This window comes from Sphingomonas sp. KRR8 (assembly GCF_023559245.1).
Taxonomy (GTDB): Bacteria; Pseudomonadota; Alphaproteobacteria; order Sphingomonadales; family Sphingomonadaceae; genus Sphingomicrobium.
Genome location: NZ_CP097462.1, coordinates 2,644,173 through 2,755,558, shown reverse-complemented (window position 1 = coordinate 2,755,558; position 111,386 = coordinate 2,644,173). Strand labels below are relative to the sequence as shown.

Below are 111,386 nucleotides of genomic sequence, written 5' to 3'. Positions count from 1 at the left end.
TTACTTCGTTGGTGCAGGTACCCATCCGGGCGCGGGCATCCCGGGAGTGGTTGGCAGTGCGGAGGCCACTGCGGGACTGATGCTCGCCGCATGAGCGCCGCGGATGATCGCGCACGGCTGGTGGAAGCCGCCCTGGCCAGCATCTCCGTTGGCTCCAAGAGCTTCCGGTTCGCCAGCCAGCTGTTCGATCTCCAGACCCGCGAACGCAGCTGGCTGCTCTACGCCTGGTGTCGCGCTTGCGACGATGTGACCGACGGACAAACGCTTGGTCATGACGCCGTAGCAGTGAATGACAGCGCGGCGCGCATTACCTTCCTGTATGACCGAACGGCCAAGGCCCTCGCGGGCGAGCCGACCGGAATCGTCGCGTTCGAGGCGCTTCGTACTGTCGCTGCCGAATGCCACATTCCCGCTGCGGTCACTGCCGATCACCTCGCCGGGTTCGACCGCGACGCAGCCGGCTGGCGACCGGAAACGGAGGAGGACCTCCTCTCTTATTGCTACCAGGTCGCTGGCGCCGTCGGTGTGATGATGGCGCATGTCATGGGCGTGGATGCAGGCGATACTGATACCCTCGACCGCGCCGCCGACCTCGGCATTGCCTTCCAATTAGCGAATATCGCCCGCGACATTGTCGAGGATGCGCGGATCGGCCGGGTGTATCTGCCTAACCGATGGCTCGCCGCCGAGGGCCTCACCGACGCTGACTTGGCCGAGCCGCGGCACCGCGCTGCGCTTGCGCGCATTGCCCGCCGCCTGAGCGAATTGGCCGATGCTTATCGACGCTCGGCCCGGGTCGGTGCCGCTCGCCTGCCGTTCCGCAGCCGTTGGGCAGTGCTGTCCGCCAGCGGCATTTATGGTGAGATCGCTATCCGCGCGGCAGCACTCGGCCCCCGCGCATGGGATGGGCGCATCAGCACCGGGAAAGGTGAGAAACTGGCGCTCGTAATGGAGGCCTTCTGGGAAGCTTTGTGGCCAGTCAGACCTGTTCCACGGACGGGCTTGTGGACTCGCCCGCGGCACGCCCCTTCGGCGCCCTGACCTCGGCCTTGGCGCTGGTTGCAAGCGCTCGCTTCAGCCGCTCGACGGGCGGTGCATAGACGAAGCCGAAGCTCACTGCCCCTTCACGTCCATGCACCGCATGGTGCAGCTTGTGTGCCTGCACAATCCGGCGGAAATAGCGGCTCCGTGGCACGATGCGGTGGGCGATGCGGCCATGCACGATCACATCGTGAAAACCGAAATAGACCAGCCCATAAGCGGCCACGCCCGCCCCGACGCAAGCCGCCCATCCGCCGAGCTGCCCGTGAACGCCCGCATAGATCAGGGCCACTGACGGCAGGGCCAACAGCACACCATACCAGTCGTTCGCCTCGAACCAGCCGGTTCGCTCCCGGTGATGGCTCTCGTGTAGCCGCCAGCCAAGGCGCGAATGCATGACCCAGCGGTGCAGTGCGTATGCAACCGCCTCCATGAAGACGATGGTGGTGCAGAACAGGGCAAGGCCAGCGGCTGCGTTCATCGCTCCCATATAGCCTCGATCCCCACCGCCACAACGGCGCCAAGGCGCCTCCGGGTGGCCGATCGTCAGTGCTGTTCGGCCAGGAACCGCATCAGTTCGGCCAGCGTGCTTTCCATCTGGTCCTGCATCTGGCTGACGAGTTCATTCTCGCGCATGCCTTCATGGTCGAGCGGCTTGGAATAGGAATCGCTGAACGCCTTGAGGTCGTTTGCGTCGAACACGCCCCGGGCGACCAGCTTGGCCAGGATCACCAGTAGCCCGTTGGTATTGGCGATCGTCCCTGCGACGAGCGCCTCGTCAACCATCGACAGGTCAGTGGCTGGGGCGTCCTCGGTGTCGCTCAAGTCTTCGGCCATGCCCGAATGGGTGGGGTTGCCGGCGCCGCCTGTCAACCGAGGAGCGGCCTAAGCTCGGCCCATCGCGCGGCCTTGGCCGCGAAGGCAAGGGTGTAGGCCGGGCTAGACGAAGGCAGGTCGATCAGCGTCAATCCCGTGCTCTGCAGCATCCGCCGCCCGATCTTCGCCGCAGTGGCACCATTGAACCCGATCCCACGAAGCTCGGTAAGTTCGGATGCGAGCTCCACCAATGGCGTGGCGGCGACGTCGCGAAGTGCCTGGTCGAGGCTCCCTTCGCGGCGGGCGCTGGCAACCACATCCCACAGGCCAACTTGCCGCCGCCGCAGCAGTGCCAGCCTTTCCTCATAGCCAAGCGCCGCCAGCGGCTCGTCCAATATGGTCTCCAATAAGCGCCAGAACTGGTTCTGGGGGTGAACGTAATAGCGCTGCGCCCGAAGCGAGGCGTCGCCCGGCAGGCTCCCGCAGATGAGCAAACGCGTGTGTCGGTCCACGACGGGCGCGAACGAGGACTTGGGAAGTGCGGGGTCCATCGCCATCTTGCCTGCCATGCGTGTCTCCTTCCGCCTAGCCGCCATTGTCGGCCTTGCCTTGCTGCTGCGATCCAGCCGAGCCGGCCGGCGCTGAGCGCATTAACCTTGTTCGGCGTAGCAACGACCCGGCGGCTGGCGCGTTGAAACGGCAAATCCCCCATCAGGAGAAAAACCATGAACGTCGATACGCTCGTCGGTGAAGGCACGAACATGAAGGGTCAGCTCAAGCAGGGCCTTGGCGACGCTACCAACGATCCGGCGCTGCAGCAGGACGGCATGGTCGACCAGCTGTCCGGCCAGGCTCGGAAGAGCTTTGGCGCACTTCGCGATTTCGCGCGCGAGCAGCCGATCAAGACGGCTGCTGTGGCCGGCGCGCTGGGCCTGGCGCTGATTGGTACCCTGCGCGGTCGCCCGATCGCGGCGAGCCGCAAGAGTCGCTAAGCGAAAAGTGGAATCTGTCCGGCCATCCCGTTAAGGGGTGGCCGGATGGACGCCTCGGACCTCCGCATCGCGCTCGTCTCGGGCAATTACAATTATGTGCGTGACGGCGCCAATCAGGCGCTCAACCGGCTAGTTGGCTATCTGCTGCGCCAGGGCGCCCAGGTTCGCGTCTATTCGCCGACTGTCGATCAACCGGCCTTTCCACCCACCGGCGACCTCGTCTCCCTTCCGTCCGTAGCGCTCCCTGGAGAACGCGATGAATATCGCATGCCTCTGGGCCTCCCCGCGCGCGTCCGGAAAGATCTCGACGAGTTCCGCCCGAACATCATGCATGTCGCGAGCCCCGACGTGTCATCGCATCGCGCCGTCAGCTGGGCCCGCCGCCGCGACCTGCCGGTGATCGCCTCGGTTCACACGCGCTTCGAGACTTACCTCACTTACTACCACCTGCAGGCGTTTGAGCCGCTGCTTCGCGCCATGCTGCGCCGCTTCTACTCGCGTTGCGACGCACTGATTGTGCCGGCCGAGTCGACGGCGGCTGTCCTTCGCGCCCAACGCATGAACAGGAACATCACGATCTGGGCGCGCGGCGTAGACCGTGAGCAATTCAATCCGGGCCGCCGGGACTTGCGCTGGCGGACCGGCATGGGCCTAAGCGAAAACGACTTCGTCGTCGGCTTCCTCGGCCGCACCGTGATGGAGAAGGGCCTCGACGTCTTCGTCGACACCATCGCAGAACTCAACGCTCGCGGTGTCGCGCACAGGGTCATGGTGATCGGCGACGGACCGGCCCGGGGCTGGTTCGCCGAGCGGCTGCCGGGCGCCGTCTTCCTCGGCCAGCAGGTCGGCCCTGACCTCGCCCGAGCGCTGGCCAGCTGCGACGTCCTGCTCAACCCCAGCGTTACCGAAGCGTTCGGCAATGTCACGCTCGAGGCGATGGCGGTCGGCCTGCCGGTGGTTGCAGCGGCCGCTACCGGGGCCAACAGCCTGGTTTGCGGCGGAAAGACCGGCATCCTGGTCGAGCCTGGCGACATCGACGGCTTCGCCACTGCGCTCACCGATTATGCCCACGATCCTGAGCTTCGCCATGCCCATGGTCAGGCCGGTCTGGCTTACGCCGAGACGCAGGATTGGGATCACATCAACGCCGCCGTGATCAAGACTTACGTGCGCGCCATAGCCCGCCGCGAGCGGCTCGCGCGGATGCGGAGCTAACCCGCACCCGCGAAGCATCGCCTTACCTCAGCCGCTCGATCCGCTTGGCGGCGTCGTCGAGGATGTCGGTGACCTCGGCCAGTAGCTCCTCATTCCAGCCCTCGCGAGCCACCCGGTTCTTGAGTGCGTGCATCAGATTGCCCATGGCACGGCCGATCTCCGGCCGCTGATGCTCGCGCCGCGATGATCCGGTCTCCTCGAGCCGGTTCATCAGCCGCTCGATGTCCTCCGCATTAGCCTCGATCTCCTTGCGACCTTCTTCGGTCACGGCGAACTTCTTGCGCGATCCGCCGCCGTCCTGTTCCTCGATCTGACCCATGTCCTGCAGCATGGTGAGGGTCGGGTAGATCACGCCGGGGCTTGGCGCGTACACACCGTGCGTCAGCTCCTCGATGGCCTTGATCAGGTCGTAACCGTGGCGCGGTTCGTCCGCGATGAGCTTGAGCAGCACCAGCCGCAATTCACCCGACCCGAAAAAGCGGCCACGCCGCCCAGCCCCGCCGCGACCACCGCCACCGGGGAAGCCCCGGCCAAGGTCCCAGCCCTGTCCGGGATCGAATTCGAAGCGGAAGTTACCCGGGCCGAAGCTCCAGCTGCGCCCGCCACCGAACATGCCCCGTTCGCCGCGGCCACCTTGGCCGCATCCCGCACCATGCCAGCCCATATGTTTTCTCCTATCTAAGTTGCGTCTAGATATATCTTAGACGCAGCACCGACAAGTCCTGCTGGAAAGTTTTGGCGGCGTGCCTAGAAGAACGGCGATGGCGGACCTGTTCAATGATGCCCCGCCCGCGTCCGCGCCGGCCGATCCGGTGGCCACTGCTGCCGCCCCGCTGGCCGATCGCCTGCGCCCGGCCACGCTCGCGGACGTCATCGGTCAGGACCACCTCACCGGCCCCGACGGCCCGATCGGCCGCATGGTCGCGGCCGGCAAGCTCTCCAGCATGATCCTTTGGGGGCCACCCGGCACCGGCAAGACCAGCATCGCCCGGCTTCTTGCCGCCGCCGTAGGGCTGCGCTTTGTTGCGCTTTCGGCCGTGTTCAGTGGCGTTGCCGATCTTAAGAAGGTGTTTGCCGAAGCCAAGACCGCCGTCCGCGCGGGCCAGCGCACGCTCCTCTTCGTGGACGAGATACACCGCTTCAATCGCTCGCAGCAGGATGGCTTCCTTCCGTTCGTCGAGGACGGCACCGTGGTCCTCGTCGGAGCGACGACCGAGAATCCCAGTTTCGAACTCAATGCCGCATTGCTCAGCCGCTGCCAGGTGCTCGTGCTGCACCGCCTCGACGCCGTGGCGCTGGACGACTTGCTGACGCGGGCCGAGACCGAAGTCGGACGCCCCCTCCCTCTGACATCCGAAGCCCGCGAGGCGCTGGTTGCTACTGCCGACGGCGACGGCCGGTTCCTGCTCAACCAGGCCGAGTTGCTGTTCGACATCGGACCCCAGGAGGCGCTCGATCCCGCTTCGCTGCGTGACCTGCTCCAGCGACGCCTGCCGGTCTACGACAAGGACCGCGAAGGCCATTACGGCCTCATCTCGGCACTCCACAAATCGATCCGGGGCTCCGACCCGAATGCTGCCCTCTACTACCTCGCGCGGATGCTTACTGCGGGCGAGGAGCCGCTCTACCTGCTACGCCGCCTGACCCGCGCCGCAGTCGAGGACATCGGCCTCGCCGATCCGCAAGCGCTCGTCCAATGCATGGCGGCGAAGGACACCTACGACTTCCTTGGCTCACCCGAGGGCGAACTGGCGATCGTCCAGGCCTGCCTCTACCTCGCCACCGCGCCCAAATCGAATGCGGTGTACAAGGCGCAGAAGGCAGCGTGGAAAAGCGCGAAGGAGCATGGCTCACTGTCCCCACCCAAGCACATATTGGGTGCTCCGACCCGCCTGATGCGTGACCTCGGCTACGGCGAGGGGTATGCCTACGACCACGACGCACCCGACGGCTTTTCCGGACAGGCTTACTGGCCCGAGGAAATGACTGCAGAGACCTTTTACGAGCCTACCGACCGCGGCTTCGAACGGAAGCTCGCCGAGCGCCTTGCATGGTGGGCACAACGCCGGGCAGATAGGACCGACTGAGCAGGAGGGCTCCCATGTACCAGACACCAACCACGGACTATTATCGCGATCAGTTGGTTTTGTGGGGGCCGCGTATACTGATCGCCATCCTGATCATCCTGGTGACGTGGGTGGTTGCCCGGGCGGTGCACTGGGCGATCAGCCGGGCCGTCGCGAAGACTCCTGCGCTCCAGAAGCACACGCCGGGTGACCAGCACGAGACGGTGGGTCACCAGCTCGGCACCATTGCCAAGCTGATCGTCTGGCTGGTCGGCATCATGGCGGCGCTTCGTTACCTCGGCGTCGGCGAGATCCTGGCGCCGATCAACCAGCTCACCACCGAGATCTTCGCTTTCCTTCCCCGCCTGCTCGGCGCCGGCCTCATCTTCTTCATCGGCCTGATCGTCGCCCGCATCGTCCGCCGGCTGGTCGAGACGCTGCTGGCAGCCGCCAACGTCGACGGGTGGATGGCGCGTGCGGGCCTGGGCGATCACCCCAGCACCGTCGCTGCCGATCCCGCCGCCGTGCCGCCAGGCACCGTTCCCGGCAGTCCCCGCGCAACGCTCGCCAAGGCCGCCGGAACACTCGTCTTCGCCCTCATCATCATCCCGGTCGCGATCGCCGCCCTGCAGGTGCTTGGCATCGAAGCGATCAGCGGCCCGGCCATCGCCATGCTCAACGAGATCGGCGCCGCCATCCCGCGCATCCTGACCGCCGCCCTGTGGCTCGGGATCGCGCTGGTCGCGGCACGCTTCCTCAAGACCATCATCGAGTCCATCTTGCCGCCGACCGGCTTCGACGACGCGGTTCGCGCCACCGGCATCCTCCCGGCCCGCACGGCACCCAGCCGGATCGTCGCCAACATCGCATTCATCGCGATCATCCTTGCGGCCGCGATCGAAGCCGCCCGGCAGCTGGGCGGCGATCAGGTGGCCATCTTCCTGATCCAGGTGACCGACCTCGGCTCCAAGGTGATCTTCGGCACACTGATCATCGTCGCGGGCATCTTCCTGGCCCGGATCATCGCCAATCTGGTCGGCTCCGGCACGGGGGAAGGCGGCTATGCGCAGACCATCATCCGCTACGCGATCATTGCCCTGTTCACCGCGATCGGGCTCACCTTCATGGGACTTGCCGACCAGATCGTGATCCTGGCGTTCGGCCTGATCCTGGGCTCGGCGGCAGTGGCGACGGCGCTGGCGTTCGGACTCGGCGGCCGTGACGCGGCAGCGCGCCTGCTCGAGCGCTATACGGACAACATGACTCCCCCCAAGCCGCGCGCCAGTCGTCCTGCCCGCCTCGAAGGTACCCGCGAGCAGCCCGACGACCGTCAGCCGCCGCTGGTGTGACGCCGCGGTTCACACGGTTCGTCGCGATCGACTGGTCGGGAGCCAAAGGCCGGCGGCACAAGGGTATCGCCATTGCCGAGGCGCGGGGCGACACCGCTCCGCGCCTCGTCCGTCCGGGCCATGTCTGGAGCCGGACGGAAGTCGCGGACTGGCTGGTCAAGGAGGCTCAGCGCGAGCCCAGCCTGTTCGGCTTCGACTTCAGCTTCGCCCCGCCACACGCCGAGCGCGGCTCTTATCTTCCGGGCGAACCGGACGTGCCCGACAATGCTCGCGACTTCTGGGCATATGTCGACGCCCAGGCGCCCGATGAGGACCTCGGGGCAGCAAGCTTCCTTGAACAGGTCCACCGCCCGCACTTCTATTTCGGCATCGCCGATGGGGTGAAGGCCGACTTCGTCCGCTTCCGGCAGTGCGACGCCCGGCTGAACCAGCAGGGCGGCCGGAAGACTGCCAGCGCCTATGACGCGATTGGCGCGGCCCAGGTCGCCAAGGCCAGCTTCTCGGGCATGCGCCTGCTGCACCGCATTTCAGGTCAGGTCGCAATCTTTCCCATGGACCCGCTGCCGGATCACGGGAGCGCGGTGGTCGAGATCTACACCCGCATCTACCTGCGCATGGCGGGGATGAGCGGCACCAAGCTGCGCACGCGAGCCGACCTGAACCAGGCACTGAAAGGATTGGGCAGTCCGCCCGCGCGGCTTCGGTTCGAGCCCAACGACCACCAGACCGACGCGCTGGTGACCGCCGCCGGAATGCGAGCGCTCGCAGCCCGGCCGCACGCCTTCCGCCCCGCCGGCCTGACGGCCGAACTCGCCCGCACGGAAGGCTGGACCTTCGGCATCTTGTGAAGCAATAGGCCGGTGACGCTTCGGCGCGCCGGCTTAGCACAGTGGTAGTGCAGCGGTTTTGTAAACCGAAGGTCGGGGGTTCAAATCCCTCAGCCGGCACCAACTTTCGGAGGGCCATCCGGGGATGGTCCGCTCCGAAGGTTCAAGAGCCTTTACGTTACGCGGCCTGGGCCAGCTCCCGCTGCTCATTGTCAGCGACAACCGTCGGCGCAGCGTCAGCCACGGCCGCAGGCGACTGAACCCTGGCGGTCTTCACCGGCCAGATCATCCGCGTTGCGAATACGCCCACGCACAGCAGGGCATAGAGCCCGAAGGCAAGCGTCGGGCTGTAGAGAATCGTGGCGGCCAGCGGCAGTCGCAACCAGAGCGGGTTGATGCCGAGGTCGTCGCCGACTCCCTGACACGCGCCGAACAGCGTATCCCGGCGGAAGAAGAGGTTGGGCTTGCTGGTCACTGGTCTAAACTCCTGAAAATGGCGTCCGTTGGCAGGTCGCCACTCCCTATGCATGGCGCGTGCCATGCAAGGCCGATCCTTGCTTTTCCGTTACTTAGCCCCCCAGTAGTTAACCGGGGATGGCTTATGCTGCGCTGCAGCATCCGCACAGTTGGGATTTCCTCCCAACTTCGGCAAGGGGTCTAGAGGGTCGTGCCGCTCGTTTCGGCGAGCCGGATCCGCTTGGCACTGTCCGGCAGCGGGTACTTGTTCCCCGCCGCGCAGTTGAACAGCATGACCTGCTCCTGCGCTCCGACCAGTCCCAGCTCACGCGCTCTGCGCCATCCGGCCAGCACCGCCCCGCCCTCCGGGCAGAGCAGGGTGCCGTCGGCATGAGCCGCGTCGCGCACGGCGGCCGCGATCGCCTCCTCGCTTACGGCCAATGCCGCGCCATGGCTCTCGCGCACCGCGCGCAGGATCAGGAAGTCGCCAACCGCCTTGGGCACCCGGATACCGGTGGCCATGGTGGCCGCACCTTCCCACCGCTCCGCGAACTCGTCGCCATTCTCCCACGCCCGCACCATCGGCGCGCAGCCCTCGGCCTGGATGGCGAACATGCGCGGCCGTTCGGGGCCGATGAGGCCGGCTGCCTCCAGCTCGGCAAAGGCCTTCCACATGCCGATCAGGCCGGTGCCTCCGCCCGTGGGATAGAAGATGGCGTCCGGAAGCCTCCAGCCAAGCTGCTCGGCCAGCTCCAGGCCCATCACCTTCTTGCCCTCGGCTCGGTAGGGTTCCTTGAGCGTCGACACGTCGAACCAGCGTCCTGCCGCCGCCCCTTCGCCCACCAGCCGACCGCATTCGTCGATCTGGCCGTCGGCAACAAAGACGTCGGCACCATAAGCGGCAGTCTCGGTCACGTTGATCAGCGGCGTTTCCGCGGGGCAGATCACGGTCGCCTTCATGCCGGCGGCGGCGGCATAGGCCGCCAGAGCGGCGCCGGCGTTGCCGTTGGTCGGCAACGCAACCGATTGAGTACCGAAGTGCTTCGCCATGCTGATCGCCATGGCCAGGCCACGGGCCTTGAATGACCCCGTCGGCAGCCGGCCCTCGTCCTTCACCAACAGAGGCGCGACACCCTCACGGGCGGACAAGCGCGTCAGCGGCAGCAAGGGAGTCTCGATCTCCCCGAGGCTGACCGGCTCGGCGCCGGGCGGCAGCGGCAACAGCTCACGCCACTTCCACATGCCGGCGGGACGCGCCGCCAGCACTTCCCGAGTCATCAACCGTCCCGCTGAAGCCGCATCATAGCGGACCAGCAGCGGCCGGCCCGCACGGCTCAGATTGTGGACCTGGTCAGCCTCATAATACTCGCCCGTGAGCGAGCATTCGAGATGGGTGACGAATGATTGTTCATGGAGTGGCAAGGGCTGGGTCATCACAGGGCCCCTAGACGCAGCCGCTCGACGGAGCGAGCCCCAGCGTTCGACAAACGACCGGCCCCAAACTTGCGATGATGTATCATCCAAGTCTAGGGACCCGGCCAAGCCATCCAGATCATTCTGCGAGTAGTTCATGTCCACCGCTTTCCTTGCCGCCGCGCTTGTCGCGCAACCCGTCGCCGTTCCCACGGAGCCTGCGGCCACCGTTGTCACCACGCCGGCCGAGGATGCTGGCGCCGCCGCGCCGCCCCCTACCGCTGCCGCGCCGCAAGGGCAGGACATCGTCGTCACCGGCCGTCGCCGGCGCGACGATGATGTGCTCGGAAACGTGCAGGTGCTCGGCGGGACCGAGCTCGCGTCCAGCGTTCGCCCGACACTCGGCGAAACGCTGGCGAACCAGCCGGGCGTCAGCGCGACCAGCAACGGTCCGAACGCCTCGCGGCCGGTGCTGCGCGGCTTCACCGGCGACCGCATCCGCGTCCTTGCGGACGGAATCGGCAGCCTGGACGTCTCCACCTCCAGCCCCGACCATGCGGTGGCGATCAACCCGCTCACCGCCCAGTCGATCGAGGTGGTCCACGGCCCCGCGGCCCTGCTGTTCGGAAGCTCGGCCATTGGCGGGGTGGTGAACGTGGTGGACAACCGCATCCCGCGTTCGATTCCCAGCCGCGGTGTCGGCGGACAGGTCAACCTCGGCTACGGCACCGCCGCCAACGACCGGTTGGCGAGCGGAGTCCTCAATGTTGCGGTTGGCGGCGGCTTCGTCGCCCATGCCGACGCAAGCTGGGCCAAGAACGATGACCTGCGTACCGGCGGCACCATCCTGGCCGACCCGCTGCGAACGCAGGCCCTGGCCAGCCCCGACGCGGATATTCGTGCGCTGGCCGGCCTGAAGGGTGACCTCCCCAACAGCGCCGGCCGCAGTGCAGAGGTGGCTGGCGGCCTCGCTTATGTCGACGGCGGGCTCAACGTTGGTGTTTCGGCGACGCGCCGGACGTCGCTTTACGGCGTGCCGATCCGCTATTCGCTCGACCCCGCAATCGGGTCGGAGAGTTCGCGCATCAATGTCCACCAGACCCGCTACGACGCCCGGGCCGAAATGCCGCTGCACGGCGCGTTCCGCCAGCTGCGCTTTCGTGGTGGCCTGTCGGACTACAAGCATGATGAGCTCGCCCCGGACGGCGGGGTCAACAGCACCTTCTTTTCCAAGGGCGGGGAAGCACGCCTCGACCTGGAGCAGGCCGATCGGAACGGGTTCGGGGGCGCCAGCGGAATCCAGTATCTCGACAAGCGCGAGCGAATCCGGGGCGACGAGAAGTATCTTCCCGACAGCCGGCAGCGGCAGGCGGGCCTGTTCACCGTCCAGCATTATGAGACCGGCCCGGTGCGGATCGAAGGCGGCGTACGCTTCGAGAAGTCGCGCCTCACCGCCGCCGCCGACGCGGTCGTCGGCAATCCCGACCTCCGCCGCAGCTTCTCCACCGTGTCCGCATCGGTGGGTGCAAGCTACAAGCTGAACTCCGACTGGCGGCTGAGCGGTGACCTCGCCCGCAACGCCCGCGCGCCGTCGATCGACGAGTTGTTCGCCAACGGCCCGCATGGCGGCACCGCTTCGTTCGAGCTTGGCGACCCGACCCTCAGGACCGAACGCAGCATCGGCGGCGAGGCCAGCCTGCGCTATGCCCATGGGGACACCCACGTCGGCCTGACCGCCTACGCCAGCAAGTTCGGCAACTTCATCTACCAGGTGCCGACCGGCGAGATCCGCGACGACCTGCCGGTCTATGCCTTCCGCCAGGGCAAGGCGACCTACACCGGCTTCGAGCTGGAGGCTGGGGCGCCAATCGGCACCGTGGGCGGCGTGCAGTTCGGCGCGGAGGGCTTTGCCGATTATGTCCGCGCCAGCATCAAGGACTTCGGCCCGGCCCCGCAGATCCCGCCGCTTCGGGTGCAGGGCGCGCTGACGGCGAAGCGCGGCAAGGTCGACGCGCGGCTGGAGGTGGAGCGTGACTTCGCCCAGCGGCGGACCGCACCGAACGAAACCGAGACGAACGGCTTCACGCTGGTGAACGCGGCGGTGAACTGGCGTCCGCTGGAGGACCGGCCGAGCCTGACGCTGGGCCTTTCCGCCAACAATTTGTTCGACGTGACCGCCCGGCGGGCGAGCAGCCTGCTCAAGGATTATGCACCGCTGGCGGGCCGCGACATCCGGCTGACGGCGAGCTTCGGCTTCTAGGAGAGCGCGGCCCGCAGCAGCGGGTCCATCACGAGGTGGGTGAGCGGGTGCGCGATGGCCGCCGCCGCCCACCCGTGACGCCAGTAAAGCAGCCCCCACACGCACCCGACCAGCCAGAAGCGGAACAGCGAGTAGACGGGCAACTGAATGAGCGGCCCGACCACGTTGACGAACTGCGCGGCAACGATCGCCACGATCACCGGCCAGATCGCTCCGCTCCGCGCGAAGCGGGTGAAGAACAGCAGAAGCAGCGTCATGACGAGCAGCCGGTATTTCACCTCTTCCATCAGCGACCCTAGCATGGCGGCGGCGGTTCGATGCTCGAGCGGGCTGGTGTAAAAGGCAACGTAATCCGCTGGCAGCGCGGCGCGGAAGACGACGGCGTCGAGCACAAGGATGAACAACGACACGCCGGCAATGCTGAGCACGACGGCCCGCGCCGCAGCTCCCCAGTTGGTGGGGAGGAAGCGAGGCTGATCGGCGATTGCGATCGGGCTTAAGAGTGGCTTGGCGGCTGATTGGGCGAATGACATCGCCGCAGCAGTTAACGGCGGTAGTTTAACGGGAAACTAATGCGCGAAGAGCTTTTGCATCTTTGCTGAAGCGTGGTCCTGAAGTGGGCGGTCTCCACATGGCTACGGCTCCTCGACCGAGGAGCCGCCACCTAGAGGTCGATCCCGCTGGCGATCTGCTCGAGCTTGCGGACGCGCTCCTTGAGGTCCGCCATCTCGATCCGCCCGCCCGTCAAGGTTGGCGCGCTGTCCTCACGATAGCTGGGCATTCCGTGCGCCAGCTCCATTTTCTTCAGCTCAAGCCAGCCGTTCCAGCCCTTGAGCACGGCGATCGCGGCCAGGCCCAGTCCCACCAGGGTCAGCGCGCCGATCGTCAGAACCGTCTCGAAGCCCATCAGTTGGTCTCCTTTTCCGTCTTCTTGTCCTCGCGGCGCAGCGCTTCGATCTCGCGAGCGAGAGCGTCGCTGTCGGCCGAGTGGAGGTGGTCATCGATCGCCATCAGCCGGCGGTCGGTTGCGTCCAGCTTGGTGCGAAGGTCGTGAATGGAGGTCCGCGCGCCGACATCGCTCATCCGCTCGAACTCGCTCCGCCGATCCAGCCGCTCGGGCCGGTTCAGCCGCCCCTTGGCGATCGCTCCGACAGCGGCGCAGATCATGTAGATGACGATGACGTTCCAGAGCGAGATCAGCGGCAGCAGCGGCGCCGCGACGAAGCCCACCCGAATGAACGTCGGGTCGATGTTGAAGCTGCGACCCAGCCCGGAACACACACCCAGCAGCTTCTTGTCGCGGGAGTCGAGGGCAAAGGGGATGCGGCTTGTCATGGCGGTCAGATCCTTGAAGAAGGTTCAGCGTTTGATGGCAGCGAAGAGTGCGGAAAGCGCACTCGCGGCCACGATGTCGAGAAAGTCGAGTGCCCGGCCTACTGGCCCGAGCGCGAGACCTTCTTGCGAAGCCTCGACCGGGATCGGCCCGATCCATTCGAGCCTGCCCCGGCGGGGCTCCAGCGCGGTCACGCCGGCCTCAAGCATTGACGAGGGTCCGCACCGGCAGGCTGACGGCCTGGGCTTGGGCGGGGGCAATCGCGGCGCCGACGGTGATGCTGCTCACCATGAGGGCGGCAATGGCGGCGAAAAACGAAGTCTTGATGGTCACGGTCTTCACTCCCTGTCGTGTCCGCCGGATCGCCCGGCGAGGCATGCCAATAACAATACAAGACCCGTGCCAAACGCAGATTTCCGCCATTTGCTGAACGATCGTTCAGCTTGGTGGGGCGGGATTGGGACTTTCCACCATGCGACTTGGGATGTTTCGCCAATCCGCGCCAAGGAACCGCCAAGCCAGACAGTGCGCTTTGTGAAGCAGACAGGATTTTTTTGGGAGAAGATCGATGCTCGGCAAATTGGCTGGTGCCTTTATCGGCAACCGTGTCGCGGGACGCCACGACGGCGTGAAGGGAGCGATCCTCGGTGCGGCCGGCGCCCGCATGGCGGCACGGGGCCTCGGGCCCTTCGGCACTCTGCTCGCGCTCGGTTATGGTGCGAAGAAGCTCTACGACTGGAACCGTGAGCGCAAGTCGACCCCGACCTACCCGCGCTCGGCGACGCCGGCGTCACCCACCACGCGTACGCACAGCCTGTAGATGTGAGATCGGGCCGGCGAAACCTTAGGCTTCGTCGGACTGGTCCGTGGCGCCGTCGTCACCGGCCTGCGTGTCGGCGCCGGCCTCGGCATTCTGGAAGTAGGGCTCGACCGTGCCCTTGAGCTTCATGGTCATCGGGTTGCCGAACCGGTCCCGGCTCTTGCCCGCGGCGACCTTGATCCAGCCCTCGCTGACCGAATATTCCTCGACGTTGGTCTTCTCGTTGCCGTTGAAGCGTATGCCCACCCCTCGCTGGAGGAGCTCCGCGTTGAAATGCGGGCTGCTGGGGTCGAGGCTGAGGCGGTCGGGCGGGGTGTCTGACATGCCCTGCCGCTAGCCCGTCCCGGCGGGACGGGTCAACCGCTCGACCACGCGCGGTTGCCGCCCGCCCGACTCCGCTTTAAGCGCGGCGGCGATGAGTGAGGTCGACCCCACAGACCGCCGCAACGCGCCGGCGCTGTCGCTGCATGTGCCCGAGCCGGATTACCGGCCCGGTGATACGCCCGATTTTTCCAAGGTGGTGGTGCCGCCAGCGGGTGCCGCGCCGCGGCCGGACACCGGCGCTCCGGCGCGGGAGACCTTCCCGCTGACCGACACGCTGGTCAGGGTGCTGGACGATGAAGGCCGCCCGACCGGTCCCTGGGACCCGAGGCTCGATCCCGAGACCATGCGCAAGATGCTGCGCGACATGGTCACGGTTCGGGTATTCGACGACCGGATGTATCGCGCCCAGCGGCAGGGCAAGACCAGCTTCTACATGAAATGCACCGGGGAAGAGGCGATTGCGGTCGCCGCCGCTGCCGCGCTCGACCGCGACGACATGAACTTCCCGACGTACCGCCAGCAGGGCCTGTTGGTGGCCCGCGGCTACCCGCTGGTCGACATGATGTGCCAGATCTATTCTAACCGCGGGGACAAGCTGCACGGTCGCCAGCTGCCGATCATGTATTCGGACAAGCCGCACGGTTTCTTCTCGATCAGCGGGAACCTGGGCACTCAATATCCGCAGGCCGTCGGCTGGGCGATGGCCAGCGCGATCAAGGGCGACAGCCGCATTGCCATGGGCTGGATCGGCGACGGCGCCACGGCCGAAGGCGATTTCCACTCCGCGCTGACCTTCGCCGCTGTCTATACCGCGCCCGTGATCCTGGCGGTGGTCAACAACCAGTGGGCGATCTCCAGCTTCAGCGGCATCGCCGGCGCGGAGAAGGCGACCTTCGCCAATCGCGCGGTCGGCTATGGCATCGCGGGCCTCCGGGTCGATGGCAATGACGCGCTTGCCGTCTATGCCGCGACCCGCTGGGCGGCAGAGCGTGCGCGCGGCAACCACGGACCGACCCTGATCGAATACTTCACCTATCGCGCGGAAGGGCACAGCACTTCCGACGACCCCACGGGCTACCGCCCGGCAGGCGAAGCCCAGCAATGGCCGTTGGGCGACCCGATCGAGCGGCTGAAGCAACATCTCATCGGCGCCGGCGAGTGGGACGAGCACCGTCATTCGGAACTGGTGAAGGCCGCCGACGCGGAAGTCCGCGCTGCCCAGAAGGAAGCCGAGAAACTCGGCATCTTGCCCGAACAGGGCCGCGAGAACATCGCCAGCATGTTCGACGACGTCTTCGCGGAAGTGCCCTGGCACGTCGCCGAGCAGCGCGACCAGTGCCTCAAGGAAGCAGGGCTCTGATATGGCCACGATGAACATGATCGAGGCCATCAACTCGGCCCATCGCGTGATGATGGCGCGCGACCCCGATGTCGTCGTCTTCGGCGAGGACGTCGGCTACTTCGGTGGCGTATTCCGCGCCACTGCCGGGCTTCAGAAGGAGTTCGGCAAGCAGCGCTGCTTCGACGCGCCGATCAGCGAAGGCGGGATCGTCGGCACGGCCGTCGGCATGGCGGCCTATGGCTTGAAGCCGCTGATCGAGATCCAGTTCGCGGACTATATCTACCCCGGCTATGACCAGATCGTCAGCGAAGTCGCCCGCATGCGCTATCGCACGGCCGGCGAGTGGACGATGCCGATGGTCATCCGCTCGCCCTATGGCGGGGGCATCTTCGGCGGCCAGACCCACAGCCAGAGCCCCGAAGCGCTGTTCACGCATGTCGCGGGGCTGAAGGTCGTCATCCCCTCGACGCCGTACGACGCCAAGGGCCTGCTGATCGCCGCGATCGAGGATCCCGATCCGGTGCTCTTCTTCGAGCCCAAGCGAATCTACAACGGCCCATTCGACGGCCATCATGATCGCCCAGTCACGCCCTGGGCCAAGCGCCCGGAAGCGCAGGTACCGGACGACTATTATACCGTACCGCTGGCCAAGGCGCGCGTCGCCCGCGAAGGCGCGGAGCTGACCGTCCTCACCTACGGCACGATGGTCCATGTCGCGGTTGCCGCCGCCGAGGAGAATGGCGTCGACGCCGAAGTCATCGACCTGCGCACGCTCGTGCCGCTCGACATCGCGGCGATCGAGGCGAGCGTGAAGAAAACCGGCCGTTGCCTGGTGGTCCAGGAAGCGACCCGCACCAGCGGTTTCGGCGCGGAACTCGCCGCGCTGGTGCAGGAGCGCTGCTTCTACCATCTCGAAGCGCCCGTCGAGCGGGTCGCGGGGTGGGACACGCCCTACCCGCACGCTTACGAGTGGGCCTATTTCCCGGGGCCCAAGCGCATGAAACTTGCCCTAGAAAAAGTGATGGCTGACTGATGGCGACTTACCAGTTCAAGCTCCCCGACATCGGCGAAGGCATTGCCGAGGCCGAGATCGTCGCCTGGCACGTCAAAGTCGGTGACCGGGTCGAGGAAGACCAGCAACTCGCCGACATGATGACCGACAAGGCGACCGTGGAGATGGAGTCGCCGGTGGCCGGCACCGTCACCGCGCTTGCCGGAGAGGTCGGCGATCAGGTCGCGATCGGCTCGGTGCTGGTGACCATCGAGACGGAGGGCGCTGCCGCCGCTCCCACTGCCGCGGCGGAAGAAGTCCCGCTGGCCGATGGCGCGGAGGTCCCGACGCCTGCTCAGGAAGCAGCCAACCCCACCCTGGAAGTCGCCGAACCGCCGACCGCGCCTCAAGCGGCGGTGGCGGCCCAGGCTGAACCGGAAGCGCCCGCCGCGCCGCCATCGGCCGAACACAAGCCGCAAATCCTCACCACGCCGGCCGTGCGCCAGCGCGCCCGCGATCTCGGCATCGACCTTGCGCAGGTGAAGAGCGTCGACGGGCGTATTCGTCACGCCGACCTCGACGCCTACCTGCTCTACAATGGTGGCAGCGTTTCGACCCGCGGGTCGGGCGCCCCTCGCGCCGACGAGCAGATCAAGGTCGTCGGCCTGCGCCGCAAGATCGCGGAGAATATGCAGGAGGCGAAGCGCCGGATTCCGCACTTTGCGCTGGTCGACGAGTTCGACGTCACCGCGCTTGAGGACGCGCGCGCGATGATGAACCGGGACCGCGGCTCGAACCCGAAGCTGACGATCCTTCCGTTCCTGATCACCGCGCTGACCCGCGCTTTCGCGGACTATCCGATGATCAACGCCACCTACGATGATGCGGCGAACGTGGTGACCCGGCATGGAGCGGTGCACATGGGCATGGCGGCGCAGACCCCTGGCGGCCTGATGGTGCCGGTGATCCGCAACGCGGAGCGCCTGTCGATCTGGCAACTCGCCGCGGAGATCGCGCGCCTGTCGGATGCCGCCAAGACGGGCAAGGCCACGCGGGAGGAGTTGAGCGGACCGACCTTCACCATCTCGTCGCTCGGGCCGATGGGCGGAATCGCCTCCACCCCCGTCATCTCACCGCCGCAGGTCGCGACCATCGCGGTCAACAAGATTGAGGAAAAGGTCGTGCCGCTGAACGGCGAGCTGGAGATCCGCAAGCGGATGAACCTGTCCCTTTCATGCGACCATCGCGTGGTCGATGGGTGGGATGCGGCAAGCTTCCTGCAGGCGCTCAGGCCTTTGATCGAGAACCCGCTTCGCCTGCTTGCCTGACAATAGAAGAAAAGTCAGAAAGTCGGCTTGTCGACACAAGTCCATGGCGCTACCGGCTTGCCATGCCGGAGGAGATCAAAGCGACCGCTCTTCGTGACAAGGCGGCCAAGTGCCGTCGTTTGGCCAACGGTATGGCGGACGATCAGACCATAGCCGCGCTGCTGCGGCTCGCTGAGGCTTATGACCGACAGGCCGAGGAGGCTCAGTCGGCAGGCGCCGCTCACATCGAGCAGATCATGCCGCGGATGGCGGAATAAGGGTCTACTTCGGCCGGTGGTCGATCTTCTTCTCGCGTTGCTGCCCGGTTGCGCGCAGCCCCTCCTCGATCAGCCGCTCGCCTGATTCGATCGCCGCGTCGGGCGTCAGCGCCACATCGACCGAATCCGGTCCGTCGACGAGCACGCGTCCGTCCTCGGCGATCACCTCGCTGGCCTTGGCGTAGGTCTCGGTCTTTTTCTTTCTCATGCAGTGCCAACCGAGAGAGCGTCGGGCGGTTCCTGCTGCCCGCTTGCACTCACCGCCACCGTCCGACGCCTAATTGCTTGCCTTGAGCTCGCGCCAGCTCTTTTCCTGGAGTTCCACGCCGAACTTCTTTGCCGCCCGCTCGATCCGGTGCCAGGCGGCGTCGCGCTCCGCGTCGGTGACGTCCTTCACCTGCCGGAAGCGCGCCACCGCGTTGCGGACGTGCGCTGCATTTTCCAGCGGCTCCTTGCGCTCCTTGGGAAAGGCGAACTCGGTTGCATCCAGATGGTCGCGCTCGCCGGCACTCAGCTCAGCCATAGCATCTCTCCTCACCTGCCCAAACGACCAAGCCGGTAAGTGGTGCCGGCTGGCGTCTAATCGGCCGCCGTGCGGGTGAAGCGCTGGGGCTGCTTGCGTGACGCCTGCTGTTCGAGTTCGTCGGCATGCGCGTCATAAGTGGCGGCAAGCTGCTGCAGCGCCACTCCTGCCTGGGTGTCCAGCACGCCGCCCAGCAACCGGCGGCAACGTGCTGCCTTGGCCCGCAACGCGGCAATCTTCTCCTCCATGCTCATGCCGGTCGAATTAGTCGTGGCAGGCGCTGCCCGCCATCCGCGCATCTACCTAGAGGCAAGGAAGCGCGCCAAAGGTGACCAGCCCGCACCGGTGGGCTGGCAGGCGGTCACCTCTGGAGCGCGTCAGCGCATGGGGTCCGGCTCAGGCAGCCAGCCGCTCAACCTCTCCCAGCGCCGCCTCGACGCCCCGGCTCTTCGCCTCGGCTCCGAGGTTGAGCCCGTCGGCGCGAACGAACTCCGGCGTGATTCCGACAAAGGCGAAGATCGCCCGGAGATAGGTTTCCAGATGCTCAAACTCGGCATTACCTTGCTCGGCGCCGTAGAACCCGCCCCGGCTGAGCGCGACGATCACGCGCCTGCCCCCGGCCAGGCCTTCAGGCGTACCTTCGGCGGTGTAACGGAAGGTGGTGCCGTTCGCGACGATGCGGTCGAGCCAAGCCTTGAGCTGGGTCGGCACCGTGAAATTGTACATGGGCGCGCCGATCACCACCGTGTCCGCCGCCATGAAGGCGTCCAGCTCGGCATTGGGCCCGAGATGTTCGAGGGTCAGGTGCGGAAGCGGATCGGCCGTAAGGTCGCGCTCCACCACTTCGGCGCCAGGTTCGGCGGCGGTCAGCTGCTTGAGGATATGAGCGGTGAGTTGCCGGCTCACGCTATGCTCGCCAGTGATGCTACTATCGACGCGAAGAATGCGGCTCATGATGGTCACCCTTGGTTATCTGGTAATGAAACATTACCTGGGCACTAAAGGTAACCATACGAATTGCGCCTTCAAGTAGGCACAGGAAAGGTATCGGGGCACATGCCTGTAACCGCCCATCAGCAAGTCCTTCATGACACGCCGGAGGTGGAGTTGCGCCTGGAGACGACCGGCTGCCGCAATGTCTCGCCGGTATTGAACCGGGTCGGCGACAAGTGGTCAGTTCTGATCGTGATGATCCTGGGCGAAGGGCCGCGACGGTTCAACGAACTCAAACGTCAGATCGACGGGATCAGCCAGCGCATGCTCACCCTTACGTTGCGGGGACTCGAGCGCGATGGCCTCGTCAGCCGCACGGTCGAGCCCAGCGTGCCGCCGCGCGTCACCTATGCGCTGACCGAGCTTGGCGAATCGCTGAAGGAGCCGGTGGAGGCACTCGGCCGCTGGGCGATGGCCCACATCGGCTGCATCCGCGCCGCCCAGCAGCGTTTCGACGCGCGGCTGGACGGAACGGACGTGGCCTGAGTCCTAGCCGCGCTCACCCGAGCGGACGGGGGCGGTGGCTGGGGCCGGCTGGCCGTTCATCGGCATGCCGGGGCTCATCATCGCTCCCATGACGTTGAGGTTCTGAGCGGCGGTGAGGTGCTGCTGCACGATCGGCACCGCCGAGGCCGCAGCCTGACGCAAGGCGGGCACGTCTCCGCCGCTGGCATAGCCCTGGTGCAGCTGCAGCGCCGCCTGGTGGCTTTGGATCTGCATTGCCTTGTAGGCATTATCGAACGCCTGGCCGGTACCCGCCGAGCGCAGCTGGTCGAGCATCTGCTGATGCATCGGCAGCAGCGCCATGGGAGGTGGCGGCAGACCGGCGCTGGCAGCGGCGCTGGCCAGTGCCGCCGACGTCGACTGGTGGTGGGCGATCATCATGTTGGCGAAGCTGCGAACCGCCTGGTTCGTCGAAGCCTGCAAGGCAAGCTGGCTGGACTGGATTTCCAGCTGGTCGCTACTCGCGGCCATCGGCACATAGCCGGCCGCCGTCATCGGGCTTGAGGGATCGCCGGTCATGGCCGCGGGCGGCGCCACGCGGGGGACTGGTCCCATGTCGCCTTCATTATTCATCGTGCACGCGCTGAGCGACACGCCGGCGGCGAGAAAAAGGGCAAAAGCTCGCATTTCTGGGTCTCCCGGGATGATCCTGGCAGTGGCGCAACCGCAATACGGGCGGCGGGTTCCGACTGCTCGCTTGGCCTGCGAGGGAGGCGCGGCTAGGCGCGGGGGTATGTCGACCGTCCCCACCCCGCCCGACTTCGCCGCCCTCAAGGCCGTCGAGGAGCGGCTGCGCTGGCTCAGCGCCTGGACCATCCACCACGCCAACCACGTGCGGGAGAGCGCGGACGGTCTCAAGGTCGGCGGCCACCAGGCGAGCTGCGCGTCCATGACCGCGATCATGGCCGCACTCTACTTCCGCGCGCTCGGCCCCAACGACCGCGTGGCGGTGAAGCCGCATGCCGGGCCGGTGCTTCACGCCATCCATTATCTGCTTGGGTCACAGACCCGCGAGCAACTGGAGAACTTCCGCGGGTTTGGCGGAATGCAGAGCTACCCCAGCCGCACCAAGGACCGCATTCCCGTCGACTTCTCCACCGGCTCTGTTGGGCTCGGGGTGGCGATCACCGCCTTCGCCAGCCTGGTGCAGGACTGGCTGAGCGCCCGTGGCTGGCTGCAGCAGGACGAACGGGGCCGCTTCGTGGCGCTGATCGGCGACGCCGAGCTGGACGAGGGTAACATCTACGAAGCGCTGATCGAGGGCGCCAAGCACGATGTGCGCAACCTGTGGTGGATCGTCGACTACAATCGGCAAAGCCTGGATGCGACCAGCGCCGACCGCATGTTCGAGCGATTCGACGAGATCTTCCGCGCCTGCGGCTGGCGCACGGTCGAGCTTCGCTACGGCAAGCGGCTGGGCGCCGCGCTGGCCCAGCATCCCGCCGTCGCCGACTGGCTCGACCGGCTGCCCAATGCCGATCACAGCGCCCTCACCTACCAGGGCGGCGCGGCCTGGCGGACGCGGATCGAGGGTGAGCTTGGCAAGGCCGCCAAGCCGTTCCTCAAGGGGCTGGATGACGCGCAACTCGCCAGCCTGATGGGCGACCTTGGCGGCCATTGCATGGAGACTCTGGTCGAGGCGTTCGATGCAGCCAGCGCCGACGATGTGCCGACCCTGTTCATCGCCTGGACGATCAAAGGCTACGGCCTGCCTTTCGCCGGCCACAAGGACAATCATGCGGGGCTGATGAACCCGACACAGATGAGCGCCCTGCGTGAGCAGATGGGCGTAGCCGAAGGCGCGGAGTGGGAACCGCTCGGCCCGCTGGGCGGCAACGCCCGCGCCGGCGTGGAAGCCCTGATCGACCGTTCACGCATCATGCGGGAGAAGCGCCGGCGACTATTTGGGCAGATCGAGATCCCGGCCATTCCGGCACCCGCCGGGGAGGAGCAGAGCACGCAAGCGGCGTTCGGTCGGATCCTGCTCGACCTCGCCAAGTCCGGTCATCCGCTGGCCGATCGCATCCTTACCACCTCGCCCGATGTCACGGTCTCGACCAACCTTGGGGCCTTCGTGAACCAGCGCGGCCTGTTCCGCCGCAAGGAAGTTGCCGACGCCTTCGCCAGCGCGAAGATCCCGTCGGCCCAGAAATGGGGAATGACGGCGACCGGCCAGCACGTGGAGCTGGGCATCGCCGAGAGCAACCTGTTCCTGATGCTGGCGGCGGCCGGCCTTGCGGGCGACCTGTTCGGGCAGCGGCTGGTTCCCATTGGGACGCTCTACGACCCGTTCATCGCGCGCGGCCTCGATGCACTCAACTACGCCTGTTATCAGGATGCCCGCTTCCTGCTGGTCGCCACGCCGAGCGGCATCACGCTTGGGCCGGAGGGCGGCGCGCACCAGTCGATCAACCCGCCGCTGATCGCCCTCGGCCAGCCGGGCCTGCGCCATTACGAGCCGGCCTATGCCGACGAGCTCGCGCTGTGCATGCACGAGGCGTTCCGCTTGATCGATGATCCGAACGGCGAGTCCACTTACCTGCGTCTGTCGACCCGCAACCTGGTGCAGATCGAGCGGCAGGACGACGCGTGGAAGGCCGACGCGCTTCAAGGCGCCTACTGGCTGCGCGAGCCGGGCCCCAATGCGGAAGCGGCCATCGTTGCCATGGGCGCGGTCATGCCGGAAGCGCTGGCGGCGTGGGAGGAACTCAGCGTCGATCTGCCCGGTCTGGGGCTGCTCAGCATTACGTCGCCCGACCTGCTTCACCGCGGCTGGACCTCGGCGCAGGCGGCCCGGTGGCAGGGTCAGCGCGCGCCCAGCCATGCCGAACGCCTGCTCGGCCGCCTTTCGCGCACGGCGGGACTGGTCACCCTGTGCGATGCCGCGCCCGCATCCTTGTCGTGGCTGGGCGGTGTGCTCGGCCAGCGGGTCGCTCCCCTCGGGGTGGAGCGGTTCGGCCAGACCGGAAATCTGCCAGACCTCTATGCCGCTTACCGGCTGGACGGCGACGCGATCACCGAGGCGGTGGCGGAACTGCTCGTTACAAATCGATAGGTTTCAATCTGCGGCGGCAAATTCTTCCTACAAGAGGGTGAGCGCGCCGGGGGGCGCGGCATCCGACTGGGGAGTCGCACATTTGAGCAAGGTGGTTCGTTTCCGCTCGCCCGAACAATTCCGGCAGCTTGCCTTGGTACCGCAAACATCGGAGCGCCGCTCGATCCGCCGCACTGCGTGGCGGCATGAGGATCCGGCGCTGGTGCCGACGGACAATGTCCTGTGGCAGCGAGTCGCCGATGAACTCGAATTCGCCTGGCGGCAGATCGACGTCATCCGCGGCAACCTGTCCCGCGACAGCGTCACGGCCTTTCGTCACGGCGCTTCGCTTCAGACCATCGACGGCGTCGGCCAGGCGCTCGGACAGCTCGCGGTGGTGCTGCGCTCGTCCTCGCCCGAGGTCGCGGTCCAGCGGGTATTGATGCCCGACCTGCGCGGCCGACTGCAGCGGACAGGCGGCGTCGGCTGAGCCTTGGCAACCGGCCCTTCGCTCGCCTAAGCGGTGAGGCATGCCCGGACGCTATTTCGACGAGTGGCAGGTCGGCGACACCGTCGCCCACCCCATCACGCGCACGGTCACCGAGACCGATAACCTGCTGATCTCGACCCTGACCCATAATCCCCAGCCGCTGCACCTCGACGCGGAGGCGGCAAAGGCCAGCGAGTTCGGGCAGATCCTGGTCAACAGCTGCTTCACGTTCAGCCTGGTGGTTGGCGTGTCGGTGGCCGAGACCACCATGGGTGTGCTGGTCGCCAACTTGGGCTTCGACGAGGTCAAGTTTCCCAAGCCCGTGTTCGTCGGCGACACGCTGCGGATCGAGAGCGAAGCCGTGGCCTTACGCGAGAGCAAGTCTCGCCCGACCGCCGGGCTGGTCACGTGGGAGCATCGCGCGCTCAACCAGCGTGGAGAAACAGTGTGCACGATGAAGCGTACCGCCCTGCTCCACCGGAAACCGGCATGACCTCCGCCCCTCCGCGCAGCTGGCTGTTCGTTCCGGCCGACAGCGAGAAGAAGATTGCCCGGGCGCTCGACTGCGGCGCCGACGCGATCATCTTCGACCTCGAAGACAGCGTCGCGCCGTCGGAAAAGCCCCGCGCACGAGACATGGTGAAGACGCTCGCCGCGTCGGACCGCAGCCAGCTGTGGGTGCGGATCAATCCGCTCACCAGCCAATGGCACAAGGATGACCTCGACATCCTTGCCAACAGCGCGGTGTACGGGATCGTGCTGCCCAAGAGCGAGGGCGGCGCCGACGTCGAAACGCTCGCCCACCGCACTGGCAGCATCCCCATCCACGCCATCGTAACCGAAACGGCCGCCAGCCTGTTCGGCCTGCTCAGCTATCGAGGGCAGAATGCACTGAGCGCGATGAGCTGGGGAGCGGAGGACCTATCAGCCGACCTGGGCGCGAGCAGCAAATATGACGAGGACGGCGGCCTGTCCTTCACCTACCGAATGGCCCGCTCGCTGTGCCTGGCCGGAGCGAAGGCCGCAGGCGTCTGCGCAGTGGACACCGTCTTCACCGACTTCCGCGATGAGCCCGGATTGATCCTCGAAGCGCTCGCCGCGGCCCGCGAGGGGTTCGACGGCAAGCTCGCCATCCACCCCGCGCAGGTCGCGCCCATCAACGAGGCGTTCAGCCCCACGGCCGAGGACGTGCACCATGCCCAGGCGGTGGTCGACGCGTTCGCGGCACAGCCCGACGCGGGCGTGCTCAGTATCGACGGACGGATGATCGATCGCCCGCACCTTCTCCAGGCCCAGCGCGTTCTCGCCCGGTCCGACCTCTCACTGAAAGACTGAACCCATGGGAACCACCGCCATCGGCTGGGGCACCGACGCCCCCGATCAGCCGCTGAAGCCGATCGCCTTCGAGCGCCGCGACCTTCGGCCCAACGACGTTGCGATCCAGATCACTCATTCCGGCATCTGCCACTCGGACCTCCACACCTGCCGCAACGACTGGCGCGGGAGCCGCTATCCGGTGATCCCGGGCCATGAGATCGTCGGAACCGTGACCGCCGTCGGCGACGAGGTCACTCGGCACCGCGTCGGGGACACCGTTGCGGTCGGCTGCATGGTCGACAGCTGCATGGAATGCGACCAGTGCCTGGAAGGCTGGGAGGTCTTCTGCCGCAAGGGCTGCGTGCAGACCTACAACAGCAAGGACTATCACGACGGCACGATCACCAAGGGCGGCTACACCGACCACATCGTGGTGCGTGATCATTTCGTCCTCAAGGTACCCGAGGGCATGGACGTCAGCCGGGTCGCGCCGCTGCTGTGCGCCGGCATCACGACTTATTCGCCGCTGCGGCAGTATGACGTCGGCCCCAACACGAAGATGGCCGTCGTCGGCCTTGGCGGGCTGGGCCACATGGGCGTGAAGCTTGGCGCTGCGCTGGGCGCGCACGTGACCATGATCACGACCACGCCGAGCAAGGGCGAGGACGCGCGCGAGCTGGGCGCGCACGACGTCATCATCTCGACCGATCGTGAGCAGATGAAGGCCGCGGCGACCCGCTTCGACTTCATCCTGAACACGATCCCGGTCAGCCATGAGATCGACCCTTATCTCGAGCTTCTTGGCCGGTCGGGGCGGATGGTAATCGTGGGGGCACTGATGGAGATGCCGCCGTTCACCGGCGGCAAGCTCGTCTGGTGGAATCGCGCGGTCGGCGGCTCGGCCATCGGCGGCATTCCCGAGACTCAGGAAATGCTCGACTTCTGCGCCGCCAAGGGCATCTATCCCGAGATCGAGACGATCCGGATGGACCAGGTCAACGAAGCCTACGAACGCCTGCTCAGGAATGACGTTCGCTACCGCTTCGTGATCGACATGAGCACCTTGGAGAAGCCACAAGCATGAGCCACGCCGTCCACCCGGTCCCGGAGCATTTCAGCGCCCGGATCGGGCCGGACGAACTGGCCAGGCTGCGGGAGCAATTCGCGCGCGATCCGGACGGCTTCTGGCTCGACCAGGCGCACCGGCTGGACTGGTCACGCGCGCCGGCCAAGGCCGGTGACTGGAGCTTCGCGGCCGACGACTTCCATATCCGGTGGTACGAGGACGGGCAGCTCAACCTGTCCGTCAATTGCCTCGACCGGCACCTGGCGGAGCGCGCCGACCGGCCTGCGTTGATCTTCGAACCGGACGAGCCCGGGACGGGCCATGCCTGGACCTACCGCGAATTGTACGAAGAGACCTGCCGCTTCGCCAACCTGCTGCGCCAGCAGGGCGTCCGCCGGGGCGACCGGGTCATGATCTACCTGCCGATGATCCCCGAAGCGGCGGCGGCCATGCTCGCCTGCGCCCGGATCGGGGCGGTGCATTCGGTCGTCTTCGGCGGCTTCAGTCCGGAAAGTCTGGCGGGCCGAATCGACGATTGCGGGGCGGAGGTCGTGATTACCGCCGACCAGGGTGTACGCGGCGGCAAGACCATCCCCTTGAAGGCGAACGTCGATGCAGCGCTCGGGATGAGCCAGGGCATTCGAAGCGTCATCGTTGTGCGCCGCACCGGCGCCGACGTTCCCATGAAGTCTGGCCGCGATGTCGATTATTCGGAAGTGCGCGACAGCCTGGCGACCGAAGCGGAGCCGGAGGTGATGAACGCGGAAGACCCGCTGTTCATCCTCTACACCTCGGGCTCGACCGGCAAGCCGAAGGGCGTTGTCCACACCACCGGCGGCTATGCGGTCTGGGCGGCGACCACCTTCGACTGGATCTTCGGGGCGGAAGACAGCGACATCTTCTGGTGCACGGCCGATGTCGGCTGGATCACCGGCCACACCTATGTCGTCTATGGGCCACTGCTCAACGGCGCGACCAGCGTCATGTTCGACGGCGTGCCCAACTACCCCGATTACGGGCGCTTCTGGGAAACCTGCGACCGGCTTGGAGTCACTATCTTCTACACCGCGCCGACCGCGATCCGCGCCTTGATGCGCGAAGGCGACGCGCCGGTGAAGGCGCACAGCCGCAAGACCATCAGACTGCTGGGGACCGTGGGCGAGCCGATCAACCCGGAAGCGTGGGAGTGGTACTACCATGTCGTGGGCGAAAGCCGCTGCCCGATCGTCGACACCTGGTGGCAGACCGAGACCGGCGGGGCGTTAATCTCGCCTTTGCCTGGCGCCACGGACCTCAAGCCCGGCTCGGCCACTCAGCCGCTTCCCGGGATCGAGCTGCAATTGCTGGATGCGGAGCACAAGGTGCTGGAGGGGCCCGCCAGCGGCAACCTGTGCATACCGGTCTCCTGGCCGGGACAGATGCGCACCCTGTGGGGTGACCACGATCGATTCTTCCAGACCTACTTCACCGCCTACCCCGGCCTCTATTTCACGGCCGACGGCTGCCGCCGTGACGAGGACGGCTATTATTGGATCACCGGCCGGGTCGACGACGTCATCAACGTCTCCGGCCATCGGATTGCGACGGCGGAAGTCGAAAGCGCGCTGGTGGAACATCCCGCCGTCGCCGAGGCGGCGGTCGTCCCGGTCTCGCACGACATCAAGGGTCAGGCCATCTACGCCTTCGTCACACTCACTGTTGCAGCGACGACGGGCGACGAAGCGCTGGTCGCCGCGATCAAGGCCGAGGTGCGCAAGCATATCGGCGCGCTGGCCGTACCGGAAAGCCTGCAGTTCGCGCCCGCCTTGCCCAAGACCCGCAGCGGCAAAATCATGCGACGCATCCTCCGCAAGATCGCGGAAGGCGAATTCAGCGCACTGGGAGACACGTCCACGCTGGCGGATCCGTCGGTGGTCGATGCGCTGGTTGCGGGGCGGGTGAGCTGATCCGGCCGGTCAGGCGTTGATGATGCCGATGCGCCTTCTTCTGCCCCTTCTTGTTCTCACCCTCTCCGGTTGCACCGGGGTGGATCTACCCGCGGCGTCCGCCGGCAACCTCGATCCGATCGCCTTCTTCACCGGGCGAAGTCATGGCGACGGACGCTTCCATCAGGTGCTGAGCCGTGCGCACGCTGTGCAGGTCGACAGTGTCGGTCGACCGGGGCGGAAGGGCGGGCTGCTGCTGATCCAGCGCATATCGGAGGAGGGCAAGGCCCCTCGCACCCGCGAATGGGTGATGCGCCCAGCCGGACCGGGCCACTTCACCGGCAGCCTGACCGAAGCCGTCGGCCCGGTCGAGCTAACGGTGTCGGGGCCACGGGCGGATGTGCGCTATTCGATGAAGAATGGGCTCAAGGTGACCCAGCAGCTGGCGTTGCAGCCCGATGGACAGACCATCCTCAACCACCTGGAAGTGCACAAATTGGGCGTCAGGGTCGCGTGGCTCGACGAGACCATCCGCAAGGCGCGCCGCTGATCAGCGGCGAAGTGACCAGCTACGGATCGCGCGAATGGTGATCTCCACCGGCCGGCCGCTGGCGTCGCGCGCCGGAAGATACCGGTAGCGCTGCTCGTAAAGGGAGCAGGTGCGCTCATCCAGCAACGGGGAACCGCTCGACTGGAGCACCTGGCAACCGCGCACATAGCCGTCCGCGCCAACCCGATATTGCAGCGCCACTTCCTCGTAGGGGATGTCGCGGTCGCGCAGTTCGGCTGGATAGTCGCGCCGGGTGATCGCGCCGGCGATCTGCCGGGGTCCGCTGGCGATCCCGCCACCGCCACCCTGACCAGAACCGTTGCCGCCATCGCCAGCGCCCGTTCCAGCGCCGGTACCGCCCGCCCCCATGCCGGGACCCGGCTGATCCGCCGCGCCCTGGGTCGGAGCGGCTCCCGCCATCGGCGTGTCGCTGACGATCACCTTGGGTGCGGCCGGCAGCACCACGACCGGCTTGGGCGCGGAGACCGGGGTCGCAAGGCTGCGCAGGTTGACCGCGCTTGCTTCCGCCTCCGGGCGGGCTGCCTTTGGTTGCGGCCGCTCGCGCGGAATGGCGTGGGGAACGGCCGGCATGCGAACCTCGAAGGTCTGGATCGGCGGCGTGTTCGGACCTGACGAAAGGGTCACCCGCCCCGACGCGATCAGGGCGGCGAGGATCGCCAGCTGCACCAGCACCACGGCGGCGAGCGCGCCGGCGCGGTCACGCGGCGTGAGAGGGGAAAGACGTTGCACGGCCATGTCGATACCAGAGTGAAACTTAGTCTTTCCTAACCGAACATCCAATGGCGCGAGGCTGTCGGCCCGCGCTCGTCACCCGTGATCGACGTCCAGCCGCGTGTCCAAAGCCATGCTCTCCCCTGGCTCGAGCACCCGCATCCCGAGTTCGCCCCAGCGCTCCTCCGGCTCATTCAGCGCGGCGTTGGCGTGGGTCACCGGCTCGGCCACGAAGATGCCGCCCGCCGGCGGCGAATAGAGCTGGAAGAATTTGGCTTGGGGCGAGGATAAGGTGAGGCGCCGGGGGCCGCCCTCCTCCCAGATGCGCGCCTCGCCGCCCCACCCGCCAAAGCCATGGTCGAGGTCCTGGCCGCAGACCGCGCGGTTGCTGAGGTCATACCGCCCGGTTGCAGGGACCTGCCGTGTCGGAAGGACATGCTCGTCGATCTCCCACACTGTCTCGACCCGCGTGTCGAGCCGTGTCGTTGCGTCGCACGGGAAGTAGGGATGCTGACCAAGGCCACAGGGCATGGGCCGATCCGACATGTTACCGCATTCCAGGCGAACGCTCAGACCTTTTTCATCCAGCACAAAGGTCTGCCGCGCCTCATAGTCCCACGGCCATTCTCCAGCTTCGTGGCGGTAGTGAAGCTCTGCCATCGTGGCGTCCGCCTGCTCGACCGACCAGCTGCCCAGCCAGCCTTGTCCGTGCAGGGGGCTGGGGTCCCCGGCCATGTTCGGCGCAAGGCTGACTGGTTCGCCCCTAAAACGAAACTCACCGCCGCGAATGCGATTCACATAAGGCACCAGCGGAAAGCAGGCATGATCGAGGACGGTTGCGTCGTCGCTGTGGCTTTCGCGCAATAGGGGGGTCTGCTGACCTCCCTCAATCCAGAAGAAGTTCCGGATTGATCCACCAATAGAAGGACTTAGCTCCAGCAAGAGAGGCCCAGCGGCGAGTGTAATGGTGGTGCTGTCGGCCATGGACCTGAACCCTTTTCGACTGAGATGTTCAGATGGCCGTAACTCGACTGGGGATAAGTGCCAATTCTCGATTGCGTCACGGAATCGCGCGGCGCAGAACCTTGCCCCGGGGGATCTCGGGGAGGAGATGGATCATGCGTACGCGCGTGAAGGACTTTATCGAAATCAGCGACTACACGTCGCTTGACCGCCTGATCACCACGCTGGTGGCGATCCGCGACAGCCTGCCGGAATCGGCTGATCCCGAGCTGAAGATGCGCGGTGACGACGTGTTCGGTCGCCGGCTCTCCATCAGCTACTTCCGGGAGCTCACCGTCCGTGAGGCGGAGCTGCACGATAAGTATCACGGTGTCGAAGACGCCGATGCCACGCTTGACGCGCTGACCGAGCAGCTCGGGTCCGTCGAGTACAAGCGCCGGGCTGCCTGAGCACCCCAGTTACAAGGCGCAGGAGTTAGGCCCCATCCATTTGGACGGGACCTGCCTCACCACTCTGCGAAGCTGCCGTCGTGCTGGCGCCACACCGGGTTGCGCCACCGATGGGCGTCCTTCGCCACCTCCCGCACCGCCTGCTCGTCGATCGTGACGCCAAGACCCGGCTTAGTCGGGATCGCGAGGTAGCCGTCCTGGGTGGTCAGCACCTCGGGATCGGTGATGAAGTTCAGCAGGTCGTGGCCGACGTTGTAATGAATGCCGAGGCTCATCTCCTGGATGGCGACGTTCGGTGCGGTGCCGGCAAGCTGGAGGCAGGCGGCAAGCGCCAGCGGCCCGAGCGGGCAATGGGGCGCCACCGCCACGTCGAATGCCTCGGCCATCGCGGCAATACGGCGGCATTCGCTCAGGCCCCCGGCGTGGCTCAGGTCCGGCTGAATGATGTCCACCGCGCCAAGCTCGAAGAAGCGCTTGAAGTCCCACCGCGAGTAGAGCCGCTCACCAAGGGCGATTGGCGTCGAGACCAGTTCCGCGATCTGCTTCAACCCTTCCGGGTTCTCGCTCAGCAGCGGCTCCTCGATGAACAGCAATCCCAGGGGCTCGAGCGCCTTGGCAAGCTGCTTGGCCATCGGCCGGTGCACGCGCCCATGGAAGTCGAGGCCGACATCCATGCCGACCGCCTGCGCGGCCTGGACGCGCTTCACCACCTCGTCGAACAACCGGGGAGTGCCGATCCAGTCGAGCTCGGCCGTCGCGTTCATCTTGACGGCGGTGAAGCCCTGATCCCGGCGCTTCTGCGCGGCGTCGGCGATCTCATGCGGCCGATCCCCGCCGATCCAGGCGTAGGCGCGGATCTTGTCGCGCACCCGGCCGCCCAGCATCTCCCACGCCGGCAGGCCCGCGGCATGGCCCTTGAGATCCCATAATGCCTGGTCGAAGCCGCTGAGGGCGCTCATCAGCACCGGGCCGCCGCGGTAGAAGCCGCCGCGATAGGCGATCTGCCAGATATCCTCGATCCGCCGCGCGTCGTGGCCGATGAAGCGGTCGCGGATAGGCTCGAACGCGCCCACCACCGCTTCGCCATAACCCTCGAGGCTGGCTTCGCCCCAGCCGACCGCGCCGTCGGAGGTTTCCACCCGCACGAACACCCAGCGGGGTGGAACCAAGAAGGTTTCGATCCGGTCGATGATCAGTTCAGGGAGCGACATCGCGCTTACTCCGCATTCTGCTGGGACTGCTGGGTGAGCTTGAGGCCCGCGCTTGCCGCATCACCGCTGGCGGGTGGCCAGCATTCCTGGTCGAGCGGCTTGATCGGTACCGCCAGGCACACCGACGAGGCCGGAAGCACGTCACGCCAATCGCGGATGAGGTTCTTGTAGGCCTTGCCGACGTTGCGGATGTTGCGGTCGAGGTCGAACAGGCCGAGCGGATTGACGTTGCCGTTCTTCTCACGAAGGGCGGTGTCCCAATCGACCTGGTCGGTCAGGCTGTACCAGGTGAAGCCGACGGTCGGGATACCGACGTTGCGCAGCCGCAGCACGTTGGCCCACTCCTTCCACAGCCACTGCACCGCCTCCTGCCCGGTCGGACCTTCGCGCAGGTTCGTTTCCGTGTGCATGATCGGGAGCCGGTAGCGGTTGTGGTACTGCCGCGTGATCTCGGAATAGCCGAACACCTCGCCCGAGCTTTCGGTGTGGCCATCGGCGTGGACCCGATGCTCGTTGGTCCAGTAGTAATCGTTGCCGAGGATGCAGTGCTGCTTCAGCCGATTGTGCAGGAAGAAGTGATATTCCTCGCGGGTCATCCCGTTATCGAGCAGATACTCGTACATCTCGCTGTCGACGCGGCGACCGTAATTGAGGTCGAGGCTGAGGAAGCGGCGGGCGTTGAGCATTTCCGCCGGGCCGATTGCGGCCGGGCTGTCGGCGTGGAAATATTCCGATGATTCCGACTGGATGAAGATCGCGTCCGGTCGGCGCTTCAGGATCTCGATCATGGCCAGCACATTGCCTTTGACGATGTGCTTCAGGGCCGTGACGAAGCCGAGGTCAGTGCGAAGCTGCTCGTTCCACCAGCCATATTTGGCCGAGAAGACGGCGCAGATGAACATCTCGTTCACCGGCGTGTAGAGCTGCACCCAGGGATAGCGCTCGGCAAAGGCCGAGGCATAGGCCGCGAACAGGTCGGGGAAGTCCGGGTTCTGGAAATTGCCCATCCAGTCCGGCACGCCGAAGTGACACAAATCCACAATCGGGGTGATCCGCCGCCGCCGCAGGTCGTTCAGCGTCAGATCGGCGAATTCCCAGTCATACTTGCCGGGTCCGAGGTAGCATTTGTGCAGCGGCGGCCCGAAGCGGAGATACTCGATCCCGATCTCCTCCACGCAGTCGAAGTCCTGCTGCCACCGCTGGTAATGATGACTGGCCTCCATCTGATCGACCCGTACGCGGCCGTTCTGGATGGTGGGAATGCTGTTCTCGATTCCCGTCGCGAACATGAAGTTGGCGATTGTTCAAACTCCTGGACGAATAAGATACGGACGGGTCAGCCGGCGAAAGGACGCTCGGCGATCCCGCTAACGCCCGGCTTGAGCATAAAGAGCCCGCCGGCATGCGGTTGGCTGGCAAGCGCGGCCTCGTCGAGGCCGATGCTGGCGCTGGTGACGTAGAGCTGGTCGAGCATGAGGCCACCGAAGGCGAGGCTGGTCGGCCGGGTCACCGGCAAGCGCCACTCACCCAATCGCTCGCCGTCGGGCGACACACGGCGTACGCACCCGCCGTCCCAAAAGGCGATCCACAGGCAGCCCTCGGCATCGACGGTCAGTCCATCGGGATAGCCGTCCCCCTCGCCCCAGCGGGCGAACTCACGCTTGCCCGCCGGCGTGCCGTCGGGCGTGACGGTGTAGGCGTAGGTCAGCTGAAGCGCGCTGTCGTTGGCATACATGTAACGGCCGTCCGGACTGAACGCCGGTCCGTTGGTCACCTTGAAGCCGTCATCGACCCGGTGGCACATCAGGGTCTTGTCGAGCCGATAGAAGGCACCGGTCGCCTTCACCTCCAGATCATCCATCGTGCCGACGAAATAGCGGCCCTGGCGGTCGACCTTGCCGTCGTTGAACCGGTTGCTCGGGCGGTCTTCCTCGGGGTCGAACAGCAATTCGAAGCGTGCGGCCTCGGGATCGACATGGGCGAACCCGTGCTCGGTACCGGCGATGAACCCGCCGCTTTCGCGCGGGGCGATGCTGCCGATGCGGAACGGGGTCGCCCACTCGTCCAGCCGGTTGCCGGAGCGCAGCCGGAACAGCTTGCGACCCTTGATGTCTACCCACCACAGCGACTGGGTGGCGGCCACCCACAGGGGTCCCTCGCCCAGCACGGCGTGGACGTCGGCTATCAGTCTGACGGACGACTCTTCGCTCATGGAGAGCGTGGATAGCGAACCGGAACGCAAAAAACATCGGACCTTGTGGCCCGACCGGTCGCTTTTCTGGCATGAGCGAGCCCATGTGGAAAAACGGCATCATCGCGGTCGACTGGGGAACCACCAACCGGCGGGCCTGGCGGCTGGACCGCAATGGCCATAGCGAGGCCGAATTCGAGGACGATCAGGGCATCACGGCCATCAAGACGGGCGGTTTCCCGGCAGCCGTCGGTGACGTGCGTCAGCGCCTCGGCGACCTGCCGCTGCTGATGGCCGGAATGATCGGCTCCAACCGGGGGTGGGTCGAAGCGCCCTACGTCCCCTGCCCCTCCGGCCCGGCCGAACTTGCGCGAAAGCTGCAGCAGATCCCGGCCGAGCGAGCGGCCATCGTTCCTGGCCTGAGCTATCACAACGGTGCCCGCGCCGACGTGATGCGGGGCGAGGAGGTGCAACTGTTCGGCGCCGTCGCCGCTGGCTTCAGCCCGCCCGACGCACTGGTCTGCCACCCCGGCACGCACAACAAGTGGGCAGTGCTGGAGGGCGGCCGAGTGACCAGCTTTCGCACGGTCATGACCGGCGAGATGTTCAGCCTGCTGTCGAAGCACAGCATCCTGTCGCAATGGCTGCAGACCTCGGTGACGGTCGGAGAACCATTCCTGGCCGGAGTTCGGCAAGGCATGGGGGGCGAGGCGCTCACGGCTGAACTCTTCTCGGTCCGCGCGGGCGTCCTGCTGGGCGTCCGGGAAGCCCATGAAGCGGCGAGCTTCACCAGCGGACTGCTGATCGGCGCGGACGTTCGAACCGGCCTTGCCGGCGCCCCTGACACGGGCGACGTGATCGTGATGGGCCGGCCCGAACTCACCCGCCTTTACGCCGCCGCGCTGGCGGAAGCGGGCCGCGAGGCCCGTGAAGTCGACGGGGAACGCGCCTTCCTCGCGGGCATTCAGGCGCTGGTGAAGGAGCTTCCATGACCGCAACTGACGACTTCAAGCGCTATCTCGCGGAATCGCCGCTGGTGGCCATCATCCGCGGCGTGACCGCTGACGAAGCCGAAGCCATTGGTGACGCTTTGTACGAGGGCGGCATCCGCATCATCGAAGTGCCGCTCAACAGCCCCGAGCCGCTGGCCAGCATCAAGCGGCTGTCCGCCCGGCTTGGCGACAAGGCGCTGATCGGCGCCGGCACCGTGCTGAAACCGAGCGAGGTCGGCGAGGTGGCCGCCGCCGGCGGACGCATCATCGTATCGCCCAGCACCGACGCGGCCGTGATCACTGCCACCGTCAACGCAGGGCTGGTCAGCAGTCCGGGTTTCTTCACCCCGTCCGAGGCCTTCACCGCGCTGAATGCGGGCGCCCAGGTGTTGAAGCTCTTCCCCGCCGAAGGCGCCAGTCCCGCCGTGCTGAAGGCGCAGAAAGCCGTCCTTCCCAAGGACGTGCCTGTGCTGGTCGTCGGCGGTGTCCAGCCGGATACGATGCAGCCTTGGCTCGACGCGGGCGCCGCGGGTTTCGGACTGGGCGGCGGAATCTACAAGCCTGGCCAGTCGCCTGAGGACACGCTCGCCAAGGCGCGGGCCTATGTTGCTGGAGTTCGCGGATGAGCCCGCACAAGATCGCCGTCATCGGCTTCGGCAAGATCGCCGCCGACCAGCACGTGCCCGCCATCGCCGGCGATCCGGATTTCACGCTCGAAGGCAGTGTGAGCCGGTCGGGGACCGGCCCCGCGCCGAACTTCACCAGCCACACCGACCTGCTCGCCGCGATCAAGGACATCGATTGCGCGGCGATCACCACGCCGCCCGGTCCACGCTACGGGATTGCCCGCGACTGCATCGGTGCAGGACTTCACCTGCTGCTGGAGAAGCCGCCGACGGTGACGTTGGGCGAGATCGAGGAGCTCGCGGAACTCGCCAAGGCGAAAGGCGTGACCCTGTTCACCAGCTGGCACGCGCAGGCCAACGCTGCCGTTACGAAGGCGGCCGAACTGCTTAAGGGCCAGCGCGTCGCCGAGATGCGCATCACCTGGCATGAGGATGTCCACAAATGGCATCCAGGCCAGCAGTGGGTGTGGGAATCGGGCGGGTTCGGCGTGTTCGATCCGGGCATCAACGCTTTCTCCATCGCCACCGCCATCTTCCCCGGCAAGCTGTTCGCGCGTGATGCGGTGCTGACTGTACCGAGCAACGCCCAGAACCCCATCGCCGTGGAAGCCACGTTCGACAGCCCGGCAGCCGACGGTCCGCTGACCGTCAGCCTCGACTGGCGCAAGACCGACGGCGAGGAATGGACCATCGCCATCCGCCTCGCCGACGGCCGCACGATCGAGCTGCGCGAAGGTGGCAAGAGGCTGTTCGTGAACGGACAGGAGCAGGAGGCGCAGGGGCCCGGGGAATATCCCGAGCTCTACAGGCGCTTCGCCGAACTGCTCGATCGGCGTGAGAGCCATGTCGACACGGAACCGCTGCGCCTGGTGGCGGACACCTTGCTGGTCGGCCGCCGGACAAGCACCGATCCCATCACCATGTAGCCTAGCGAGTGACCGGCGCGGGCTGCGGCCCGTTGGTGGGGCTCTTGCCCGCGATCTCGGGCCAGCCGTCGCGCCAGATCAGCCGGTCCATCAGCATGACCCGCCGGGTGTTGATGTCGTCGGTTGGCTTGGAGCGTGGCCGCCGCGCATCGACGCCGTGATAGAAGATCCAGTCCTGTCCGACGGCATCGGCGATGACACTGTTGTGGCCCGGTGCGATCCAGGCCGCATTCCCCTCCAGCACCAGGTAGAGCGGACGCGCCCGCGCCTCGAACGGCCCCATAGCGGAGCGTGAGCGGGCGACCATCACCGCATAATGCGCCTTGGGTCCGCAGCAATTGTCGCCTGAGAAAAACAGGTAGGTGAAGCCCCCATGGCGCATTACCCACGCGCCCTCCACGAGGCGGCGGTACTCACCTGCGTCGTCACTCTTGACCGCCGCAACCAGCCTCGCCTCTTCGCTGCCCGGAGCGAATTGAAGCCGGTCCGCAGCCAACTCGCGCACCCTGATCGGCCCGAAGCCTGAACCCCAGTAGAGCAACCGCTTGCCCGTGGCGGGATCATCATAGGCGTGCGGGTCGATATTCTCGAACCCCGGCCCGCATTGCAGGGGTGACCCCTTGTCGGTGAACGGCCCCTCGGGCCGGTCGCTGGTGGCAACCCCCAGGCACAGCCCCCGCGACTGGTCGTTCAACGCGGCATCGGGCTTTGCCGAGTAGTAAAGATAGTAGCGCCCATCCGCCCGCATGACGTCCGGCGCCCAGAAGTCCTGCGTGCGGCTGGCCCAGCGCGGCTTCACCGGCAGCGCATCACCAATCACCTGCCAATGAACAAGGTCGGCGGACCGCGCGACCTGGAGGTTGCGGATCGGGTCGCCGCCCTGGGTCGCATAAGCGTAGTATTGGCCGTCGGCAGCACGGATCACCGATGGATCGGGAAAGTCCTGGTCGATCACCGGGTTCACATAAGTGGTCGGTCGCGGCGCCATCGCGCAGGAACCGAGCAACAGCAGGAAGACGGTGAGAAGAAGGCGCATGCCCAGGGTCTGCGGCAACTCGCGAGCCGAAGCAACGCAGCGGGTAGGCAAGCGCGGCGCGGGCGCATAGGCCTTGCACATGAGCGACGAGACCCCGCCCTTCAGCATCGACGCCAGCGACGACGGCACGGCCACCGACTTCACCGTCCACGGTCTGGGCCAGAGCCGCCGATACCGCGTCGCCGGTCCCGATCAGGACGATTACACCGGCTTCTTCGCCGAACTGTCGCACGACTTCGGGATGCGCCCGCCAGCAGCTTTCGAGGGCCCGCACGATCCCGACCCAGGTGCCGTTCGCTGGACGCCGCTCATCATCGAGAATCTTAGCGAACGGACCCGGGCCGGCTATGGCGATCCCGCCGTACTCAAGGTCGATGGTGGCTGGCTGCTGACGGCGACCAGCAACGACCAGCCGGACGCCTTTCCCCTCGCCTTCTCCAGCGACCTCAAGACGTGGGAGCATCGCGGCTTCATCTTCCCCGAAGGAAGCACGCCCGCCTGGACGGCAACCGGTGCACGCGTCGCCGATTTCTGGGCGCCGGAGATCGCCCGCGTCGGCGACGAATATTGGGTCGCCTACACCGCCCGCCAGCACTCCAACGCGCTGGCCATCGGCCTTGCCCGCGCGGCAACGCCGTTCGGCCCGTGGGTCGACAATGGCGAACCGCTGATCACCGGCGGCAAGGTGCTCTACCCCGGCACCAGTGCCAGCGGCGGCGTGATCGACAGCCACATCTTCACCGATCAGGATGGCACGCCCTACCTGTTCTGGAAGAAAGACAGCAACGGACTTTGGCCGCGCCCGCTGGCCGGGCTGCTGCGCGAACAGCCGGGGCTTATCCCGCAGCTGTTCGCTTCCGACGAGGACCGCCGAACCGCCGCGTTCGCGGCCGCTGTCCAGCCCTGGGCCAACACCCGCCGGCCGATGGAACGCTTCTTTCTGATGCAGCCGTTGATCGAAGCGGTGCTCGACAACTGGCCGCGCGTTCGTCCGCTGCTCAGCAAGATCATGGCGGCGGGCGACATCGTCGAAGCGCTGACCACACCCATCCACGCGCGCCGGCTTAGTGCGGATGGCCGCGGGTTCGTCGGCGAGGAGCGCATCGTGCTCGCCAATGATCAGGACTGGGAAGGCCATCTGATCGAGGGGCCGTTCGTCACTTACCAAGCCGGCCGCTACTGGCTGTTCTACGCCGGCAATGATTTCTCGACTCCAGCCTACGGCATCGGAGTGGCCGTCGCGGATCATCCGCTCGGACCCTATCAGAAGTTTCCGGAGCCACTGCTCAAGTCGGGGGGCGAGTGGTGGGCGCCTGGCCACGCGTCCGTCGCGCCCGGACCGGACGGAGGGCCGCAGCTGTTCTTCCACGCCTTCTTTCCGGGCCAGTGCGGCTATAACGCATTCCGGGCATTGCTGACTGCTCGGCTGCGGTTCACGTCCACCAGCGTAAGCCTCGCCTGACCTGAGGAGTGCCGATGCCCCGATTGTGTTTCCTGCTGCTTGCCGCGACCGCGTTCGCTTGTCCGGCAACCGCCAAGGCTCCCGACCCGCAATTCGTGCCGGTATTCCAGGAGAACTTTCCTGACGCCTTCGTGCTGCCCGTCGGCGACGGCGAATATCTGGCCTACGCCACGAACGACCGGCAGAACGTGCCGATAGCGGTCAGTCGCGACCTCACCAGCTGGCAGTTCGTGCGCAATCCGGACGGCTCCAAGCGAGACGCGATGCCGACGCTGGCCAGCTGGGCAAAGCCGGGCTTCACCTGGGCGCCGGAGGTAATCAAGGCGGGCGGCAAGTACGTCCTCTACTACACCGCCAATCACCGCGCGAAGGACAAGCAGTGCATTGGCGCCGCCGTCTCCCCGGATCCGCGCGGGCCGTTCGTCGACAGCGCGGCCCAGCCTCTGGTCTGTCAATTCGAGCTTGGCGGCTCGATCGACGCTGACGCCTTCCGCGACCGTGACGGCAAGCTCTACCTGTACTGGAAGTCCGACGGAAACCGGGTGGGCAAGCCCAGCCACCTATTCGGCATGGCCTTGAGCCCCGACGGCCTCGCCCCGGCGGGGCAGCCGGCAGACCTCGGTATCGGCGACCGCGAGGAATGGAAGCAGAAGGTGGTCGAAGCGCCCACCATGCTGCTGACGCCGGATGGGTATGCCATGCTCTATTCGGGTGGTTATTTCGGCTGGAACCAGGACCAGCGGCTCAGCCCCTATGCGATGAACTTCGCGCTGTGCAGCGGCCCGCTTGGCCCCTGCCGCGACGGGGCCAAGCTGCCATTCCTGTACAGCTATTCCGATGCGGGAAGGACCGGCTGCCTGTCAGGTCCCGGCCACCAGTCGGTGTTCCGCGCCCAGGGCGGTACCTTCATCAGCTTCCACGGCTGGGCGGCGACCCGCGACTGCCGCAAGGATGGCGACAAGCGCGTGATGTACATCGCCCCGTTCGGCTGGGAAAACGGCCACCCCGTCATCGCGCCGAGCCTGCGCCCGAGCCGCTGACGCCGGGCACAAGAAAGGCGGCCCGCTGGATGCGGACCGCCTCCTTGTTCGTGGCAGCGTCGATTACTTCCCGAAGCGGAAGCGGACGCCAGCCGAGACGGTGCTCTCATCGTAACGCAGGTAGCGCACATAGTCTGCCCGCGGCGCTCCGGCGCGCGCTGAACTCAGGTCCTGGCTGAACGCCTTGCGGGTGATGTTGGTCCAGTCGCCGAACAGCGTGAATCGCGGGCTCAGGTCATAGTTGAGCGACAGGTCGAGCCGGCCAGCGGGATGTGCGGTTTCCGTATAGAGGTCGTCGCCACGATTCTGGCTCGTCGCGATGTAGCTGGAGCGGCCATTGTAGCTGAGCCGGGCCGAGAAGCCGTAGCGCTCGTAGATGCCGACCAGATTGTAGTTCCACTTCGACACGCCGGCAGTCTGGTCGACCACGGCCTGCCCGCCAATCCGCACCTTGAGGTAGCTGACATTGCCCTGCACGCCGAAGCCGCGCGCCCAGTCCGGCAGCCAGCCGAAATCGGCGAACGCCTGCCCCTGAACCTCGATGCCGTCGATCTTGCCTTTGTTCGAGTTGACCGGACCGTTGATCTGAATGACGCCGAGCGTCGGATCCGTCACGCGGGTGGAGGAGCCGACGATGAAGCCCTTCAGGTTGCGGTGGAAGGCCGAAACGGTCAGCAATCCCGACGTTCCGAAATAGTGCTCAATCGCAGCGTCATAGTTCCAGCTGCTGAACGGCTTGAGGTAGGGATTGCCGCCGCTGACCACATAGGGGTCGTTCTGCGTGCCGACCGTTCCGCCTCCGATCGGCCGTCCGACAACCGGGTTGGGGCTGAGGTCGACGAAGTTCGGCCGGGTCACCGTCTTGCTGATGGCCAGGCGGAACTGCAGGCCGTCAGCGATCCGCGCCTTGAGGCTGGCGTTCGGAAGGACGTTGGTGTTGGTCGTTCCATTGTCGATGACGGAAATGCCGGTCGGCACGCCGCTGTTGACCGCCGACTTCACCCGCAGAACACGGACGCCGATCTGCCCGCCAAAGCTGTCGTTGCCGAGATTCAGCTGGGCATAGCCGGCGTAGGTGTCCTCCTTGGCACGATAGAGCAGTGCCGCCTGCACCGGGTCGATCGTGTAGTTGCGGCACCCGTTATTCGGATCACTCGACAGGATGGCGGGGCAATTGTTGATCACGAGCTGCCGCAGTGCGGTCAGGTTTTCGCGGATGCTGTCGTAGGTCGGCGCAGCCCAGTTGTAGGTCGGCTGGAAATCGTAGCCACGGAAGTTGCCAAACTGTAGCGGAAGGCTGGTGGCCGGAATGTTGAGCGGCAGCAGAAAGGCGTAGCGATTGCTGTAATTACGCGTCGCGTTGCGATGGGTGTAGCGCGCACCGATCTGGATGTTGCGCAGGAAGGCGCTGTCCAGATCATATTGCGCGTCGGCGCGCGCCTGCCAGTCGCGGCCGGCTGAGCGCTGGTTCTCTTCAAACAGGCCCTGGAACACCTGGGAACTGGGGTCGGCGAAGTTGATGCCCGTGATTCCGAAAGAGGGCGTCTCATTGTTGAAATTGACGGTGGCCACGCCATTCCAGCGGCGATCGATCGATTCCGTCGAGCCGCGGAAGGTTGACAGGGTCCGCGCCACGTCGAAGTTCAGCTTCAGGCGATTGGCGGTGATCTTCGCACCGGCCGCGACTTGGAAAGTGTCGGTTCGATTGAAGGTGCCGCCCTGGAAGGAGAAGATTCGCTGCGACGGCTCGACCACCGTTCCGCTGCTGACGAGGTTGGTACCCGGCCGAAGCACGATGTTGCTGTAGCTGTCGCCGCCATAGAGCGGCACTTCCAGAAGGCGGTCATCGATCTCGTTGGCAAAGCCTTGCCACAGGAAGTCGGAATAGAACTCCAGCCCCTGGTGCGGCCGCCATTGGACCGCCGCATTGATCGAAGGCCGCGAACGCTGGCCCGAACGGTAGAACAGGCGCTGGATGTCGGGCAGACGGACACGCGTTCCGTTGATCACCGGATCCGCGATGAAGTCCGTGTTGCTAATCTCTGCATCAAGATACTTGATGTCGGTGTAGCTGCCGTTGAGCAGCACGCCGAATTCGCCCATCGGGGTGTCCCAGCGCTTGGTCAGCAGCAGGTTGAAGTTGGGCTTCGTGCCATGACCCTGGCGAGTGTAGAGGCCCCAGACCGAGCCGGCGAACTGGCCGTCGGTGAAGTCGAACGGACGGCGCGAGCGAACGTTGACGAGGCCCGCCAGGCCCGGTTCGACCAAGTCGGCGCTTGAGGTCTTGAAGACTTCCAGCGCGGCAATGTTGGCGGAAGGGAAATCCTGCAGCGCAACAACGCGCGTCTCGGCCGTGAAGATCTCGCGGCCGTTGTAGGTCGTCGTGAAATTCGGAAGGCCGCGCACAAGCACACTGTCGGCTTCGCCGCCCCGGCGATAGATCTGCACGCCCGGGATGCGCGCCGCGGTTTGAGCGGTGTTGAGGTCCGGCAACTTGCCGATGTCCTCGGCCACCACTGCGTCAACGATCTGATCGCTGTTGCGGCGGATGTTCTTGGCGGACTGCAGCGAGCGGCGGATGCCGGTGACCACAACGGTCGCGCTATTGTCATCGCCGCTGTTGGCGGTCTGGCCCGGAGCCGGCGTATCGGTCGGCGCGGGATTGCTCTGACCGGCTTGCGGCTGCGGCGTGGTGCCGCTGGTCCCAGCCCCGACGGGCGCCGTCTGAGCCGTTGCCGGTGCAGCCGCGATGAGCATGGTCGCGAGCGAAGCCGAGCCAAGCGCGAAAGTCTTGAATCGCATGATTTTCCCCTCCTGTTGTCGCCTCCTCAAGCGACATGCATTCGTATGCACTGGACGCTACGCAGGTGACCGGGCGCGAAACAAGCGTGCTCCGCGGATTTGCAACCTTATTGATACGCCCTGTGGCCGCGCCGTCACTCGGCAGCGGACCTATTCGATCTGCCCGAGGAACTCGTTAACGCGCCGCTCGGCCGTGCCAAGCGCCTGGGGGATCGGCTTCTGCCCGGTGATCGCGGCCGCCATCTCCTCGCCGACGATGCCCTCCACCGCCGACTGCCGCCGGACATAGCCGGGCAGAGGCCGTCCGATGTCGGCCAGCGGCGCAATGTCCACGCGGTGCGGAAGAGCTCGGAAACGGGGGCTGTCGAGAACGGCCGTGAGTGCAGGGATGTGACCGGTGCGGGCCCAGTCGAAGTTGTGCGCGGCCATGAACCGGAACAGCCGGGCGATCGCCGCCTTCTGCTCGGGACTGCGCGGGCGGGCCGGCACCACCCAGGCGTGGCCGCCGACATAGATCAGATGCTGCCCCCACAATCGCGGATAGTTCATCACCGCATAACTGCCGTAGAGCGGGCGGCCCGGAGTCATGCTCTCCTGCTGGAACTGGCCGATCATCCACGTGCCAGTGGCGTAGATGCCACCCTCACCGCTCATGAACGCAGCGATGGCCGCGGGCGTGTCCATGTTGCTGGTGCCGAGCCCTTCGGCGGTGAGCTGGTGGAACAGCGCCGCGACCCGCTGCCCGGCCGGTGTGTTGACCTTGAGGTGCGTGGCGTCCGGGAACACCGGATCGCCCTGCGCCATGACGTAAGTATACAGGTTGCGGGCCGCGCCCGCGGGATCGCCGACCAGGCTCTGGATCAGGTAGGGCTTGCCGGTGCGCGCCTTGAACTGCCGCGCCTGGGCCAGCATTTCCTCGGCCGAATTGGGCAGCACCGGTTTGCCGCCGCGCATCAGCCCGGCCTTGGCGAACAGCGCGGTGTTGATGTGCCACAGTCCGCCATGCGTGTCCCACGGCAGCCCGTACATCCGCCCGCCGATGGTCACACCCTCGCGGCTGGCACGGGTGAAGCTCGCGGGATCGAGGCCGGCCGCCTTGAGATAGGGCTCGACCGGCTCCAGCAGGCCCTTGGAGGCGTAATCGGAGATGACATTCTCGTGCATGGTGACGAGGTCGGGCGGGTCCTTCGCCGCCATCTGCGACGTCAGTTGCGGGTAGCCCGGCCAGGCGATCACGTTCGTATCGACGACCGCCTTCCGGTCGCTGGCGTTGAAGGCGTTGGTGATCGTCGTGATGATCCCGCACTCGCCCTCAGCCTTGGCGACATTGGTGCTGGAGCCGTATTCCGCTCCGCATTCGCCAAAGAAGCGCTGCAGGTAGATGCGCGTGCGCCCGTCACCGCCAGAGCAGCTGCCGAGCGCCAGCGCCGCGGCCAGAACCAGCAGCATGCGCATCACTTGAGCGCGGCCCCGGCCATCGCGCGGATGATCTGTTTCTGGAAGATCAGGTAGACGATGAATATCGGAATGGAGGCGAACACCGCCTGCGCCATCAGGAATCCAAGCCCGCTCGTCTGCGCATAATTCATCTGCGCGGCGGCCAGCCCGACCGTCAGCGTGTACATGTCGCTATGCGTCGCCGAGATCAGCGGCCACCAATAGTCGTTCCAGCTTCCCAGGAATGTGAACACCGCCAGCGCCGACTGCGCCGGCACGGTGAGTGGCAAGATCACCGACCAGAAGATGCGCAGGCGGGACGCGCCATCCAGCAACGCCGCTTCATCCAGCTCAAGCGGAATGGCGCGCATATATTGCGTCATGAAAAAGACGCCGAAGCTGGTGGTCAGGCCGGGCAAAATCAGGCCGGGATAGCTGTTATGCAGATGCAGCGTCGCGAACAGCTGATGCTGCGGCAGGATCACCGCCTGGCTGGGAATGGCGAGGCCAAGCAGCACCAGCACGAACAGGCTTCGGCGGAAGGGGAAGTCGAGCCTCGCGAAACCATAACCCGCCAGGCTGCACAGGACGAGCACGCACCCGGTCGTGCCAAGCGACACGATGGCGCTGTTGAGCAGCCAGCGCAGGGTCCGGCTGGTGCCGAAGATCGCCGCATAATTCTCGAGCGTGTAGGGCCCGTGCAGCGCCGCGCCGCTGTTCCCCACCAATTCGGCATTGTGCTTGAGGCTGAGCAGCAGCGTCCACACCAGCGGGGCCAGCATGACCGCGGCGCCAAGCAGCACCAGCGCCCAGGCGACGAAGCCCATGCGCTCAGCGCGCATCGTCGCCTCCGGGCCGCCCGGTCCAGGCATATTGGCCAAGCGTCACGATGACGATCATCACGAACAGCACTTCCGCAGCGGCACTGGCATAGCCGAGTTCCCAGCGCCCGAAGGCACTCTCGAACAGGAACAGGACGGCTGTACGCGACGCCCCGCTCGGGCCGCCGGCGGTGAGCAATTGCGACTGTCCGAACAGCTGCAGCTGCGCCGCGGTCTGGAGCATGATCACCAGCACCGTCGTTCGCCGCAGCGATGGCAGCGTGATGCGGGTGAAGGTCGTCCACCGGCTCGCGCCGTCGAGTGCGGCGGCTTCGTACATATCCTGCGGAATCTGCTGCAGCCCCGCCAGGAACAGCAGCATGGGGAAGCCGACCGACCACCAAATCGTGGTCAGCGCGAGCGCCGGCAGCACGAGGCTCTCGTCCGACAGGAATGGCAGGGGCGTCCAGCCCGCCGACTTCCAGACCTCGCCCAACAGTCCTGCGTCGGGCGCGAGCACGAAGCGCCAGATGAGCGTCACAATGGTCACCGACAGCACGGCGGAGGAGAAGAAGATGCCGCGCAGGATGGCCGCGCCGCGGGTCGCCCGATTGAGCGCCAGCGCCAGCGCCAATGCCACGGCGGTCAGCGGCGGAACGATCATCAAGGTGACGATGATGGTGTTGACGATGCTCTGCCAGAACACCGGGTCGCCGATCAGGCGCGCATAATTGCCGAGCCCAACGAAATGTCCGGCCCCGAACAGGTCGATGCGGTTCAGGCTGAACCACATGCCCTTCAGCAAGGGATAGATGAGGATGAGAAGGTAGAAGAACAGGAACGGCGCAACGAACAGCAGCCCCTCGGTGCGGCGCTGCGCGGGCGCGCTCATGCGGCGGGCCGGTGAAAGCCGGTGCCATCCTGACCGAACAGATGCGCAGCCTCACCGTTGATCGCAAGGGCGACCTGATTACCGGTGCGGACGACGGTCGTGCCGCTGTCCTCGGCGGTGACCGCAGATCCATCCTTCAGCCGGGCATAAACGAGGCTGCGTTCCCCGAGCCGCTCGACCAATTCAACGGTTGCCTGCGTCGAGGCGCCGCCATCGTCGGCCACGCGGACATGCTCGGGCCGAAGCCCCAGTTCGACCTTCTCGCCCGTGGGTAGACTGTCGCGGTGTACCGCCGTCTCCACCCGCGTTCCGTCGCCCAGCACCACGCTGGCATTCGGACCGCCCTCGGCCAGAGTCGCAGGAATGATCGTCATCGCCGGCGAGCCGACGAACTGCGCGACGAACCGGTTCGCCGGCCGCGCGTAGATTTCCATCGGTGCGGCGACCTGCTGGATGCGGCGGTCGTTGAACACCACGATCCGGTCGGCCAGCGTCATCGCCTCCGCCTGGTCGTGCGTCACCATGATGAACGCACTGTCGACCTTCTCCCGCAGTTGCGCGATCTCCACCCGCGTTCGCAGCCGCAATGCCGCGTCGAGGTTGGACAAGGGCTCGTCGAGCAGGAACAGCCGCGGACGCTTGACGATGGCGCGGCCAATGGCGACCCGCTGCCGCTGTCCGCCAGACAATTGCGCCGGCTTGCGGTCGAGCAAAGGCTCGATCTCCAGCACCCGCGCAGCGTCGTCGACCAGCGTGTCGATTTGCGCCTGCGGCACCTTCGCGTTGCGAAGACCGAACGCCATGTTCTCGCGAACACTCATGTGCGGGTAGAGGGCATAGGCCTGGAAGACCATGGCGACGCCTCGCTCGCCCGGCGGCAGACCGTCGATACGCCGGTCGTCAAGGATCAATTCGCCGGCGTCGGCAGTTTCCAGGCCAGCGATGATCCGCAGCAGCGTCGACTTGCCGGAACCCGACGGACCCAAAAAGGCGATGAACTCGCGCGGGGCCACGTCCAAATCGACGCCGGCAAGCACCTCCGTGTTACGAAAGGATTTGGCGACGCCGCGAAGCTGGAGACCTGGCACGAGCGACACCTTACAAGGTCGCGCCCTCCCCGCAACTAGCGTTGCAGAATCGTGACCGCCTGATCGAACAAGGCCTGGGTCGCCGCGGCGACGACATCGCCGCCCGACAGGTCGCTGCCGCCCCGCCAGTTTCCGACCACCCCGCCGGCGCCGCGCACCACCGGCACCAGCGCGGCCCAGTCGTGCGGCTTCAAACCATTTTCGATCACCAGGTCGATGTGCCCGCTCGCCACCCGCGCATAGGCCAGCGCATCCAGCCCATAGCGCGTCACCCGCGCTTCACGCCGAACCCGGTCGAATGGCGCCATCCCCGGCCCAAGCAGGTGGTAATCGGTGGTCGCCAGCCGAGCGTCGGCAAGCGATGCGCAACCGCTGGTCTTCAGCGCGGTCCCGCCAAGCGCGGTCTCGCCTCCGGCCGCCACCATCAACTCGTCGAGCACCGGCGCATCGATGAAGCCTGCGACCGGCTCCCCGTCTTCAAGCAGCGCGACCAGAGTCGTCCAGCTCGGCAATCCGCAGATCAGCGCACGGGTGCCGTCGATCGGGTCGATCAACCAGCGCCGCCGCGCATTTGCGCGAACGAGGCCATACTCCTCGCCCTCGATGCCATCCTCAGGGAACCGCGCCTCAATCGCTGCCCGCAACACCCGCTCCGTCGCGCGGTCGAGTTCGGTGACGGGGTCGTAGTCGCCCGCACCAGCCTTGTTGTCTGCCACAGGCACGGGCGCGCCGAGCGTGATCGCGCGAGCGGCGGCGGACAATTCGTCAAAGAAGGCGCGAAGGTCGGACATGCACCAGCCCTGTCATCACGGGCGCGGCGACGCAATGAGGCGGCTTCTACGGCTCCTTGGCACTTTCCTCGATGCGCTCCAGCACCACCTCCGGCGCGACCGTGCGCTCCAACTCCTTCAACTCCGGGTTAGCCGCATCATCCACGCCAAGCTTGCGGGCGATGTCGCCGACCAGCTTGATCAGATGGGTGACCTCATGCTCGGCGAGCAGGCCGATCTGCAGATCCAGGTCCGCCCGCCGGTCGGCAGTCCGCGCCGCCCGGTTCTGGCTGATCAGGATGAAAGTCGAGAGGAAGATCGCCTCGACCGATGCCACCGTCGCCAGGATGACGAAGCTGGGGTCGAACCGGGGCAATGGCGTCAGGCCGGCATTCACCACGATCCAGCCGGCAACCAGCGCCGCGTGGACATAGACGAACGCCATCGTACCGGCGAAGCGGGTGATCGCGGCGGCGAGCCGGTCGGTGCCGCTCGCCCCTTCTTCCTCCGCCTGGCGGCGGCGGCTCAGCGCATCAATGTTTCGTGTGAGGGCCGACGCCAGACCATCCGAACGCGGAACGGTCGGGGTCGCTGGTGACGGCGCGGCGGGGTGACTGCTCATTGCGGATGAACGCTTCCGTTGCCTGGAGTGCCTCATCGTCCGTCATCTGCACCGGCGGATGCTTGCAGAAGTAAGCGGCCGGCGGCTCGATCGGCCCGCCCTGCCCGCGGTCCAACGCCAGCTTGGCGCAGCGGATCATGTCGATCGCCACGCCCGCGCTATTGGGCGAGTCCTCGACGCTCAGGCGAAGCTCCAGGTTCATCGGAACGCCGCCGAACATCCGGCCTTCCATGCGCAGGAAGCAGACCTTGTTATCATTCTGCCAGGCGACGTAATCCGACGGTCCGACATGGATGTGCTCATCGTCCAGCCGCCGCTCGCACACCGCCTGCACCGCCTCGGTCTTCGACTCCTTCTTGTGCTTCAGTCGCGAGCGCTCAAGCATGTTGAGGAAGTCGGTGTTGCCGCCTGTATTGAGCTGATAGGTCCGGTCCAGCCGCACGCCGCGCTTGGCGAACAGGTCGGTCAGCACGCGGTGGACGATGGTCGCGCCGACCTGCGCCTTGATGTCGTCGCCAACGATTGGCACCCCGGCGTCGGCAAAGCGCCGGGCCCAGTTCGGATCGGAAGCGATGAAGACGGGAATGCAGTTGACGAACGCCACTCCCGCTTCGAGCGCGCATTCGGCGTAGAACTCCGTCGCCGCCTGGCTGCCCACCGGCAGATAGTTCATCAGGACATGGGCGTTCGTCTCCCTGAGCACGCGCACCACCTCGGCCTGATCGGGCTCCGGCGCATCGGCGACCACGAACGTACGCTCGGCAGGATAGTCGGCCATATGCTCGGCGACGCCGTCCAGCCGCCGCCCCATCCGCACGGCAGCGCCGGTCGGCTGCACATGGTCGCAGAACACCGTCGTGTTGTTCGGCCGCGCGAAGATCGCTTCATTGACGTCGCGGCCGACCTTGCGGCTGTCCACGTCCCAGGCCGCAACGACCTTCAGGTCCTTGGGCCGGTAGCCGCCCAGGTCCCAGTGCATCAGACCGATCTGCTCGTTGGCGCCGCCATTCTGATAATAAGCAATGCCCTGCACCAGCGAACTGGCGCAGTTGCCGACCCCGGCGATGGCGATGTTGATGGTCGGGTCCATTGGTCTGTCCTTATTCGGCCGCCACGGCGACGGGCTGGCTGACGGCTGCGGGCGCATAGCGCTCGATCATGCTCGCGCAGAAGTCGGCGAACTCACGCGGATCCTGCGGTGGGCTGGTGTGGTGCGGGGCGATGCCGCGATGCTCGGGCGTGAAGCAGAAGGTCACGGTGGTGTCGAAATCCTTAAGCGCCTCCATCTGCCGGTCGAACCAATCGAGCGCGTTCGGGCGGAAGCTGTCGGCCCAGCTCAGGCCCGTGCGCAGCTTGGTGACACCCAGTCGCTTCAGCCAGGCGACCGCGTCATCCAGCCGGTGGTCCTGATAGTGGAACCACTGCATCAGGCCCATGCGATCCGCGAAAGGCTCGAACGCCTTGAGTCCCAGCTTGGGCGTGCCGTCTTCCTTCAGCAGCCCCATGTAGAAGTGGCGGTAGTAGGATGACCCTTCCGCCTCGCGGTGCCGCGTGGTCGCCTCCCACGCCTGCGGCAGGTCGTAGAGTGAATACCAGAAGACCCGGTCGACCTTGTCGAGCAGCAGTTCGGCCGTCCGCTTGACCCCAAACTCCTGCACTTCCTCGGCGCCGAAGGAGCCGACGCCGACTTCCGTGACCCACACTTCGTGGTTCGGCATCGCGGCCTGGATCTCGGCGACCTTGGCCGGCCACTCGTTGATGTTCCACAGGTTCCAATCGAGTGGGAAGCCATGCACCGCAACCACGTCCACGGCATCCAGCGCACCATAGCCGTCGAGCCGATGGAGGAAGTGCGGGTCGATGGGCGAAATGCCGCCAAGCACCCGCTTCACCGCCGGATTGACCTCGGCGATGATGTTCCCGGTCAACGTGACCAGTTCCCCGAACTTCGACCAGTCGGGATCAATCTCCGGATCCCAGTGCGACTTGTTGTTGGGCTCGTTCCAGATCATCGCGGCTTCGATCAAGTCGCTGCTCCCCGTGCATTCTTGGCTGGATAGACGGCGCCCCCATGGCGCACCGGTTCGGCGCTGACCCGCGCCAGGATGACGTCGTCGGTGGGCTGCTCGACGATGTCGAAGCCGGCCGAGCGGACCATTGCCGCGTTGCAGGCCTTGTTGGGCACCCACCAGTTGGTCGGGTCGTGGGCAAGCCTGCGCTCGACGAAGTGCATCAGCGGCCAGCCATCCTGCGCCAGCGCCTGCACGCCTTCGAAGAATTCATAGTCGGGCTGGACGTCAGGCTCGGCGGTCGAGCCGGCGGTCAGCGACTGGTAGAGCATGAGGTCGCCCGCCACATGCTCGCGGATGAGGTCCAGTGCCAGCAGCGGGTGACGCAGGTGGTAGAGGACACCCATGAAGATGACCATGTCGAACCGCTCACCGAGTGAGCCGACGTCCCACACTTCGCCAAGCCTGAACTCGACGTCATCGAACCCCAGCACCTCGGCCGCGAAACGCGCCTGCGCGAGGTAGCGCTCATCATGATCGATGCCGAGCACGCGGGAGGCACCGCGACGCTTCATCTCGAAACTGTAGAAGCCCGCGTTGCAGCCGATGTCGAGGACGCTCTTGCCCGTCAGCTCAGCCGGAACGACATGCGCGAACTTGGCGAACTTGCCGGCCGGATAGTTGAACAGGAAATGATCCGGGCAGGTCCGGACGCCGTTCAGGTCAAGGTCGTGAAACCAGGGCCCAAGCTCCTTCACTCGTGCTTCGATTGCGGCCCGGTCCAGGGGCCGGGAAGCGGTCGCGACGTTCATGCGGCCACCTCTGCCAGCGCGCGCAGGCGGAGCGGCGTGACCGACGCGGGCGGCACGTCATAATCGAAGATCTGGTTGAGCGAACGCCCGTCCCGCCAGCACAGCAGCGCCCGGATGATGTCGCAATGGGTGACGAACACCACGGTCCCGTGCGCGGGGACCGTTTCAATGAATGCCCGCGCGCGCTCCAGCGCTTCGCTCATGCTCTCGCCGCCCGGGACCCGCGCCGTTGCCCGTTCACGATTCCACTGGTCCCATGCGGGCTGCCCGTCGAGGTCGCCGAAGCGCTGCCCGGTCCAGGCCGCGAAATCGACCTCATCAAGAGCATCGACGACCCGCACCGTAAGGCCATGCCGGTCGGCGATGGCGGCGGCGGTTTCGCGGGTGCGACGACGCGGGCTCGCGTAGACAGCGGTGACCGGCTCGACGGCCAGCTGGTCGGCCAGCGCGGCGGCCTCCACCTGCCCGACCTGTGTCAGGCCGCCATCCTCGCCGCGCCCGGTCAACCGGTCGCCAACGTCGGCATGTCGACAGTGCCGTACAAGTAAATGTGCCGAGGATTCAAGTAAGCGAGCCGTAGACAGAGTCGCCATCCCTTCTTGTTTCGGTTCGATAACAGAGCCGTTGAAGCTTTGTTCCTTCAATCGAGCAGTTGCAGGGAACAAAGATGAAGAAGGATCATTCTCCCGCCTCAACGAATGAGATGCGTAACCGCTGCAGGGGAAGTAATTCCGTGAGCGAAACAGTTCTGGTTACCGGCGGCGCCGGCTTTATAGGGCGCTTTGTTTGCAAAGAGTTGCTTGCCCGAGGGCATCGGGTGCGGGTTCTCGACAGCCTGATCGAGCAGGTTCACGGCGATTGCGAGCGGCCCGAAGACCTTCCAGCCGAGGTTGAATTGATCCGCGGCGACGTCCGCAACGGAGATGCGGTCACCCGCGCGCTCAAGGGCGTGGACAGCGTGATCCACCTCGCCGCCGAGGTCGGGGTAGGGCAATCCATGTACGCGGTCGAGCGCTACACCAGCGTCAATGACGTCGGCACCGCCGTCCTCACCGAGAAGCTGATCGACCAGCCCGTGCGCCGGATCGTCACCGCCAGTTCGATGAGCATCTACGGCGAAGGTCTCTATCGTGATGCCGGCGGCGAGTTCGTCCAGAACGCGGAACGTGCGCCGCGTACGTCCGAAGACCAGAGCTGGGATCCGCTCGACTGGCGCGGTCATCCGCTGACCCCGGTCGCGACCCCCGAATGGAAGCAGCCGAACCTCGCCAGCATCTATGCGCTTGGCAAATATGTGCAGGAGCGCACGACGCTCATCATGGCCGGCGCCTACGGCATGGAAGGCGTCTGCCTGCGCCTGTTCAACGTCTATGGTCCGGGCCAGGCGCTTTCCAATCCCTACACCGGGGTGCTGGCGATCTTCTCCTCGCGCCTGCTCAACAACCAGCGGCCGGTCATCTTCGAGGATGGCGAGCAGCGCCGCGACTTCGTCTATGTCGGCGACGTGGCCCGGGCGTTCGCGGACTCTCTCGAGCTGCCGCGGGCGGCGGGCGGCGTGTTCAACATCGGCTCGGGCAATGACCGCTCCGTCAAGCAGGTGGCGCAGAGCCTCGCCCGAGCGATGAACAAGGAGGGCCTCGACCCCGAGATCGTCGGCAAGACCCGCATCGGCGACATCCGCCATTGCTTCTGCGACACCTCTCTCGCCGCCGACAAGCTGAACTTCCGCGCTATCAAGGATTTCGAGGAGGGCTTGGCCGAACTCGCGGAATGGGTCGCGCAGCAAACGGCTGTCGACCGGGTCGATCAGGCCAAGGGGGAACTCGAAGCCCGGGGGCTGGTCGCGTGACCGGGCGCGGCGCGTTGTTCGGCCGCCAGAGCGTCCTCGTCACCGGCGGCGCGGGCTTTATTGGAAGCAACATCGCCGACCGGCTGGCCAGCGAAGGTCATCAGGTTCACCTGTTCGACGCGCTTTCCCGCCCGGGCGTGGAGCGCAACCTCGATTGGCTGCAAGGCCGCCACGGCGACAGGATTGCCTTCACCCACGGCGACGTGCGGGACGAGGACGCGCTATCCGCCGCCGTCGGACAGGCAAAGGCCGTTTTCCACATGGCGGCGCAGGTGGCGGTGACCACGTCACTGGTCGATCCACGCGAAGACTTCGACATCAATGTACGCGGTACGCTGCACCTGCTCGACGCGGTGCGACTGTCGGGCCGCCGCATTCCGGTGATCTTCGCTTCCACCAACAAGGTGTACGGAGACCTTGCCGATCTGGAATTCCGGCTGGCCGGCGATCGCTACGAGCCGGTCGACGCCATTGTGCGCAAGCGCGGCATCCCGGAAAGTCGCCCGCTCGATTTCCACACTCCCTATGGCTGCTCCAAGGGCGCGGCGGACCAATATGTCCTCGACTATGCCCGCAGCTTCGACCTGCCGACGGCGGTGCTTCGAATGAGCTGCATCTACGGCCAGCGGCAGATGGGCACCGAAGATCAGGGCTGGGTCGCGCACTTCCTGATCCGCGCGCTCGAAGGAAAGTCGATCACGCTGTACGGCGACGGGCACCAGGTCCGCGATATCCTCGATGTTCGCGATGCGGTGGACGCCTACATGGCCGCCTGGCGCAACATCGAGGCAATCAAGGGCCACGCCTTCAATCTTGGCGGCGGGCCCGACAACGCCGTGTCGCTGCGCCAGCTGCTCGCCCACATCGGGGACGTTACCGGAAGTCAGCCGCAACTCTCGTTCGAAGACTGGCGCGCGGGTGACCAGCGCTACTTCGTGGCTGACGCGAACCTCGCCCGCGAAACCCTGAGCCTGCCCAAGCCGCGGAGCTGGCAAGACGGCGTCGCCGACCTCGCCGCCTGGCTGGCGGAGGAGCGCGGCCTGGCGCTGTGCGAGGCGCCCCGAATGGCGGTTTCGGCGTGATCCGCCGGCGCCTGCTGCTGACCACGGATGCGGTTGGTGGGGTCTGGACCTATTCGCTGGACCTCGCCCGGGAAGTCGCGGCGCAGGACGACATGGTCGTTCTGCTCGCCGTGCTCGGTCCGGCTCCCAACGCCGAACAGCTCGACGCCGCGGCCGCCATCCCGGGTCTCCAGCTGATCGACACGGGTCTCCCGCTCGACTGGACCGCCGGGAGCGCCGAAGAGGTCCGAGCTGCCGCCAACGCACTTGCCCTGCTGGCGGAGCAAAGCGGGGCGGACCTGGTCCAGATCCATGCTCCCGCGCTCGCTCTCGCCAGCTATCCCGTCCCTGTCATCACCGTGGTGCACAGCTGCGTGGCGACCTGGTGGTCGGCAATCAGGTCCGGATCCCTCCCGGCCGACCTCGCCTGGCGCCGTGACCTTGCGACCGAGGGCCTTCGCCGTTCCGACCTGCTCGCGGCGCCCAGCCGGTCCTTCGCCACCGCGCTGCGCGACACCTATGGCCTCAAGCATGCGCCGATTGACGTGCCAAACGGTCGAGTTCCGCTGACCGCCGGCAGCGAGATTGCTCCGGGAGGATTCGTCCTCACCACCGGACGCCTGTGGGACGAGGGCAAGAACATCGCGACCTTCGACCAGGCCGCCGCCCTTACCGCCCTGCCGTTCCGGGCCGCCGGAGCAAGCGAGGGACCCAATGGAGCCGCGATCCAGTTGCGTCACGCGGAGGCGCTTGGACAGGTCGACGAGAGCACGCTGACCGCCCTGCTGTCCAAGCGCCCGATCTTCGTATCGCCGGCGCGTTACGAGCCGTTCGGCCTGTCGGTGCTGGAGGCGGCGCAGGCCGGCTGCCCGCTGGTCCTGTCCGACATTCCGACCTTCCGCGAACTGTGGGACGGCGCGGCTCTGTTCGCCGACACCGCCGAGCAGATCGCCGCCGCGGTGGAGCGCCTGACGGGCGAGGACGAGGCCCGCCGCTTCGGCGATGCGGCGCGAACCCGCGCGACCCGCTTTTCCCCGCAGGCGACCGCTCGTGCCATGCTGACCCACTACAACAGCCTGCTTGGCCGCGAGCGGAGGGCGGCGGCGTGAAGATCGCCTATCTGACCCACTCCCTGCAGAGCTGCTGGAATCACGGCAACGCCCACTTCCTGCGCGGCCTCCTGCGTGAGTTGCAGGCGCGCGGCCATGAGGTCCGCGCGCTTGAGCCGCGCGGCGCGTGGAGCCTCCAGAACCTGATCCAGGACAATGGCGAGACGGGCCTTGCCGCCTGGCAGGATGCCTATCCCGATCTTTCGGCCACCGTTTACGACCCGAACACCGACGCTCAAGTACTGCTCGGCGATGCTGACCTCGTCATCGTTCACGAGTGGAACGAGCCGGCGCTGGTCGCGTCTATCGGAAGCGTCCGCGCGCGCGGCGGCCGCTTCACCCTGCTGTTCCACGACACGCATCACCGCGCCGTCAGCGACCCCGATGCCATCCGCGCCTTTGACTTGTCCGGCTACGATGGCGTTCTCGCGTTCGGTGAGACGCTGAGCGAAGTTTATCGGCGCTGGGGTTGGGGTAAGCGGGTGTGGACCTTCCACGAAGCCGCCGATACGCGCCATTTCCACCCGCCCGCCCATGAAGGGAACCGCTCTGGCCTGGTCTGGATCGGAAATTGGGGCGATGGCGAGCGGACCGCCGAGATCGAGGAGTATCTCCTCAGACCTGCTCGCGACGCCGGCCTTCGGCTCGACATCTATGGCGTCCGCTATCCTGACGAGGCGCTCGCGCTTCTCGACCGGTATGGCGTGAACTTCCGCGGCTGGCTGCCCAACGCCAGCGCGCCGGAAGTGTTCGCTCGTCACCTCGCCACCATGCACGTGCCGCGCCGCTTCTATTCGACCGTCCTGCCCGGCATTCCGACGATCCGCGTCTTCGAGGCGCTCGCCTGCGGAATCCCGCTGGTCAGCGCGCCATGGGACGACAGCGAACATCTCTTCACCCCCGGCGAGGATTATCTGGTCGCCGCCACGGGCAAGGAAATGACCGCGCGGCTCCGGGCCCTTGCCGCCGATCCGGCCTTGCGCGCCCAGCTTGCGGCGCACGGTCTCGCCACGATCCGCGCCCGCCACAGCTGCGCCCATCGGGCCGAACAGCTGCTCGGCATCGTCGCCCAGCTTGCCCCGGAGAAAGTCGCCGCATGAAGCTCGCCTTCTATGGTTCGTCCCTGCTCAGCTCCTACTGGAACGGCGCCGCCACATATTATCGCGGCGTGCTGAGCCAGCTGGCGCGGCATGGCCACGACATCACCTTCTACGAACCAGACGCGTTCGAACGGCAGCAGCATCGTGACATCGAGCCGCCCGCCTACGCCCGGGTCGACGTCTATGAAGCGACACCCGACGCTTGTGCCCGCGTCCTTGCCGAAGCGGCCGCCGCCGACGTCGTCGTCAAGGCCAGTGGGGTCGGCGTGTTCGACGAGGAACTGCTGCACGGTGTGCTCGACTGTTCGCGTCGCGACGCGCTCAGGATTTACTGGGACGTCGACGCTGCCGCGACCCTGGAGGAACTGGAAGGCGCGCCCGACCACCCGCTCCGTCGCCGCCTGCCGGAGTTTGATCTGGTCCTGACTTACGGTGGCGGTCCGCCGGTGGTGAACAAGTACCGGTCGATGGGTGCGCGCGAATGCATCCCCATCTACAACGCCCTCGACCCAGCAACCCATCACCCCGTCCCGTCGGAGCCGCGCTTCGCGAGCGACCTCGCCTTCCTCGCCAATCGCCTGCCCGACCGTGAAGCGCGGGTAGAAGAGTTCTTCCTTCGTGCCGCCGCCCTCTCAACCGGCAAGCGATTCCTGCTTGGCGGCAACGGCTGGCACGACAAGGGGATGCCCGCGAACGTCACGGCCATCGGCCATGTCGGCACCGCTGACCACAATGCGTTCAACTGCACACCCCTGGCCGTCCTCAACGTCGCCCGCGACAGCATGGCCAACATCGGCTTCTCCCCGGCAACCCGGGTGTTCGAGGCGGCCGGTGCCGCCGCCTGCCTGATCACCGACGCCTGGGAAGGCATCGAGCAGTTCCTTGCGCCGAACCTGGAAGTGCTGGTCGCCCGCGACGGACAGGATGTCGCCGACCTGCTCGGCCAGCTGACGCCGGAGCGTGCCCGCGCGATCGGGCAGAACGCGCTGGCCCGCGTGCTTGCCGAACACACGTACGAACGCCGCGGCGTGGAGGCCGACCGGGTCATCCGCCAAGCCCTTGCCGCCAAGCGGGAGCTGGTCGCCGCATGAAGCTCGTCGTTCTCGGCCTGTCGCTTTCGTCCGCTTGGGGCAACGGCCACGCCACCACCTTTCGCGCCCTGCTCGAAGCCTTCGCGCGCCGGGGACACGACATAATGTTCCTGGAGCGGGATGTGCCCTGGTACCGCGATCACCGCGACCTTGCCGACCCCGCTTATTGCCGGCTCGAATATTATAGCAGCCTCGATGACCTCGAGCGCTGGTCGGGTGAGATCGTCGCTGCCGACGCGGTGATGGTCGGCTCCTACGTGCCTCAGGGCGTGGAGGTCGCCCGCTTCGTCCAGGCTCGCGCACGGGGCGTCACCAGCTTCTACGACATCGACACGCCGGTCACGCTCGCGAAGCTGGAGCGCGGCGACTTCGAGTATCTCTCGCCCGAGGTCATCCCCGGCTTCGACGTTTACCTGAGTTTCACCGGCGGCCCTACCCTCCGCCGGATTGGGCAGCGCTACGGCAGCCCCGCCGCGCGTCCGCTCTATTGCTCGGTGGATTCGGAACGGTACCGACCGATGGACGTGCCCCGCCGCTGGGACCTTTCCTACCTAGGCACCTACAGCGACGACCGCCAGCCGACCGTCGAGAAGCTGCTCAACGCCGCTGCGCGTGCGCTTCCCGAGCGCCGCTTCTGCGTGGCCGGGCCGCAATATCCGTCCAGCATCGACTGGCCGACTAATGTCGAGCGGATCGACCATGTGGCGCCGGCCGACCACCCTGCTTTCTACGCCGCCAGCCGCTTCACGCTGAACGTCACCCGCGCCGACATGATCGCCGCCGGATGGTCTCCGTCGGTTCGCCTGTTCGAGGCCGCGGCCTGCGCCACGCCGGTGATCTCGGACGTTTGGGACGGCTTGGACCAGCTCTTCGCCCCGGGCAGCGAGATCCTGCTCGCCCGGTCGACCGAGGACGTGATCGCTGCCCTTGCTGGCCTCACCGCCGAGCGCGCGCGGGCGATCGGCGAGGCGGCGCGAGCCCGAGTGCTCGCCGCCCACACCGCCGATCACCGCGCGCAGGAGCTTGAAGAGCATCTGGTCGAAGCCGCCCAGCGGACCGCCACCGCAGAGAAGGAACTTGCATGACCACCGACGCCCTATTCCGCCGAGCTCTGGTTGCTGGCGGTGCCGGCTTCATCGGCTCGCACCTGGTCGACCGGCTGCTCGAGGCTGGGGCGGAAGTGGTGGTGGTCGACAATCTCCAGACCGGCCGTTCGGAGAACATTGCCCACCTGGCTGGACACGAGCGACTGACGTTTGTGCAAGCCGACATCATCGACGAGCTGCCAACGGCGCTGACGCTCAGCCCGTTCAGCCACATCTTCAACGCCGCCTGCGCCGCTTCGCCGCCGCATTATCAGGCGGACCCCGAGCATACGATGCTCACCAACGTGCTTGGAACCCGCAACCTCCTTCGGCTTGCCGAGCGGCACGGCGCGCGAATCCTGCTGACCTCCACCAGCGAGGTTTATGGCGATCCCGAGGTGCATCCCCAGCGCGAGGACTATCGTGGCGCGGTCAGCTGCACGGGCCCGCGCGCCTGCTATGACGAAGGCAAGCGCGCCGCCGAGACGTTGGCGTTCGACTTCGACCGGCTCGGTCGAGCCGACGTTCGCGTGGTCCGGATTTTCAACACCTATGGCCCGCGCATGGACCCCAAGGACGGGCGGGTGGTGAGCAACGTGATCTGCCAGGCGCTGTCGGGTGCGCCGATCACCATCTACGGCGATGGCGAGCAGACCCGCAGTTTCTGCTATGTCGACGATCTGGTCGAAGGCATCCTGCGGCTGGCGGCGCATGGCGGACCGCAGCCGGGACCGGTCAATCTCGGCAACCCCAATGAATTGACCATTTCGGATCTGGTTGAGCGCGTCGTCGCCCTGACCGGAAGCCTCAGCCCGATCGTCCGCGAGCCGCTGCCGGAGGACGATCCCAAGCGGCGCAAGCCCGATATCGGCCATGCCTCGCAACTGCTCGGCTGGGAGCCCAAGGTCGCGCTGCAGGACGGCCTGGTGGCCACCACGGCCTACTTCGCCGACCAGTTGCGCGAGGCACCGATGTTCGCCTTCACCGGCCAGCGGCAGCAGATCCAGACGCTCGCCGCCGCGGAGTAGCCATGCTGGTCTACGGCGATCATGCCGAGCGCGTGGATCCGTGCCGGCGGCTCGCCGAACTTGCCGCCAGCACTGGCCGCTGGGCCTCGCACGACCAGCTGACGGACCTGTTCGTCGATGCCGCGGGCCTCGCGCAAGGCATTGGAGATGCCGACTTCGCCGCGGTCGGCGAGGACCGCCCACGGCCGCAGGAGCGAGCACTGCTGGCATGGCTCACGCGATTTGGCGGAACGCTGCTGACGTCGTGGGAGCGCCGTCAGACTGGCGGTGAGGCGGAGCCACTCCTCGATCTCCCGGACCTCCCATCCGAGGTCATGATCAACCTGGCCGAGGGCTATGCTTTCTATGCCCTTCGCCCCGAGGCGATCGCGCTGGCAGCGCGACAGCTGCGCTTGGTGGGAGCGCCCCGCATCATCGGGCTGCGGAGCATCGGTACCGGCCTCGCCTGCATGGCCGCCGCGGCGCTCGGCGCCGAGCCGCCCATCACGCTGCGGCCCGCTGGTGCCCCCTTCGACCGCCGCCCACGGATGTCGGGGGAACTTGCCGCCGAACTGCTCGCCGGCGACCCGCACTTCGTGATCGTCGACGAAGGGCCCGGCCTGTCCGGCAGCAGTTTCGGGGGCGTCGCCGACTGGCTAGAGGATCACGGCGCGCCCGCCGACCGGATTGCGTTCCTTCCGAGCCACTCGGGCGAGCTTGGGCCGCAGGCACAGGGCCGCCATCGTCGTCGCTGGAGCCATGCGCAGCGGCCCGTCGCCAGTCTCGACGAGCCGCGCCGTGACTGGATCGAGCAACTCGTCGGACCGCTGACCGGCTGCACAGACATCTCCGGCGGCCAGTGGCGGACCCTGTGGTCGGCCAACGAAGCCGATTGGCCCCCGATCGATCCAACGTGGGAACGCCGCAAGTTCCTCGCCCGCACAGGCGACGACGCATGGCTCGTCAAATGGGCCGGCCTCGGCCGCCACGGCGCAGCCAAGCTCGCGCTCGCGAAGGAGCTGAGCGCCTTCCTACCGGAGACCGCCGGGATGACCCACGGCTGGCTGGTCACCCGCTGGCGCGACGATGCCGTCCCGACCCGGCCGACACTGCCAGAACTCACCAGCTACCTCCGCGCGCGCGCCGCCTTGCCCACCCCGCAGCCGGGCGCCTCGCTCGAGACCCTCGTCGCGATGGTCCGTCGCAACGCCCTGCCCGGCTGGTTGCCCGACCTCAGCCGGCTCACGCTGCGCCCGGTGATCACCGACAACCGCATGGCAGCCCATGAATGGCTGCGGCGACCCGATGGCCGCCTGCTCAAGGCCGACGCCCTCGACCATCATTCCGGCCACGATCTCATCGGCTGCCAAGACATCGCGTGGGACGTCGCGGCGGCCGTGATCGAATTGGACCTCGCATCCTCGGCAACAGAGCAGCTCAGGACGGCGCTGGAGGTCAGCGTACCGCTGCTTGCGTTCTACCAGGTCGCCTATCGCGCCTTCCGCATCGGCGCTCATCGGATGAGTGCGGCAGCGCTTGCTCACTCCCCCGCGGAGCGACGGCGCCACGAGGCGGCCGCCGCTCGCCATGCAGCGGCGTTAGCGGCCGTAGATTCGATCGAGCACGCGAGCCACGTCGCCTAGCCGCTCGGCCTCCGAGTCGAAGCCTTCGCCGGCCCCTAACCGTCGGGCCCAGTCGGCCGCGGCCCGTCCGCCCCAATCGTCCTCACAGCTCGCCAGCGGATCGAACCAGGTGCCATGCATCCGCTCCGCCTCCAGTTCGTAGAAGCTGCCCCTGACGTTGCGCAGCGCCGCGCCACCGTCGGTGCCATAGAACTCCGCCGCGATGACAGCCTCCTTGCCGGCGGGAAGCCGCCAGCTGCACGCCACCCGCAGCACCGTTCCGTCGGCCGTCTTCAGGGTTGCGACCGCATAATCCTCGCACTCGCAGCTCGGGTCCTTGAGGGGGCCGCCGCGGTGCATCAGCGTCGCCTCGACTGTCGTGACGTCCGGCCAGCCGAGCGCCCACAGGCCAAGGTCGACGAGGTGCACGCCAAGGTCCATCACACACCCGCCGCCCGACAGCGCCGGGTCGTAAAACCAGCTTTTGTCGGGCCCGTAAGCATTGTGGAAGGTCAGGTCGGCGCCGAAGATGGTGCCGAGTTCACCCCGCCAGATCAGCTCGCGGATCGCCGCCATGCCGGTGGTGAAGCGATAGCTGAGATCGACGCCGAGCAGCCTGTCGGCCGCCTTTGCCGCCTGCAGCACACGATCCACCTCCGCGGCCGTCCGGCCAAGCGGCTTCTGGCAGAACACCGCCAATCCGGCGTTCAGGGCGGCGATCGACTGCTCGGCATGAAGCGCGCTCGGGCTGGCGATCACCACCCCGTCCAGGCCTTCCCCGATCAGCCCTTCGATGCCCTCGACCACCTGAGCGCCTGGAGCCAGCTGCAGCGCCGCCGACCGGCCCTCTTCGTCCGGGTCCGCGATGGCCACCGCCTCGATGGCGCCGGTGCCCAGCATCGCTTCCATCCGATGCCGGCCGATCCAGCCGACGCCGAGGAAGCCGACCCGCTTGCGCGCGCCCGTTATCGGCGACGTCAGGAGTGTCACGGGACGATGATCGCCTTGAGGAAGCCCATCGGGCGATCACGGGTGGCGTCCAGCGCCTGGGCCAGCTCGTCCAGCTTGAAGCGATGGGTGTACAGCGGCTGCGGGTCGATCCGTCCCTCGGCCACCGCCTTAACCGCCTCCCGCATTCCTTGGATATACGCCTGCGGATCACGTTCGTGGGCGTTGATCACGTCGATCCCGCGCCAGTTCCATAGCCACATGTTGACCGTGCGCGGGCCATCCTGGTGATAGCCGGCGACGATCAGCTTGCCGCGTTCGCCGGTCAGTTCCCCGGCCAGGTCGAGCGGCCATTGCTTGCCGACCGCCTCGATCACCCGGTCACAGAACTTGCCGTCGGTCAGCTCCTTCACCCGGTCGATGATCTTCTGGTGATCGTCCATGGGGATCACCTCCGCGGCGCCATATTGCCGTGCCACATCGAGCGAGTAGGCGCGCCGCGAAATGGCGATCACCCGCGCGCCCGCATCCGTCGCCAGTCGCGTGAGCAGGGCGCCAAGAAAGCCGATGCCGACGATCGCCACCGTCTGCCCGGCGTGAATGTCTGCCCGTTCGAAGATATTGAACGCGCAACCCAGCGGCTCGCCCGGGAACGGCTGGTCGGCGAGTTCGGGCGGCAGCTTCACGATGTTCGCCGCCTCCGCGATGTCGTGGCTGGCGTAGCTGTTGTAGCTGAGCGCCGCGACGCGGTCGCCGACTGCCAGGTCCTCGACCTCCTGCCCGACCGCCTCGATCACACCCCAGCCCTCGTGGCCCATGCCGCCGGGCTCACCCGGATAAGTCAGCCACTCCGGCCCACTCCAGGGGCCAAGGTTCGACGCGCAAACGCCGCATCCTTCCAGCTTGACCCGCACCTGTCCGGTTCCGGGTTCCGGCAGCGCGATCTCGTCCACCCGGATCTGCCCCGGGGCGGCCAGCACCGCTGCCCGCATGGTCTTCGACGTCGGATCGCTCTCGGCCAACTCGTCCCCCTGTTTGTTACCCGCGCACAACGAGGAGGGAGGAACTTGGTTCAACCTCAGGCGGCAAGCGCCTGGATCTGGCCCTCGGCAAGAGCACGCAAGGCGGTCCGATCGAGCAGTTCGACCCGGTTCAGCGCCTCCAGGCGGAGCAGGCGTCCCGCCCTGAACTGCGCCAGCAGCCGGCTGATCGTTTCCTTGGTGAGGCCAAGGTGGTCCGCGATGTCGGAGCGGCTCATCGGCAGGTCCACGAACGGGCGCTGCGCTTGGTCGGCCCCCGCCTGCCGGTCTGCAAGTTCGAGCAGGAAGCTTGCCAGCCGCTCCGGTGCCGACTTGCGGCCAAGCAGCAGCAATTGCGCCTGCGCCGCCGCCAGCTCACGCGTGGCCTTGCGGAACAGCGCCCGCCCAAGCTCCGGGTAATCGGCAGCGAATTCCTCGAAACGCGCGCGGGAGAAACGGCACAGGCTCGAGTCCTGCAGCGCTTCGGCGGTGAACGGCTGTGATGCATGCTCCCCGATGCCGACGAAATCGCCGGGGAAGCGGAAGCCCAGAACCTGCCGTCGTCCGTCCGGAAGCAAGCGGGTCAGCCGCAACGCTCCGCCGGTGAGATTGAACACCTGCGTTGCCGGATCGCCCTCGTGGAACAGAGTTTCGCCAGCCGCCACCGCAACCCGCCCGCCGCGGCAGCGAAGCGCCGCCAACTCGTCGGGGCCGAGTGCGCTGCAAATCGCAAGCGCCCGCGCCGCGCAGCCGTGACAGGCGTGGCCTTCGGCGATCGGCGGCAACGGCGGCATGGTTGAACGGTCCATCAGCAAGACGCTCCAGAAATGAACTGGAGCTCTGAAATGATTGATCCACCGCAAGCCGGCCATACGCATCTTTGCGTACGATCGGCGCGGGAGCGCTCAGAAGCGGTAAATTTGTCCGGGTTCGGCCGCCTGGAATCGCTCGCGTGCCATGTTCTGCGCGTTCAAGGCGTCAGCCAGCGCCACCAACGGCGCCTCGCGCGCCTCGTCGGTCAGCTGGAAGGTCCCCCAGTGGATGCCGAGCGCCGCCTTCGCTTCCACGTCCGCGGCGATCCGCACCGCCTCCGCCGGATTGACGTGCTGGGGCGCCATGAACCAGCGCGGCTCGTAAGCGCCGATCGGGAGCAGTGCCACGTCCGGTCGCCCATGGCGCTGCCTGATCTCGCGGAAGATGGCGCCGGTGCCATATCCCGTGTCCGCGGCGAACCACACGCTGCCGGCCGGTGTGTCGAGCCAGTGACCGGCCCACAGGGCCATGCGCCGGTCGCGAACGCCGCGCGCAGACCAGTGGTTCGCGCGGGTCAGGGTGGTGGAATGCCGCTCGCCGATCGCCAGCCGCTCGCCCCAGTCGCCCACCCGAATGCGCGCGCCCGCCACCGCCTTGCCGACGATTGCATCGTTGCCGAGCGGCATCAGGAACAGCGGATCGTGCGTCCGCCGCAGCCGCCGCAAGGTCGCGACGTCGAGGTGGTCGTAGTGATTGTGGCTGAGCAGCACCGCGTCGATGGGCGGCAGATCATCGAACCGGATCCCGGGCACCGTCACCCGCTTCGGTCCGGCGAACGACAAGGGGCTCGCCCGCTCCGACCAGACCGGATCCGTGAGGACGTTGAGCCCGGCCGACTGGATCAGCAGGGTGGCGTGGCCCACCATGGTGATCGCCAGCCCCTCGACCCGGGCTTGCGGCCGCGCTGGCGTCACCGGAACGCTTTCGGGCCACGGTGCCACCACGCTGGTCCGCCGCCACTTCAGGATGTCGCGAAAGCCCCGGTCGGGAGCCTCCTCGCCAGGATTGAAGAAGCGCAGGCCATCGAAATGGTCGGACGCCGGACCGGCGTAATAGGGGTTCTTGGGCATCGGCGGCTTAGATCGTGGCGGAGAGGGTGGGATTCGAACAGAAACTGTGCCGCTCTTCACATCAGGTCGGCTAGACGCACGATCTTCGTGACGATGCCCCCTCCGGTGCCCCCAGTGTGCATTCTGCCTACGACGTACCGAAGCGGTAGTCCAATCCTGAGGAGGACTAAAGATCGAGTGTTACCTCAGCAAGGCTCGTCCGTCTGGAAAGACCCACAAGCCGACATTCAGGGCCGCTTCGTTATCTCCCGTAAGCAGCCGTTCGTTCATGTGCGCCCTAGGTCTGCAAGTGGCCGTAAGTAGACAGTTTGAAAATGATCAATGGTCGACGAAGACCGCCATTGGCTCATTTTTCTCGGAGCTGATTGCCATTCAGAAACCGCTCAGCGACCCTTCGAGCGCGTTTAGTCTAGCAGCTCTCTTATCTTCGCAGCGAAGGTCTGGTGAGTGAACGGCTTTGATAGTAGCTCTACGCCGCTCTCGATGCGACCATCCTTCAGGATGACATCACGCGGATAGCCGGAGACGTAAAGGACCGGCAGGTCAGGGTTCAGCTGATGCGCTGCGTCAGCGAGGTCGCGGCCTGACAGGCCTGGCATGACAACGTCGGTGACCAGCAGGTGGACAGCGGCACCATGCTCGCGAAGCAGCGCGATCGCCGATGCGCCGCCGTTAGCCTCCAGCACCGTGTAGCCAAGCTCAACCAGGCAATCGACCGCGAACTGACGGACGTCTTCGTCGTCCTCGACGATCAGCACCGTCTCGTCGAGCCTTCGGCGCTCATCCTCAATCGCGAACGGCTCGCGAGGCTCGAGGGCGTCGCCGGCAGTCCTCGGCAAATAGATCGACACCGTCGTACCCGCGCCGAGTGTCGAGCGTATATCGATGTCGCCGCCCGACTGCTTGACGAAGCCGTAGACCATCGACAGCCCGAGGCCGGTCCCCTTGCCGACGTCCTTGGTCGTGAAGAAGGGCTCGAACACATGTCCGATGGTTTCCTCGCTCATGCCGGCGCCGTCGTCGGACACCGACAGCACCACATAGTCGCGCGGAAGGACGGTTCCGGACGGCAGCTTGCCCCCGGCCTCGACGTTGGCAAGCTCGACGGTCAGGATACCCGTTCCGCCCATCGCATCGCGGGCGTTCACCGCCAGGTTGAGGATCGCATTCTCAAGCTGGTTGGGGTCGACCTCCACCGTCCAGGCGTCCGCCGGCATGACGGTCCGAAGGTCGATCGTTTCTCCCAACGCTCGAGCCAGGAGGTCGGTCATTCCCTGCAGGAGCCGCGTGACGGCGATCTGCTTGGGCGCCAGTGGCTGGCGGCGGGAAAAGGCGAGGAGCCGCTGGGTCAGCGCCGCGGCCCGTTCCGCGCCCTTGCGAGCGTTGGTCAGCGCGCGCGCAACCCGTTCGTCGCTGGTGCTGTCGAGGCGGTTCAGCGCCATATCGACACTGCCCAGGATGACCGTCAGGAGATTGTTGAAGTCGTGGGCGATCCCGCCGGTGAGCTGGCCGACCGCTTCCATCTTCTGGGCCTGGCGAAGGGCTTCCTCGATCTGAAGCCGCTCGGCGATCTCGCTCTCCACTCTTTGTTCAAGCGTATCGTTGAGCTCTCGAAGCGCGTCTTCGACCCGCTTGGACTCGGTAATGTCGTAGATCACGCCGACGTGGCGCACGCCGCCGCCTTCGACGTCGCGAATGGCCTCCCCGCGGCGGGCGAGCCAGCGGACCTCGAGGTCGTCGGCGCGGGTCACCGCGATTTCCGCGTAAGCAAGTTCGTCTGGTCCGTGGGCCGACGGCTCGAAGAAGTGCGGCGACCCCGGGCGAACCAAGCGATTGATGGTGGCTACCGGCAGGGCGACGGCGGGATTGAGGCCGAGCAGGTGGCAGAACTGTTCCGACACCTGCGCGGTGGCATGGCCGGGGACATGTTCAAAGGTCCCGATCCCGCCCGCGCTCTGGGCAACGCGGAGCCGTTCCTCGACACGCCGGCGGCCCGTAACATCCACCAGGATGCCGGAGAAGCGCTCGGGCAGGCCCGACGCATCCAGGTGGCATCGCCCATGCGCCTCGACCCAGCGCAGCAATCCGTCCGCGCCTATGATCCGGTAGGTTTTGAGGAAGACCTCCGCACCATGGAGGATGCCGGCGACACCGATGCGGATGCGATTAACATCGGCGGGATAGATGGCTGTGAAGAAGGCCCTGGTCGGGAGACCATCCTGTGCGTCGGCCGGATCGATCCCGATCAGCGCCGCCATGCGGTCGTCCAGGTAAAGCCGGTCTTCGCGAATGTCCCAGTCCCAGCTTCCGGCCGCACCGGCAGCCATAAGCGAGATATTCAGACGCTCACGGAGGAGGTCTAGCTGCACGCGGGTGTCCGCTCGATCGGACGCTGCGGGGTCGCTGGTCACTCTCAGCAGTCCAAGTGCATGACACAAGGGACCGTCATGCGACTTCCTGGTCGCCCACCACCTGCTGGATGAACTCCGCAAGCAGCCCCTTGAGCGCGCGCAGCGACGGCATGTCCATCATCATTGCGATATACCCCCGTAAGTCGCGGTGGCGGACCGAGAAGTTGATGTACAGGAACAGGACTAGCCCATCCGCTTCGACCGTCTCCTGCTCGGCAAACAGGGTTGTCCCGGTGCCGCGGCAAACGGTCGGAATCGACATGGTGAGAGGACGCCGAAGCATGTTTGCCATCGTCGCGAGGCAGCTGTTGAGGATGACGTTGCCGGTCTCGGCTAGCGCTTCCTGCTCCATCTCCTTGAGCTCATCCTCGTCGAGCTCGTCGCCGGTCACGGCGCGCGCCAGGGCAAGGCTGTTCTCTTCGGGGAAGATCAGCATCGCCCTCCCCGAAAAAGCCCCGAAGAAGGATTGCCGCACTGCGACCAGGCCATTGCTTTCCCGCTCGCCGAGCAGGGTCGCCGCTTTCTCGCGGCTGACGATCTCGACGGCCGGCACCGACAGTAGCACCTGGTGGCCGACCATCTTGCGGAGCGACGCAGCGGCGCGGCTGACGCCGATGTTGACGACCTCCGTCAGGGCGTCCTGTTCAAGCTCAGTGAGCTCGATGGCTTGTTCCATCAAGAATTCGCGCGCAAGCGGAGTGCCGCGCCGGAAACGAATCCCTGAAGGCCTTCGGCGGTCAGCGGCTTGGCGACGAAAGACGCATTGATCTCCCGGGCACGGGAGATGATCTCATCCTGGATGTTGGCGGTGATGATCGCGATCGGCATGACCGGATAGGTTTCGCGCAGCTCCGCCGCGAGCGTCAGCCCATCCTTCTCCTCCATGTTGAAGTCGATCAGCGCGATGTCGACAGGTTCGCGGCCAACCACTTCCAGGGCGTCGGCGGCACTTGCGGCCTCAATCCTGCGCCACTCAGGCTGGAGCTGGTTCAGCGCCTTGCCGGCGTTGATCCGGGCAAGCTTGCTGTCATCGACGACGAGAACGGTAACGGACATCTGGACACTCCGAGGCACGGACTGAGGTGGCTGAGCGCACCTCCGTTCGGACAAACACGTAAGCGATGATTGCAAGTAGCGAAACAAATTCTACGCAGCTTGTAGGGGGGCGCTGGCGGATGATGCCAGAAACGGAACAATCCATTCCCGCACGAACGGCGCCGGTGTTCCAGTGATGGCGGGCCGAGCGGCCAGCAACAGCTGCAGCACGGCAGCGTGCAGATGCTCGCACTCGCCAAGATCGACGCGGTCGCCGCCCGCCGCGAAGAACTCCAGCAGCGGCTCGGCGTCCTCGGCCGTGCACAGTCCCGATAGCCGGGCTTCGCCATTCGCCACGCTTATCGTCATCCGATGAGTTCCGTCAGGTCGAGGATCAGGAGGATGCTGCCATCGCCCAGGAGGGTGGTTCCGGACACTCCGGGCAACGTGGCGAGCAGCCCCGTCATGGGGCGCAGGAGGACGTCGAGGCGCTCAGAGAAATCGTCGACGGCGATGCCGACCCTTCCGCTGCCGCCATCGACCACGAGGATGCGGACGTCTGGGCTGTCGCTGGGACAGCCAAGGCCGAGCAGCGCCTGCAGGTCGATCAGCGGTAGGGTCTGCCGACGAAGCACGAAGGCGCGCCCGAGCCCGACCGGCAGTATCGAGCGCCGCGGAATGCGAAGGGTCTCGACCACAATGTCGAGTGGCACTGCAAAGCGTTCCTCCCCGGCGCGGACGACCAGGACCGTGGTCAGCGCCGCGGTAGCCGGCAGGCGCAGGCTGACGGTGGTGCCAGCACCGACCTTGCTCGCCAGTGAGATGCGACCGCCAAGGCGTTCGATGGCGCTTCTGACGGCGTCCATGCCCACCCCGCGCCCGGAAATGTCGGTAACGTCCGCCGCTGTCGAGAATCCTGCAGCGAAGACCAGCTGTAGCGAGGCTGCATCATTGATGGCGAAAGCCTGCTCCTCCGTCAGCGCCCCCCGCTCAAGCGCCGCCGATCGAAGCCGGGCGGGATCGATGCCGGCGCCGTCGTCCGCCACTTCGATCAGGATCTGATCGCCGACGGTACGTGCCCGCAGATCCAGGCGTCCACGCGGGTCCTTGCCCGCCTGCTCCCGCGCTTCGCCGGTCTCAATGCCATGGTCCACCGCGTTGCGGACAAGGTGAAGCAGCGGTTCGAACAAGGCGTCCGCCACCGCCTTGTCCACGCGTGTCTCCTCGCCCGCCACTACGAAAGTCACGTGGCGGTCGAGGCGCTGCGAAAGCTCGCGAACCATCCGGGTTAGGCGGCGGAACACGCGGTCGAGCGCCACCATGCGCACGTCCATGACGGCGCGGTGCATGTCGGCGACCACCCGGTCGGTCGCCGACTGGGCAGCGCGAATGGCAGCACCGAGGGCCTTTGGCTCCATTCCTGCTTCGGCACGGGCAGCGAGATGGGCAAGGCCGTTCTTGGTCACCACCAGCTCGCCAACAAGGTCGAGCAGGCGGTCGATGTGCAGCGAATCGACGCGGATGGTGCGCTGGGCTTCGGCCGACACGGCGAGGCCGCTTCCATTGCTAGCCTCCCTTGCCGGAACCGCCGCAACCTCGACCTGGTCGGGCACGAAGCGGAACAAGCGCTGCACATCGGCCAGGCTGGCGGCGGTGACCAGCTCGATGAGGAGGTTGCAGCGGTAAGGATCGACATCGGCAAGCGGCGGCCACGGCTCGACGGACCTGATGTCGAGCACCAGGAGGTCGGGCACGTCGCGGACGAAGGCCATCGGGTCGTCGCCAGCGAAGAAGCAGTCGGTCGCAGGCCGATAGCGGACCGCCACCAGCGGACGACCGGCACTTCGCTCGTCGTCAAGCCGGGCGGCGCTTCGTTCAAGCAGATCGTGGAGCCAGCTCGCCGCTGTGGCCGGCGGGGCTGCGGACGCGTCGGAAGTGCCGGTCAGCGCTAGCAGGCCTGTCGCAATCTGCATCGCCTCGCGCGGCGCATCCAACGGCAGGACGCCGGTCTCCTGGATCGCGTCCATCCACCGGTCGCAGCGGTCGAGGCAGCCCAGCAAGGTGTGTGCCACCTGTGCGTCCATCGCTTTGGTGGCGGCTCGGACCGCTCCGAGCAGGTCCTCGGCGGCATGGAGGGCAACGCCCATCGGCGCGAGGTCGAAGATCGCGACCGAGCCCTTGAGCGTGTGGATCGAGCGAAATGCGCTGTCGATGCGGCCGGTCGCCGATGCATTCTCCTCGAGCGCAAGCAGATCGTCGGTTGCCGCCGCGATCAGCTCGCGTCCCTCGATCATGAATTGCTCGAACAATTCATCCATCGGCACGCTCGTAGACGATCGCATCTTCGAACCGCCGTGATCGAAAGCGGTTCGAAATGCGGCTCATCGATTCCGTGTGCCCGAGGCAAAGGAAGCCGCCGGGGAGCAGCGCATCGTGAAGCTGAGCGGCAGCCGACTCACGCGAGCTTTCATCGAAGTAGATCAGCAGGTTGCGGCAGAAGATGATGTCGAACCGGCCCTGGGCGGCGACGGAGGCGCGGTCGATGAGGTTCGTGCGCGTGAAGCGGACGGACTCCTTGATATCCTGGATGATCATCCGGTCGCCGCCGCCTTGTGGTTCGAAATAGGTGTCGAGCACTTCCGGCGGGAGCTTGGCAAGGGCCCGCGGGCCATAGCGACCATTGAGCGCTGCCTCGATCGCCAGCGTGTCGATGTCCGATCCGACGATCTCAATATTGTAGACATCGACCATGGCCCAGTTTTCCAACAGCCACAGGGCAATCGAATAGGGTTCTTCACCGGTGGAACAGGGAAGCGACCAGATCCGTACCAGATCGCCCGGACGCTTGTTGCGGACCACTTCGGGCAGCAGGGAGCGACCGAGGCAGCGCAATTGGTGCTCCTCCCGATAGAAGTAGGTCTCGTTGACCGTGAAGCTGTTGATCAGTTCCTGCGCTTCGCCCTCGTCGTCGCGCAGCAGGCCATAGTAATCGGAGAAGGTGCGGCTGCCGGTGACCTTGATTCGATCGGCCACGCGGCGGTCTATGTAATACCTCTTCTTTTCCTCGAAGAGCATGCCGGTGCGCCGGTAAACGAAGTTGCTGAGCCGGACGAGCTCGTCCGCGGTAAGGGGCGCGTGGCTTTGTTCCAAAGGGATCATCGGCATCCGAATGCCTCGACCAGGCAAGCCGCGATCCGGGTGAGCGGAACGACCGCGTCGGCCCCGCCGCTCTTCACCAACTCGCCCGGCATGCCCCAGACGATCGCGCTTTCCTCGGCCTCGGCAATGACATAGCCACCATTTCGATGGAGCTCGGTCAACGTCGCAGCGCCATCATTGCCCATTCCCGTCATCAGGATTCCGACGAGCCTTTCCGGCGGAACCACGGTCATGGCGCTCTGAACGAGCCGGTCAACACTTGGGTGCCAGCGAAAGGTCGAAGCGGCGGGCGCGGCCGATGCGATCAGCACCCCCCGCTGCCGCCGGACGATCATGTCCGCATCGCCCCGGGCGACGTAAACGGTGCCGGCAGCAAGCGACGTCGGGGCACTGACCTCGACCACCTGAAGAGCGCAGGCCTTGTCGAGACGCCGCGCCAGCGCGCCGGTAAAGGACGACGGCATGTGCTGGGCGACCAGAATCGGCCACGGAAAGTCGGCCGGCAGCGGCGTCAGCAAGGCATCGAGCGCCTGCGGCCCACCTGTCGACGTTCCGACCAGCACCAGCCCATCGCTACCGAGGGGCCGGAGCGGAGCGCGTGTTCCCTCCGCCCGGGTTGGAGCCGATCCGCGTCGTAGAGCCGGCCGTGCGCCTTGCCGCCCAACCTTCGCTCGAACCCTCTCGGCGAGGCGAAGCGTGGGTCTGATCCGCGCCTGTGCGGCAGCCCGCACCTTCTCGATCAGCCGAGGCGCCAGGCTGTCGATATCGAGACTGACCGCGCCTTCGGGCTTGGGGACGAAGTCGACCGCGCCAAGTTCGAGCGCCTGCATGGTCTCGGCGGCGCCGCTCTCGGTCCGCTGCGAGACCATTACGACGGGGCAAGGCCGCTCGATCATGATACGGTCAAGGCAGGCGAGCCCATCCATCTCGGGCATATGGATGTCGAGCGTGATGACGTCAGGCTCGAACACGTGCAGCTTGGCCATCGCCTCGGCGCCATTGCGCGCGATTTCGACGACGAAGTCGCTCTCCGCTTCGAAGATACCGCCGATCAGCCGCCGCATAAGCGCCGAATCGTCAACCACCAACAAGCGGATCATGGACCGGCCGGTGCCGTCTCCCGGATGGCGGCGACGATGTCCTGTTCGGCCCGGTCGAGCAGTTCCTGCGGGTCGACCAGCAGGATCATCCGGCCGTCGACCTCGAGGTTCGCGATCCGGTCGATTAGCTTGTTGTCCCGGGCCGCAAGTAGCGGCGGCGGCCGCAACCGATCGGCGGCAATGCCGAGGACCTCCGAAACACCATCAACGATGAAGCCGGCCAGCGCCTTGCCGATGCGGACGATGATCACCTTGGGTTTTCGCGCCGAGCGGCTGGCGGGTGCCTGGAACCGGCCCCGCTGATCGATGATCGGCACTATCTCCCCGCGAAGGTTCATCACCCCTTCGACGAACTTGGGTGCCTTAGGCAGCGTAGTCAGCTTGTCGGGCATGACGATCACCTCGGCAACGCTGTCGATCGGTAAGCCATAATGCTCGTCCGCGAGCTGAAAGATGACGAACTGCTCGATCTCGGAGGAGTCGGCCGTGCCTGCCATGTCGAGATCTTCCTTGTCGCTTTCGGCCGCGAGGCGCTCCGCCAATCCATCCCGAAGCAGATGGTCGGTCGACAGGATCGACATTAGACGATCACCATCATCGAACCTGCAGATCGCCTGGATCTGTGCTTCCTGCCTACCCCGCGTCAGCACGGTTGGCACCGGGTCGATCTGGTCGGAAGACGCGCGAACGATCGCCTTGGCCGCATCGACGATCATCCCGACTCGGACGTTGCCGATAACGGCAACCACGATCTTGGCCCCCGCGCCGACGGTCGCGCCGCCTAGGCCGAGCAGGGTGGCTAGGGAAACCAGCGGGAGCAGCCGGTTGCGCAACGTGACCACGCCCACCATCGCATCGTCCGTCCGCGGCAACACCACCATGCTCGCCGGAACCGCCAGCACCTCGCGCACCGCGGCGAGCGGCAGGCCGAATTCTTGGCCCGCGATCACAAAGCTGAAAAAGGCCACGGTGGCCGTAGCCTCGGCCGCGTCGGCCTCTCGTTTCTCTGAAACCCCCGACGCGATCGGGGCGACCGTCTTCGTTCGGGTGCCGAACCGCGCCTTGAGCAGCGCTTCGACGTCGATCGTCCGGACGGGCTGCTCACCATCGTGCAAGGCGTCCGACCGCTCGAGCGCGGATACCTCGTCGACGGTAAGACCGACAGGACTGTCGTGGTCGACGACCACCACCCGGCGGGACGTCGCGTCGCTATCCTTGCCCAGCAAGACGGCGAGCGAGACGACCGGAATCACCGTCCCGCGAAGGTTGGCGACGCCGACCAGGCCAGGGTCGCTCAAGGGGACCCGGGTCACGGCCGGCGTTCGAATGACCTCGGCAACGCTTGCGGCCGCGATCGCCAGCCGCTCGCCGGCGACGGAGACCAGCAGCGCCTGCTCAGCTGCGCGCGCTCCTGCCATCGTCAAACGTCCGCACGTTGAAGCTCACCAGCGAGCGACGCAATCTCCTCGATGGCCGCGGCAAGGTCCTCTGCGCCCTGCGACTGCTCGTTCGCGGCGCTCGACGCCTCCGTCGCAGCCGAGGCCGCCTGCTCCGCAACCGCCGCGACCTGTTGCGTCCCCTTGGTTACCTCCTGCACGGCCGCCAGGATCGTCTCGGCAGCGTCGGCGATGTCGCGATTGCCGAGACGGAGATGCTCGACTTCCGCGCCAATCGCGTCGAGCCGCGCCAAGATCTGCCGATTGCGCGCAATCTCGACCTCACCGGCAGCCGCGATCTGCTCGAGGTCGCGGCGCACGATCGCGATCTGTCCACGCATCGTCTCAACCACGTCCTTCGCCAGCTCGGCATTGGCGGCGGTTTCACGGGCGAGCTTGCGAATGTCGCCGGACACGATCGCGAACCCGCGCCCACTCTCGCCAGCGCGCGCCGCCTCGACCGAGCCGCTGACGGCGAGCATGTTGGTCTGCACCGCGATCAGCGCGACGGCATCGACCATTTTGCCGACGGAGCGGCAGGACTCGTCAATCTGTTCGATCAGCAGGCCGACTGCCCGCGTCTCGTCGAGCGCCGCGGACACGCCGTTGGCAAGCTCTTCCATCGCAGCGCGGCTGTCCTCGATCAGCGTCGTCATGGCAGCGGCCCGGTCGAGGGCCTCCGATGCCCGCTCGCGGCTTTGCGTCGCCGAGCGCTCGATCTGCGTCATGGCGGTATTCGACTGAAGCGTCGTCGCCGCCTGGATCTCGGCGCCGCGGCTGATCTGCTCGATCGCCGCCATGATCTGGGTCGCTGCTCCGGACAGTTCCTGGACCGTCGCCGACAGCTCCTCGGCCGACGCGGCCACCTGGTCGACGGCCGAGCCCGCACTGCCCGACTGGAGCGCCGCCGCGACGATCGCCAGTTGCTCCGCCGCCTGCTGGCTTTCCTCGAGCGACTGGGTTTGCTGGTCAATGCCGCGCTGCGCTTCGGCCGCTGCCGCTGCTTGCTCCTCGGCGGCACTGGCAACCTGCTCAGCCGCACGCTGCGCCTCGCGCGCCGCGCCTTCGGCTTCGATCGAGGAGATCAGGATCGACTGCGCGCTCGCCGCGAGGTCGGCCATGTCGGAGCGTACCGAGACCAGCCGCTCGGAGACGGAGCGACCCTTGGCTGCATCGGCGGCCGCGGTGCTCGACGCCGTACGGATGCGTTCGGCGATTACTCGGACCTCGCCCGCGACCCGGTCCGCGGTGCTGCGGATGTCGCCCGCACTCGTTTCCGAATTCTCCGCCAGCGCACGAACCTCGTCCGCAACCACCGCAAAGCCGCTACCCTTGTCGCCGGCCCGCGCAGCCTCAATCGCCGCATTCAGCGCCAGCAGATTGGTCTGCTCGGAAATCTCGCCGACGCCTTCGGTGATTTCGCGGATACGGCCCGACTGCTGTTCCAGTTTTTCGACGAACTGCACGGACGCGAGCTGGCGCGCGGCATTGGCCTCGACCGACGCCGTCGACGCGTCGATCACGGCGGCGCTTTCGGCAAGGCCGGTGTGGAGGGCTTCGGATGCGCGCTGAACTGTCTCGGCCCGGCTCCGGGCACTGCCGAAATTGGCATTGAGCTGCGAGACCGCAGCCAGCGTCTGCTGGGACGCCCCGGCCGCCTCCTCGGCGCCGCTGGCGATTTGCTCCATCGCCTGCCGAAGCTCCTCGGCGGCTGCCGACGCTTGGGTCAGGCCACTCGCCAGCTCCTCGCTGGCGGTGCCGATCCGCTCGGCCGCCCGCTGCCGGCGATCCTCCGGATTGCCGGTGGGAGCTGCGCTGGCCGCTTCACGGCGCTTCGGCAAAGGCGGAGCGCTGTCTACGGGCTTGGCTACGCGCTTGTGCCGGTTGCGCTCGGAAACCGCCGTTGTTTTCACCAAAGCCACGCATTTCTCCCGCAAATCGCGGTCAGAGAGTGAACGTCCGCAGCGAACAACCACTCTGACCACTCTTCCTAGTTGGGGAGGGAGGCCCTTGTCACCTGTTGTGCTGCGCTGTTGCTCGCCTTGATGAAGATGGATCTCGACGCGTGAGGATCATTTTCGCTGGTCAGAACGGAAGACACAGCCAGGTGCTAGGCGAATTCATATGGCCTGCTAGTTCGCTGCACCAGCATCCGCTTTAGGGTACAGAGGGTCAGCAGGAAGCGTCTGAAAAGGTCGCTCAGCCGCACCAATCCTTCGAATGGATGAACGTCAGCCATTCGCCTTCCCTCGCCCGAAAGCGGCCGTTCCGCTTCCCACCAACATTAGACTGGTGCATGCTCATCAAAATCGAGGCTTCGCGGCTCGTTCCTTGTTCCGCTTGTCGGCAACATAACTCTGACCGGTCTCTTCGGCTCTCACGATTTCGAACAGGCCGACCGCTTCGAAGAGCTTTGGGAAATTACGAGCACCATAATTACGGGGATCAATCGGTGCTTGGCGTTTTGCCGCGTTGCCCGCAGCATCGAGCGGAGCCCAGCCATCATCACCGGCGGTTGCTTCCACGGCTCCGCGAAGCACAGCCACCAACTTTGTGTCTTGGCTAAGGGGAGCCTTTGAGGCCTTCCCCTCAGCACTCGGCTTCGGCTGTGCGACCGTCTTGGCCGGCACGTCCCTAGTCACACCTATTGGGCCGCTCGTGGAAGGCGGAGCGACACTGCTTTGCCCTTCGCCAAGCCGGTCTAGGTAGAGAAAGGTGGTGCAAGCATTTACGAACGGATCCGGCGTCTTTCGCTCTCCGAAGCCATAAACGTCTTGCCCACTTGCCTTGAGGTGCATCACCAACGGTGTGAAATCTGCATCGCTGGAGGCGATGCAGAACGCGTCCGGCTTCTGCGTGTAGAGCAATTCCATCGCCTCGATCACAAGGGCCATGTCGGTGGCGTTCTTGCCCTTCGAGTAGCTGAATTGCTGGACTGGGCGGATGGCGTGTTCGTGAAGCTTGGAGGTCCAGCCCTTCATGCCTGGAGCCGTCCAATCACCATAGGCCCGGCGAATGTTTGCGACTCCGTACTTCGACAGCTCTGCAAGCATTGCCGCGATGGTGCTGTGTGAAACGTTGTCGGCATCTATCAACAAGGCAATGCGCCGATCGGGGCTCGGACTTCCGGTTTGGTCTGGGTTCGCGCGCGGTTCCATACGCGGCTCATACAATTGCTCAGGGCTAGTCAGCCAGCACCAACTCAGACTCGGGTGACCAGTCAGCGAACGTCTGCATTTTGCCTGTGCTGCCCGAAAGCCGCCGTTCTGCTGACCACCAGGAGGAGACAGCGAAAAGACGTCAGCCTCAGTGCTCGTAAGTGAAGGTATGGTTCTCGGGTCCCGTCACCACTCTGTCGAACTACTCTCGCCGATGGATCGTAATCGGCGGCTCAGACCGGCAGCACCGGAAGGCAGAGCAGCGGCGACTCCTGTTCCTGTCTCGCCGCTTCAAGCCAAGCTCGTCCTGTGATCTGCTGCCGGTCGAGTTCAACCAACGTCATTACCGATGCGGCAGCCGCCTGCTCACGCTGACGAAAGCTGCTGGTGATCCCCCGAAGACGGTCAGACTTCGTCTCAAGTGCCTCACCCCAAGCAGCGGATCCGGCTTGCGGGAGTTCTGTTTCCATTTCCTTGAGAACCGAAACGCCGAGCTTCACGTGCTCACCCATCTTGATCAGGGCAGACGCACTCTCCTCGGCAGCCCTGCGAGCCACCAAATCATCACCAGAAGCGAGTCTCGCCTGAACCCGGGTCGACGCACTCAAGGCAAAGGCCTCGACGAACGGGTCAGCTCCGATGAGGTCGCCTCGGCCGAGTAGCTCGATGGCTCGGCGCTGGAACCCATTCCACAATGAGTGAGACTGTCTTGCGACCTCTCGCCAGGACTGATCCGGCTGACCAAGCAGCCAACCCTCGTCCATCTGCTCGACAGTGGTCCGGAGCGCACTGAAATCGTCTAGAATGCGGTCTTGCCTCAGAGCTTCGACACTCTTGGACAGCTTATCCAGCTTGTCTCCGAGAGCTTCGACTTTCTTCTCGACCCGGGCAATCTTCGCCGCGATCACTGCAAAGCCCGCGACGGAGACGCCGATGCCGGCAGCACTCAACGCAAGGTTCGCAACCTGCATGTTCTGCAGCACACCAATGGCCGCCTTCATCTGCTCGTTCTGTGCGTAGCTAACCGCGTGCCCGATCACATCGACACCGATGTTTGCACCCTGCAAGGGCAAGCTCGCCGGCGCAGACAGCGCTTTCAACGCCAGATTACTAAGCGCAGCTGTCTCCTGAAGGTGACCGACGATCTGCCCGCTCGTGAGAGAGCGTATGATAGACCCATAGACCCGAAACTCTCCGGAGCTCACTCCGGTGAGAAGGTGGTGCGGGACCTCGCGCAGAAGGAGGCCGGAAGCCGTTGCGCTCAACACGCCTTCTTCGCCCGTTCGGCGGTCGCTTCTAGCACAGCAATCAATTGCTCGAGCACAGCTGGGTGCTTCTCCGATCCCTTAAGCAGGATGCTGACCACGTGCTCTCGTACCTTCCTACGCAGAGGGGCTTCCGTCTTGTCCCAGAGCTTGCCCGTATTGAGTAGGCCCGTGGCGATGCCGACAGCGGCAAGCGCCCCGCCACCGACGACAACTGGCCAACTGATTGCAGTGGTCGTCACCAAGCCGAAGAAGGCAGTAGATGTGGTGACCGCCATCGCCGGGACTGCCGCGAGCGCTGCCACGCCTCCAGCGAGAGGACCGGCCGCAAGAGCCACGTCGGCCAATCCGCCGTCGGCGTGATGGTCTTCTCCGCCGCTCATGGGCTCGTATTGCCAGGTGGAGTGGCATTCGACGATCCTCCAGAGAGCCCCGTTTGCCCGGTCCACAAAGGCATCAACGATCGGCCGAGCGACGGCGTGCACAGTAGGAGTAACGCGTTCAGCGATGAATCGACTTTGGGCTAGAAGCCCCTCCTTCCAAGTGGCCTGCTTCAGATCCTTTTCGAAGTCAGCGATGAGGTCGCCCGCGACTTGGTTCAGCGTCGCTGCCGCGGCTAGCGTGTAGTCGTCGCGCCAAGCATTGATTTCGTGATTATCGAAAAGGTTTAGAAGGTTGAACAAGAGGCCACCCCCGTTCGCATGGTGGCGGATGGGTTCTGCTCCTGCAAGCTCTGCTTCTAATATCCCTCTGCCATGCAGGCTCGTGTGGACTAGCGTTTCGGTGATCCCGTCGTGCGAGCAGGCCATCATCTCTCGCGGGTCAAGGAAGCTCTTCTCCTTCGCTGCAAATTAGCTCAGTCCTGCGCTGGCATCGCAAGTACTAAGCTCTAAATGTCGAATCGCGACCCTTTCTAGAGACGCTCGGGAAAGGCGCAGAGCGGCCGCTGCGTTCGAATAACTGCGGCGTCGGGTGTCACGAACCTCGTGGCGATCAACTTGGAACGTAGCAAGCCAACATTCCGCCATTCGGCGAGAGGCGAGAACAAGTCGTGCTCAGCACCCAGGACGCCGGCTCATGGGCCGCCGAACGAGCCGAGTTAAACGAGTCCCGACCGGGACTTCCCCCCACCGATCGAGTTTTCAAGTTGCCGCAGCGGAGGAGACTGGAAAAGTTGGCCCGAAGCGGAATTCGCTCAAAATGGCCTCACGAGCTTCCCGGACCCTTGCCACCTTCCATTCAAGCGAGCGGGACGACATCGGCAACCTGATCACCAGGCGCCCCCTGCCCGGCCCACGCGTCGAGCAGATCAGCCCGTTCCTGTTTCTCAATCACCACGGACCTCAGGTCTATCCACCAAACAACCACGGACTGCCTTTCGGCCCGCACCCTCACCGGGGCTTCGAAACCGTGACGTTCATCCTCGAGGGCAGCCTCGCGCATCATGATACTGGCGGGCACCACAGCACCATTGAAGCAGGCGGTGTCCAGTGGATGACAGCTGGCCGCGGGCTGATCCATGCCGAGGTTCGCAGAAGAAAAGCCCGTGCTAAAATAGGCTGGCCATTTTAGCGGTACTGCGCCCATTCAGGAAACCGTTACAAATGGGCCTCCATGTAACGTTTATCCTGCCGATTCCTGAACTGAAGCGGGGTCTCCTGTAACGCTTGGGGGTGTTCCTGGGAAACTGCCCCCAGCGTTACAGGGACAGTTCAGGGTCTAGGAAGTGAGCTGTTGATGAGGCCGAGCCGTGGTCTCTACATCTCGACCGTATGGGAGAGGCCGGACTGTGTCCGGCGCGGCTCAACCGAACGGGGGGAATTGGTAATGTCAGCAGCGAACGACGAAGTGACGAATGGCAGCCTGGAAGGTCTGTCCGGGAGTGTTGATGCGAGCGACGGATTGCCGAAGGAATTCGTTCGGTATCTTGCTTCCGTCGCTCTCGATTTGCATCGAGGGATGACCCCGTCAGCCCGGGTGCAAGCAGCGCTCAGGAACAGTGATGAGCGGAGCGAAATCCTTGAGACGTTGAGCGTTGAAGTCTCGCCGCAGGACGTCAACCCGGTCATCTGGTCGAGGTGGTTGGCAGGCGGCAAGCCGCCCTTCCTTGAGAAGCCGGTGAAGCCTTAACTGAAGAAGCCGACGAGGCCAATCGAACGGCCCGCCAACATGATTGCGCGAACCACTCCGAGGGTCACCGAGCAGCAGGCGAAGGTGGACGAGGCAAGGGCCCGTTTGGCTCAGGAGGAGGAGTATCTCACCCTCCTCCGCGCGCATGACAATGCAGCGGTCTACTTCGTTGTCGTGAACCAGCTCAGGTCTATCATGGAGCCGGTGTTCGCGATGGGTCCGGCATGGACGGTGATGCGGTCTATGAGCGCTCACCTGAGCGAGGAGAAGGCCGAGGAAGAGACGGCTCTCCTGTTCGGCAAAGAGAAGACGGCGGCAATTGAAAAGCTGCGTAGGCAGCGGGTCGAAGAAACGCAGAAGCTGCTTGAGGTTCTGGACCTCGGCAGCGGCAACAGCGACTTCGAGGCTGACCTCCGGTCGGCTCTCCTCAAGGTAGTCATGAACTGGGACCAGAAGAGGGAACGCTTGACCGCTGATGGTCGCCGGCCGCGCGCCAAGAAGGACGTGGCCGCGACGGTCCATCCGAAGTCTCGCACGGATGGGACGGAGGTCCTTGAGGTATTGAAGAAGTCTAGCTAGGAGCCTTCCAAACGCGAGCTAGGGGACCCCGGCTGGAGAGATCCGGCCGGGGTTTTTCCTTGCCCGATGGGACTGGCGGCTGGGCGCCAGGCCGCTGTCTCTGAGAGGGGGGGGAGGCTTCGCTAAGACGCATCCGATGAGGGCGTGCAGCACCAGGCCGCGAGGTCTACCGAGTGGCGAGAGGCAGGACGAAGTCGTCGTCGAGATCGGGGTACAGGTTGAGGGGTTTCAGCTCATCGATGACGCCGAGCGTCTGGCCGAGTTCGTCGATATAGAAGTAGGGCCACCCGTCGCTGGTGGAGTGCAAAGGTCATACTCTCCGGTCTGATCCATGCCGACGTCGGGGGGTGCCGATGCGGCACGTCGATGACCAGTCGGCCAAGCTGAAGTTCCAGCGGAACCTTGGCTTGCAGGAAGGCGATGCAATCATCCGGGAAGATGGGCCAAGCCTTGATCTGATTGTCCATGATGGACGTCGAGCTGGCCATAGTTCTCACTCTCGGTGAGGTGGAGCATGGCCAGTCGGGCGGAACTCTTCTGAGGCAAGCCGCGAGCGGATGAGAGCGGGGAGATGGCCGGGGAGGTCGGGGGCGCGGATGGGGCAGTGTAGCAGCTAACGCCAACCCTGCTTTATGCGCTGCTCCTCGCCCGCCTCATCCATTGCCTCCCCCGCGATGCGCCGGTCGATCATCGCGCCGAGCGCAGGATCAGGTCCGGCGGCCATACGATAATCGCCGCCGGCTTGCTGACCGGCAACCAAGCCCTCGACTGACCAGCCGTCCTTTCCGCGACACGCAAAGCCGCTCTGCGCCTCGGCATCGAAGCTGCGGCAGTATCGGCCGGACTGGTCCTTGAACGTGAGCCCGATCCGAATGCCCTTCTGTTCACCCGCACTGGCAAGCTGACGATCCAGCGCGCCGGCGAGCGGACCGCCGGCGGCGAGTTGAGCGCCGTGGTTCTCATAATTACCGCTGCCCGCACGCGGCATGGTGTCACCGACGATCAGGCCAAGCGCGAGGCTTGCCGCCATCGCCAGTCCGGTCAGGGTCCAGCGCCGGCGGCGCTCGCGCGCGGCGGCGAAGTCAATCACTTCAGCCTGCGGGCGAACGGCTGAAGCGAGCCGCTCCGGGACGGGTGCTTGCGCAACCGGCGCGAAGGCATCCGACAGCCGAGCGCCGAGCGCCCGATGCTGTGCCGCCAGGGCCGTCAGCTCGGGATCGGCGGCCACTCGTGCCGCCATGGCCGAGGCTTCCGGTTCGGCGAGTTCGCCATCGAGCCAGGCATAGAAATCTGGGTCGTCCGTCATGGTTCAGCTCCTGCCGCGAGTGAGGCCAGCAGGGCATTGCGGCCGCGCACCAGGCGGCTCGACACGGTGCCGATTGGAAGGTCGAGCAGTTCGGCTACCTCGCGATAGCCAAGACCCTCGATCATGATGAGTGCCACGACCTCGCGCTGCTCGTCGGGAAGTGCGCTCATGGCCTTCATGACTGTGGCAATTTCGGCCGACTGCTCGATTGCTGCGGCGCCGTCGTAGCCCTGCCGCTCGCCCGCCTCTGGTGGCGCTTCCCAGGCAGCCTTCCGCTGGCGGCTGCGAGCCTCGTCGATCCACAGATTGCGGGTGATCCGAAGGAGCCAGCTGTCGAGCCGCGTGCCAGGAACAAACTGGGCCCTGCTGCGCAAAGCCCGTTCGACGGCGAGCGAAGCTAGATCGTCTGCATCGGCGGAACTGCGAGACAGGGAAAAGGCGAAGCGCCGCAGCCGCGGCAACATCGCTGCCAAGCTTTCCGTGAACTCGTCTTTGGCGGCCATTGTGCATCATAGGGATGAAACGACGCGGCTGCACCGTTTCATCCACGACGACGAACTGATTAGGAACGCTTCCAATGTCCAGACGCTCTTCCGGCATTGCCGCACTGCTACTTGCCGGTGCCGCCCTCGTCGCTGGTACCGCAGCCCGGTCTCAGCTGCTGCCGTCCTTGCCGCTTGGCAATCTGCCGCTGCCAAGCGCGGCACAGAACGTGCCCATTGTGGGCGACCTGCTGTCGACCCTTTCGCCAGCCCAACGCAGCGCGGCGACAGTTCCGAACCTTGATCGGTTGGGTGTCGGACAGGACGTTAGTCAGCTGGCGCAGACCTCTCTGGCGGATCTGCGGCGGTTGCGACTGACCGAGCTCATCCGGAGTAACCCCACTCAGCTGGAGAGCGGGCCCAATGGTGTGCCGGTCCGGCGCGGCGTGCTGATCGCCATCGACCCAACCGACGCGCAGCTCCGGGCCGCGGCAGCAGCCGGGTTCCAGATCGAAGCACGGAATGACCTTGGAGGCTTGGTCAGCGTCACCTTGCGTGCGCCTGGGCGCTTGTCCCCGAAGGCAGCCATGCGCCGGCTATTGGAAGCCGCTCCGGGCCTGGCGGCGGATTACGACCATGTCTACGAACCCGCTGGCGGCGCCTTGCTGCCCGCAATGGCGGCAGCACTGGCCGGGGCCAATCCCCCACCCGTCCCCGCTGGTCGAACGATTGTCATGATCGACGGTGGGGTGGCGTCGCATCCGAGCCTCGCCGGCGCATCGATCGTGCAGCAGGGCTTCGCAGGCGCCGCCAAGTCGACCGGCCACGGGACCGCTGTAGCTTCGCTGCTCGTCGGACGTGACGGCGCTTTCCGGGGCGCGGCGGACGGAGCTCGGCTTTATGTGGCAGACGTCTATGGCGGCAACCCTGCAGCCGGCAGCGCGACCGCCATCGTGCGGGCCCTTGCGTGGGCGGCTTCGAAGCGGCCGGACGCCATCAGCATCAGCCTGGTAGGACCCAGCAACCTGCTGCTGCAGAGGGCAGTTGCTATCTTGTCCGCACGGGGCATCAGGATGACTGCGGCGGTCGGCAACGACGGCCCCGCAGCTCCGATTCAGTACCCAGCCGCCTACCCGGGCGTGATCGCCGTCACAGCCGTCGACGCTCGTGACCGGGCCTTGCCGGAAGCAGGACGAGCGGCCCGGCTCGACTTCGCAGCGCCCGGCGCGGACATGGCAGCGGCCCTCCCCGGCCGGGGCTACGCCCAGGTCCGAGGCACGAGCTTTGCCACTCCCCTGGTCGCGGCACGGTTGGCCGCAACAGGCTCCCCGCAGGCACTTGACCGCGAAGCGGCGCGCGGCAGCGGAAAGGTTGGGCGCGGGATCGTTTGCCGCACCTGCCGCACTGACCCGAAGGTTGTCGGCGCGAAATAAATTCGAGCTCTCGGGATGAAGCGCCGGAGCGCTGTCGTTCTCAATAGGCAGGCCCCTGTGGCTGCACCGAATTGAGAAACGACAGGAAAGGACTTCTCATGATCCGTCTTACTCTTGCGCTGGCTCTTCTTGCTGGCACGGCAGCCGCCCCCGCCTCGGCCCAGCTTCTCGGCAACGTCGGTGGCACCGTCAGCGGCGTCGTCAGTGGCACGCTCAACGGCAGCAACTCGCTTGGCGGCACGCTTGGCAGCACTATCGGCGGCAATGGCGCGTTGTCGGGAACGCTCAACGGGGTCACCGGCAGCATCACCAATAGCGTGACTGGCAGCGTTGCCGGCACCGGCTCGCTGACCTCCAGCCGATCGGTCAACACTCGGAGCGGCTCGGCCAGCGGTGACGTTGGCCTGGCCGGTTCGCTGGCGGGCGCTGCTGATGGCGCTCTGGCTGCAACTGGTGGAGATCAGTCAGGCGGTCTGGCGGGTTCGCTCTCGGGCAACGCTTCCGGGAGCAAGAGCGCAAGCTTTGGCCTTCAGGGCGTTGGCACCGACGCCTTGGGTGCGGCAGCTGGCAGTGCGGCCGGGACGGCGCGTGGTCAAGTCGCGGCAGCGCGCGATCAAGCCTCGGCCGTTCGAGACCAGACCCAGGGACAGGCCTCTGGCGCAATGAATGGCGCTCTTTCGGCAGCCCGCCAGTCGGGCGGAAACCTGAGCGCTTCCGGCCAGGCCAGTGGCTCGGCCAAGGGTGAGGGCCACGTCTCGCACGGCAACTAAGCTTCACTTTACCGATCGCCTGCCGGCGTTGATGGCAGGCGGAAGCGGCCCGCCGGCTCCTCCCGGCGGGCCGCTTGTTCGTCAGATCTACTCAACCGCACTCTCTAGAACCGAAGCCAGAACACAGTTGAGCTAGTCGTTGAGGCCGCCCCGGTTCGGCAAAAGTGCGTCTGCCGGCAACGTCGCGTAGTGCACTGCAACGGCGCTGATGAGGCGACCGTTCTGCTCTAGGATCAGATCCAATTGCTGGACCATCAGCCGGTTCGGAATGACGACGGCCGAAGTTTCTTAACGGCCGCCATGGCTTCGGTGGGAGAGAGCCCAGCTCGGACCAGTACGCCCAGTGCCATGGCTGGCGACCGACTCTTTCCAGCGTGGCAGTGAATGAGAAGGCGGTCCTCGGCAGAAGTACTTGACGTGTGATCGAGCGCAGCCCTCATCATGGCCTCGGTCGGTGCGGTATAGCCAGGCACTTCAGCCTCGACGTCGTGAAATTTAGCGACGAAGTGGTGAGGACCAAGGATCGGCAGATCAAAACGGAGATCATTACCCACCAAGCTGATCACCCGGGTGGGCCAACCATCCTTCATCAACTCAAGTGCTTCCGGCGCGGTTGCGATACGCACTTCGAACATGTCCCACCTTCCGTGGTTTTGAAAGTCATCGACCCTGTCTTTGCGGGTTAACGCCTGCGTTGGGGGAGGTCGCAACCGTTGGGCTCCGTATTCGCCTTTGTCTCCGTTTATTGGTTGAGCGAAGCTGGGCGGCCACGGAGAGCAAAGAACTGTCCGACTTTAACGTTCGACAGCGAGCCAAAACGGAGCCCAAAGAACGCCCATGCCATGTAAGAGTGAGAAGCTCGATGTGGCCTCTGTTCAGCGTGAAGATGTGCCAGTGGGGGTCACCCTTTCGCTCCCCTGGCGCTCACGCGGCAGGCGGATAACAACTGCTCCAAGGGGTACTTGTTAGCTTCCGATGAATAAACCGCGTGGATGGAGTAAGAAAAGCGCGGTTTGTTTTCCATCAAATGCAGCGTCCCTGCCGCGATGTGCTGCTCGACTGCGGCAAGTCGGAAGTAACCATGCCCACCCAATTGAAGCATGTAGTCGAGGCCGAGCGGACCGTGATTGACGGTCACGGCGGGAGTGGGTGCATTTGGAAATGCATTATGGTGATTGATGCCGAATGACGTGCCCCAGTCGACGTAGATCTCATCGCTGTGCTCCCCCGAAGGTTGGGGACTGAACGTACTCACCGCAACCAGAGTCTCGTCGACCAGCAACTCGCTAACGAGCCCCAGGCGATGGGGCGGATCGTAAAGAATGATGAGATCGAGGAGACCTCTCTCTACGTGGGCAATCAGGCGATCCGCTACGTCGATCTTGGCCCTGATGGCGAACTCCGGATGCTTCTCCCGGGTCACAAGCAGGCAATCGCGCAGAAGGGGATCCCACAAGCTATACTCACCGCCGATGGTGACCACGGTCTCAAGCCCGGGGGGCAGTGCCACCTGCTGTCTCGCGCGCTCCCATAGCTGCACCAATGCGATGGCGAACGGTTGAAACTGTTCGCCAGCGGGCGTCAGGCGAGCACCGGCCTTATTCCGGACGAAAACAGGCCGCTCAAGCTGGTCCTCGAGCGACTTGATCCTGGCGCTTACCGCAGTTTGCGTGATGTTCAGGTTGGCGGCGGCTCGTACAAAGCTGCCTGTGGTCACAACCTCGAGGAATGTTCGGGCTATCCTGATATCCATGGCGCAAGATTCTTGATGTCAAACCACATTTGTATTCGTTTGTCTTACCCTCCGCAACTCGCCATGTTCACAACGCAGGGGCTGAGCATGGAAGGAGAACCGAGATGTTTGATCGAGACTATCATGCCTTCCGTTCATATCCGGATAACGTGGATTCTGCTTTGCCCCACCCGTCTCCGCGAGGGCATCTGAGGTCGGCTGGAGAATGGCTGAAACGGGTTTTTCTTCGGCCCACCCCGATCGATCCGAATACCGCTTTATACTTCGATGCGCTGGTGTTTCAGGAAAGGCTCCTCGAGGCTGAGAAGTCGTTCAGGAACACCCAAAGCTCGCCCGAACTACGACACTGACGAAACACATCGACAGCGGAGGCGGACATGGACATCAACTATCTATTCAAGAGACAGCAGATCGAGACATCGCGAGCAAACAGCGCGGCGAGCCAGAAAGCGAGAGAAGCACACCAGAGGCTCGCCGTGCTTTATGAGCGGCAGATCGAACTCGCCACATCCGGGACGGTAACCTTTCCCCCACGCCGATTCCCGACTTCGGCCTTAACAGAGCAGTGATAGTTTGCTCTTGATCGTGCCTGCTCAAGCGAGGTGAAGACGGGCCCGCCGGGCAAGTGGTCATCATTAGCCCGGCCGCCTGCTAACTAGCCTTTCCTTAGCCAAGCGCCCGGATTCTAAGTGCATTTCCGTATGCAAATCAGAGCATAGCCTGCCCATTTGGTAAGAACAGGCGCAGGAGAGCAATGATGGCTGGTTGGCGAAGCCCGCTTCACCAAGATCCCGAATATTACGAAGTGCAGGCTAAACGAGCGGAGAGATTCGCCGATTGCCTACCTCCGACAATTGACGGCAAGTTCCGTCGGCTCGCTGAAGGTTGGCGTCGCCGGGCTCGCGGCGGTGGTGCCCAGCCGGGTGAACCAATCACAGCTCCTCATTCGATCGAAAATCCGGGTGATGATCAGCGTTAAGCGCTCCTGGGGTGCAGCTTCGCCATGTTCTGGCGTGAGTGATTGCCTTTCAGAACAATGTACGTCGGCCCCTAAGGGACTGAGTAACTCGCCTGCGCTGGCGTAACGGCATTGCTTCACGTCGCGCGGTAAGCTCCAGCCTCAGCAATTTGCCTCAGCGAAGAGGCCGTTTCTCCAACTTTCTCGCAAGAGTTCTGCGGTGCATGCCAAGACGGCGAGCGGCCTCCGAGATGTTGAAGCCAGTGGCGATCAGCGTCTCGTTGATCTTCTCCCACTCCAGCGTCTTGATGGAGGTAGCGCGACCGTCAACAGCTACGTCGGCATCGCCCGCAACCCGCCCGAAGGCTGCCTCGATGTCGTCGGTGTTGCTTGGCTTGGGCAGGTAGTGAGCAGCGCCGAGCTTTATCGCTTCCACCGCCGTCGCGATGCTCGCAAATCCGGTCAGAACAACAATGCGAGTTTCGGCATGCGCTGCGTGGAGCGCTGCGACGCAGGGTAGTCCCGACTGGGACCCCAACTTCAAGTCGACCACTGCGAAATCGAACTTCGGACCCTGGAGGAGTTCGTTCAAACCCGCCTGGCTGGTTGTTGTGGAAACGGCATAGCCACGTCGCTCGAACGAACGGGCGAGAGTGCGCGCGAAGGCTTCGTCATCCTCGACGATCACCAGCCGGCGAGGATCGACGCTCAACGCTGCTCGCCCTGGCCTATGAGTGGCAAGTGCATGCGAACACAAGCGCCGCCACCTTCGCGGTTGAACGCTTCCAGTCCTCCGCCCAATCGCCGTGCAACACTGGTGGCGAGGAACAGGCCGAGGCCATGACCTGCCCCTTTGCGCGAACGAACGATCTCGCCCAAGGCGGCAAGCTGTTCCAGCGAGAAACCGGGGCCCCGGTCCGCTACTTCCAGCACGAGCTGCTCCTCGTGGAGGTGAGCGCGCAGCGCGATCCCCTGAGGCGAGACTTCGCCGGCGTTCTCGAGAAGGCTCCACAAGGCTTGGCGGAGCGCAGGCTCGTCAGGCACGCGCGCTTGGCCGGGGATCTCTACGGTGACCTGTAGCGGAACCTCCTCGTGGAGTGCCGACCAGTCATTCTCGAGCACTCTGACGAGTTCGGCGGCACTGACCGACCCCATCGGCTCGCCGCGCGTTTGACCGGAAGTGTCGAGAATATCGCTGACGATGTCCCGGCAGCGCTCAACTGCTGCCCGGGCATCGCTCAGCTCTTCCGCGAGCTCGGGCTTGCCGGCAAGCGCTGGATCCCGCTGCCAATCGGCGACCAGCACCGACAGCGACGAGAGCGGAGTCCCGAGTTCATGCGCTGCGCCGCTGGCGAAAAGGCCCATGCGCACGATGCTATCTTCCTCGGCCGCGCGCTGACGCAATTCGGCGACATAGGCGTCACGGGCGCGGAGGTTGCGGCTGATGCGGGTGATGAAGAGCACCAGCAGCACCGCAACCATGATGAAGGCCACTTCCTGGCCAAGCGCGGCAAGGTCTGATGCAGCGGGCGAAACGAGCCCGAATGTGAGCGGCAGGTGGGCGATGCTGAGAAAGATGAAGGCGACAGCCGCCACTATTACCAGCAGCCAGGCGCGGCTCGGCCGAAGGAGGATGGCTCCGAGCACAATCTGCAACAGGTAGAGCGAGATAAAGGGATTGGTCACGCCGCCGCTCAGGTAGAGCTGTGCCGTCAAGGCCGACATATCGAGCAGCAAGGCCAGGAACAGCGCGTCGGGAACGATGGCAGTCTTGTCCAGAGTCAGGGTGAAGAGCAGGTTGCCGATCACCAGCAGGCCGACCACGCTGAGCATGGCAACGACCGGCAGCGGAACACCGAGCCATTCGTGGGCGATGAGGATGGCGACCAGTTGGCCGAAGCACGCCACCCAGCGCAGCTGGATCAGCTGGCGCATGTTCGCGACGGTGACGGCAGCCGGCGAACGGCCCGTAACGGCGCTGCTCTGACGCGTTAAGGCAAGCAGGGGCGCATCCATCAACCCTGCTTAGCAGAGCGCCGCCAGATCAGCACCAGCCCGAACAGGCTCAGGGCCGCAAGGCCGAACCAGGTAAGAGCGTAGACCAGGTGTGCATTGCGAAAGTGAACCACCGTAAGGCCGCCGCGTGGCCAGGTCTCACCGTTGGGATCTCGCCCCGCGTCAACGAAGAACGGAGCCACGTTAGCTAGCCCCCGCTCCTTGGCGATTGCCGGGACATCGCGCGAATACCAAAGGCTGGCGTCCGGCTTGTTGGAGCGAAGGAAGCGACCGCCTGGCTCGCTGATGCGCAGCAGACCCGTCACACTGACGAAGCCGCGCGGATTGCTTTGCGGAACCGGGGCCTTCGGCACGAAGCCGCGATTTACGAGCACCACGCCCTTGCCCGTGTCGAGCGGTGTCAGCAGCCACCAGCCCGGTCCGAGTTCAGTCAGAGCGTCTACCTTAGTCTCTCGTGCATAGTCGTATCGACCTGTCGCTCGCACCTTAGTGTATTCGAGCGAGCGAGGATCGATCTGACGCCAGTCAGCCGGTGGAGGCAGGTCCACGGCCCCTGCCGCCAACCGCAGATCGATTCTGCGAATGAGATCGAGTTTCCATTGCAGTCGCTCGACCTGCCAAACGCCCAATCCTGCGAACAGCAGCGCAAACAGCCCGCAGATGGCTGTCATGGCCCATCGGCGAGAGGGGTGACGTGTCAAAGCGTGCTGTTGGCTTCGCTCGTTGCCCCCATGCCCGGCATCATGTTCGAGTTGAGGTGATACATGATCCACAGCGAACCGATGATGGTGATCAGCAGTAGAACGCCCGTGAAGGTGTAAGCGAGCAAGGTCCAGCCTCCCTCCCCGGTGGTCGTGACGTGAAGGAAGCTCACCGTGTGGACGAGAATCTGCACGATCGCGAGCAGGATCACGATCAGCACGATAGCGGTTGCGCCCACCCCTGGGCGGGTCATCACCAGCCAAAACGGGATCAGCGTAAGCACAGCCGAAAGGGCGAAGCCCAGGAGGTAGCTCTTGCGGCTTCCATGACCATGCTCATCGCCATGAGCGTGAAGCTCGGGGTCAGTGCCAGCACTCATCGCATCATTCCCAGCAAGTAGACAAAGGTGAACACGCCGATCCAGACGACGTCGAGAAAGTGCCAGAACATGCTCAGGCAAAGCAGCCGGCGCTTGTTGATCCGGTTCAGCCCCTTCTGTCCGATCTGGACCATCATCAGCCCGATCCAGACGATGCCGACCGTAACGTGAAGTCCGTGCGTCCCTACGAGGGTGAAGAAACCCGACAGGAATCCCGAACGCTGCGGTGTTGCACCCTCTGCGATGAGCTTGCTGAACTCGAACAGCTCGACTGACACGAAGGAGATACCGAGCAAGGCAGTGACTGCGAGCCACAGGAGGACGGTCTTCGTCCGGCCTTCTTCCATCGCCAACATGCTGAACCCGTAGGTGATGGACGACACCAGCAGGATGGCGGTGTTGATCGCCACGAGCGGCAGCTCGAAAATGTCGCGAGGTGCCGGGCCGCCGGCATAACTGGTCGAAAGCACACCATAGGTAGCGAACAGCGCTGCAAAGAGCAGCGCGTCGCTCATCAGGTAAATCCAGAAGCCGAGCAGGACCGGGCTGCTGTGGCCCCCGTCATGACCATCCTGCTCAATCAGGTGAAAAGTGTCTCGATCAACGCCGGCGAGCGGCGCAGCGGCAGTCACGGTAGTGGCGGTCATGTCTGTCAGGCTCCCACCGGCACTGCCGGAGTGAGGAAGCCCAGCTTCTCACGCTCGGTCGTCGCCACCTCGGCGGCAGGGATGTCATAATCACGATTGTAGTCGAAGCTGTGCCAGATGGTGACGGCAATCAGGCCGGCGAAAGCGGCGATTGCGAGCCACCAGATGTACCAGATCATGGCGAAGCCGAGCACGGCAGCGAGACCAGCCTGGATGATCGCCGTGCCGGTATTGCGAGGCATATGGATCGGCCGGAAGTGATCCGTCGGATGGGCATAGCCCCGGCTCTTCATATCGTACCAGGCGTCGAGATCGTGGACCACCGGCGTGAAGGCGAAATTGTAGGCTGGCGGCGGCGAGCTGGTCGACCACTCGAGCGTGCGGCCGTCCCAAGGGTCATTGCCGACCCGCAACTGGTCCCGCTTGAGATAGCTGACGACCATGCCGATCACGAACCCGGCGATCCCTATCAGGATGATCCCTGCGCCAATCGCTGCGATCACGAAGTATGGCTGCAGCGTCGGATCATCGAAATGGTTCACGCGTCGCGTCGTGCCCATCAGTCCGACGATGTAGATCGGAGTCCAGGCGACCCAGTAGCCGATCACCCATCCCCAGAAGTGCACCTTGCCCCAGAAGTGATCGAGCTTGTAGCCGAAGGCCTTGGGGAACCAGTATTCGATGCCGCCGAACAGGCCGAACACCACGCCTCCGATGATCACGTTGTGGAAGTGGGCGACCAGGAAGAGACTGTTGTGGAGGACGAAGTCTGCCGGCGGGACTGCAAGCAGGACGCCGGTCATTCCGCCAACCACGAAGGTCAGCATGAAGGCGACTACCCACATCATCGGCAGCTCGAACCTGATCGAACCGCGATACATGGTGAAAAGCCAATTGAAGATCTTGGCCCCGGTGGGAATGGCAATGACCATCGTGGCGATGCCGAAGAAGCTGTTGACGCTTGCCCCCGACCCCATGGTGAAGAAGTGGTGGAGCCAGACGAGGTAGCTCAGGATGGTGATGCACACCGTGGCGTAGACCATCGATGAGTAGCCGAAGAGCCGCTTGCCCGTGAAGGTGGAGGTGATCTCCGAATAAATGCCGAACACCGGCAGAACGAGCACGTAGACCTCCGGGTGACCCCAGATCCACACCAGGTTCCAGTACATCATGGCATTGCCGCCAAGGTCGTTGGTGAAGAAGTTGGTGCCGACATAGCGGTCAAGCATGAGGAGCGCGAAAGCGCCGGTCAGCGCCGGGAAGATGGCGACGGCCAGCACCTGGCTGCAAAAAGCCGTCCAGGTGAAGACCGGCATCTTCATCATGGTCATGCCGGGCGCGCGCATCTTGATGACGGTCGTCACCATGTTGATGGCGCTCAAGGTCGTGCCCACACCGGCGATCTGCAGCGCCCAGAGATAATAGTCGGGTCCCACCCCGGGTGAGTTCTGAATGTTGGCGACCGGCACATAGTTCAGCCAGCCCGCAGTCGAGAACTCGCCAACGAACAAGGAAACCATCACCAGCCCTGCGCCAGCCGCCGTTAGCCAGAAGCTCAGAGAATTGAGGTAGGGAAACGCAACGTCTCGAGCGCCGATCTGAAGCGGCATCACGAAATTGATCACACCCGACACCAGCGGAATGGCGACGAAGAAGATCATGATCGTCCCGTGCGCGGTGAAGACCTGATCATAGTGGTGTGGGGGCAGATAGCCCTCGTTCGGACCGAACGCGATGGCCTGCTGGATGCGCATCATGATCGCGTCGGAGAAGCCGCGGAGCAGCATGACGACGCCAAGGATGATGTACATGATCCCGATCTTCTTGTGGTCCACCGTGGTGAACCACTCGCGCCACAGGTAACCCCATAGCTTGTAACGGGTGATGAGACCGAGAACGGCAAGACCGCCCAGCGCGACAACCGCAAAGGTGATGAGCAGGATCGGCTCGTGGAACGGGAAGCTCTCGAGGGTGAGCCGGCCGAAGATGGTCTTCATGTTGATCACTGTGTTTTGCGCTCAGCTCATGTTGCGATTGGCGGGATCACCGGGCTTGGTGATCCCAGGGGCAGCATTCGGGTCGGCAGGCTTGGTGAGATGTGGGCTCGAGCCCTTCTCGGCTGGCGACCTGAAGACGGCGCCCTCCGGCTTGCCGCCCAGCGGCGCCGACTGGTGGCTCGCGGGCATGCCTGCGCCCGGCCTTACGGCATGCGGATCACCCCCAGCTCGCCGATCATGGGCCATGACGTCGCTCATGCAGGGCTGACCGGGCGCGACACAGCGCTCAAGGATACGGCGGTAAAGGTCGGGACCAACCCTGGCGAATGCCATTGGCGGCACCTTCTCGCTCGGCTTGGCGAGCTGGAGGTAGGTCGCGGCATCGAGCGATCTGCCGCTTGCCTTGGCGGCTCCGACCCAGCTGTTGAACTGATCGGCGGGAACTCCGCGCAGGCGAAACCGCATGTGGCTGAAGCCCGCGCCACTATAGTTGCCCGAATACCCGACATCATCGACCGGCCTGTCGAGCACCGCATGAAGGGTGCTCTGCATGCCGGGCATCGCATAGATCATGCCGGCCATTGTCGGAGCATAGAAGGTGTTCATCATGTTCGACGAAGTGATGTCGAACCGGACCGGTCGCCCGACCGGTACGACAAGGTCGTTGACGGTGGCGATCCCCTGATCGGGGTAGATGAACAGCCACTTCCAGTCGAGGCTGATCACCTGGACGCGTAGCGGTTGCACCCGCTCGGCCTTGCCGCCGACTGCCGTGGATTGGCGATCGATCGGCCGAAAGGGATCAAGCAGGTGCGTGCTCGACCATGTCAGCGCGCCCAGCGCGATGATGATCAGCAGCGGCGCCGACCAGATGGCAAGCTCGAGCGTGGTCGAATGATCGAAGTTCGGATCGTAGGTGCCGCCCTTGCCTTGCCTGTAGCGCCAGGCAAACACGACGATGAGCACCATCACCGGCACAATGATCAGGAGCATCAAAGCGGTCGATATGTAGATCAAATCGCGCTGCTGCCGCGCGATGTCACCGGCGGGATTAAGCACCGCCCGTTCGCAACCGGCGAGCAACAGGGCCGAACTCCCCAACGCGAATGCCTTGATTGATGGCGGGGCTTTGAGCTGCAGCATGGGTGCGAGATAGTGATCGCGAGCCTCGGCTGACATTGGACAAAATGTCCAATCCCCCTCCAGCCTAAATTCCGCGAAAGACGGTACTGATGAACGCTGCGCGCGCGACTCGTACGCTGGCGTTGCCGCAGAATATCGGAGAATATCTCAGTGATGACCCCGCCCGTCACCGGTGCCAGCTCAACCCCGCTCGAAAGGGATGCACAGCTGGTCAATGCGAGCCACGGTGACGTTCGGCCGGGCGATATCGCGATCGGCGTCATCATTGGCCGCACGACGGAATTCTTCGACTTCTTTGTCTACGCCATTGCCTCGGTGCTGGTGTTCCCCTCCTATGTCTTCCCGTACGTCGACCCACTGACCGGCACTCTGCTCAGCTTCGCCTTTTTCTCGCTGGCCTTTTTCGGCCGTCCGCTCGGGACCTTTCTTTTCACCTACATCGACCGGCACCACGGTCGCGGCGTGAAACTCACGATCGCATTATTCCTGCTGGGCGGCTCAACCATGGCCATCGCCCTGCTGCCCGGGTTTGAAACCGTGGGGCATGCCAGCGCATTTCTGCTTGGGCTGTTCCGTTTGCTTCAAGGTGTTGCGCTGGGCGGCGCCTGGGACGGGCTTCCTTCGCTCCTGGCCCTTAATGCGCCACGGGAACGACGCGGTTGGTATTCCATGATCCCGCAGCTCGGCGCACCGCTGGGGTTGGCGCTTGCCTGCGCATTGTTCGCTTACTTCCTTGCGCTACTGCAGCCTGCAGATTTCCTGAGCTGGGGGTGGCGTTATCCCTTCTTCGTTGCTCTGGCACTCAACATCGTGGCGCTGTTTGCGCGGCTGCGGCTGGTGGCCACGCCCGAATTCAAGCGACTGTTCGAGAATCGTGAGCTTCAGCCCTCCCCTCCTTTTGAGACGCTCTTCACCGAGTGGCGGACGATCCTGCTAGGCGCTTTTGCCCCGCTCGCGAGCTTCGCGCTGTTCCACCTCGTTGCGGTCTTTCCCTTGTCGTACAACCAGCTCTTCACCAACGTTGAGCCAGTGCGCTTCCTGATCATCGAGGGTACGGGCGCCCTCATCTGCACCTTGTCGGTACTGGTGTCCGGACTTCTGGCCGACCGTGTTGGCCGGCGCGCGGTACTCGGCGTGTCGGCCGCGTTGATTGGGGCCTACAGCGGCTTCGCGCCGCAACTTCTTGGTGCTGGCCAGCTCGGCGAAGCCATCTACATGTTCGGCGGCTTCATCCTGCTTGGACTGGCTTTCGGGCAATCATCAGGTGTGGTGAACGGCAGGTTCCGCCAACATTATCGCTACACCGGCGCCGCGATCGTCTCCAACTCCGCCTGGTTCATCGGTGCGGGCTTCGCGCCGCTCGTTGCGCTCTGGCTTGCCGCCAACGTGGGTCTGTGGTCGGTTGGCCTGTACTTGCTCTCTGGTGTCCTCTGCACGCTCGGAGCGCTCTTCATCAATCGCGACTGGGCCAAACGGGAAGCCGGCAACCAGTTGGCGTGAGCGCGCACCTGCCTTGCTGCGACGGTGAGGACATTTCCAACCACCTGCACGAGGCACGCCAATCAGTCGTCCGCGTCAAGCTCACTCAGCCTGAAACGGCTTCGCCCAAGACGAAGCACGGTTGAGCTCTGGGGAGGCTTATGTTCCTCTAAGGCCGCTCGCGTCTCGAGACAAAGATGCCGCGCCCACGGGGCAGATAGCGTCACGAGCGGCGCTGGGGCGATCAGGTCTTATGCGCCCATCAGGGTGAGCCAAACGCGACAACGCAGTAGACACCGTTGTTTGCGCCCGGCGGCTGCGATGGTCGTCACCATCAACGCTAAGGCTTGGGCGGTGCCTTCAGATACTTGTCGAACCAGTCGACCATCCGCTGCAACGAGTCCTGCTGGTGCTCGCGCTTGTAGAAGCCGTGCCCTTCGTCCGGATAGTAGACTGCTTCTACGACATTACCTCGCGCCTTCAGGGTCTCAACGACCTGCCGAGCCTGGCCGGCCGGCACTCGGATGTCGTTCTCGCCCTGCTGGACGAGCAAAGGCGCTTTCACCGCTTTGATGTAGGTCAGCGGCGAGGTTGCATCATAGACCTTCGGGAACTGCTCCGGGGTACCCAGCAACGTTTTCTGGTACGCTTGCAGCAGCGCATCTTCATGCTGCCACATGGTCCGCCAGTCGATAATCCCGAACAGGTCCACGGCGGCGGCAAACTCGTCTGGTGCCTTGCCGATCGCCATTAAGGTCATGAACCCGCCGTAAGAGCCGCCGGCAATGCCGACGCGGCGGGGATCGACATAGCCGCTGTCGACCAGGAAGCGCTTGGCCGCGAGCTCGTCCTTGAGGTCGCCGCCACCGAGATCCTGGAAATTGGCCTTCTGAAAGGCGAGGCCATAGCCGGTCGAACCGCGCGGATTGGGCTGGATCACCACATATCCACGACTGGCGAGCGCGGTCGCGTAGCGGCTGAAGCCGTCGTTGGTTTGTCCCGTCGGCCCGCCATGCGGCATCACCACGGCAGGGTTGTGACCATCACGACTGAGATTGAACGGCATGGTCACGACCGCGCTGACCAGTGTCCCGTCATAGCTCCGGAAGGTGACAATGCGCGACTTGGGCAGATGCTCTGGCGCGAGGCTCGCCATGGCAAAGTGAGTAAGCGGACGCAGCTCCTCGCTCGCAAGATCGAACGCCTGCAGCTCGCTCGGCGTATCCGCGCCCGAATGGAGGACCAGCAATTGCCGCCCATCGTGGGTAAATGGCTTCGAACCAATGGTGCCATTGACTCCAGGCGGCATCGTCAGCGGCTGCTCCGCCAGACTCTGGAGATCGACAAGCGACAGCGACTGGCGACCGTCCTCGCTGGTCTGCACCACGAAGGAGCGGCCGTCTGGGCTGACGGCGCCGCTGGACTGCTCCCAAGGGGTCGGACGAAGCGTGCGCAGCGCGCGAGTGGCCGGCACGAAGACTGCCGCATGCTGCTGGTGTGTAACCTCGTTGGTGGTGACCGCGATGGCACTCCCGTCAGCCGTCGCGCCGCTTGCCGTGTAGATGATGCCGGGCTTCCCCAGGAGCTTCACGGCCTGACCGCTTGCAGCGTCGACCCGCCAAACCTCTCCAGCGTCGCCGCCGACGAAACTTCGATTGGCAATCAGCGATCGCCCACCGTCAATCCACTCGACCGCACTCCATCCCCATTGCGGGTCGGCTTCGTGGGTCAGCGCCCGCACCTGCCCACTTGAGAGGTCCATGACCGCGAGGTCGACCTGCCCCTGGCCACTGCGCTTGGTCGAGAGCGCCATGCTTCGGCCGTCTGGCGACAGCAACATGCCCTCCTCGCGGACTTCGGGCGTATTCGTGAGGTTGCGCGTGGCTCCGCCGGCCGTCGGAACCGCGTAGATGTCGTACTGCTCGTTTCCGCCCTTGTCCTGGGTGAAGTAGAGGGTTCGACCATCCGGCGCGACCGCGAAGCCGCTTTGATTGTCGTCCGCCTGCGTCAGCTGCACCGGCCAGCTGCCCGCCGCGTCCATTCTCCAGATATTGTAACGGCCGGTCAGGTTCGTCGACACGAACAGCTGTCGCCCGTCCGCGCTCCAGGCCGCGTCGAGCGCGCCACGGGAGAAAACCAGGTCACTGATGGGTACGGGCGCTGCCAGCGGGTCAACAGGCGAGCTGATGCTGCGTGGATCTGTCACTGGCCGGACCGGCGTTGGAATGGCCGCCGGAGCTGCAGTGGAAAGCAAGGCAGCTACAGTGATCAGCATCCGCATCGTCATTACGCCCCCGGTTGAAGGGGGAAGAGTACATCAATCTACGCACATGCCAACAATGGTACGCGGAGCATTGCGCTGGTCTACTGCTCGTCTGGCGAATGAGGGGTGAGTGCAGTGGGTGACTATCCAAGGCTTACCAAGCCGCAACAGTCACGATCTTAAGCCGAACAACCTCACTAAGCGAACTCATGACGGGTCGAACGATGACGTGGTCACCCACAATGGTCTGGCCTCGATCGTTTCCCCATGCCAGACACTCTCCATTCCCCGACAATCTCGAATTCAACACAAGAGGTCACGAATGCGCGTTGCTGCCTGTTTGATTGCTCTCCTGCTAGCCAGCAGCGCCGCTGCGCAGACGCCCCCCAACACTTACCATCGCGCACCCGACGCGATCGCGAAGGCGCTTGAGACGCCGCCCACCCCGGGTGCTTCGATCAGTCCCGATCACCGGACCCTCGCGATTACCGGTCGCGAGAACCTGCCATCGATCGCGAATATGTCGAAGCCCATTCTCCGACTTGGCGGCTACCGGATCGACCCGGCGACAAACGGGCAGGCCGAGGTCCGCGTCCAGTGGCTCAATTCCCTTGACTTCAAGGACGTCGCCAGCGGCAGGACCGTAACGGTGAAGCTCCCCGCTGGCCTTCGCTTCGCCTCGCCCGACTGGTCGCCCGACGGAAGCCGGCTCGCCTTCTACGCGCAGGAGCCTGATGGCTTGTCCTTGTGGATCGCAGAGCTCGACGGCAGCGCGCGGGTGGTCGCGAAGCATCTGAACGGTACGTTCGGTACTCCCTTCGCCTGGACCCCCGACAGCAAGGCTTTGATCATTTACTCGGTGCCCGCCGGTCGAGGCCCCAGGCTCACCGAAAGCACTACGCCGACCGGCCCGATCGTCCAGGAGAGCGCTGGTCGGACCTCCGCGGCGCGGACTTATGAGGACCTGCTCGGGGATGCGCACGACGAGGCCTTGTTCGACTACTACTTCACGGGCCAGCTCATGCGGGTCGATCTCAGTGGTGCCGTCCGCCCGATCGGCTCACCCGGGCTGATTACTGACTTCAGCGTTTCACCGGACGGGAAATACCTGCTTACTGAGAGACTTAAGCGGCCATATTCATATCTCCTGCCAGCCAGGTTCTTTCCGACCCAGATCGCGGTGTCCACGATCGAGGGCGCTCCGGTGAAGATGCTGGCCGATCGGCCGCTCGCCGACGACCTTCCGGTGGATTTCGACGCAACGGTGAAGGGACCTCGAGAAGCAGAATGGCGGTCTGACGCACCCGCGACGCTCGTCTGGGCCGAGGCGCTCGACGGCGGAAACCCGCGCGTGAAGGTGCCCTTTCACGACAAGGTGATGATGCAAGCCGCCCCGTTCAGTGCGGCGCCGGTCGAGTTGGCGAAAACGCCGGCCCGCTACTCGAGGGTGCTGTGGGGTGACGATGGCTTTGCCCTCGTGATCGACCGCGAATGGAAATCGCGCACCGAGCATCGTACTCGCGTCGAGCCTTCGCGGCCCGGCCAGGCACAGGTGATCCTCACCCGTAACTACCAGGATCAATATGGAGACCCGGGACTGCCGCTGCTCGAGCAGAATGCCGCCGGCAAGCCGGTGATGCGCTTCACGCCAGACCATGGCGGCGTTTACGTGACTGGCGAGGGAGCGACAAAGGCTGGTGCGTTCCCCTTCCTCGCCGCCATGCCTCTGCGGGGCGGTGAGCAGAAGCAACTCTGGCATGCCGCCGCGCCCTATTACGAAACGGTTGTAGCCCTGCTGGACGATAAGGCTCAGCGGGTGCTGACGCGTCGCGAAAGCGCGAAGCTGGCCCCCAATTACATGATCCGCAGCGTGAAGGATGGCCGCGTCACGCCGATCACCGCCTTCCGGGATCCAGCGCCGGTCTTTGCTGGCGTGACCCAGCGCACCATCACCTACAATCGCGCTGATGGCGTGCCGCTGTCGGGCTCGCTCTACCTGCCGGCAGGGTACAACGCCAAGCGCGATGGGCCGCTTCCTACCTTGCTCTGGGCCTATCCGGCGGAGTTTACCGATGCCAAGATCGCGGGTCAGACCGTTGATCAGGGCAATCGCTTTGTCCGCCCGCGCGGCATCAGTCATCTGTTCTTGCTGACACAGGGATATGCCGTTCTCGACAACCCGGCCATGCCAATCATCGGCGAAGGGAATGCGGAAGCGAACGACACCTACGTCAAGCAACTGCAGGAAGACGCCCGGGCAGCGGTCGATGCCGTCGTCAAACTCGGCGTTGGCGACCGGGCCCGCATGGCAGTCGGAGGCCACAGCTATGGCGCCTTCATGACCGCCAATCTTCTCGCCCACACGGACTTGTTCCGCGCGGGCATCGCGAGGTCTGGTGCCTACAATCGAACGCTGACGCCCTTTGGGTTCCAGGCGGAACAGCGGACCTATTGGGAGGCTACCCCGACCTATACTGAAATGAGCCCGTTCACTTATGCCAACCGGATCAAGGCTCCGATTTTGCTGATCCACGGCGGCGCAGACGATAATAGCGGAACCTTCCCCATCCAGTCAGAGCGCATGTACGCGGCGCTCAAGGGCAATGGCGCGACCGTTCGCTACGTCGTTCTTCCCAACGAGCCGCACGGCTACCGTGCGCTCGAGTCAACGGAAGAAACGCTGTGGCAGATGACCGACTGGCTCGACCGCTACGTCAAGCCGAAACAGCCCGCTCAAGAGCTCGGGCGCTAGAACCTCGACCGAAGGTACCGTTCGAAGTGGTCCATCAGTCCTGCATCGGACAGGATCGCTTCCAGCGGTGATCGCTCGCCAATGAAGCTGCCTTCGGCCCACCGCCTACGCCACCACTCGGCGTAGTTCGGTTCGCCGCAAGTCACGAGCCTGATCGCCTGGTGGAAGCTCATCAGGCGCTGGATGCTGGCGAGCTCATCGTCCGTCGGTGCGCGGTAGTGATCGCGCCACTGCGAAAGCCAGCGTAGCGGGAGGCCAGCGACCTTCTCGAAGGTCTCGTCATCCATTCCCCATGCTGCTGGCAACAGATCAAAGAGCCGCTCGTCCTGCTCGACCGCCCGACGCCTCTGGGCATTCGCAAGCTGATGCTGTGCAAGCGCCAGCATCGCTTCGGCATTCCCCGGTGGTCCTGAGAGCAGATAGCGGGTGTTCAGGGTGCGAACGATAGATCCTTCCTGGCGATTGCCATCGTCGATTATGGCTGACGTCGAGATGGCGAAGCCGGCAGGCCAGCGACCTTTTCGGTCAGAGTAGACACGGCCGAAGGCGACGGTCGAACCCAAATGGTCCCGAAACGACCATTCTCTGAGTTCGGCGTCGTACCGGCCCGCCGCGTCGCCCGCCGTCTCGGCATGGCCCTGCGAGGCGCCTGCCTTTGGTGCCTGCCCTTCGTTGTTCGTCTTCTTACTCATTTTCATCTCCTTCGATCACACACGAAGGAGCAGAAGCAAATTCTATTCATTCCTAGCTGCAGGGTAGTTCATCAAGGGTCGCGATGGGCGATGGATTGGTTCTGGAAGCCGAATTGATAACTCGTGACCGATCCTGCCTCGGCCCGCCTCGATGCCAGCAAACTCCTGCCAGTGCACCCGGCATCGCCCATTGGAGGGGCGGTGGGCAACAGAGCGCCCTTTGCCCAACATGACAAACGATTGGCCGGGCTGGCCGATCGTTGACTTTCGACTACCAAAGGCAGGAGCTGGAATCGATCAAGTCAGGAGCGGCCTTTGTATGCGTAAAATCTCCCTAGTTGCGTCAGCCCTGGCCTTGGCATGGTCGAGTTCAGCGTTCGCGCAGGACGCAACCAGCGGATTGCTGCAGCGGCTCAGCAATGCGGCAGGGCCGCCGGGGTTCGAAGAACCGGTCCGGAAGATCATGGTCCAGGAGTTACGGCCGGTGACCGACCGTATCACCTACGATGGACTGGGTTCTGTCATTGCACAGCAAGGCAATAGCGGCCCGCGCATCATGCTCGACGCGCACATGGACGAACTCGGCGGGATGATCCGAAGGACCACTCCGGACGGCTTCCTGACCATGCAGATGCTCGGCGGCTGGCTCGATCAAGCGCTGGCCGGACAACGCTGGGTGATCATCGGCAGCAAGGGCCCTGTGCGGGCGATCACCAGCATCCGCGACGTTCACCTCACCTCGGGAGACGAGCGTGGCAAGCTGATCCCGCGTGAAGCCGTGTATCTGGACGTCGGAGCCGCCAACGCCGCGGAAGTGGCGGCGCTCGGCGTCTCCGCCGGTGATCCGGTGGTGCCGGATAGCGAGTTTGCCATCATGAATGGCACGCAGTCCTATGCCGGTAAGGCGTGGGACGATCGTGTTGGCTGCGCAGTCCTGATTGAAGCGGCCCGGCGGCTCAAGGCAAGCGGCCATCCCAATCAGGTCTTCTTCGTGGCTACGGTGCAGGAAGAAATCGGCTTGCGCGGAGCGCGGGCGTCTACGGCAATCGTCAAGCCCGATATCGGCATTGCGATCGAGGGCGGCGTGACCGGCGACTCCGGTGGCGCCAAGCCGGACGACTCTCAAGCCAAGCTTGGCGGCGGGCCGGGCATCTTCCTTTATGACTCCAGCGCGCTGCCCAATCGCAAGTTCGTCTCACTGATCAAGCGTACGGCCAGCGCGCGGCAGATCCCGCTCCAATTGGATCTCGTTCAGGGCTACGGCGACGACAGTGCGGAAATCCAGACCGTGAATGGCGGCGCGCCAACGGTGAACCTCGTGGTTCCGGCCCGCTACACTCATGTCCATAACGGCATCATTGAGCGCCAAGTGGGCCTCTCCACTTGCGTTTGCGACCGTCTGGCGGTGCGCTTGGATTTGCGCACCGCCATTTGTCCGGTCGATTACTCGGTTGCGGGCTCGCCGAAGCCTGTGTCTTTGATCGAGCGCGCAATCAACGAAACGAGCTCCAGCGGAAAGCTACTTAACGTTGCCGCAAGGACCTTATCATGGGTTTCGGCGCGGCGGATGAGCTCTCGAGTAGCTTCGCTGAGTGCCTCCGCTTCCCGGACGTCCTCCTCCGGTAGTTTGACACCTCGAGAGATGATGCCGTCCCGCGCCGCCTCATCAAGGGTGATGTCGTAGGCTTGCAGGAGATCCTTGCCACAATCCAAGCAGTAAGCCGCTCCGACCTTGTTGAGGAAACCACAGTCACATGGCGCGAAGGCCACCTCACGCGAAGGAAAGTCCGTTCCGCAATCGTGGCAAGTTGCGGCTCCAAGGTCGTTCCTGCAGTGGCAATGCCGGCAGACTTTCTCCCTCTGCTCACTTTCACTCGGCGCAGTGATTGCAGGCATGTCGTCCTCGATCCGGCGAGCATAGCTATCGAAGCGTTCGGTACCGGGCATGATCACGTAAGCGCAGCTTTGATCATTGTGACCATAGTTGCGGACCACTCGGCCGACGGCCTGCCGAAAAGCTAACTCGGTCATCGCCTTCGGAAGATAGATGAGCACGCGCAGCCGGGGGATATCGACGCCTTCAGCGACCATGCCGACGCTCACGAGCCAACGAATGTCCTCCTTGTGCCTGAAGGTTTCGATCCGTCTGTCGGCATTCCGCGTGTCCGAATGAACCACAAGCGGCTTCTCGCCGTCGATGCGCTCGATAAGATCGGCGAAGTAATTCGCCATATCGATGCTGGGCGCAATGACGAGGCCACCCGCTTCGGGCATATCAATCTGAACCTGGTTCAGCTTTTCACTGGCCTGAGCAACCATGGTGGCTTGGTAGCTATCCACACGGGGCGTAACCCCATCCGGCTCGTAGGAACGGGTGCGGGCCAGCCGATCGAACTCGAGCAAAGGCTTGAGAATGCGGTCGACCTCCAGGCCAGGAGGCAGGACGGGATCGGCGTCACTCGCGACGACGACCGATTGGCTCTTGTTGAGCTCCACTGTGAACTGACCACGATGACGGTGGAAAGCCACAGGCCGGCAATAGCCGAGTTTGACGGCCTCGCCGTAGGTCAGCGTCACCATGCCCTCTTTCGCGTGCTTGATGCGACCACTCTTATCGAGGTCCAACCATACGGACTGGCCTCCATCAGACCGAACTGGCGTACCCGTCAGAACAAGGCAGTAAGCTGCATTCTTGAACGCGCTGTCAGCTGAAGCACCCCACGCCGCTTCGATCGCAGCGTGATGATGCTCATCGCAGATCACGAGGGTGCGACCGCCCTCGCACACGCTCTGGAAGACATCCTGGAGTCCCTTCACTGCGTTCCAAGTGGCGCAATAATCCGTGTTCGGAATCCACCGCCCGTCTGCTGCGGTGATCTTCTCCATCCGCCGCCCGGTAACGTGGCTGAACTCCTTCGCCCACTGGTCAACAACAGTGGTACGCGGAGCGATCACCACAACGCGCGTGATCAACTTCATCGTGAGCAGAATCATCGCAATTACGCAGGCGAGCTTGGTCTTGCCGGCACCCGGAGCGGCATTGACCACGAAGTGCTTGCCCCCCTTTTGCGTCAAGTAGACGATGGCCTGGTCGACAGCAGTCATCTGCCACTTGCGAAGGTTGTTGAGCATCTTCTTGCCTTTTTTGAGATTGCAATCGGAGCAGGTCGCCTGCCCGTTTTTGAGAATGGTAGGTCCGCCCAGGAAGACTGGGAGGCGGTGGTCGGCGTGGAAGTCGGCGGCGATCTTCTCACCACACAGCTGGCACTTGCCTGCAGAACGTGCGCACAGGTTGCGCTTCTGCCGTTCACTGAATCGGCGGCTCACTGCTCGACCCAATATTCAGTGACGCTGATGTCCTTGACCGGCAGGGCCGCCGGCGGAACCAGAGTTGCAGTCTCGTTCAGCCTCCTGAGGGCGTGAGACAATGTTATGGTCCGGCGTCGGACAGATTTCCCTTCTCGGCGCAAATCGCTGATGACTTTTGTCAGGTCAGGTGTGCCGAAGAACACCATGGCTTCCAGACGTGTCATCGCGTGCCCGGCGAGGAGGTATGCACGCGTTGCCGCGATACCGTAGCGATTGAGCATTCAACTTAGCCCTCTATTTTCATCCCTGGATTGAGATGCAATTCAGGCTTTCGTTTCTGTGCTCCTTCCTCCTTCTTAGCTGGCGCGACAGAGTAAGGTTTCGGTCTGCGCCTATTCTTGCTGTGAGCTGGTTGAGGTCGGAGCCGCTATCCGGATTAGCTGCGTGTCTGAGCTGGATGGCGTGCGGTCCTAAGCTGCCATAGGGAGGCACGAAGACGTAAGGAGTGAAGGATGTCGCTCGACCCTGAGGTGTTCGAGGCTTTGCTGGAGAGCGTGCGGCGCTTCGTGCGCGAACGGCTCCGCCCACTGGAGGCCGACGTCGAAGCGGCGGATGCCGTCCCCGAGTCCGTCGTCGCCGAAATGCGCCACATGGGGCTGTTCGGCCTTTCCATCGGTGAGGAATATGGCGGGCTGGGACTTTCGATGCTCGAAGAAGCGAGGGTCGCGATCGAGATCGGACGCACCACTCCTGCCTTCCGCTCAGTCTTCGGCACCAATGTGGGCATCGGATCCCAGGGGCTGGTGATCGCTGGTACCCACGAGCAGAAAGAGACTTGGCTGCCTCGCATTGCCTCCGGTGAGCTCGTCACCAGCTTCGCGTTAACGGAGCCCGACGTCGGCTCGGACTCGGGCTCAGTGAGGACTAGGGCCGTGCGTGACGGCGATGTTTACCGGCTGACCGGCACCAAGCGCTACATCACCAATGCGGACAAGGCGGGACTGTTCACGGTCATGGCCCGGACCGGGAGCGAGTCCGGTGGGCGCGGCGTATCCGCATTCCTCGTTCCCCGGGATGTGCCGGGTGTGTCCATTGGCGAACCCGACAAGAAGATGGGGCAAAAGGGCGCACACGTCGCCGACGTCGTGTTCGAAGACGTCGCAGTGCCGGCAGCCAACCGCCTTGGAGCGGAGGGACAGGGCTTCAAAATCGCCATGCAGGTGCTTGATCGTGGAAGACTGCACATCTCGGCCGTCTGCGTTGGAATCGCCGAGCGCCTGATCGCTGATTGCGTCGCCTACTCGCTCGAACGCAGGCAGTTCGGCAAACCGATCGCGGAGCACCAGCTCATCCAGGGCTTGATCGCCGATAGCAAGACAGAAGCCCTTGCTGCTCGGGCGCTGGTGCTGGAGACGGCCGAAGCGAAGGACCGCGGAGAGGACGTGGTTCTTGGGGCCGCTGCCGCGAAGTACTTCGCGTCCGAGATGGTCGGCCGGGTGGCTGACCGGGCAGTGCAGATCTTTGGCGGCGCGGGCTACATTGCGGATTATGGCATCGAGCGGCTCTACCGCGATGTCCGCCTCTTCCGCATCTACGAGGGCACAAGTCAGATTCAACAGCTGATCATCGCCCGCGAAACACTGAAGCGGGGCGGATAGTCTCTAAGTTGGCGTCGATCGTTGGCGTGCGATCGCCAACGCTGGTTTGCGGCTGTCTGCTCAATCGAAGCTAACTCCCGACCCGCTGGATCTGCCTCGGCGGAATGATCGCCTGTTAAGAGGGGCAATCGTCGCAACGCTTTCGATTATCACTCAAATATGGCCGACGCCTCGGGTCAAACGAAGCCGCCTTGCGTCCGTTCGAGCACCCATGGGCGCTCAAGTGCGTTTCGCCAGCGGTATGAGACGAGAGCATATTCAGGGTCGCGGAGCGAAATCGCCCTGGACGATGCCGCGACCTGCGTGGAAGCAGATCGTCGCGCGCACCTGGCAGAGAAGCTGGGTCGACAATGCCAGCCTCGTTGCCGCAGGCGTCGCCTTCTACAGCTTCCTGGCGCTGGTGCCGTTCCTTGGAATGCTCGTGCTGATCTACGCCATGGTTGCGGATCCCAGCACGGTGGTCAGCAACATGCAGTCACTGACTGGTTTCCTTCCGCCAGATGTCGCCCGGTTCGTTGGAGAGCAGCTCATGCGAGCTGTGACGACGACTGGAGCCACCAAGGGCACCGGTGTCATCCTGGCACTCGCGTTCGCTCTCTATGGCGGCGCCAATGGCGCTGGTTCAATCATGACAGCCTTGAACATCGCCTACCATGAAGAGGAGAAGCGAAGCCTGTCTCGCTTTTACCTCACCGCTCTCGTTATAACCTTTTGCGCGCTGCTCATGGCACTCACCGCCCTCATCGCGACTGCAGCGATCGCCTATCTCGGAAAGTTCGCGCCAGATGCGTCAAATCTGACGCTGTTGCTCGGACGGGCCGCCGCTTACTTCGGCCTGCTGTGTGGAGCGGCGAGTGTCGCTGCCACACTATACCGCTTCGGACCGGCACGTGAGAAGGCGCGCTGGGCGTGGATCACGCCGGGCTCCTTGTTCACCGCAGTGACGTGGCTTCTGCTGACTCTGGCCTTCGGCTTCTATCTGACAAGCATTGCCAACTACGAAGCGACCTACGGCTCGCTCGGTGCCATGATCGCGCTGCTAACGTGGATATACCTGTCGGCTTACGTCCTCATTGTAGGCGCTGAGCTTAATAGCGAGGTCGAGCATCAAACGCGCATTGATACGACCACGGGGGCGCCCGAGCCGCTTGGAAGTCGCGGAGCCTGGGCCGCCGACAATGTCGTTGAGAGCTCCGACCCAGACAGGGAAGTCGCAAGCACCGGATCCGGACCGAGCTTGGGCGATGCAGGACCGCCCCTCCCCGCCCAAGACACTCGCGCTAGCTCAGAGGGCGATCTGGCCCCACCCGGCGCCAAGGCCTGAGAACCCTCCCACCGGTGGCTGTAGCCCCACAAGACGGAGCCTTTAGGTGCAATTCCTTAAGCAAAAAACGGCTCGACCTGCCTACTTGGCAGGAACATCCACAGGAGAGCAACGATGACCGGCTGGCGCCGTCCGCTTGACCAAGATCCCGACTATTACGAAGATCAGGCCAAACGGGCGGAGAGGTTCGCTGACCGTCTAGCGCCGAGGATTGGAGGCAAGTTCCGCCGGCTCGCTGAGGAGTGGCGCCGCCAAGCTCGCACCAGTGCGGGCGAGCCGGGCGAAGGGATCGCCAATCACCCCTCGATCAAGGGGTAGCACCTGGTTTCGAAGGCTCTCAGCATCTCGTCCGAAAACCTAATCAATCGGGACTAGCCACTTTCAATTAGTCCGGACTGTCCAGCATGCCGCTGGAGCTTGTTCCCGACCGCCGTCAAGAAGACACTTCCTCCCCGGCCCACGCCCGCGAAGGGCGGCTTCGAGGAGGCGGCAATGGACAATTTCGACTTCGAGACCGACCAATTTTCTGACACCATGCTCGGCGAGACTCCGCTCGGCGCCTATGAGCAGGGATCGTTCGAGGATTTCTCCAGCGACCAGTTCGGTGATCCCTTTGCTGACAACTTCGGAGGCGACGGTTTCGACGGAGAAGAGGGCTGGAGCGGAGAAGCAAACGGGTTCGACCAGTTCAGCCTCGGCGATGGCGAGGGCGACGAATTCTCGCTTGGTGGCCTGTGGAAGGGCATCAAGAAAGTCGCCACCACGGTTGCGCCGCTTGCCAAGAAGTTTGCGCCGCAGATCGGCGCGGTGATCGGCGGCGCTCTCGGTGGTCCGGCTGGCGTCGCATTGGGAGGAAAGCTCGGTACCCTTGCTCGCTCGCTCGAGGGTGAGGATGAAAGCGATAGCGAGGAAGAGCTGAACGCGCCCGCACGGGTTCCAGCGGTGGACGAGTCGCTTTCCGAGTCCATGGCAGACAGCGCGACCCGCCTACCAGGGCCACTCGCCCAGACGATGGGCTCGGCAATCACTGTCACCTTGGCCAGCAGGGCTCCGCTCAGCGTCAAGGCAGTGGTGCCGATCCTCGCTCGCGCCGGTGGCGACATCGCCCGGCAGCTGGCGATGAATCCCGATCCACGCGCCCGCGTCCTGCTTCGCACTATTCCAACCATTCAGAAGCGCACGCTGGCGACGCTCACTGCCAAGTCGCAGCGCGGCCGTCCGATTACTCCGCGCACGGCCGTGCGAGTCATGCGAACCCAGGCAAACAGGGTGCTGACCAACCCGCAATATCTTGGCCGGGCACTCGCCAACAATGCCCGCAAGCGTGGCCAGCTCAATCGCGCTGCGATCGCCAGGGCCGAGCGATTCATGTAAGAAGAACAAGGCCGGCGGGAACGCAGCTTGCGTACGCCGGCCCGCCAGCGAGGCGAATGGTCATGATCCAGCCAGGCCTTCTTCGTCAGAGCGTCACGCCCCCTCAGGGTGGTCAGTGGCTTGCCGCGGCAGCTTCGCCTTTGCTGCCAGCTGCGCGACGGATGCCGCCGCGATTGGGCGAGGCCGATCCGATGGCCTGGTCCCCCCGTCCAAACCGCACCAAGCTGATCAACGATGCTCGCCGCTCTCAGCGCCTGGCGCGCCGGCTCGACCAGCGCCGCCGACAGGAGACTGCTCGCATCGCCGCAAGCCAGCGTGCCCGACAGCAGCTCGCAGGGCAATTCAGTGGCACAATCACCACCATTCTTCGGCGCGACCCGCGACTGGCGGCTTTGCCCGGCCTGCAGGCGATCGCTGCCGCTGTTGGGACCGAGACATCGCTTGAGCTACTCGCCTACCTCCAGAGCAGCAACGCCGCCGGCACTGGTCCGAGCCTCGGGGGCTTTGTTGCTGCGCGCTTCAAGGTGGCGGCTCGCGCGGCGGGCTGGCCGCCCGCCTTGGCCGAACTCTCGGCAACCGTACTGGCTGAAGGGTTCGACCGGAGCGCCTCACCGGCAGTCCGAACATTCCTGCTGACGCTATCCGTGCTGCTCCCGAAGGCCGGCCGCAGCACGGTCGACTTCGTCCGCGACATCGCCGCGCGGGTGCGCGGCGCGGGCGAGTTCGAGCGCGCCGAACTGGCAATAGCGCCATGACCGCCCTCGCCCTCCGTCAACCTCCCGCCCCCGT

115 protein-coding genes, 1 tRNA gene and 1 pseudogene (2 of these 117 cut by a window edge) are annotated in these 111,386 nt (G+C 65.0%); 51 read left to right on the top strand and 66 right to left on the bottom strand.

Going from position 1 to position 111,386, the window contains the following annotated elements; genetic code table 11:
* Positions 1-94, top strand: the 3' end of a protein-coding gene (locus M8312_RS13920; RefSeq protein ID WP_250118281.1) for a phytoene desaturase. It extends 1,376 nt beyond the left edge of the window; 94 of the gene's 1,470 nt are visible here — the last part of the coding sequence; its start codon lies off the left edge, out of view; the stop codon is at positions 92-94.
* The gene (locus M8312_RS13915; RefSeq protein ID WP_250118280.1) at positions 91-1,041 is read left to right on the top strand and encodes a phytoene/squalene synthase family protein; all 951 of its coding nucleotides are present in this window, start codon (positions 91-93) and stop codon (positions 1,039-1,041) included. The genes M8312_RS13920 and M8312_RS13915 overlap by 4 nt, the downstream gene beginning before the upstream one ends.
* Here the strand turns inward: M8312_RS13915 and M8312_RS13910 are convergent.
* The 3 genes from M8312_RS13910 to M8312_RS13900 all read right to left on the bottom strand — a co-directional run bounded on the left by M8312_RS13910 (position 980) and on the right by M8312_RS13900 (position 2,426).
* The gene (locus tag M8312_RS13910; protein WP_250118279.1) at positions 980-1,522 is read right to left on the bottom strand and encodes a sterol desaturase family protein; all 543 of its coding nucleotides are present in this window, start codon (positions 1,520-1,522) and stop codon (positions 980-982) included. The genes M8312_RS13915 and M8312_RS13910 overlap by 62 nt on opposite strands.
* A gap of 65 nt (positions 1,523-1,587) precedes the next feature.
* Complete coding sequence (locus M8312_RS13905; protein WP_250118278.1) at positions 1,588-1,878, bottom strand: hypothetical protein; 291 nt, start codon at positions 1,876-1,878, stop codon at positions 1,588-1,590.
* A 32-nt stretch (positions 1,879-1,910) separates the two neighbouring features.
* Positions 1,911-2,426 (bottom strand): DNA-deoxyinosine glycosylase, encoded by a 516-nt coding sequence (locus tag M8312_RS13900; protein ID WP_250118277.1) that lies wholly within the window; start codon positions 2,424-2,426, stop codon positions 1,911-1,913.
* Between the two features lie 156 nt (positions 2,427-2,582).
* Between M8312_RS13900 and M8312_RS13895 the strand changes: the two genes are divergently transcribed.
* Together M8312_RS13895 and M8312_RS13890 are read left to right on the top strand one after the other, a co-directional pair.
* Positions 2,583-2,849 carry a CsbD family protein gene (locus M8312_RS13895; protein WP_250118276.1) on the top strand — a complete coding sequence of 89 codons (267 nt, stop codon included), beginning with the start codon at positions 2,583-2,585 and terminating at the stop codon, positions 2,847-2,849.
* A gap of 45 nt (positions 2,850-2,894) precedes the next feature.
* Positions 2,895-4,064 carry a glycosyltransferase family 4 protein gene (locus M8312_RS13890; RefSeq protein ID WP_250118275.1) on the top strand — a complete coding sequence of 390 codons (1,170 nt, stop codon included), beginning with the start codon at positions 2,895-2,897 and terminating at the stop codon, positions 4,062-4,064.
* Positions 4,065-4,086: 22 nt separating this feature from the next.
* On the opposite strand, the gene M8312_RS13885 is transcribed toward M8312_RS13890, so the two are convergent.
* A complete protein-coding gene (locus tag M8312_RS13885; RefSeq protein WP_250118274.1) occupies positions 4,087-4,728 on the bottom strand; it encodes a PadR family transcriptional regulator in 642 nt (213 codons plus the stop codon).
* 97 nt (positions 4,729-4,825) lie between these two features.
* On the opposite strand from M8312_RS13885, the gene M8312_RS13880 reads away from it, so the two are divergent.
* The 4 genes from M8312_RS13880 to M8312_RS13865 all read left to right on the top strand — a co-directional run bounded on the left by M8312_RS13880 (position 4,826) and on the right by M8312_RS13865 (position 8,429).
* A complete protein-coding gene (locus M8312_RS13880; RefSeq protein ID WP_250118273.1) occupies positions 4,826-6,151 on the top strand; it encodes a replication-associated recombination protein A in 1,326 nt (441 codons plus the stop codon).
* Positions 6,152-6,165: 14 nt separating this feature from the next.
* Positions 6,166-7,479: a mechanosensitive ion channel gene (locus tag M8312_RS13875; RefSeq protein ID WP_250118272.1), complete on the top strand. Its 1,314-nt coding sequence runs from the start codon at positions 6,166-6,168 to the stop codon at positions 7,477-7,479.
* On the top strand, positions 7,476-8,327 hold the full coding sequence (locus M8312_RS13870) for a hypothetical protein (protein WP_250118271.1): 852 nt from the start codon (positions 7,476-7,478) through the stop codon (positions 8,325-8,327). The genes M8312_RS13875 and M8312_RS13870 overlap by 4 nt, the downstream gene beginning before the upstream one ends.
* Positions 8,328-8,354: 27 nt before the next feature.
* Positions 8,355-8,429, top strand: a tRNA-Thr gene (locus M8312_RS13865).
* A gap of 55 nt (positions 8,430-8,484) precedes the next feature.
* On the opposite strand, the gene M8312_RS13860 is transcribed toward M8312_RS13865, so the two are convergent.
* A complete protein-coding gene (locus M8312_RS13860) occupies positions 8,485-8,781 on the bottom strand; it encodes a PspC domain-containing protein (RefSeq protein WP_250118270.1) in 297 nt (98 codons plus the stop codon).
* Between the two features lie 182 nt (positions 8,782-8,963).
* Positions 8,964-10,196: a threonine synthase gene (locus tag M8312_RS13855; protein ID WP_250118269.1), complete on the bottom strand. Its 1,233-nt coding sequence runs from the start codon at positions 10,194-10,196 to the stop codon at positions 8,964-8,966.
* A 136-nt stretch (positions 10,197-10,332) separates the two neighbouring features.
* On the opposite strand from M8312_RS13855, the gene M8312_RS13850 reads away from it, so the two are divergent.
* The gene (locus M8312_RS13850) at positions 10,333-12,435 is read left to right on the top strand and encodes a TonB-dependent receptor (protein WP_250118268.1); all 2,103 of its coding nucleotides are present in this window, start codon (positions 10,333-10,335) and stop codon (positions 12,433-12,435) included.
* On the opposite strand, the gene M8312_RS13845 is transcribed toward M8312_RS13850, so the two are convergent.
* The 5 genes from M8312_RS13845 to M8312_RS13825 form a co-directional block, all read right to left on the bottom strand.
* Positions 12,432-12,968 carry a hypothetical protein gene (locus M8312_RS13845; RefSeq protein WP_250118267.1) on the bottom strand — a complete coding sequence of 179 codons (537 nt, stop codon included), beginning with the start codon at positions 12,966-12,968 and terminating at the stop codon, positions 12,432-12,434. The two genes, M8312_RS13850 and M8312_RS13845, sit on opposite strands and share 4 nt — an antisense overlap.
* A 131-nt stretch (positions 12,969-13,099) precedes the next feature.
* The gene (locus M8312_RS13840; protein WP_250118266.1) at positions 13,100-13,342 is read right to left on the bottom strand and encodes a hypothetical protein; all 243 of its coding nucleotides are present in this window, start codon (positions 13,340-13,342) and stop codon (positions 13,100-13,102) included.
* Positions 13,342-13,770: a PspC domain-containing protein gene (locus M8312_RS13835; protein WP_250118265.1), complete on the bottom strand. Its 429-nt coding sequence runs from the start codon at positions 13,768-13,770 to the stop codon at positions 13,342-13,344. The genes M8312_RS13840 and M8312_RS13835 overlap by 1 nt, the downstream gene beginning before the upstream one ends.
* Positions 13,771-13,794: 24 nt before the next feature.
* Complete coding sequence (locus M8312_RS13830; protein WP_250118264.1) at positions 13,795-13,977, bottom strand: hypothetical protein; 183 nt, start codon at positions 13,975-13,977, stop codon at positions 13,795-13,797.
* Positions 13,970-14,110 carry a hypothetical protein gene (locus M8312_RS13825; protein ID WP_250118263.1) on the bottom strand — a complete coding sequence of 47 codons (141 nt, stop codon included), beginning with the start codon at positions 14,108-14,110 and terminating at the stop codon, positions 13,970-13,972. Before M8312_RS13825 ends, M8312_RS13830 begins: the two co-directional genes overlap by 8 nt.
* 226 nt (positions 14,111-14,336) lie before the next feature.
* On the opposite strand from M8312_RS13825, the gene M8312_RS13820 reads away from it, so the two are divergent.
* Positions 14,337-14,588, top strand: a complete 252-nt coding sequence (locus M8312_RS13820; protein ID WP_250118262.1) for a hypothetical protein — start codon at positions 14,337-14,339, stop codon at positions 14,586-14,588.
* A gap of 24 nt (positions 14,589-14,612) precedes the next feature.
* Here the strand turns inward: M8312_RS13820 and M8312_RS13815 are convergent, their stop codons facing one another.
* On the bottom strand, positions 14,613-14,912 hold the full coding sequence (locus M8312_RS13815) for a DUF3297 family protein (RefSeq protein ID WP_250118261.1): 300 nt from the start codon (positions 14,910-14,912) through the stop codon (positions 14,613-14,615).
* 91 nt (positions 14,913-15,003) lie between these two features.
* Between M8312_RS13815 and M8312_RS13810 the strand changes: the two genes are divergently transcribed.
* The 4 genes from M8312_RS13810 (at position 15,004) to M8312_RS13795 (ending at position 18,830) form a co-directional block, all read left to right on the top strand.
* A complete protein-coding gene (locus M8312_RS13810; protein WP_250118260.1) occupies positions 15,004-16,272 on the top strand; it encodes a thiamine pyrophosphate-dependent enzyme in 1,269 nt (422 codons plus the stop codon).
* A gap of 1 nt (position 16,273) precedes the next feature.
* Positions 16,274-17,287 carry an alpha-ketoacid dehydrogenase subunit beta gene (locus tag M8312_RS13805; protein WP_502957428.1) on the top strand — a complete coding sequence of 338 codons (1,014 nt, stop codon included), beginning with the start codon at positions 16,274-16,276 and terminating at the stop codon, positions 17,285-17,287.
* Positions 17,287-18,573, top strand: a complete 1,287-nt coding sequence (locus M8312_RS13800) for a dihydrolipoamide acetyltransferase family protein (protein ID WP_250118259.1) — start codon at positions 17,287-17,289, stop codon at positions 18,571-18,573. Before M8312_RS13805 ends, M8312_RS13800 begins: the two co-directional genes overlap by 1 nt.
* 62 nt (positions 18,574-18,635) lie before the next feature.
* The gene (locus M8312_RS13795) at positions 18,636-18,830 is read left to right on the top strand and encodes a hypothetical protein (protein WP_250118258.1); all 195 of its coding nucleotides are present in this window, start codon (positions 18,636-18,638) and stop codon (positions 18,828-18,830) included.
* A 4-nt stretch (positions 18,831-18,834) separates the two neighbouring features.
* Here M8312_RS13795 and M8312_RS13790 read toward each other — a convergent pair whose 3' ends face one another.
* The 4 genes from M8312_RS13790 to M8312_RS13775 form a co-directional block, all read right to left on the bottom strand.
* Positions 18,835-19,038: a hypothetical protein gene (locus tag M8312_RS13790; protein WP_250118257.1), complete on the bottom strand. Its 204-nt coding sequence runs from the start codon at positions 19,036-19,038 to the stop codon at positions 18,835-18,837.
* A 69-nt stretch (positions 19,039-19,107) separates the two neighbouring features.
* The gene (locus M8312_RS13785; RefSeq protein ID WP_250118256.1) at positions 19,108-19,353 is read right to left on the bottom strand and encodes a DUF6582 domain-containing protein; all 246 of its coding nucleotides are present in this window, start codon (positions 19,351-19,353) and stop codon (positions 19,108-19,110) included.
* Positions 19,354-19,409: 56 nt separating this feature from the next.
* Complete coding sequence (locus tag M8312_RS13780) at positions 19,410-19,607, bottom strand: hypothetical protein (protein ID WP_250118255.1); 198 nt, start codon at positions 19,605-19,607, stop codon at positions 19,410-19,412.
* Between the two features lie 142 nt (positions 19,608-19,749).
* Positions 19,750-20,307 carry an FMN-dependent NADH-azoreductase gene (locus M8312_RS13775; RefSeq protein ID WP_250118254.1) on the bottom strand — a complete coding sequence of 186 codons (558 nt, stop codon included), beginning with the start codon at positions 20,305-20,307 and terminating at the stop codon, positions 19,750-19,752.
* Positions 20,308-20,409: 102 nt separating this feature from the next.
* On the opposite strand from M8312_RS13775, the gene M8312_RS13770 reads away from it, so the two are divergent.
* Positions 20,410-20,832: a winged helix-turn-helix transcriptional regulator gene (locus tag M8312_RS13770; protein WP_250118253.1), complete on the top strand. Its 423-nt coding sequence runs from the start codon at positions 20,410-20,412 to the stop codon at positions 20,830-20,832.
* Positions 20,833-20,835: 3 nt separating this feature from the next.
* On the opposite strand, the gene M8312_RS13765 is transcribed toward M8312_RS13770, so the two are convergent.
* Positions 20,836-21,477 carry a DUF4142 domain-containing protein gene (locus M8312_RS13765; protein WP_250118252.1) on the bottom strand — a complete coding sequence of 214 codons (642 nt, stop codon included), beginning with the start codon at positions 21,475-21,477 and terminating at the stop codon, positions 20,836-20,838.
* Positions 21,478-21,583: 106 nt separating this feature from the next.
* Here M8312_RS13765 and M8312_RS13760 point away from each other — a divergent pair, with 106 nt between their 5' ends.
* The 7 genes from M8312_RS13760 (at position 21,584) to M8312_RS13730 (ending at position 29,232) form a co-directional block, all read left to right on the top strand.
* Entirely contained in the window at positions 21,584-23,905 is a 2,322-nt protein-coding gene (locus tag M8312_RS13760; protein WP_250118251.1) for a thiamine pyrophosphate-binding protein, read from the top strand.
* Between the two features lie 82 nt (positions 23,906-23,987).
* Positions 23,988-24,374, top strand: coding sequence for a hypothetical protein (locus M8312_RS13755; protein ID WP_250118250.1), 387 nt, complete (start codon positions 23,988-23,990; stop codon positions 24,372-24,374).
* Positions 24,375-24,414: 40 nt separating this feature from the next.
* The gene (locus M8312_RS13750) at positions 24,415-24,867 is read left to right on the top strand and encodes a MaoC family dehydratase (protein ID WP_250118249.1); all 453 of its coding nucleotides are present in this window, start codon (positions 24,415-24,417) and stop codon (positions 24,865-24,867) included.
* Positions 24,864-25,709: an HpcH/HpaI aldolase/citrate lyase family protein gene (locus M8312_RS13745; RefSeq protein ID WP_250118248.1), complete on the top strand. Its 846-nt coding sequence runs from the start codon at positions 24,864-24,866 to the stop codon at positions 25,707-25,709. The genes M8312_RS13750 and M8312_RS13745 overlap by 4 nt, the downstream gene beginning before the upstream one ends.
* A gap of 4 nt (positions 25,710-25,713) precedes the next feature.
* On the top strand, positions 25,714-26,775 hold the full coding sequence (locus tag M8312_RS13740) for an NAD(P)-dependent alcohol dehydrogenase (RefSeq protein ID WP_250118247.1): 1,062 nt from the start codon (positions 25,714-25,716) through the stop codon (positions 26,773-26,775).
* Positions 26,772-28,703 (top strand): acetate--CoA ligase, encoded by a 1,932-nt coding sequence (acs, locus tag M8312_RS13735; protein WP_250118246.1) that lies wholly within the window; start codon positions 26,772-26,774, stop codon positions 28,701-28,703. The genes M8312_RS13740 and acs overlap by 4 nt, the downstream gene beginning before the upstream one ends.
* A 28-nt stretch (positions 28,704-28,731) precedes the next feature.
* Positions 28,732-29,232, top strand: coding sequence for a DUF3833 family protein (locus M8312_RS13730; RefSeq protein WP_250118245.1), 501 nt, complete (start codon positions 28,732-28,734; stop codon positions 29,230-29,232).
* Here M8312_RS13730 and M8312_RS13725 read toward each other — a convergent pair whose 3' ends face one another.
* Together M8312_RS13725 and M8312_RS13720 are read right to left on the bottom strand one after the other, a co-directional pair.
* Entirely contained in the window at positions 29,233-29,988 is a 756-nt protein-coding gene (locus tag M8312_RS13725) for an energy transducer TonB (RefSeq protein ID WP_250118244.1), read from the bottom strand.
* 72 nt (positions 29,989-30,060) lie between these two features.
* Entirely contained in the window at positions 30,061-30,948 is an 888-nt protein-coding gene (locus M8312_RS13720) for an aldose 1-epimerase (RefSeq protein ID WP_250118243.1), read from the bottom strand.
* Positions 30,949-31,082: 134 nt separating this feature from the next.
* Between M8312_RS13720 and M8312_RS13715 the strand changes: the two genes are divergently transcribed.
* The gene (locus M8312_RS13715; RefSeq protein WP_250118242.1) at positions 31,083-31,376 is read left to right on the top strand and encodes a hypothetical protein; all 294 of its coding nucleotides are present in this window, start codon (positions 31,083-31,085) and stop codon (positions 31,374-31,376) included.
* Between the two features lie 56 nt (positions 31,377-31,432).
* On the opposite strand, the gene dgoD is transcribed toward M8312_RS13715, so the two are convergent.
* The 3 genes from dgoD to M8312_RS13700 are packed head-to-tail and all read right to left on the bottom strand — an operon-like array spanning position 31,433 to position 34,799.
* The gene (dgoD, locus tag M8312_RS13710) at positions 31,433-32,587 is read right to left on the bottom strand and encodes a galactonate dehydratase (protein ID WP_250118241.1); all 1,155 of its coding nucleotides are present in this window, start codon (positions 32,585-32,587) and stop codon (positions 31,433-31,435) included.
* A 5-nt stretch (positions 32,588-32,592) separates the two neighbouring features.
* Complete coding sequence (locus M8312_RS13705) at positions 32,593-33,876, bottom strand: family 1 glycosylhydrolase (protein WP_250118240.1); 1,284 nt, start codon at positions 33,874-33,876, stop codon at positions 32,593-32,595.
* 47 nt (positions 33,877-33,923) lie between these two features.
* Positions 33,924-34,799 (bottom strand): SMP-30/gluconolactonase/LRE family protein, encoded by an 876-nt coding sequence (locus M8312_RS13700; RefSeq protein ID WP_250118239.1) that lies wholly within the window; start codon positions 34,797-34,799, stop codon positions 33,924-33,926.
* 71 nt (positions 34,800-34,870) lie between these two features.
* Between M8312_RS13700 and M8312_RS13695 the strand changes: the two genes are divergently transcribed.
* From M8312_RS13695 to M8312_RS13685, 3 genes are read left to right on the top strand one after another with little or no spacing between them, the layout of a single operon-like run.
* A complete protein-coding gene (locus M8312_RS13695; RefSeq protein WP_250118238.1) occupies positions 34,871-35,770 on the top strand; it encodes a 2-dehydro-3-deoxygalactonokinase in 900 nt (299 codons plus the stop codon).
* Positions 35,767-36,396, top strand: coding sequence for a 2-dehydro-3-deoxy-6-phosphogalactonate aldolase (locus M8312_RS13690; protein ID WP_250118237.1), 630 nt, complete (start codon positions 35,767-35,769; stop codon positions 36,394-36,396). The genes M8312_RS13695 and M8312_RS13690 overlap by 4 nt, the downstream gene beginning before the upstream one ends.
* Positions 36,393-37,322 (top strand): Gfo/Idh/MocA family protein, encoded by a 930-nt coding sequence (locus M8312_RS13685; RefSeq protein ID WP_250118236.1) that lies wholly within the window; start codon positions 36,393-36,395, stop codon positions 37,320-37,322. Before M8312_RS13690 ends, M8312_RS13685 begins: the two co-directional genes overlap by 4 nt.
* Position 37,323: 1 nt before the next feature.
* On the opposite strand, the gene M8312_RS13680 is transcribed toward M8312_RS13685, so the two are convergent.
* On the bottom strand, positions 37,324-38,358 hold the full coding sequence (locus M8312_RS13680; protein ID WP_250118235.1) for a glycoside hydrolase family 43 protein: 1,035 nt from the start codon (positions 38,356-38,358) through the stop codon (positions 37,324-37,326).
* Between the two features lie 79 nt (positions 38,359-38,437).
* On the opposite strand from M8312_RS13680, the gene M8312_RS13675 reads away from it, so the two are divergent.
* Positions 38,438-39,820, top strand: coding sequence for a glycoside hydrolase family 43 protein (locus tag M8312_RS13675; protein WP_250118234.1), 1,383 nt, complete (start codon positions 38,438-38,440; stop codon positions 39,818-39,820).
* A 14-nt stretch (positions 39,821-39,834) separates the two neighbouring features.
* Positions 39,835-40,860 (top strand): glycoside hydrolase family 43 protein, encoded by a 1,026-nt coding sequence (locus M8312_RS13670; RefSeq protein WP_250118233.1) that lies wholly within the window; start codon positions 39,835-39,837, stop codon positions 40,858-40,860.
* Positions 40,861-40,923: 63 nt separating this feature from the next.
* Here M8312_RS13670 and M8312_RS13665 read toward each other — a convergent pair whose 3' ends face one another.
* The 11 genes from M8312_RS13665 to M8312_RS13615 form a co-directional block, all read right to left on the bottom strand.
* Positions 40,924-43,662 carry a TonB-dependent receptor gene (locus tag M8312_RS13665; protein ID WP_250118232.1) on the bottom strand — a complete coding sequence of 913 codons (2,739 nt, stop codon included), beginning with the start codon at positions 43,660-43,662 and terminating at the stop codon, positions 40,924-40,926.
* A 150-nt stretch (positions 43,663-43,812) separates the two neighbouring features.
* Entirely contained in the window at positions 43,813-45,111 is a 1,299-nt protein-coding gene (locus M8312_RS13660; protein WP_250118231.1) for an extracellular solute-binding protein, read from the bottom strand.
* A 5-nt stretch (positions 45,112-45,116) separates the two neighbouring features.
* Positions 45,117-45,941: a carbohydrate ABC transporter permease gene (locus tag M8312_RS13655; RefSeq protein WP_250118230.1), complete on the bottom strand. Its 825-nt coding sequence runs from the start codon at positions 45,939-45,941 to the stop codon at positions 45,117-45,119.
* Positions 45,931-46,812 carry a carbohydrate ABC transporter permease gene (locus tag M8312_RS13650; RefSeq protein ID WP_250118229.1) on the bottom strand — a complete coding sequence of 294 codons (882 nt, stop codon included), beginning with the start codon at positions 46,810-46,812 and terminating at the stop codon, positions 45,931-45,933. The genes M8312_RS13655 and M8312_RS13650 overlap by 11 nt, the downstream gene beginning before the upstream one ends.
* Positions 46,809-47,900: an ABC transporter ATP-binding protein gene (locus tag M8312_RS13645; RefSeq protein WP_250118228.1), complete on the bottom strand. Its 1,092-nt coding sequence runs from the start codon at positions 47,898-47,900 to the stop codon at positions 46,809-46,811. Before M8312_RS13645 ends, M8312_RS13650 begins: the two co-directional genes overlap by 4 nt.
* Positions 47,901-47,935: 35 nt before the next feature.
* Positions 47,936-48,691: an inositol monophosphatase family protein gene (locus tag M8312_RS13640; protein ID WP_250118227.1), complete on the bottom strand. Its 756-nt coding sequence runs from the start codon at positions 48,689-48,691 to the stop codon at positions 47,936-47,938.
* A gap of 46 nt (positions 48,692-48,737) precedes the next feature.
* Positions 48,738-49,292: a DUF1003 domain-containing protein gene (locus M8312_RS13635; protein WP_250118226.1), complete on the bottom strand. Its 555-nt coding sequence runs from the start codon at positions 49,290-49,292 to the stop codon at positions 48,738-48,740.
* On the bottom strand, positions 49,204-50,382 hold the full coding sequence (locus M8312_RS13630; protein WP_250118225.1) for an inositol-3-phosphate synthase: 1,179 nt from the start codon (positions 50,380-50,382) through the stop codon (positions 49,204-49,206). The genes M8312_RS13635 and M8312_RS13630 overlap by 89 nt, the downstream gene beginning before the upstream one ends.
* Positions 50,383-50,392: 10 nt before the next feature.
* The gene (locus M8312_RS13625; RefSeq protein WP_250118224.1) at positions 50,393-51,319 is read right to left on the bottom strand and encodes a glycosyl hydrolase; all 927 of its coding nucleotides are present in this window, start codon (positions 51,317-51,319) and stop codon (positions 50,393-50,395) included.
* Entirely contained in the window at positions 51,316-52,113 is a 798-nt protein-coding gene (locus M8312_RS13620) for a TIGR04290 family methyltransferase (protein WP_250118223.1), read from the bottom strand. The genes M8312_RS13625 and M8312_RS13620 overlap by 4 nt, the downstream gene beginning before the upstream one ends.
* Positions 52,110-52,706, bottom strand: a complete 597-nt coding sequence (locus tag M8312_RS13615; protein WP_284070183.1) for a histidine phosphatase family protein — start codon at positions 52,704-52,706, stop codon at positions 52,110-52,112. Before M8312_RS13615 ends, M8312_RS13620 begins: the two co-directional genes overlap by 4 nt.
* Positions 52,707-52,846: 140 nt before the next feature.
* On the opposite strand from M8312_RS13615, the gene M8312_RS13610 reads away from it, so the two are divergent.
* Genes M8312_RS13610 through M8312_RS13575 form a run of 8 tightly spaced genes read left to right on the top strand, consistent with a single transcriptional unit; the run spans position 52,847 to position 62,058 of the window.
* Positions 52,847-53,962 (top strand): SDR family NAD(P)-dependent oxidoreductase, encoded by a 1,116-nt coding sequence (locus tag M8312_RS13610; protein WP_250118221.1) that lies wholly within the window; start codon positions 52,847-52,849, stop codon positions 53,960-53,962.
* Positions 53,959-55,044, top strand: a complete 1,086-nt coding sequence (locus tag M8312_RS13605) for an SDR family NAD(P)-dependent oxidoreductase (protein WP_250118220.1) — start codon at positions 53,959-53,961, stop codon at positions 55,042-55,044. The genes M8312_RS13610 and M8312_RS13605 overlap by 4 nt, the downstream gene beginning before the upstream one ends.
* A complete protein-coding gene (locus M8312_RS13600) occupies positions 55,041-56,132 on the top strand; it encodes a glycosyltransferase family 4 protein (RefSeq protein WP_250118219.1) in 1,092 nt (363 codons plus the stop codon). The genes M8312_RS13605 and M8312_RS13600 overlap by 4 nt, the downstream gene beginning before the upstream one ends.
* Complete coding sequence (locus M8312_RS13595) at positions 56,129-57,232, top strand: CgeB family protein (RefSeq protein ID WP_250118218.1); 1,104 nt, start codon at positions 56,129-56,131, stop codon at positions 57,230-57,232. The genes M8312_RS13600 and M8312_RS13595 overlap by 4 nt, the downstream gene beginning before the upstream one ends.
* Positions 57,229-58,323 (top strand): CgeB family protein, encoded by a 1,095-nt coding sequence (locus M8312_RS13590; protein ID WP_250118217.1) that lies wholly within the window; start codon positions 57,229-57,231, stop codon positions 58,321-58,323. The genes M8312_RS13595 and M8312_RS13590 overlap by 4 nt, the downstream gene beginning before the upstream one ends.
* Positions 58,320-59,408 (top strand): CgeB family protein, encoded by a 1,089-nt coding sequence (locus M8312_RS13585; protein WP_250118216.1) that lies wholly within the window; start codon positions 58,320-58,322, stop codon positions 59,406-59,408. The genes M8312_RS13590 and M8312_RS13585 overlap by 4 nt, the downstream gene beginning before the upstream one ends.
* Positions 59,405-60,436 (top strand): UDP-glucuronic acid decarboxylase family protein, encoded by a 1,032-nt coding sequence (locus tag M8312_RS13580; RefSeq protein ID WP_250118215.1) that lies wholly within the window; start codon positions 59,405-59,407, stop codon positions 60,434-60,436. The genes M8312_RS13585 and M8312_RS13580 overlap by 4 nt, the downstream gene beginning before the upstream one ends.
* A 2-nt stretch (positions 60,437-60,438) precedes the next feature.
* Positions 60,439-62,058 carry a hypothetical protein gene (locus M8312_RS13575; protein ID WP_250118214.1) on the top strand — a complete coding sequence of 540 codons (1,620 nt, stop codon included), beginning with the start codon at positions 60,439-60,441 and terminating at the stop codon, positions 62,056-62,058.
* Here the strand turns inward: M8312_RS13575 and M8312_RS13570 are convergent.
* The 16 genes from M8312_RS13570 to M8312_RS13495 form a co-directional block, all read right to left on the bottom strand.
* Positions 62,014-63,027 (bottom strand): Gfo/Idh/MocA family protein, encoded by a 1,014-nt coding sequence (locus M8312_RS13570; RefSeq protein ID WP_250118213.1) that lies wholly within the window; start codon positions 63,025-63,027, stop codon positions 62,014-62,016. The two genes, M8312_RS13575 and M8312_RS13570, sit on opposite strands and share 45 nt — an antisense overlap.
* A complete protein-coding gene (locus tag M8312_RS13565) occupies positions 63,024-64,037 on the bottom strand; it encodes an MDR/zinc-dependent alcohol dehydrogenase-like family protein (RefSeq protein ID WP_250118212.1) in 1,014 nt (337 codons plus the stop codon). Before M8312_RS13565 ends, M8312_RS13570 begins: the two co-directional genes overlap by 4 nt.
* Positions 64,038-64,063: 26 nt before the next feature.
* Positions 64,064-64,813 carry a Crp/Fnr family transcriptional regulator gene (locus M8312_RS13560; RefSeq protein WP_250118211.1) on the bottom strand — a complete coding sequence of 250 codons (750 nt, stop codon included), beginning with the start codon at positions 64,811-64,813 and terminating at the stop codon, positions 64,064-64,066.
* 96 nt (positions 64,814-64,909) lie between these two features.
* Positions 64,910-65,887, bottom strand: a complete 978-nt coding sequence (locus M8312_RS13555; protein ID WP_250118210.1) for an MBL fold metallo-hydrolase — start codon at positions 65,885-65,887, stop codon at positions 64,910-64,912.
* Between the two features lie 404 nt (positions 65,888-66,291).
* Complete coding sequence (locus tag M8312_RS13550; protein ID WP_250118209.1) at positions 66,292-68,214, bottom strand: hybrid sensor histidine kinase/response regulator; 1,923 nt, start codon at positions 68,212-68,214, stop codon at positions 66,292-66,294.
* Positions 68,215-68,332: 118 nt separating this feature from the next.
* Positions 68,333-68,974 carry a chemotaxis protein CheX gene (locus tag M8312_RS13545; RefSeq protein ID WP_250118208.1) on the bottom strand — a complete coding sequence of 214 codons (642 nt, stop codon included), beginning with the start codon at positions 68,972-68,974 and terminating at the stop codon, positions 68,333-68,335.
* A complete protein-coding gene (locus tag M8312_RS13540) occupies positions 68,974-69,354 on the bottom strand; it encodes a response regulator transcription factor (protein ID WP_250118207.1) in 381 nt (126 codons plus the stop codon). The genes M8312_RS13545 and M8312_RS13540 overlap by 1 nt, the downstream gene beginning before the upstream one ends.
* Before the next feature lie 90 nt (positions 69,355-69,444).
* Complete coding sequence (locus tag M8312_RS13535; protein ID WP_250118206.1) at positions 69,445-69,702, bottom strand: hypothetical protein; 258 nt, start codon at positions 69,700-69,702, stop codon at positions 69,445-69,447.
* A complete protein-coding gene (locus M8312_RS13530) occupies positions 69,699-71,651 on the bottom strand; it encodes a chemotaxis protein CheA (protein ID WP_250118205.1) in 1,953 nt (650 codons plus the stop codon). The genes M8312_RS13535 and M8312_RS13530 overlap by 4 nt, the downstream gene beginning before the upstream one ends.
* Positions 71,644-72,492 (bottom strand): CheR family methyltransferase, encoded by an 849-nt coding sequence (locus M8312_RS13525; protein WP_250118204.1) that lies wholly within the window; start codon positions 72,490-72,492, stop codon positions 71,644-71,646. The genes M8312_RS13530 and M8312_RS13525 overlap by 8 nt, the downstream gene beginning before the upstream one ends.
* Positions 72,489-73,592, bottom strand: a complete 1,104-nt coding sequence (cheB, locus tag M8312_RS13520; protein ID WP_250118203.1) for a chemotaxis-specific protein-glutamate methyltransferase CheB — start codon at positions 73,590-73,592, stop codon at positions 72,489-72,491. The genes M8312_RS13525 and cheB overlap by 4 nt, the downstream gene beginning before the upstream one ends.
* Entirely contained in the window at positions 73,589-75,010 is a 1,422-nt protein-coding gene (locus M8312_RS13515) for a chemotaxis protein CheW (protein WP_250118202.1), read from the bottom strand. The genes cheB and M8312_RS13515 overlap by 4 nt, the downstream gene beginning before the upstream one ends.
* Positions 75,011-75,012: 2 nt before the next feature.
* A complete protein-coding gene (locus M8312_RS13510; RefSeq protein ID WP_250118201.1) occupies positions 75,013-76,869 on the bottom strand; it encodes a methyl-accepting chemotaxis protein in 1,857 nt (618 codons plus the stop codon).
* A gap of 462 nt (positions 76,870-77,331) precedes the next feature.
* Complete coding sequence (locus M8312_RS13505; protein ID WP_250118200.1) at positions 77,332-78,186, bottom strand: NYN domain-containing protein; 855 nt, start codon at positions 78,184-78,186, stop codon at positions 77,332-77,334.
* Between the two features lie 233 nt (positions 78,187-78,419).
* Positions 78,420-79,451, bottom strand: a complete 1,032-nt coding sequence (locus M8312_RS13500; protein WP_250118199.1) for a hypothetical protein — start codon at positions 79,449-79,451, stop codon at positions 78,420-78,422.
* Entirely contained in the window at positions 79,448-80,134 is a 687-nt protein-coding gene (locus M8312_RS13495) for a hypothetical protein (protein WP_250118198.1), read from the bottom strand. Before M8312_RS13495 ends, M8312_RS13500 begins: the two co-directional genes overlap by 4 nt.
* Before the next feature lie 394 nt (positions 80,135-80,528).
* Between M8312_RS13495 and M8312_RS13490 the strand changes: the two genes are divergently transcribed.
* From M8312_RS13490 to M8312_RS13480, 3 genes are all read left to right on the top strand, one after another.
* Positions 80,529-81,023 carry a pirin family protein gene (locus tag M8312_RS13490; RefSeq protein ID WP_349773287.1) on the top strand — a complete coding sequence of 165 codons (495 nt, stop codon included), beginning with the start codon at positions 80,529-80,531 and terminating at the stop codon, positions 81,021-81,023.
* A 387-nt stretch (positions 81,024-81,410) separates the two neighbouring features.
* Positions 81,411-81,581, top strand: coding sequence for a hypothetical protein (locus M8312_RS13485; protein WP_250118196.1), 171 nt, complete (start codon positions 81,411-81,413; stop codon positions 81,579-81,581).
* Positions 81,582-81,665: 84 nt separating this feature from the next.
* A complete protein-coding gene (locus tag M8312_RS13480) occupies positions 81,666-82,160 on the top strand; it encodes a hypothetical protein (protein ID WP_250118195.1) in 495 nt (164 codons plus the stop codon).
* Positions 82,161-82,326: 166 nt separating this feature from the next.
* Here M8312_RS13480 and M8312_RS13475 read toward each other — a convergent pair whose 3' ends face one another.
* From M8312_RS13475 to M8312_RS13465, 3 genes are all read right to left on the bottom strand, one after another.
* On the bottom strand, positions 82,327-82,467 hold the full coding sequence (locus tag M8312_RS13475; protein WP_250118194.1) for a hypothetical protein: 141 nt from the start codon (positions 82,465-82,467) through the stop codon (positions 82,327-82,329).
* Positions 82,468-82,773: 306 nt separating this feature from the next.
* Complete coding sequence (locus tag M8312_RS13470) at positions 82,774-83,466, bottom strand: anti-sigma factor (RefSeq protein ID WP_250118193.1); 693 nt, start codon at positions 83,464-83,466, stop codon at positions 82,774-82,776.
* The gene (locus M8312_RS13465) at positions 83,463-83,969 is read right to left on the bottom strand and encodes an RNA polymerase sigma factor (RefSeq protein ID WP_250118192.1); all 507 of its coding nucleotides are present in this window, start codon (positions 83,967-83,969) and stop codon (positions 83,463-83,465) included. The genes M8312_RS13470 and M8312_RS13465 overlap by 4 nt, the downstream gene beginning before the upstream one ends.
* Positions 83,970-84,043: 74 nt before the next feature.
* Here M8312_RS13465 and M8312_RS13460 point away from each other — a divergent pair, with 74 nt between their 5' ends.
* The gene (locus M8312_RS13460; protein WP_250118191.1) at positions 84,044-85,381 is read left to right on the top strand and encodes a S8 family serine peptidase; all 1,338 of its coding nucleotides are present in this window, start codon (positions 84,044-84,046) and stop codon (positions 85,379-85,381) included.
* 98 nt (positions 85,382-85,479) lie between these two features.
* Positions 85,480-86,151, top strand: coding sequence for a hypothetical protein (locus M8312_RS13455; RefSeq protein ID WP_250118190.1), 672 nt, complete (start codon positions 85,480-85,482; stop codon positions 86,149-86,151).
* Between the two features lie 254 nt (positions 86,152-86,405).
* On the opposite strand, the gene M8312_RS13450 is transcribed toward M8312_RS13455, so the two are convergent.
* Complete coding sequence (locus M8312_RS13450; protein WP_250118189.1) at positions 86,406-86,786, bottom strand: hypothetical protein; 381 nt, start codon at positions 86,784-86,786, stop codon at positions 86,406-86,408.
* A gap of 266 nt (positions 86,787-87,052) precedes the next feature.
* Entirely contained in the window at positions 87,053-87,904 is an 852-nt protein-coding gene (locus M8312_RS13445; protein WP_250118188.1) for a LysR family transcriptional regulator, read from the bottom strand.
* A gap of 377 nt (positions 87,905-88,281) precedes the next feature.
* Here M8312_RS13445 and M8312_RS13440 point away from each other — a divergent pair, with 377 nt between their 5' ends.
* Entirely contained in the window at positions 88,282-88,473 is a 192-nt protein-coding gene (locus M8312_RS13440) for a hypothetical protein (RefSeq protein ID WP_250118187.1), read from the top strand.
* 564 nt (positions 88,474-89,037) lie between these two features.
* Here M8312_RS13440 and M8312_RS13435 read toward each other — a convergent pair.
* The 7 genes from M8312_RS13435 to cyoA all read right to left on the bottom strand — a co-directional run bounded on the left by M8312_RS13435 (position 89,038) and on the right by cyoA (position 95,746).
* A complete protein-coding gene (locus tag M8312_RS13435) occupies positions 89,038-89,574 on the bottom strand; it encodes a response regulator transcription factor (protein ID WP_250118186.1) in 537 nt (178 codons plus the stop codon).
* Positions 89,571-90,797 carry an ATP-binding protein gene (locus M8312_RS13430; protein WP_250118185.1) on the bottom strand — a complete coding sequence of 409 codons (1,227 nt, stop codon included), beginning with the start codon at positions 90,795-90,797 and terminating at the stop codon, positions 89,571-89,573. The genes M8312_RS13435 and M8312_RS13430 overlap by 4 nt, the downstream gene beginning before the upstream one ends.
* Before the next feature lie 80 nt (positions 90,798-90,877).
* On the bottom strand, positions 90,878-91,549 hold the full coding sequence (locus tag M8312_RS13425) for an SURF1 family protein (RefSeq protein ID WP_250118184.1): 672 nt from the start codon (positions 91,547-91,549) through the stop codon (positions 90,878-90,880).
* A 26-nt stretch (positions 91,550-91,575) separates the two neighbouring features.
* Complete coding sequence (cyoD, locus tag M8312_RS13420) at positions 91,576-91,959, bottom strand: cytochrome o ubiquinol oxidase subunit IV (RefSeq protein ID WP_250118183.1); 384 nt, start codon at positions 91,957-91,959, stop codon at positions 91,576-91,578.
* The gene (gene cyoC, locus M8312_RS13415) at positions 91,956-92,606 is read right to left on the bottom strand and encodes a cytochrome o ubiquinol oxidase subunit III (protein ID WP_250118182.1); all 651 of its coding nucleotides are present in this window, start codon (positions 92,604-92,606) and stop codon (positions 91,956-91,958) included. Before cyoC ends, cyoD begins: the two co-directional genes overlap by 4 nt.
* 5 nt (positions 92,607-92,611) lie before the next feature.
* Positions 92,612-94,603, bottom strand: a complete 1,992-nt coding sequence (gene cyoB / locus M8312_RS13410; RefSeq protein WP_250118181.1) for a cytochrome o ubiquinol oxidase subunit I — start codon at positions 94,601-94,603, stop codon at positions 92,612-92,614.
* Positions 94,604-94,624: 21 nt separating this feature from the next.
* Positions 94,625-95,746: a ubiquinol oxidase subunit II gene (cyoA, locus tag M8312_RS13405; protein WP_250118180.1), complete on the bottom strand. Its 1,122-nt coding sequence runs from the start codon at positions 95,744-95,746 to the stop codon at positions 94,625-94,627.
* Positions 95,747-95,899: 153 nt separating this feature from the next.
* Here cyoA and M8312_RS13400 point away from each other — a divergent pair, with 153 nt between their 5' ends.
* Positions 95,900-97,246, top strand: a complete 1,347-nt coding sequence (locus tag M8312_RS13400; protein ID WP_250118179.1) for an MFS transporter — start codon at positions 95,900-95,902, stop codon at positions 97,244-97,246.
* A gap of 319 nt (positions 97,247-97,565) precedes the next feature.
* Here M8312_RS13400 and M8312_RS13395 read toward each other — a convergent pair whose 3' ends face one another.
* Entirely contained in the window at positions 97,566-99,512 is a 1,947-nt protein-coding gene (locus tag M8312_RS13395; protein ID WP_250118178.1) for a S9 family peptidase, read from the bottom strand.
* 298 nt (positions 99,513-99,810) lie between these two features.
* Here M8312_RS13395 and M8312_RS13390 point away from each other — a divergent pair, with 298 nt between their 5' ends.
* Positions 99,811-102,240: a S9 family peptidase gene (locus M8312_RS13390; RefSeq protein WP_250118177.1), complete on the top strand. Its 2,430-nt coding sequence runs from the start codon at positions 99,811-99,813 to the stop codon at positions 102,238-102,240.
* On the opposite strand, the gene M8312_RS13385 is transcribed toward M8312_RS13390, so the two are convergent.
* On the bottom strand, positions 102,237-102,932 hold the full coding sequence (locus tag M8312_RS13385) for a hypothetical protein (RefSeq protein WP_250118176.1): 696 nt from the start codon (positions 102,930-102,932) through the stop codon (positions 102,237-102,239). The genes M8312_RS13390 and M8312_RS13385 overlap by 4 nt on opposite strands.
* A 151-nt stretch (positions 102,933-103,083) precedes the next feature.
* Between M8312_RS13385 and M8312_RS13380 the strand changes: the two are divergent.
* A pseudogene (locus tag M8312_RS13380) lies at positions 103,084-104,283 on the top strand (M42 family metallopeptidase); the annotation flags it as partial.
* A 92-nt stretch (positions 104,284-104,375) separates the two neighbouring features.
* Here the strand turns inward: M8312_RS13380 and M8312_RS13375 are convergent.
* Positions 104,376-106,259, bottom strand: coding sequence for a DEAD/DEAH box helicase family protein (locus M8312_RS13375; protein WP_284070182.1), 1,884 nt, complete (start codon positions 106,257-106,259; stop codon positions 104,376-104,378).
* Complete coding sequence (locus M8312_RS13370; protein WP_250118174.1) at positions 106,256-106,522, bottom strand: hypothetical protein; 267 nt, start codon at positions 106,520-106,522, stop codon at positions 106,256-106,258. Before M8312_RS13370 ends, M8312_RS13375 begins: the two co-directional genes overlap by 4 nt.
* A 231-nt stretch (positions 106,523-106,753) precedes the next feature.
* Between M8312_RS13370 and M8312_RS13365 the strand changes: the two genes are divergently transcribed.
* The 6 genes from M8312_RS13365 to M8312_RS13340 form a co-directional block, all read left to right on the top strand.
* Positions 106,754-107,899 carry an acyl-CoA dehydrogenase family protein gene (locus M8312_RS13365; RefSeq protein ID WP_250118173.1) on the top strand — a complete coding sequence of 382 codons (1,146 nt, stop codon included), beginning with the start codon at positions 106,754-106,756 and terminating at the stop codon, positions 107,897-107,899.
* A gap of 289 nt (positions 107,900-108,188) precedes the next feature.
* Complete coding sequence (locus tag M8312_RS13360) at positions 108,189-109,223, top strand: YihY/virulence factor BrkB family protein (protein ID WP_250118172.1); 1,035 nt, start codon at positions 108,189-108,191, stop codon at positions 109,221-109,223.
* 114 nt (positions 109,224-109,337) lie between these two features.
* Positions 109,338-109,541 carry a hypothetical protein gene (locus M8312_RS13355; RefSeq protein ID WP_250118171.1) on the top strand — a complete coding sequence of 68 codons (204 nt, stop codon included), beginning with the start codon at positions 109,338-109,340 and terminating at the stop codon, positions 109,539-109,541.
* 99 nt (positions 109,542-109,640) lie between these two features.
* Positions 109,641-110,597 (top strand): hypothetical protein, encoded by a 957-nt coding sequence (locus M8312_RS13350; protein WP_250118170.1) that lies wholly within the window; start codon positions 109,641-109,643, stop codon positions 110,595-110,597.
* A gap of 62 nt (positions 110,598-110,659) precedes the next feature.
* Positions 110,660-111,352 (top strand): hypothetical protein, encoded by a 693-nt coding sequence (locus M8312_RS13345; protein ID WP_250118169.1) that lies wholly within the window; start codon positions 110,660-110,662, stop codon positions 111,350-111,352.
* On the top strand, positions 111,349-111,386 hold the 5' end (the start) of the coding sequence (locus tag M8312_RS13340) for a hypothetical protein (protein ID WP_250118168.1). 1,288 nt of this gene lie beyond the right edge of the window; only the first 38 of its 1,326 coding nucleotides appear in the window; it begins with the start codon at positions 111,349-111,351; the stop codon falls past the right edge of the window. The genes M8312_RS13345 and M8312_RS13340 overlap by 4 nt, the downstream gene beginning before the upstream one ends.

Excerpts from the sequence above, each read along its gene's own strand:
- M8312_RS13915 (WP_250118280.1), top strand. The coding sequence starts at position 91 with ATGAGCGCCGCGGATGATCGCGCACGGCTGGTGGAAGCCGCCCTGGCC.
- M8312_RS13910 (WP_250118279.1), bottom strand. The coding sequence starts at position 1,522 with ATGAACGCAGCCGCTGGCCTTGCCCTGTTCTGCACCACCATCGTCTTC.
- M8312_RS13905 (WP_250118278.1), bottom strand. The coding sequence starts at position 1,878 with ATGGCCGAAGACTTGAGCGACACCGAGGACGCCCCAGCCACTGACCTG.
- M8312_RS13900 (WP_250118277.1), bottom strand. The coding sequence starts at position 2,426 with ATGGCAGGCAAGATGGCGATGGACCCCGCACTTCCCAAGTCCTCGTTC.
- M8312_RS13895 (WP_250118276.1), top strand. The coding sequence starts at position 2,583 with ATGAACGTCGATACGCTCGTCGGTGAAGGCACGAACATGAAGGGTCAG.
- M8312_RS13890 (WP_250118275.1), top strand. The coding sequence starts at position 2,895 with ATGGACGCCTCGGACCTCCGCATCGCGCTCGTCTCGGGCAATTACAAT.
- M8312_RS13885 (WP_250118274.1), bottom strand. The coding sequence starts at position 4,728 with ATGGGCTGGCATGGTGCGGGATGCGGCCAAGGTGGCCGCGGCGAACGG.
- M8312_RS13880 (WP_250118273.1), top strand. The coding sequence starts at position 4,826 with ATGGCGGACCTGTTCAATGATGCCCCGCCCGCGTCCGCGCCGGCCGAT.
- M8312_RS13875 (WP_250118272.1), top strand. The coding sequence starts at position 6,166 with ATGTACCAGACACCAACCACGGACTATTATCGCGATCAGTTGGTTTTG.
- M8312_RS13855 (WP_250118269.1), bottom strand. The coding sequence starts at position 10,196 with ATGACCCAGCCCTTGCCACTCCATGAACAATCATTCGTCACCCATCTC.
- M8312_RS13850 (WP_250118268.1), top strand. The coding sequence starts at position 10,333 with ATGTCCACCGCTTTCCTTGCCGCCGCGCTTGTCGCGCAACCCGTCGCC.
- M8312_RS13845 (WP_250118267.1), bottom strand. The coding sequence starts at position 12,968 with ATGTCATTCGCCCAATCAGCCGCCAAGCCACTCTTAAGCCCGATCGCA.
- M8312_RS13840 (WP_250118266.1), bottom strand. The coding sequence starts at position 13,342 with ATGGGCTTCGAGACGGTTCTGACGATCGGCGCGCTGACCCTGGTGGGA.
- M8312_RS13835 (WP_250118265.1), bottom strand. The coding sequence starts at position 13,770 with ATGACAAGCCGCATCCCCTTTGCCCTCGACTCCCGCGACAAGAAGCTG.
- M8312_RS13830 (WP_250118264.1), bottom strand. The coding sequence starts at position 13,977 with ATGCTTGAGGCCGGCGTGACCGCGCTGGAGCCCCGCCGGGGCAGGCTC.
- M8312_RS13820 (WP_250118262.1), top strand. The coding sequence starts at position 14,337 with ATGCTCGGCAAATTGGCTGGTGCCTTTATCGGCAACCGTGTCGCGGGA.
- M8312_RS13815 (WP_250118261.1), bottom strand. The coding sequence starts at position 14,912 with ATGTCAGACACCCCGCCCGACCGCCTCAGCCTCGACCCCAGCAGCCCG.
- M8312_RS13810 (WP_250118260.1), top strand. The coding sequence starts at position 15,004 with ATGAGTGAGGTCGACCCCACAGACCGCCGCAACGCGCCGGCGCTGTCG.
- M8312_RS13805 (WP_502957428.1), top strand. The coding sequence starts at position 16,274 with ATGGCCACGATGAACATGATCGAGGCCATCAACTCGGCCCATCGCGTG.
- M8312_RS13800 (WP_250118259.1), top strand. The coding sequence starts at position 17,287 with ATGGCGACTTACCAGTTCAAGCTCCCCGACATCGGCGAAGGCATTGCC.
- M8312_RS13795 (WP_250118258.1), top strand. The coding sequence starts at position 18,636 with ATGCCGGAGGAGATCAAAGCGACCGCTCTTCGTGACAAGGCGGCCAAG.
- M8312_RS13790 (WP_250118257.1), bottom strand. The coding sequence starts at position 19,038 with ATGAGAAAGAAAAAGACCGAGACCTACGCCAAGGCCAGCGAGGTGATC.
- M8312_RS13785 (WP_250118256.1), bottom strand. The coding sequence starts at position 19,353 with ATGGCTGAGCTGAGTGCCGGCGAGCGCGACCATCTGGATGCAACCGAG.
- M8312_RS13780 (WP_250118255.1), bottom strand. The coding sequence starts at position 19,607 with ATGAGCATGGAGGAGAAGATTGCCGCGTTGCGGGCCAAGGCAGCACGT.
- M8312_RS13775 (WP_250118254.1), bottom strand. The coding sequence starts at position 20,307 with ATGAGCCGCATTCTTCGCGTCGATAGTAGCATCACTGGCGAGCATAGC.
- M8312_RS13770 (WP_250118253.1), top strand. The coding sequence starts at position 20,410 with ATGCCTGTAACCGCCCATCAGCAAGTCCTTCATGACACGCCGGAGGTG.
- M8312_RS13765 (WP_250118252.1), bottom strand. The coding sequence starts at position 21,477 with ATGCGAGCTTTTGCCCTTTTTCTCGCCGCCGGCGTGTCGCTCAGCGCG.
- M8312_RS13760 (WP_250118251.1), top strand. The coding sequence starts at position 21,584 with ATGTCGACCGTCCCCACCCCGCCCGACTTCGCCGCCCTCAAGGCCGTC.
- M8312_RS13750 (WP_250118249.1), top strand. The coding sequence starts at position 24,415 with ATGCCCGGACGCTATTTCGACGAGTGGCAGGTCGGCGACACCGTCGCC.
- M8312_RS13745 (WP_250118248.1), top strand. The coding sequence starts at position 24,864 with ATGACCTCCGCCCCTCCGCGCAGCTGGCTGTTCGTTCCGGCCGACAGC.
- M8312_RS13740 (WP_250118247.1), top strand. The coding sequence starts at position 25,714 with ATGGGAACCACCGCCATCGGCTGGGGCACCGACGCCCCCGATCAGCCG.
- acs (WP_250118246.1), top strand. The coding sequence starts at position 26,772 with ATGAGCCACGCCGTCCACCCGGTCCCGGAGCATTTCAGCGCCCGGATC.
- M8312_RS13730 (WP_250118245.1), top strand. The coding sequence starts at position 28,732 with ATGCGCCTTCTTCTGCCCCTTCTTGTTCTCACCCTCTCCGGTTGCACC.
- M8312_RS13725 (WP_250118244.1), bottom strand. The coding sequence starts at position 29,988 with ATGGCCGTGCAACGTCTTTCCCCTCTCACGCCGCGTGACCGCGCCGGC.
- M8312_RS13720 (WP_250118243.1), bottom strand. The coding sequence starts at position 30,948 with ATGGCCGACAGCACCACCATTACACTCGCCGCTGGGCCTCTCTTGCTG.
- M8312_RS13715 (WP_250118242.1), top strand. The coding sequence starts at position 31,083 with ATGCGTACGCGCGTGAAGGACTTTATCGAAATCAGCGACTACACGTCG.
- dgoD (WP_250118241.1), bottom strand. The coding sequence starts at position 32,587 with ATGTCGCTCCCTGAACTGATCATCGACCGGATCGAAACCTTCTTGGTT.
- M8312_RS13705 (WP_250118240.1), bottom strand. The coding sequence starts at position 33,876 with ATGTTCGCGACGGGAATCGAGAACAGCATTCCCACCATCCAGAACGGC.
- M8312_RS13700 (WP_250118239.1), bottom strand. The coding sequence starts at position 34,799 with ATGAGCGAAGAGTCGTCCGTCAGACTGATAGCCGACGTCCACGCCGTG.
- M8312_RS13695 (WP_250118238.1), top strand. The coding sequence starts at position 34,871 with ATGAGCGAGCCCATGTGGAAAAACGGCATCATCGCGGTCGACTGGGGA.
- M8312_RS13690 (WP_250118237.1), top strand. The coding sequence starts at position 35,767 with ATGACCGCAACTGACGACTTCAAGCGCTATCTCGCGGAATCGCCGCTG.
- M8312_RS13685 (WP_250118236.1), top strand. The coding sequence starts at position 36,393 with ATGAGCCCGCACAAGATCGCCGTCATCGGCTTCGGCAAGATCGCCGCC.
- M8312_RS13680 (WP_250118235.1), bottom strand. The coding sequence starts at position 38,358 with ATGCGCCTTCTTCTCACCGTCTTCCTGCTGTTGCTCGGTTCCTGCGCG.
- M8312_RS13675 (WP_250118234.1), top strand. The coding sequence starts at position 38,438 with ATGAGCGACGAGACCCCGCCCTTCAGCATCGACGCCAGCGACGACGGC.
- M8312_RS13670 (WP_250118233.1), top strand. The coding sequence starts at position 39,835 with ATGCCCCGATTGTGTTTCCTGCTGCTTGCCGCGACCGCGTTCGCTTGT.
- M8312_RS13665 (WP_250118232.1), bottom strand. The coding sequence starts at position 43,662 with ATGCGATTCAAGACTTTCGCGCTTGGCTCGGCTTCGCTCGCGACCATG.
- M8312_RS13660 (WP_250118231.1), bottom strand. The coding sequence starts at position 45,111 with ATGCTGCTGGTTCTGGCCGCGGCGCTGGCGCTCGGCAGCTGCTCTGGC.
- M8312_RS13655 (WP_250118230.1), bottom strand. The coding sequence starts at position 45,941 with ATGCGCGCTGAGCGCATGGGCTTCGTCGCCTGGGCGCTGGTGCTGCTT.
- M8312_RS13650 (WP_250118229.1), bottom strand. The coding sequence starts at position 46,812 with ATGAGCGCGCCCGCGCAGCGCCGCACCGAGGGGCTGCTGTTCGTTGCG.
- M8312_RS13640 (WP_250118227.1), bottom strand. The coding sequence starts at position 48,691 with ATGTCCGACCTTCGCGCCTTCTTTGACGAATTGTCCGCCGCCGCTCGC.
- M8312_RS13635 (WP_250118226.1), bottom strand. The coding sequence starts at position 49,292 with ATGAGCAGTCACCCCGCCGCGCCGTCACCAGCGACCCCGACCGTTCCG.
- M8312_RS13630 (WP_250118225.1), bottom strand. The coding sequence starts at position 50,382 with ATGGACCCGACCATCAACATCGCCATCGCCGGGGTCGGCAACTGCGCC.
- M8312_RS13620 (WP_250118223.1), bottom strand. The coding sequence starts at position 52,113 with ATGAACGTCGCGACCGCTTCCCGGCCCCTGGACCGGGCCGCAATCGAA.
- M8312_RS13615 (WP_284070183.1), bottom strand. The coding sequence starts at position 52,706 with ATGGCGACTCTGTCTACGGCTCGCTTACTTGAATCCTCGGCACATTTA.
- M8312_RS13590 (WP_250118217.1), top strand. The coding sequence starts at position 57,229 with ATGAAGCTCGCCTTCTATGGTTCGTCCCTGCTCAGCTCCTACTGGAAC.
- M8312_RS13585 (WP_250118216.1), top strand. The coding sequence starts at position 58,320 with ATGAAGCTCGTCGTTCTCGGCCTGTCGCTTTCGTCCGCTTGGGGCAAC.
- M8312_RS13580 (WP_250118215.1), top strand. The coding sequence starts at position 59,405 with ATGACCACCGACGCCCTATTCCGCCGAGCTCTGGTTGCTGGCGGTGCC.
- M8312_RS13575 (WP_250118214.1), top strand. The coding sequence starts at position 60,439 with ATGCTGGTCTACGGCGATCATGCCGAGCGCGTGGATCCGTGCCGGCGG.
- M8312_RS13560 (WP_250118211.1), bottom strand. The coding sequence starts at position 64,813 with ATGGACCGTTCAACCATGCCGCCGTTGCCGCCGATCGCCGAAGGCCAC.
- M8312_RS13555 (WP_250118210.1), bottom strand. The coding sequence starts at position 65,887 with ATGCCCAAGAACCCCTATTACGCCGGTCCGGCGTCCGACCATTTCGAT.
- M8312_RS13550 (WP_250118209.1), bottom strand. The coding sequence starts at position 68,214 with ATGGCTGCCGGTGCGGCCGGAAGCTGGGACTGGGACATTCGCGAAGAC.
- M8312_RS13545 (WP_250118208.1), bottom strand. The coding sequence starts at position 68,974 with ATGGAACAAGCCATCGAGCTCACTGAGCTTGAACAGGACGCCCTGACG.
- M8312_RS13540 (WP_250118207.1), bottom strand. The coding sequence starts at position 69,354 with ATGTCCGTTACCGTTCTCGTCGTCGATGACAGCAAGCTTGCCCGGATC.
- M8312_RS13535 (WP_250118206.1), bottom strand. The coding sequence starts at position 69,702 with ATGACGATAAGCGTGGCGAATGGCGAAGCCCGGCTATCGGGACTGTGC.
- M8312_RS13530 (WP_250118205.1), bottom strand. The coding sequence starts at position 71,651 with ATGGATGAATTGTTCGAGCAATTCATGATCGAGGGACGCGAGCTGATC.
- M8312_RS13525 (WP_250118204.1), bottom strand. The coding sequence starts at position 72,492 with ATGATCCCTTTGGAACAAAGCCACGCGCCCCTTACCGCGGACGAGCTC.
- cheB (WP_250118203.1), bottom strand. The coding sequence starts at position 73,592 with ATGATCCGCTTGTTGGTGGTTGACGATTCGGCGCTTATGCGGCGGCTG.
- M8312_RS13515 (WP_250118202.1), bottom strand. The coding sequence starts at position 75,010 with ATGGCAGGAGCGCGCGCAGCTGAGCAGGCGCTGCTGGTCTCCGTCGCC.
- M8312_RS13505 (WP_250118200.1), bottom strand. The coding sequence starts at position 78,186 with ATGGAACCGCGCGCGAACCCAGACCAAACCGGAAGTCCGAGCCCCGAT.
- M8312_RS13490 (WP_349773287.1), top strand. The coding sequence starts at position 80,529 with ATGGGCCGCCGAACGAGCCGAGTTAAACGAGTCCCGACCGGGACTTCC.
- M8312_RS13485 (WP_250118196.1), top strand. The coding sequence starts at position 81,411 with ATGACCCCGTCAGCCCGGGTGCAAGCAGCGCTCAGGAACAGTGATGAG.
- M8312_RS13470 (WP_250118193.1), bottom strand. The coding sequence starts at position 83,466 with ATGACGGACGACCCAGATTTCTATGCCTGGCTCGATGGCGAACTCGCC.
- M8312_RS13465 (WP_250118192.1), bottom strand. The coding sequence starts at position 83,969 with ATGGCCGCCAAAGACGAGTTCACGGAAAGCTTGGCAGCGATGTTGCCG.
- M8312_RS13460 (WP_250118191.1), top strand. The coding sequence starts at position 84,044 with ATGTCCAGACGCTCTTCCGGCATTGCCGCACTGCTACTTGCCGGTGCC.
- M8312_RS13455 (WP_250118190.1), top strand. The coding sequence starts at position 85,480 with ATGATCCGTCTTACTCTTGCGCTGGCTCTTCTTGCTGGCACGGCAGCC.
- M8312_RS13450 (WP_250118189.1), bottom strand. The coding sequence starts at position 86,786 with ATGTTCGAAGTGCGTATCGCAACCGCGCCGGAAGCACTTGAGTTGATG.
- M8312_RS13445 (WP_250118188.1), bottom strand. The coding sequence starts at position 87,904 with ATGGATATCAGGATAGCCCGAACATTCCTCGAGGTTGTGACCACAGGC.
- M8312_RS13440 (WP_250118187.1), top strand. The coding sequence starts at position 88,282 with ATGGACATCAACTATCTATTCAAGAGACAGCAGATCGAGACATCGCGA.
- M8312_RS13430 (WP_250118185.1), bottom strand. The coding sequence starts at position 90,797 with ATGCGCCAGCTGATCCAGCTGCGCTGGGTGGCGTGCTTCGGCCAACTG.
- M8312_RS13425 (WP_250118184.1), bottom strand. The coding sequence starts at position 91,549 with ATGACAGCCATCTGCGGGCTGTTTGCGCTGCTGTTCGCAGGATTGGGC.
- cyoD (WP_250118183.1), bottom strand. The coding sequence starts at position 91,959 with ATGAGTGCTGGCACTGACCCCGAGCTTCACGCTCATGGCGATGAGCAT.
- cyoC (WP_250118182.1), bottom strand. The coding sequence starts at position 92,606 with ATGACCGCCACTACCGTGACTGCCGCTGCGCCGCTCGCCGGCGTTGAT.
- cyoB (WP_250118181.1), bottom strand. The coding sequence starts at position 94,603 with ATGAAGACCATCTTCGGCCGGCTCACCCTCGAGAGCTTCCCGTTCCAC.
- cyoA (WP_250118180.1), bottom strand. The coding sequence starts at position 95,746 with ATGCTGCAGCTCAAAGCCCCGCCATCAATCAAGGCATTCGCGTTGGGG.
- M8312_RS13400 (WP_250118179.1), top strand. The coding sequence starts at position 95,900 with ATGACCCCGCCCGTCACCGGTGCCAGCTCAACCCCGCTCGAAAGGGAT.
- M8312_RS13395 (WP_250118178.1), bottom strand. The coding sequence starts at position 99,512 with ATGACGATGCGGATGCTGATCACTGTAGCTGCCTTGCTTTCCACTGCA.
- M8312_RS13390 (WP_250118177.1), top strand. The coding sequence starts at position 99,811 with ATGCGCGTTGCTGCCTGTTTGATTGCTCTCCTGCTAGCCAGCAGCGCC.
- M8312_RS13385 (WP_250118176.1), bottom strand. The coding sequence starts at position 102,932 with ATGAGTAAGAAGACGAACAACGAAGGGCAGGCACCAAAGGCAGGCGCC.
- M8312_RS13370 (WP_250118174.1), bottom strand. The coding sequence starts at position 106,522 with ATGCTCAATCGCTACGGTATCGCGGCAACGCGTGCATACCTCCTCGCC.
- M8312_RS13365 (WP_250118173.1), top strand. The coding sequence starts at position 106,754 with ATGTCGCTCGACCCTGAGGTGTTCGAGGCTTTGCTGGAGAGCGTGCGG.
- M8312_RS13360 (WP_250118172.1), top strand. The coding sequence starts at position 108,189 with ATGCCGCGACCTGCGTGGAAGCAGATCGTCGCGCGCACCTGGCAGAGA.
- M8312_RS13355 (WP_250118171.1), top strand. The coding sequence starts at position 109,338 with ATGACCGGCTGGCGCCGTCCGCTTGACCAAGATCCCGACTATTACGAA.
- M8312_RS13345 (WP_250118169.1), top strand. The coding sequence starts at position 110,660 with ATGATCCAGCCAGGCCTTCTTCGTCAGAGCGTCACGCCCCCTCAGGGT.